A 115,343-nucleotide genomic window follows, 5' to 3' on the forward strand; every position below is an offset into this window, starting at 1 on the left:
GAGATGAGCGGCGCTCTTCCAGTCCCCCGCGCCCCGCTTGCGGGGGATCGGGTCATGCTGAGGGGCAGCCTTATCCGTCGTTCTGCCTTATCCCCGAAACGCCGTGACCTCGATCTCGATCAGCATTTCCGGGTTCGAGCGGGCAATCAGGCAGCCTCGTGCAGGTCTTTTGCCGGCGCCCACTGCCACGCCAGCAGTCTTCAAGGCGATCCGTGGGATGATCTTGGATCCGGGTTAGGACGTCTGTGAGATAGACCTCCGGATTGAGGCCATGTTGTTTGGCCGTCTCGATGATCGTCAGGATATCCGCGATGCGCTCGCCGCCCTTGTCGGAGCCGGCGAAGAGCCAGCTTTTTCCGTATCGTCCGTGTGTATTCGGCCGACCGCGGCGATATGGGCTCTGATCAGCAAGATGAGGGGCGAGAGCAGAACGGACACACGACCAACCCAGTCCGCCATGACAGACCGGGAGATGTCTATTCCCAGGCGGTCGTACATCTCGGAGAGACGGTAGAGCGGGATGTGATCGTCGAACTTGGCGACCATGATATGCGCGAGCAACCCCGGACCTGGCTTGCCTCGTCCGATCGGCAAGGTCGGCATTTCGCCAGACACCGTCGTATCGCAGTCCTTGCAGACCATGCGCTTTTCGATATGGCGGACAATCTTTACGGACGCCGGTACGTGCTCCATCACCTGGACCACCTTGTCAGCCGCCTTCAGGAAAGATGTGCCACCACAAGTCGGACAATTGCAGGGTGCCGCGTAGACCAGCTCTTCAATTGGAAGGCCATCCGGCAGCGGTCTGCGCTTCGGCTTGTCCGGTTCGTCGTCTAACTCCGGCAAGGGGGAGTTCGCAGAGCGCGCATCGGCCTCAGCGCGAGAAGCCTCGATCTTCCTCCAGCATCAGCTCGAATTGCTCGATTTTGCGGTTCTATCTTTTCCGAAGAAGGGCCATGTTGTCGATGGCGCAGCAGTTCCAACTGCGCGCGCAGAAGACCGATAATGGAGTCGCGCTTGCTGACTTCGGCTTCTTGCGCGCTGAGTTTCGCCGCCTGTTCAGCGACGAGCGCGCGCAAAACAGATAGCTCGTCCTGACTGTGCAGCGGCGTTGTTTCCATGCCACAAAACGTAGCTGATTTGCGCGCGAATCGCCAGCAATTTGCCTGGAATTCCCTGTAAAATAAGGACCTTATCCCATTCGGCCAGGAGCGGAAGTCCACGCCGGTCGGCGCCAATCGATCCCCTCAACGAGCATGGAAAGCTGGGCCTGCGTCAGGTGCGCAACGCCTTCTTTCGCTGTTGGCCACGGAAAGTATCCGCGTTCCAAAACCTTGCACCTCACAAGCGAATGCAGCCTCTACCAACGCAGATACGCAGTTAGTACGGGTCACGCATCCGTTTCATCCTCTATTCCCACGGCAGTTGCCGTGTGTCGGCAAGCGCTACAACCGGCATGGTGAACGCCTTTTGCTGCAGACCGAGGATGCCACCGTTTGGTCGGTTCCCCCGCAATGGACTGATCTTGTGAGCCCGGATCCTGAAGTTGCCATGAGCAGCGGACGATCGCTCTTGCGTGTCGCCGACTTAATGGAATTGACCGGCCTGGTGGAGCGCCTTTCCAGCAAATCGGGCACGCGATGACGTGCCAGGATGTAAAGATAAATATGCCGCTTCTGTAAAGAGCGGATTATGCCGCAAAGGATGACATCCATGAAGGAATACGCTTGCAACCATGGCATAATGTCGGTGATAGACGATAAAGATCGCCTTGACGAGGCAGTAAAATGCGTCATAATGAAACTTACGATAATGTCGCTTCACGTCCTCGGAGCCATCGATGTCTGCGAAGTACGACAGCAAGCGCACAAAGACGGATGTCCTCATCGAAGAGGGCACGTTCAATCCAACCCCCGAGAAGGTGCGCGATCCAAAGTTTCGGGGCAGCGAGTTCTTCGATCCGCACGACGCCGTGCAGGTCAAATACGAGATGCTGCGTCGCGTCTCCATCGACAAGGTGTCGGTGACGGAGGCCTCCGACGAATATGGTGTTTCCAGGCCGACCTACTACCAGGCCAAGGCGAACTTCGACCTGACCGGGATTGCCGGACTGGTGCCGATAAAGCCGGGGCCCCGCGGTCCCCACAAGATCGACGACAAAGTCCTGGCATTTCTGCAGGCGCAGCTCGCCCCAGGCGAACCCGTTCGCGCCCGGGAACTGGCCAAGCTGCTCCGCCAGGAACTCGATATCGCACTACATCCCAGGACGATCGAGCGGGTATTAAAAAAAACGATCCGCTAGACGTTACCACGGGACCGGCATGTTCATTGCCTGACATCGCGGACCAGTACGAGGTGCTGCGCAGCGCAGCTCTCGGCGAAGTTCTGCCGCTCAAGGCCCGTAGCGGCCTCATGCTTTTTCTGCGCCGCGGCATGTGGGGATGGGCCCGCGCACGGCGAACTCAGCGCCGTCGTTCATGTCCTGGCGACCATCGCCATGAGCATCCACCAACGGAGAGCACCATGAATGTACACCTCAAAGTCCAGTCCCATCACCGTGAACGCAGCGCCTACCTCTACATCCGCCAATCTTCGATGCGGCAAGTCATCGACAATACCGAGAGCGCCATGCGCCAATATGCGCTTCGCGGCCGCGCTATCGCCCTGGGTTGGCGCGAGGAGCAGATTATCGTCATCGATAACGATCAAGGCGAATCCGGCGCATCGGCGGTCTGGCGTGAAGGATTTCAGCGCCTGGTCAGCGATGTCGGCATGGGGCATGCCGGGATCGTCATGGGCCTGGAGGTCTCCCGTCTGGCGCGCAACAATGCCGACTGGCAGCGTCTGCTCGAGATCTGCGCCCTTGCTGACACCCTGATCCTCGACGAGGACGGTGTCTACGAGCACACATCTTAATGCCCCAATTAGTTTTGGGGATGATCAACGGATAACCGTTACGGATCGGACGCATCCTCTCTATGGGCGCGACTTTGTTTTGGCGGCGGGACCAAGCAGCGTCGGGCCTTTTCGGCAACTTCTTGTCGTTTATCGCGATGATGTTTTCCTGAAGATTCCGATATCAGCCACCAATTTGTATCCATCGGCACCAGATGTGCCTTCAGCCAAGCTTTCGACTGCGAGCGTTCGCGATTTTATTCGCCTGGTCATCGGTGCAAAGGCGCAGGCGCCGCAAAGTTCCGACGATATGGCTGAGCATGATAGCCTGACGTCAGAAACCGAATCACCCCTATCGAAACCGCATGGTTCTCTGGAGGGCGAGCCATGATGTCGGATCTGATAACGACCCAACATTTGTGCCGAAAGGCCGTGATTTATATCCGGCAATCGACGCCACATCAGATGGTCAACAACCAGGAGAGCCTGCGGTTGCAATATGCATTGCATCAGCGTGCGGGGGATCTCGGCTGGGAAGACAACGATATCGAAGTGATCGACGCGGACCTTGGTCAGAGCGGCGCGGCGGCGGTTCACCGTACCGGCTTCAAAGATCTCCTCGCGCGCGTCACTCTGGGCGAAGTTGGCATCGTTCTCTCGTATGAAGTGACGCGGCTTGCCCGCAATTGTTCCGATTGGTATCCGCTCCTTGATCTATGCGGTTATCGGCAATGCCTCATCGGCGACCGCGATGGTGTTTACGACCCGGGTTCGGCCAACGGGCGCCTGTTGCTTGGCCTGAAGGGTACGATCTCGGAAGTCGAATTGCACACGCTTCGTGGCCGCCTGACGGCTGGTCTGCTCAGCAAGGCAGAACGGGGCGAGTTGGCGTTGCTGTTGCCAGCCGGATTGGAGCGGGACGCCAATGGTATCGTGATGAAGGATTCAAACCAGGAAGTGCAGGACCGGATTGCCCTGATATTCTCCGCATTTTGGGAGTTGGGCACTGTCGGAAAAGTGATCCGCTCCTTGCGGAATCGTGCTCTGCACCCTCAAATTCAAGCGCATCTTTCGCCGCTTCTCGTGACCTTTCGCGCGAGTTCTCCGAACGGAGACATTTGATTCATAGGACTGAATATAAAACATATGTTGCGGGCCTGTTCTGGTTAGGGTAATTACGCAGCGTAGTCCGTCTGGTCTGGTAGGAGGAACCAATGAGCATCGTGAATCAGTCATCAACGAAGACGGGTGCGCTTTCGTCGGCGACAATCGACAAATCGCAAGAGACGCAACCATCGATCTTCGGCTTGGATCTTCGTGGTAAACCTAAGCGGTCGTACGAGGTAGGCTCATTGGAGTCGGTGTATGTGTCTACGCGCGACGGCGTGCGGCTAGCCTTGGACGTCACGCGTCCAATGGGTGACGGCGAAAGTGCGAAGCTCGATACAATTCTGGTGATGACGTGCTATTGGCGCGGCCAAAACGGCGAGCCTTCGAATAGATATGCTGACCTGTTTGTCCCGCACGGCTACGCCGTGGTTGTTGGAGATGTTCGTGGAACCGGCGCTTCTTTCGGCGAATGGCCCGGCCACCGCACTCGCGACGAGATCCTGGACTTCAGCGACGTTTTGGACTGGATCGCTGCTCAGCCATGGTCCACGGGTAACGTGGTCGGCTATGGCCTTTCCTACACTGCCAACTCCGCAACCTGGATGGCGTCGTTGGGCAATCCCGCCCTGAAGGGAGTTGTGGCACGTTTTGTTGATTACAGTATTTATGAGGATATCGATTTCCCGGGCGGAATCCGCAACCTCACGCAACTCCAGTGGGACAGCCAGCTCAAAAACCTGAACCACAATGTGTCTTCCAAGAATACTGGTGAAAGCCAACCCTCGCGGGGCGTTCGTCCCGTTGGGGAGGCGGCGGAACTGGCCGCCGCCTTGTCCGAACACGAGAAAGCGCCCTCTCGCCCGCGTCTGCAGCAGAGTATGGACAAGGACGAGTATTTTGGCATGGACACCTCCGGGTTCGACTGGTCACCACAGACGGCGGCAGAGTGCATATCTCGCTCTGGTGTTCCAATTCAAAATTGGGGCGGTTGGTTCGATTCTGTATCGGCGGAAGGATCTATTCGCCAGTTCCTGCTACAGTCAAATCTGGCGAGCATAATCATCGGCCCATGGAACCATGGTGCCACGGCAGCCACCGACCCGCTCCGTCCCGCCGGTGAGGAGGTCGCTCCCCTCCTCGCGGCCCAAGAGGCGAATTGGGTCCGCTTCGCCGCCGGCTGCTTCGCTGGGGAAGCGGCCGACGAGGGAGGGAAGGTCCTCCACTACTATACGCTCGGGGAGGGCGCTTGGAAATCAACTCGCGCCTGGCCCATTCCGGCAACACGCCAACGTTGGTACACGGCAAGCGGCTCCCGACTCCTAAGCTCATCGACCGACAAGACTGGATTAGAAACGCTGCAGGTCGATCCCGAACTCGCGGATGTGATCTCAAACCGGTGGGAAACAAATGGTGGTGCATTGGAATTCATGGATAAGGTCGATTATGGAGACCGGAGAGAGTTCGACGCGGCGCGCCTCGTCTACACGAGTGAGCCGCTGACGCGGGAGCTTGAGGTCACCGGACATCCTGTTGTCCAATTGGACATCACCTCGACACGCGAGGATGGCGCCTTTTTTGTGTATCTCGAGGCTGTGAGGCCGGACGGGGTGTCCTGCTATATTACGGAGGGTAATCTGCGTGCTCGCCACCGAAAGGTATGGACAGACTCTCCCCTCAGCGTGCTGGGACCGCAGCATAGCTATTTGAGTGAGGACGCTGAACCGCTCACCCCTGGTAAGTCTGCGATCCTGTCATTCACCTTGCAACCGATCTCGGCTCTCATTCCAGCGGGTTATAGTCTGAGACTGGTTCTCGCCGGCAGTGTCAAGGGTACATTCGCCAATGTTCCCGAGGACGGACCACCACCGTTCCTGAAGTTCCATCACGCCGGCTGCTACATCGACTTACCTATTATTGAACGTTGAGTGGCATCTGGCACTCTTTGGCCCGGCGTCTTCATGGCGTTATCAAGCATTCCAATAATGCCCCCGGATCCGGAGGGAAGAGTTGAATCCGGCGGTCACGACGCAAGCTTATCGGCGTGACAGCCGTTAACAGCGGAGTTATTTCCGGTCGTTCTGTGTTCGCCGGAATGGGCCGGTTGATAAGCTGGATCGCCGCGCACCTGGCTTTGGAAGCAGGCAGCCCAAACTGCCGGCACCGCGGTGTTTATGCCAGCTCAGGTGATCTGGGATAAAAGAGTACATGCCCTTGAATGTTGCCCTTGATCAATCAGGCTGCTCCTCCGTTGCTATCCGCGAAACGAGACGTCCCATTTCTCCTCCTATTCGGTACACCGTGTTCCCCTAGGAGAGGCCGAAATCTCACCAGCACTCACAATAAGACGCTTGGCTCATATCGGTCGTTATAAAACATTTGTTGCAATAGGTGCCGCATTGCGCTAGGCATTCGTTGAAGCGACCAGTCCCGCGCTTCACTTGGAGGAACCCGGTGCCTGCTGCAAAAGCTATGGCGTCGCGAAGCAGCCGGTCGGCGCAAAGCAGATGCAGCCTTACTGCGTCACTCTGTGACCATTGGCGTGACCGTCGTGGGGTTTCCCGACTGCGATGCAATTGGAAGCCCTTCCCAATGAGCAAGGGTAATAGAGGGAGAACGAATATGAGCATTCTGATAAATCGCAGGCACTTCATGCAAGCGACATCGTCTTTAATTGCAGTAGGTGCGCTGTCTTCCACGGCTGGTGACGCTCGGGCAGCATCAGCGGGTGAGTTGAAAGTCAATATGAGCGGCGGCAATTGGGGCGACGCGGTGATGGAGGCTTATGTAAAGCCGTTCGAAGCTGAGACAGGCGTTAAAGTCATTCCTGTTAAGGCAGACTTCTCATCGACGCAGATCGCGATGATGGTGGACACAAAGAACGTTTCAGCCGACGTCGTCAACCTCGGGCAGACAAATGTGGATCCCCTTACCGCTAAGGGCTACCTTGAGGAAATTGACTATTCTATCTGGAAAAAGGAAGAGCTGGAGGCAGTAGCAGAGTACGCTAAACACCCCAACGGCTTTGCCTCGTATGTCTACTCTATGAACATGGCGTGGAACACTAAGAAGTTCCCTTCTGGAAAGTCACGGCCGACAACATGGGCCGAGTTTTGGGATGTTGAAAAATTTCCCGGTGTTCGCTCGCTAACCACCGGCGACGGTGGAGTCGGACCTTGGGAGGAGGCTCTTTTGGCCGACGGAGTTCCCATGGACAAGCTTTATCCCCTGGATATAGATCGTGTTTTTGCTAGCTTGGACAAGATCAAGCCCCATATCCGCAAATGGTGGACGAGTGGTTCCGAGGTCTTGCAGATTATGCGGGACAATATCGCAGATGTGATGCAGGCCTACGACGGCCGGATAATTTCACTTGTCGATGAAGGTCGGCCGATTGAAATCAATCGGAACCAGGCAAAGCTGATGACCGACTACTGGTGCATTCCGAAGGGCAGCCCTAACTCGCAACACGCCCAAAAATTTATCGAGTTGACAGGGCGGGCTGACCGGCAGGCTGCTTTTGCTAAATTGATTGGGCAGGGTCCGACCAACAAAAACGCCTACAACACGATACCCGACGATGTTGCTCGGAAGCTAGCTTCACATCCGGAGTATACAGCCTCGAGTTTCCCTCTGAATGCGAAATGGTACGTTGAGGTAGGGCCGGACGGCAAGTCTAACAAGGAGCGACTCGCTCAGCGTTGGAATGAATGGATTCTTCAGTAATCCTCAACGTTTCACTAGCATCGGTGGCGCTAGTCCTCTCGGCTACGTTTGCGGCCTCGCTGACTGGAGGCGCCACTTTACTAAACGACCCTGTCTTTCCAGGCCCGCGCGTCTGGTTGGCGTGTGGTCCTGGCGGAGTATCGCAATGAACTTGAAACTGAAAAGTCACCTGCCTGCCGAGGATAAAGTGTTGGAGGCATCTCCAGTTCCCATCGAAATCGAATTCTGCAACGTCACGAAGATGTATGGGGCCGTTGCAGCAGTTAAAGACATTTCCCTTTCCGTTTCCCGCAATGAGTTCTTAACTATTCTTGGTCCGAGTGGCTCCGGAAAAACAACAGCGTTGATGCTGCTTGCAGGTTTCACGGCACCCAGCCGCGGCGACATTCTGATAGCCGGAAAATCCGTCTCAGACGTGCCCTCATATCGTCGCGACCAGGGTATCGTATTCCAGAGTTACGCTCTATTCCCGCACCTGACGGTACGCCGCAACTTGGAGTTCCCGCTTGAAATGCGCGGAATTAAGGCTGCCGAGAGAGCAGCACGTGTCAACCGGATGCTTGCACGCGTTCATCTAGATGAGTTCGGTAGCCGCCTGCCATCGCAGTTGAGTGGAGGCCAGCAACAACGCGTGGCTCTCGCGCGCGCCCTTATTTCCGATCCACCAGTCTTGCTGCTGGACGAACCGCTTGGCGCGCTCGACCGCAACCTACGTGAGCAGATGCAAGTTGAGATCAAGGACCTACACAAGGAATTTGGAAAAACTACAATTTGTGTAACCCACGACCAGGAGGAAGCACTCACCTTGTCCGACCGCATCGTCGTTATGCGAGCCGGTCAAATCGATCAGATCGATACACCGGAAGCCTTATACGACCGGCCGAAAACGCGCTTCATCGCAAACTTTTTGGGTGAGGCCAATATCCTGGAAAATGCCGCGTTCAAAATCGAATCCGACGTCGTGCCGTCTTCTGAGATGGTTGCGATGCTGCGACCTGAGCGCATTAGCGTCAACGCGCGTTCGGCGGCGAGACGCGAGGATGCGGACCAAAGACAATCTGTTTCCGGGACCGTCGAAGATATGATCTATGCGGGACCGCTGAGGAAATACCGAGTGCGCGTGGGGGACGCGGTGCTGATTGCACGCGAACATGTTGCCTCGGGACAGGAGGTTTTCCGTTCCGGCGATGAGGTTCGCCTTGACTGGCTTCGGTCCGACATTCGGTTTGTCGCTGCCTAACGAGGAGGACGGCATTGATGAAGACGATTCAAAAAATGAACTCTATGCCAATCCTGCTTACGATGCCAGCCTTGGGCGTCCTATTGGCTGTATTCGGCATACCCTTAATCCTCCTATTTCTAACTAGCCTGAATGCGCCTGCGCTTTCGCTCGTCAATTATGTGGGATTTTTCGAACAGCGATCATACATCGCGATTCTGTTGCTGACCCTCGAAATAAGCGCGGTAGCCACGGCGATCTGTTTGCTTATCGGCTACCCGACGGCCTACCTAATTGCAGTTTCGGGCAGAGCACGACCGGTCCTTATGGTGCTGGTCTTCCTGACTTGGCTAACAAGTGCGCTGGTTCGCACATACGCATGGACGGTTGTCCTAGGAGACAATGGCCTGATCAACAGCCTGTTGCTCAATGTTGGTCTTATCGACAGTCCGCTGCCACTTATTTACAATCGTTTTGCCGTCTACGTCGGTATGGTCCACATCATGCTGCCGATGATGATCTTACCAATAATTAGTGTCATGATGAGCATTGACAGCTCGTTGATGGCGGCGGCCCGTAGCATGGGCGCCAAACCTTTCACCGCCTTTTTGCGCGTGTACTTTCCACTGAGCATCCCGGGAATTCGAAGTGGTAGCATACTGGTCTTTGTTGTTTGTCTCGGTTTCTACATCACGCCGCAAGCGCTGGGTGGCTTAGGCGATACGATGCTCTCAGCCCTCATCAATTCGCAGCTCACGACCTCTTTGGATCTAGCGCCCACAGCTGCCGCGTCCTTCATATTATTGGCAATCACAGTCGTGGTTCTGTTAGCGGTAGGTGTCAACCTCGCCGGTACGCACAGCCAAGCGGGATCACCTGAGTTAAAGCTACGACCAGATCGACTGCGGGTATTAACCAGAGCAATTCGGTATCTTAACGAGTTTGTCTTACCGCGTCGGGCACGGCGCTGGACGGCGAAGCTCTATCAAACTCAACATCACACTTCCTTGTCGAAAATTGTCGGAGCAATATTCATCGCAATTGTGATGTTCTACCTGCTTTTGCCCGGCGTGATCGTCATCATAATCTCGTTTAATTCGGGAGAGTTCCTTGAGTTTCCTCCCCAAGAAGTTTCTCTCAGGTGGTATTATTCTTTCTTTTCCGACCCTTCCTGGATAGCAGCTGCATGGAACAGCTTTCAATTTGGTTTGATAGTTAGTGGTTTATCTACCATCATCGGCACTATGGCTGCTTTTGGGCTCAGCCGCTGCTCGTCCGGCCTGCGTTCAAGCCTGACAATGGTCATCCTGACGCCTATCACCATTCCAGTTATTGTCGTCGGCGTAGCGGTCTATCTAGGGTTAGCAAAACTTGGATTGATTGGGACAAGTACCGGCATCATCTTAGGTCATACAATTGGTGCCATCGGTTATGTCGTCGTAATTGTAATGGCCACTCTCTCCGGATTCGACCGGACGTTAGAACAGGCGGCCATGAGCATGCGTGCCGGACCTACTCGGACCTTCATGCGAGTGACACTGCCCCTGATACGCTCTGGCATAATTGGCGGTGCCTTGTTCGCATTCCTTGCTTCCTTCGATGAAGTTATCGTAACCTCGTTTGTCGGCGGCTATGCAATCCCGACCTTGCCATTGAAGATGCTGGAAAACCTGAAGCAGCAGGTTGATCCAACGATCGCTGCTGTGGGATCATTGCTGACGCTTCTGCCCATTGTTTGGCTGGTAGTTCTCTATTTTACCTTGTGGCGAACCCAGGGCACCTTGTGGAAGCCTGCCATGAATCCGACTTAAGGGTCCACTCGCAGTAGGATCAGTCTGAATGCGAAAGCGAAACTACCGGTCCCATTGTAAGAATGGGACCGGTTACTTCTGGTTCGTTGAACAGTCTCAGCGACAAATACTGAACTTACCAGCAGTGGCCAGGTCTCATGGGCTGATCCGGGCGGGTCCTGGACGCATTATTTTATCTGACACGTCCGTATTTAGAGAAAGGCGTTCGAAACCAACCCTGGATGGTTTCTTCGTGAGTGCGTATCTCCGTCCTCCTCGGAAGTCTTATTTGAGCAAGTCTCGGAAGGTCAGTCTAGGGCGAACTTCTTCAGGTACCGACTTACGGTCCTCCACTCGTTTGTTTAAATTTTCCGACGAGGGATGGACGCAGCGTATGTGTTCATCGATGATAGATAGCTATCGACGCGTTTAAGTTCTTCAAGCGCGGCCTTGCGGTCATGGCTTGCCAGAAGCCCGCAAAGGACCTCCGAAATTGCCAAGGCGGGTGTGAGTGTGTGGAAAAAGGTGTGGCTCTCGGTCGGGAAAAGAACCGAGTGCTCCGCGATCGCTACGAGAGGAGATACCTCGCTGTCCGTGATCGCAACGACGCCCATTCCTTTTTCAAGGGCTGTTTCCGCAATTTCCAACGTGTAACGGGAGTAGGGATTTATGGATATCGCAAGCAGAATATCATCGGCGGTTGCGCGAATAAGTGCATCGCCGCCCGTACCGGCGGGACCATCTAGATGCACGGTCTTTTCGCCCAATAACGTCATCACATAGTGAAAGTGCCAAGCTACCGAATGACAGGACCGCAGCCCGAGAACGTAGATCTTGCGGGCTCTCACTAATCGCTCTGCTAACTGGCTCAGCCTGGAAAGCGCCTCAGGTTCACAAAGCCGGCCGATCTGTGCAGACAGGCTCTGGAGCATGCGATGCGCCAGACCCTCACCATTCGTTCCGGTTTCGTCTCCTTGCATCGCGCGGGCGGCAAATCCATCCGCGCTGACCCGAATAACATCGGCGTGCTGGCCGCGAAGATCTTCGTATCCGGAGAAACCAAGAAACTTTGCGAGGCGCGTCATGGTGGACGGCTGAACGCCCGCATTACGTGCCAACTCTCGCATGGAAACGAGTGCTACCTCCTGCGGATGTTCGAGAATGTGACGCGCTGCCTGCTGTAACTGCTCAGACATATCGTCAAACCGCTCAATGATATGAGCGTGGAGAGGACCCTTTTGCAACATTTGCCTCACAATGGCTATAATAAATCAACCGGACCATCCCTCCGGCACGCGCAAAAGTCAAACTCAACAAACTTTGTAGTCGCGAAATTGCCTGCATTCCGCCGGAACGGGGTGAAAACAAATGCGTCATAGATCGATATGATAAAACACTTGTTGCAATTTTTCGCGAAAACTGCAAATCAATAGACATGAAGCGCCGGAGCGTCGGCCACAATCAGCCCGAGATAAGCATGACCAAAATCCTCCATCGTTCGATCGGTACAAATTTGCCCAGAGCCGTTGGCGGCGAAGGGATCCATATCAGCGACAGCGAAGGCCGAAGCTATATCGATGGCTCAGGGGGGGCGGCTGTGAGCTGCCTTGGGCACAACCATCCAGAGGTACTTGAGGCGATGAAGGCGCAGATGGGCCGGATTGCTTATGCTCATACCTCGTTCTTTACGACTGATGTCGCTGAAGAACTTGCTGAGCAACTTGTGAAGCTGGCGCCGAAAGGCCTCGATTATGTTTACTTGGTTTCCGGCGGTTCCGAAGCTGTCGAGGCCGCGTTGAAGATGGCACGCCAATATTTCGTGGAAATCGGCCAGTCTCAACGACGTCATATCATCGCACGCCGGCAGAGCTATCACGGAAACACGATCGGCGCTCTCGCAACTGGTGGGAACGCATGGCGACGCGCGCAGTTCAAGCCGATCTTACCGGAGACCCATCATGTTTCTCCTTGCTACGCCTATCGCGATATGCAATCGGGCGAAACACCCGAGGCATACGCCGAGAGGCTTGCCACCGAGCTCGAAGCTAAAATTGTCGAGTTGGGGACCGATAAGGTCATGGCGTTCGTGGCTGAACCCGTGGTGGGTGCGACACTCGGTGCCGTGGGGCCTGTCGCTGACTACTTCAAGCGGGTCCGCCAGATCTGTGACAAGTACGGCATCTTGCTGATCCTCGACGAAGTAATGTGCGGCATGGGGCGCACTGGTACGATTTTCGCGGTGGAACAGGAGGGGATAGTTCCTGATCTGTTGACTATTGCGAAGGGCTTGGGCGGTGGTTTTCAGCCGATCGGCGCAGTGCTCCTATCTGAAAAAATCTATCGTGCATTTGCGGAAGGATCAGGTCTGTTCCAGCACGGACATACCTACATCGGTCATCCGATTGCTGCGGCCGCCGCCAACAAGGTGGTCGAGATCCTCAAACGTTCGGATGTCATGGCCAATGTCATCAAGATGGGGGACCGGCTCCAGGCGGGACTTGATGCCGCACTTGGTCAATCTCCCTACGTTGGCGAGATCCGTGGTCGCGGCCTTTTTCGTGGTGTGGAAATTGTGGCGGACAAGGATACGAAAGAACCTTTTGACCCCACTCGCAAGATCCATTCCAGGATCAAGATGGAAGCGATGCAACGAGGTCTGATGTGCTACCCGATGGGGGGAACCATTGACGGGGTCCATGGCGACCATGTGCTGCTGGCACCTCCCTACATCATTCAGCCCGAGCAGATCGACATGATTGTGGAGCGGCTCGCTGCGGCAATCAATGCCGCCATCGAAAGCTGAGGCGTTGCCATGGGTATTTCACATAAGACGAACTCGCCTTGTCCGCCGATAACCGACGAAAACTGGCCGGCCGAAATCGCGGATATGAGGGCAGGATTTGCGGGAGACCTCAATATCTACCGCACCATGGCCCACCATCCGGCATTGTTAAGGGCCTGGGCTCCACTACGCCAGCATATCGTCAAAGGCAGCGCTTTGGGGCCGGTCCGGTCTGAACTTGTTATCCTGCGAGCGGCCCATCGGATGGGCTCTGCGTATGAATGGGCCCACCATGTCAGCCGCGCTCGTGCCTTAGGTATTTCGGACGCTCGAATTCGCGATTTGCGCGGCTCTCCTGTTGGTGAGGACGGGCTGATCGGGCGCGCTGTCGATGCTCTTTTCGACGCAGGGCGCCTGACACCAGATATCGAACGTGCGATTTCGGCAGCCTTGGGAAAACAAGCAGTATTCGACCTGATGGCAACGGTCGGGTTCTATTCTGTACTCGGCTACATATTGATGACCTTTAATACGCCGATCGACGATTGCGTTGCAGATGAGATCGCAAAGCGATCGATTTGAAGTTACGAACAGAATCTAGTGATGAACATGATAAAAGAACTTCACTTCGGACAGTGCGAATTTCAAGCTCGTCTTGCCGCTGTAAAAAAAGAGATGACGCACAGAGGGATAGACATTCTCCTTCTCTCCGAGCCGCCCAATCAAAACTACCTTACCGGCTACAACGCGTATTCATTCTATACGCCTCAGTTGGTGATCGTCGCTCAGGATTACAAAGAACCTATCTGGGTTGGTCGATTCATGGACCGGGTTTCGGCCTCCATGACGACCTATCTCGCGGAAGGCAACATTCGCGCCTATCCGGACACTTACGTTCAGTCCGCGACCCTTTCGGCCTATGTCTTCATGGCCGATATCGTAAAGGAACTCGGCGGCGAAAAAGCTCGGATCGGGGTGGAGATGGGAGGGTACTACTATCCCGCCCGCGAGCACGCTGACCTCACACACGCGTTACCTAATGCCGAATTCGTAGACGCCGACCTCCTGGTCGGTTGGATCCGCTTGGTAAAAAGCCCGGCGGAGGTCTCCATAATGCGCCAAGCTGGTCAGTTGGCCGACGTCGCGATGAAGCGCGTCATCGATACAGTCGAAGCCGGCGTAAGAGAATGCGACATCGCCGCTGCAATTTATCATCAACAAGTATCCGGAACGCCTGAGTTTGGAGGCGATTACCCTTGTTGCCCCCCGATCTTTGCATCGGCGAGCGCTCGATCGCTCCCCACGCTGCTTGGACTGACAACCGGCTTCCAGACTCCACGGTTGTTAATCTGGAACTGTCGGGATGCCGCCATCGGTACCAGGTCAACCTCGCTCGTACAATTGTCGTGGGCAAGCTTCACCAGCTTTCCAAGACCTATCGAAAATAGCTGTCGAAGCTCTGAATGTTGGCCTTGAAGCAGTCCGTCCCGGGAGAACGTGTTCGCAGGTCGAACGTGAGTTCAGACGAGCTCTTGCACGCCACGGAATTGAGAAGGAGTCCCGCATTGGTTACCCCACTGGAATCGGGTTCCCCCCCGCTTCAGGAGAGCGCACAGCTAGCATTCGTAGGGGCGACGAAACGGTGCTCGAGCCTGGCATGGTCTTCCATATGATGCCCGGTCTCTGGCTGGGCAACGTTGGTATTACGATAACGCAGAGCTTCGTGGTTTCCGACACCGGTTTTGAACCCTTGACTGCGACTCCCCGCGAGCTGTTCATTAAGTAGAGGTTGATATCCGCAATGAAGATGCCAATCAACGAACTGACCTCCGAAGCCGAACGTGAAGCCATCGTGCGGATGCGGCACGCCATGCATCGGGAGCCCGAGCTCTCGAACAATGAGTGGAATACTCAGAAGCGAATTATCGAGACCCTAGCCCGTTTCGGTTTGACCGAGGTGCAGACGTTCCACAAGACTGGCGTCTACGTTGACATCCAGGGCTCAGCCCCTGGTGCCAATCGGTCGATCGCGTTGCGTGGCGACATTGATGCTCTTCCGATTCAGGAAGAACGCGATGATCTGCCTTACAAGTCGCAAGTTCCGGGCGTCATGCACGCGTGCGGTCACGACATGCATGGGTCAATTGCGCTGGGCACGGCGCTTGCGTTTCATCGCATGCGCGAGAACTTCTCTGGAAGGGTGCGCGTATTTTTCCAGCCGGCTGAAGAAGCGGAGCCGCTGGGTGGCCGGACGGTAGCAGAAGAGCATCTTCTCGATGGCTTCGACGCCGCGGTAGGGTATCATGTCCGCACAGATATCCCAGTCGGTTCCTATGGTGCTCGCACCGGCGCGGTAACCAATGCGTCCGACCAGTTTACGCTCGAACTTACCGGGACGATGGCACATGGGGCGAAGCCCCATCTCGGGGTAGATGCGATTTCCATCGCTGTCGCCTTTATCAACGAGGTTCAGAAGGTAATATCGCGGGAAATGCCGGTGGACGACCGCGCGATCGTGACCATTGGCACCATTCACGGCGGAGAGGCGATCAATATCATCTGTCCTTCAGTCAAGATCGGAGGCACGATTCGAACCGCCAGCACTGAACGGCGGTATCAATTAGTACAACGCGTGCGCGATGTTGCCGAGGGCGTTGCCGTGATGCATCGTGGCAAGGCAGAGTTCATCGCCCGAATGGGTGAGCCCCCGGTAGTGAACGACCAGGCAATGGTGGAACGTTTCCGTCAGCTTGTCACGGAGTCCGTTGGTCCGGACAAGTACATTGACGGGCAGGCGAGCACCGGCAGCGACGACTTCGCTTTTTACTCCAGTCGTGTCCCATCGATCTATTTTTGGTTTGGCAGTCGAGAACCAGGCTATGAGTCTGGGGTTCACACTCCCACCTTCGCAGTCTCCGACAAAGCACTTGTTCCAACAACCGAACTGGCTGTCCGGTACTGTTGGCAGCTCCTGCATTCGTAGTGTGCCTTTCGAGCGAAGCGTCAGGATGCCTTGAAAGACCTGTACATCATGCTGGGCTCTGTTGTTGTTATGAAGGCCGTTGGTTGATACGTCGATTACCTGGCAGGCTCGCGATTTTCGAGATTCTTACCGAGCAGTGCTACAGCTACCGTCAGCGCACTCGGTCCGATGCCGAAAGCACGTTCAACGATGCGTGCTTCGCCACGGACGTCGCCCGTCAGGTTGAAAATTGCCGCTTGCCCCTTCCGCAAAGCGCGCATGACCTCGAAACCTTTGATCGTCGCATAGGCCGTTTTCAGCGTCTTGAACCTGATCAGTTGCTTTAGCTTGCCGTGATCGGCCTCAATGACGTTGTTCAGATATTTGACCTGTCGGTGCACGAGTTCTGCGGGACATTTGCTTTCGACCTTCAATTGCGCAATGGCAATGCCATAAGTAGGAGCCTTGTCGGTGTTGATGACGGTTGGCTTTTCCCAGTCCTTCAGGCCATTCAAGGCCTTGGCGAGAAAGCGTTTGGCCGCTTTCGCATTGCGGGTCGAGGACAGATAAAAATCGATCGTGTTGCCGAATTTGTCGACGGCCCGGTAAAGATACGTCCATTGTCCGCGCACTTTCACATAGGTTTCATCAACGCGCCAACTCGTTGACTGCGGCCGGCGCCAGTGCCATCGCAACCGCTTTTCAATCTCCGGCGCATATTTCTGAACCCAACGACAAATCGTGGAATGATCGACGGGCACACCCCGTTCTCCCATCATCTGTTCAAGGTCGCGGTAGCTGACCCCATAGCGGCAATACCATCGCACTGCCCACAAAATCACTTCGCCCTGAAAATGACGCCACTTGAAATCACTCATCAATAGTCTCGCTCGAAATCTTCGGCGCTCTTTCTGGCATCAAGAGGATTTTTTTGCAACAGAGCCGCTTTGATGCTGCAATTGGATATCACGTCAGAACGGATATACCGGCGGGATCGTATGGCGCTCTCGCGGGTCCGGTGACAAATTCGGCTGATCAGTTTGAACTGACCCTAGAAGGGTGCGATGTCTCACGGCGCAAAGCCTTACGAAGGCATTGATGCGATCGCCATAGCCGGAACATTTATCAACGAAGTTCAGAAGGTCGTATCGCGCGAGATGCCTGGTAAGGATGCCCCAGTGGTAACCATCGGGACGATTATAGGGGCACTGCGATCAATATTATTTGCCCCTCCGTAACTCTTACGGGGACCATAAGAACCAATAGCACTGATCGTAGGGATTTGCTTGTTAGGCGGGTTGGCGAAATCGCGAATGCAGCCGCCGCGATGCACCGAGGCAAAGCGAAGTTTGTGCCGAGATGGGGAGAGCCCCCGGTTGTCAACGACGCCGTGATGGTTGAACGCTTCAGACGCCACGTCGCTGATGCGGTTGGTGAGGACAGGTTCGTTGAGAGTTGCGCCTTGCAAGCGCGTTGAATTCAGCCGTCTGAGATGACGGCCACGGCAAAGCCTAGCGAGCAGCCGTGTACTGAGTCTTGCGTGGTGTCCGGTAACGGCCGCTGCGAAGCGTAGACAAGGAGATTGTAGGCCGGAACATACGTGAACGGATAGATAGCCCCGAAATCGAACGTGATCGGAGTAGCCGACCCTGTCTCTCAAAGGGGAAGGCGGAATCGCAGGCCGCGTCTTTGCGAGTGGTCCAAGGTGCTCCCGGGGTTCGTACCGCCAGCATGCAATCGAAGGATTTGACGTGAACAAGGGAGATCCAACCGGTTCAAGCGCAAGCTTGTAGGACCTGCCAAGCCGATGAGGCGAGAAGGGGCTGATGACCGGGTGGAAGTCAGACTGACTGATAGTACTCCGAGGTCGGGAGAGCCGGCCACATGGGGAAGCGGTCAGCGGTAGTTGAAATGTTTTTGGGCAACATGGGCTCCATTCAACGGGAGACACGGCCTTTCATGCAAAGGGAAGATCAGCTGACCATGGAAACGGGACTTGAACATATAGCAGCGAAAGCTCGGTGTGAGCCGAAACTCCGCTTTACGTCGCTTGCCCATCACATCACGCGCGAACGGGTGCAGAGGAATCTGTTGAGGATTCCGCAGCGCTCGGCCGCCGGGGTGGATGGTCAGACGGTGAAGGCGGCGAAGGAGAGCTTTGGAGAATGGATAGAGCCGATGCTCCAATCCATTCACCGCCAGGGATATCGCGCGCCGGCAGTGCGGCGCGTTTACATCCCCAAGCCCGGCAAGACGGAGAAGCGCCCGCTCGGGGTGCCAACTGTTTCGGACCGGGCGCTTCAGCGCAGCACAGCTGAGGTGCTGTCGGCGATCTACGAGCAGGACTTCTTGCCCTGCTCGTTCGGCGGCAGGCCGCATCTTAGCGCTCATCATGCCCTGTCGACCCTCAACGAGGCAATCTGCGGCGGCCGGACGAGCTGGGTGCTGGAGGCGGACTTGAAGGACTATTTTGGGAGTCTGTCGCATGAGTGGCTGCTCCGGTTTGTCGAGCATCGAGTCGGGGATCCGCGCGTGATCAGCTTGATCAGGCGCTGGCTGAAAGCAGGCGTCCTTGAGGACGGGGCTGTCCACCCGAGTGATGAAGGAACTCCTCAAGGAGGGTCGATCAGCGTTTTGCTGAGCAACGTTTATCTCCATTATGTGCTCGACCTCTGGTTCGAGCGCGTGGTGAAGGTCCAGCTCAAGGGCGAAGCCCGGCTGGTGCGTTATATCGACGACTTCGTGATCTGTTTCCAACATCAATCGGATGCGCTCCGCGTCGAGGACGCTCTCCGTCATCGTTTGGGGAAGTTTGGCCTCACTCTTGAGCCGAGCAAGACCAAGTTGGTCGAGTTTGGTCGGTTTGCTCAGAGAGATGCGAGCAAACGCGGCAGAAATCGCCCGGAGACGATCTACTTTCTGGGCATGACGCTGTACTGCTCGCGGAACCAAAAGGGTAACTTCAAGGTCGGGATGCGCACGGAGAAGTCTCGGCTTCGACGTAGTCTCTCGTCTCTGCAGGAGCTGATGCGGCAAGTTCGACATTACGTCATCAGGGACCAGGTCAGCGAAATCAACGCTGCTCTTCGTGGCCACTACGCCTATTATGGCATCGCCGGAAACCTTCGGTCGCTGCTCAAGGTGTATCGGGCCACGGAACGGTACTGGTGCCGAATGTTACGCAGCCGCAGCCGAGATGGTGGCCGCCTCACATGGGACACTTTCAACCAGATCAAAGAACGGAACCCGCTGCTGCGACCCAAGCTGCGGCTTCCTTATACCAACGAGCGCTAATCAAAACCGGTGCGCCCAATCACGCATTCCAATTGACATGATCTTCCACGGCTGCGCGACCAGCTTGTTCCATGCGTCACAGCAATGGGAAACTTTGTCGTCGTAGTCTTTGAATATCCGGTTGGACAACCAGTTCTCCCTCATAAATTGCCACAGGTTCTCGACAGGGTTCAATTCGGGCGACCGCGGCGGCAGGAACAGCAGGGTGACGTTGTCGGGTACTTTGAGTTTCGGCGTGACGTGCCATCCAGCCTGATCAACGATCAGCACGGCATGAGCACCTTCATCGACCGCCTGGCTGATTTCGAGCAGATGCTGGTTCATGGCATGGTTCATGGCATCGGTGTCGCAGTAGGGAAGAACAAGGCCCGCAGCTTTGCCCTTCTTGGGGCAGATGGCGCCGAAGATATAAGTCCACATCGTGCGTTGATCGAGTGGTGCCGAAGGCCTTGTGCCCTTGCGTGCCCATCGTCGGGTGATCTTGTTCTTCTGCCCTATCCGAGCTTCGTCGGCCCACCAGAGCTCGATCTCGATGTTCTTGGGGAGCCTGCTTTTGATGGTTGCCAGTGTGGCGGGGAAGTTTTTTTAAAACTCTCCAGGTCACCCTCGTTCTGGGCGTAATGGCGCGGACGAGCAGACAGCTTTGCAAAGCCGAGCGCCTTCAATTGGTGCAAATTCCGAGGCAATCCGCCCCCTGATTCCGAGATGATGCGCCCCCGTTGGACGGCATCTGGCGTGGGTGTTCTGCTGGTGTGAAGTTTCTTCCTTCGACTTTGATGAGGAAGGAACGGGATGCCTGCGGAGAGACTGGAGATGCGGCGTGTCCGCGAGATATTGAGATATCGCTTCGAGCAAGGACTTGGCCACAAGTCGATTGCGGTCCGCGTTGGCGCTGCGCCATCGACGGTGCGCGAGACGTTGCGGCGTGCGGCGATTGCGGAACTTTCCTGGCCGTTGAGTGACGAGGTCAGCGATGCAGTCCTGGAAGCGGCGCTTTACAAGGCGGCCGGGACGAAGACCGGTCACCGTCGTAGCCCCGAGCCGGACTGGGCGCAGGTCCACCGGGAGCTGAAGCGCAAGCACATGACGCTGCAAATCCTTTGGGACGAATACATCAGCCGTTATCCAGAGGGTTATCGCTATAGCCGGTACTGTGACCTTTACCGCGGCTGGGCGATGAAGCTGCCTGTGACGATGCGACAGGATCATGCGGCCGGCGACAAGCTGTTCGTCGATTATGCCGGCGACACGGTCACAGTGATCGTGGATCGGCTGTCCGGCAAGACACGGCAGGCGCACCTGTTCGTGGCTGTTCTGGGAGCATCGAGCCTTTCGTATGCGCAGGCACGCTGGAGTGAGACACTTCCTGACTGGATCGAATGCCATGTCCTGGCGCTGGAGTTTTTTGGCGGTGCGCCAGCCTTGCTGGTTCCCGACAATGCCAAGGTGGCGATCATCAAGGCCTGCCACTTCGATCCCCAGGTCAACCGGACGTATTCCGGGATGGCGGCTCACTATGCGAGCGCCGTTTTACCGACGCGGCCGCGACGCCCGCGCGACAAGGCGAAAGTGGAAGCCGCGGTTCGCATCGTCGAACGCTGGCTATTGGGCCGCCTGCGCCACCGCACCTTCTACAGCCTGGCTGAGGTCAATGCGGCGATCGGCGAATTGCTTCATGACCTCAACGACAAACGGGTCCTGCGTCGCGTCGGCGTCACGCGCCGCCAACTGTTCGAAGACCTTGATCGTCCGGCTTTGCGACCACTGCCTGTCGAACGCTATGTCTTTGCTGAATGGCGCATCCGGCGTGCCGGGCTGGATTATCACGTCGAGATCGAGCGGCACTACTATTCCGTTCCTTATCGCTTCGCCCGCGAGCAGGTCGAGGCTCGTATCACCGCCAATACGATCGAGATCTTCCACAAGGGCGAGCGCATTGCCGCGCATCGCCGCTCCAGCGGCAACGGCAAGCACACGACGATCCCCGATCATATGCCCTCGGCGCATCGCCGCTTTGCTGACTGGACGATCGAACGCATTCAACGCGAAGCCTCTGCCATGGGGCCGGATGTTGCGCTGCTGTGCGAGCGCATCCTTGCAGATAGACCGCATCCCGAGCAGGGCTTTCGAGCCTGCCTCGGGATCATCCGCCTCAACAAGAGCTTTGGCCGCGACAGGGTCAATGCCGCTTGCGGCCGTGCGCTGGAGATCGGGGCCCGGACCTATGGCTCGGTGCGCTCCATCCTCGACAATCACCTCGACCGAACGGCTGCCTCAAATGGAGCGACGTCGCATGAACCGATCCACCACGCCAACATCCGCGGACCCCGCTATTACCACTAAGGAGAACGAAAGATGCTTGCTCATCCAACTCTGGATAAATTGAACGCCATGGGCCTGACCGGCATGGCAAAGGCCTTTAACGAACTCGTTGCCAACGGCGAAACCGAACATCTCTCACACGCCGAATGGCTCGGATTGCTGCTCGAACGGGAGTGGAGTTCCCGTTACGATCGCAAGCTTGCAGCACGTCTCAGGTTTGCCAAGCTGCGCCACCAGGCCACTCCGGAAGATGTCGATTATCGCAGCGAGCGCGGCCTTGACCGCGCTCTCTTCATGAAGCTGCTCGGTGGCGACTGGATCAACGCGCATGACAATCTGGCAATCTGCGGGCCCTCGGGCGTCGGAAAGAGTTGGTTGGCGTGCGCTCTCGGCCATAAGGCTTGCCGAGACGATCGATCAGTTCTCTATCAACGTGTCCCACGATTGTTCTCCCAGCTTGCGCTCGCGCGTGGTGACGGCAGGTATGCCCGGCTGCAACGGACCTTGGGCCATGTTCAGCTTTTGATACTGGACGATTGGGGCCTCGAACCGCTCAACGAACAGGCCCGTCATGACCTGCTCGAAATCCTCGAAGACCGCTACGGCCGTCGATCAACGATCATTACCAGCCAACTCCCCGTATCCGCCTGGCACGGCGTCATCGGTGATCCAACCTATGCCGATGCCATACTCGACAGGTTGGTCCACAATGCCCATCGCATCGAACTAAGCGGAGATAGTCTGCACCGAAATCTGTCGCGCAAAGCTTGACACATTACTTGAATGAACTGACAACAATCATCGCCTGCAGACCCCACTAAACAGGGGGCGAGATCATCCCGGAAACCGGGGGCGCAATCATCTCGGAACAAAGGGGCGGCTTCATCGGAATCGGCAAATTCGCGGCCAATGGTCGTCTCGTCCACAGAGATCCGGTATTCCTGGAAAGCCATTGAACCAGATCCTTGCGCCGCCAGCGAACGACGCCATGCACTGCTGGTATCGGCCCGCTTTCGACAATCTTCGCCAAAGCCTGGCGATGCACAGCGGAAAGCTTTCCTTGATTGCCAGGCGCTTTGCCGTTGATGAGCCCTGACGGACCGCGGGCATTGAAGCGCATAACCCAATCGCGGACAATCTGCAGGGTCACGCCTCCGATCCTGGCCGCGTCGCTGCGTGAATGACCATCATAGATTTCGGCAAGGGCAAGAAGCCGCCGAGCCTGTGCCGCATCCTTCGTGCTCTTGGCCAATGCCCGCAGGGCAAAACCGTCGAAGTCATCGCGCAGTGGAATTCCCAATGTCATCCGCAAACCTCCGTTTGCGACAGAGATTCAGAATTCAACCGCAAAACGAGTCAGAAACCGCTCACGTTGGTATTACACCAGCGCCTTGGCACGATATGGCTTCGATAAAACCAGTCGTTCTGGCTACCCCATCGGTATGGGTTATCCGCCAGCATGGGGTGAGAATTCAGCTAGCTTCCGATCCGGTGACAGAATGGAATTACGTCCCGGCATGACATTCCACTTCATGTCCGGTCTTTGGTATGGCGACTGGGGCATCGAGATCACGGAGAGCATTTTGATCACGGAAGGTGCGGTAGAATTCCTGTCCAACGTCCCGCGCAAACTACTGGTAATTGATTAGGGCTGCGAAATCTAGTGTGATCGGTTTCACGATGGTGTCGCGAAGCGGGTCGAGTCTCCAGTTTGAACAGGTCAGGCGCTTCAGGGTTCTATGGGAAAAGCAAACCCGGCTTTGACGCGATCCATGACCACCATTGTCTTGAACCCTTTGATGTCATTGTTCTCGTAGAAGAAGCGGCGTGTGAACTGTTCGTAGTCCTCCATGTCTTTTGCGGTGACGATCAGGAGGAAATCCGCCTCGCCAGTTACGTAGTATCCAATCATGACCTCGCGTGTGCTCCTGATCGCCGACTTGAATCGATCGATGATGTCAGCACGTTCGCGCTCAAGTGAGACGAGAACCACTACGGTGACCTGTCGGCCAACAGCTTTCGGGGAGACGATCGAGACATCGGCTTCGATAACGCCTTCGGCCCGCAGGCGCTTGAGGCGGCGCTGACAGGCAGTCGGAGACAGGTTCGCCCGCTCGGCTAGTTCCTCTGACGTGAGCCTGTTATTTTTTTGAACGGCATTGAGTAGCACAATATCGGCGCGATCGAGTTCCATCTATGAAATATCCTGCAAGTAGATTAAAAGTACGCAGTAATCCTGCATATACGGCATTGTATTCGCCGTCAATCTGCATCGGCGTCCCTGCACAATAGCACCATCGAATTGAGGTGCAAACGTCCGAACAAAACGGAGACGGCGTTCTTCTGTTCGTCGCAAAAATGATCGCCTCGCTTATGGAAAGAACCAATGATGACCATTAACATTCAGGACATCGCCAAGAAGGACCGCGCGTCGGTCCTGCATCCTTTCACGCAGTTGAAGGATTTCGCGACGGGCAAGCTTGGTGAGCCGACGATCGTCGAGACGGGCAAGGGGATCCGCATTCAGGATGCCCATGGCAATCAGCTGATCGATGGCTTTGCCGGCCTCTACTGCGTCAACGTCGGCTACGGCCGCACCGAAGTGGCTGAGGCCATCTCGCGTCAGGCCTATCGTCTCGCCTATTACCACTCGTATGCCGCGCACACGACCGACGAGTTGGCGATCCTGTCGGATCGTCTGGTGAAGACGGCGCCAGGCAAGATGAGCAAGGTGTTCTACGGAATGTCCGGTTCGGACGCCAACGAGACCCAGGCCAAGCTCGTCTGGTATTATAACAACCTTCGTGGCAAGCCAACGAAAAAGAAGATCATCTCGCGTGAACGCGGTTATCACGGCTGCAGCGTCGTTTCCGGTTCCATGACCGGCATGAGTTTCTACCACGATCACATGGACCTGCCGCTGTCGCAGATCGTCCATACCGGCGTACCGCATCATTATTGGGGTGCCAACTCAGGCGAGACCGAGCGGGAATTCTCCACTCGCCGCGCCGCTGAGCTCGACCAACTGATCGAACAGCTCGGTCCCGACAATGTCGGTGGTTTCATCGCCGAGCCGGTGCTCGGCACCGGCGGCATCACGCCGCCGCCGGAAGGCTATTGGGAGGCCATCCAGCCCGTGCTGAAGAAGCATGACGTGCTGCTGATCGCCGACGAGGTCATTACCGGCTTCGGCCGTACCGGCTCCATGTTCGGATCGCAGCACTATGGCATCGAACCCGACCTGATCACTGTCGCCAAAGGGCTGACGTCTGCCTACTTCCCGCTCTCGGCTGCGATCGTCGGCGAAAAAGTTTACCAGGTGCTGGAAGACGGAGCCGACAGGGTCGGCGCGTTCTCGCATGGCTATACCTATTCCGGCCATCCGATCGGCGCAGCAGCGGCCAATGCGGTTCTCGACATCGTCGAGAAGGAAGATCTGCCTGGGAACGCCCGCGAGGTCGGCGCCTATTTCCAGGCACAGCTCAAGGAGAAGTTCGCGCAATTGCCGATCGTTGGCGAAGTGCGTGGCGTCGGCCTGATGGGCGCCATCGAGTTCGTCGGTGACCGCGAGAACAAGACCCGGTTCGATCCGTCGCTGAAGGTAGGTGCTCGCGTCTCCAAGGCGGCCCGTGACCGTGGCCTGATCGCCCGCGCCATGCCGCATGGCGACATCCTCGGCTTCGCGCCGCCGCTGGTCACCACTAAGGCAGAGATCGACGAGATCGTCTCGATTGCCGAGAAGGCCGTTCGCTCCGTCATGGATGAACTGGTTCGCGACGGCCGGAAGGTCTGATCGGGAACTTGAGCCATGGCGGCCGGTAATACCGGTCGCGTAAGGCTCGCCATCAACGCTGCATCAAAAAGCCGAAACGGGGAAGGGGCGGAAGCCTTGCCTCGCAGGACAAACTCGGCCTCCAGACAGGAGGTTCATCATTCATAGGGAAGCTGGCCACATGACTGCCGCCAAACTCCACATCAAAACCAGCCTGGCGCCGATCTCTGTCCACAGCCCTTACGATGGGGCCCTGCTTGGAACGGTCGAGGCGACCGATCCTGCCGAGATCGATCGCCTGCTGGAAACCGCGCGCCGCGGTGCCACGTTCTCGCGCAATCTGCCCAGGCATGAACGTGCAGGCATCCTGGAGGGCGCCGCTCGAATCGTCGAAAGCCGTCGCGACGCCTTCGCCGAAATCATCGTCCGCGAAGCCGGAAAGACGATTATCCAGGCGCGCAAGGAAGTGTTTCGCTGCGTCAACACGCTGAAGCTCTCGGCGGAAGAGGCAAAGCGGAATGCCGGCGAGATCGTGCCGTTCGATGCCTATACCGGATCGGAACAGCGCCAGGGCTGGTTCACGCGCGAGCCGCTCGGCATCATCACCGCTATCACGCCTTACAACGATCCGCTGAACCTCGTCGCTCATAAACTCGGCCCGGCGATTGCCGGGGGCAATGCGGTGCTGCTCAAGCCATCAAATCTGACACCGTTTTCAGCGATCAAGCTGGTAGATGCGCTTCGTGAAGCCGGTTTGCCTCAGGACGTCATTACCGTCGCTCACGGTGACAGAGAGGTGGTGACTGCGATGATCTCTGCGCGCGACGTGCGCATGGTGTCCTTCACCGGCGGCTTTGCCACTGGTGAGGCGATCAGCCGCGCCGCCGGGCTGAAGAAGCTCGCCATGGAGCTTGGCGGCAATGCGCCTGTGATCGTCATGAATGATTGCGACTTTGATAAAGCAGTCGAGGCTTGCGTCTCCGGCGCCTTCTGGGCCGCCGGCCAAAACTGCATCGGCGCCCAGCGCATTTTGATCCAGGCGGACCTCTACGATCGTTTCCGCGATGCCTTTGTTGCGGCGACGAACGGGCTCAAGGCAGGAGATCCCCTGCAGGAGGATACCGACGTCGGTCCGATGATCTCTGCCCAAGTCGCCGAACGCACCGAAACCGCGGTCAACGACGCCATCAAAGCAGGCGCGAAGCTGCTCTGTGGCAACTACCGCGATGGATCTCTCTATCACCCGACGGTCCTCGAAGGCACACCGGTGAATTGCAAGCTGTGGCATGAGGAAGTGTTTGCACCCGTCGTCATGCTTGCGCCCTTCGACACGCTCGATGAGGCGATCGAGATGGCCAACGATCCCGACTACGGCCTGCATGCCGGCATCTTCACCAGCGACCTCAATGTCGCGCTTGACGCAGCCAATCGGATCGAAGCGGGTGGGGTGATGATCAACGACTCCTCCGATTACCGCTTCGATGCCATGCCCTTCGGCGGCTTCAAATACGGCAGCATGGGTCGCGAGGGTGTCCGCTTCGCCTACGAGGATATGACCCAGCCAAAGATCGTCTGCATCAATCGGGGGTGAGGTTCAGACCGATCAGCGAATTGGCAGCCAATCTAGACGCGGGAAGCCGAAATTCCGTGAACCGGACAATTTGAGGGGAGACTATGGATAAGACTTATGAGAACCCGCAGGCAGCTCTCGACGGCCTGCTGTTCGACGGGATGTTCATTGCGGCTGGCGGGTTTGGCCTCTGCGGTATTCCAGAGCTGCTGATCGATGCAATCCGTAAGGCCGATACGAAGGACCTGACGATTGCTTCGAACAATTGCGGGGTGGACGACTTCGGTCTGGGCATCCTTTTGAAGACGAAGCAGATCAGGAAGATGATCTCGTCCTATGTCGGCGAGAACGCCGAGTTCATGCGGCAGTATCTGAGCGGCGAACTTGAGCTCGAGTTCAACCCGCAGGGGACGCTTGCTGAACGCATGCGTGCAGGCGGGGCAGGCATCGCTGGCTTCTACACCAAAACCGGCGTCGGCACGGTCGTTGCCGAGGGCAAGGAGCTGAAGACCTTCAACGGCGAGACCTATGTGCTCGAGACCGGCATCGTCGCTGACCTGTCGATCGTCAAGGCCTGGAAGGCAGACACGACAGGCAATCTCGTCTTCCGCAAGACAGCTCGCAACTTCAATCCGCCAGCCGCCACCTGCGGCAAGATCTGCGTCGCTGAGGTCGAGGAGATTGTGCCTGCCGGTAGCCTCGATTCCGATCGGATCCATCTGCCGGGAATCTACGTGCACCGCCTGATTAAAGGCCAGCATGAGAAACGCATTGAACAGCGCACGACCCGTGCGGCGGCTTGAGGGGAGGGAACATATGGCTTGGGACAGGAACCAGATGGCAGCACGGGCTGCTCGCGAACTTCAAGATGGCACCTACGTCAATCTCGGCATCGGCATTCCGACCCTGGTGGCGAACTATATCCCTGAAGGTGTCCATGTGACGCTGCAGTCGGAAAACGGCCTGCTCGGTATCGGCCCGTTCCCGACCGAAGACAAAGTTGACGCCGATCTGATCAATGCCGGCAAACAGACGGTGACGGCACTGCCGCATTCGGCCTTCTTCGACTCGGCGCAAAGCTTCGCGATGATCCGTGGCGGCAAGATCGCGATGGCCATCCTCGGCGCCATGGAGGTGGCCGATAACGGTGACCTTGCCAACTGGATGATCCCCGGCAAGCTGGTCAAGGGCATGGGCGGCGCCATGGACCTGGTTGCCGGCGTCAAGCGGGTCGTCGTCGTCATGGACCATACCAACAAGGCCGGCGAATCCAAGGTGCTGAAGGCCTGCACGCTGCCGCTCACCGGCAAAGGCGTGGTTGACCGGATCATCACCAACTTTGGCGTTTTCGACGTTGTCGACGGTGGCCTCAAGCTTGTGGAACTCGCCGATGGGGTGACCGACAACGAGTTGCGGGCGGCGACGGACGCCACGATCATCAACTGATCCGAACCTTATTGGATCATCGAACTACGGAGGAACTCCCATGAGCATCCCATCCACCGTCATCGCCAGCGCGGGCCGCACCGCGGTTGGCTCGTTCAACGGTTCGTTTGCCAATACGCCAGCGCATGAACTCGGCGCCGCCGTCATCAAGGGCGTGCTGGAGCGCGCCGGTGTCGAAGCCGGCGAAGTGGACGAAGTGATCCTCGGTCAGGTTCTCTCGGCCGGCGAAGGCCAGAACCCGGCCCGCCAGGCCGCCATGAAGGCCGGCATTCCCCAGGAGGCAACCGCCTGGGGCATGAACCAGCTCTGCGGTTCCGGCCTGCGCGCCGTGGCGCTCGGCATGCAGCAGATCGCCACCGGCGACGCAAAGATCATCGCGGCCGGCGGCATGGAATCGATGTCGATGGCGCCGCACTGCGCGCATCTGCGCGGCGGCGTGAAGATGGGCGACTTCAAGATGGTCGACACCATGATCAAGGATGGTCTGACCGATGCGTTCTATGGCTACCACATGGGAACGACGGCCGAGAACGTCGCCAAGAAGTGGCAGCTGACCCGCGAGGACCAGGATGTGTTCGCGCTCGGATCGCAGAACAAGGCGGAAGCTGCCCAGAAGGCCGGCCGCTTCGCCGATGAGATCATTCCCTTCATCGTCAAGACCCGCAAGACCGATGTCGTGGTCGACCAGGACGAATATATCCGCCATGGCGCCACGCTCGACAGCATGACCAAGCTTCGCCCCGCCTTCGACAAGGAGGGTACGGTCACCGCCGGCAACGCATCCGGGATCAATGACGGCGCTGCTGCCACCCTCTTAATGAGCGAGGCCGAAGCTGGCCGTCGCGGCATCCAGCCCCTGGCGCGCATCGTTTCCTGGGCAACGGCCGGCGTCGATCCGCAGATCATGGGCACAGGCCCGATCCCGGCATCGCGCAAGGCGTTGGAAAAGGCTGGCTGGACTATTGGCGATCTCGATCTTGTCGAGGCAAACGAGGCGTTCGCGGCACAGGCCTGCGCCGTCAACAAGGATCTCGGCTGGGATACGTCGATCGTCAACGTCAACGGTGGTGCGATTGCGATCGGACATCCGATCGGCGCCCGCATCCTCAACACGCTGCTGTTCGAGATGAAACGCCGCGGCGTGTCTAAGAGTCGGACTCGAAAAGAGTTCAATGGTAACAATACCTTGCGAGACGTCTAGTGATGAGGCGGATATGGGCGATCATGATCCATGCCTCGGCTGAAGCGATGGATTTTTCGACGTCCTTCGCCAATCTCCGGCACCTTCCAAGCCATGCAAATGTTCGCTCGACGACCCAACGGCGTGGTAGCACTTCGAAGCCTTTGGTCTTGTCGCTGCGCTTGATGATTTCGACCGTGAAGCGACCGACCTTCTTCAGCTTCCGTTTCAATTTGTCGCCCGCATAGCCACCGTCGGCGAAAACATGCAGCAACCATGGCCATCTGTGACAAATGGATTTCAGTAAATCGGGAGCGCCATCGCGGTCCTGGATATCGGCGCTGTGAACCATGAGGCCAACCAGCAGGCCGAGTGTGTCGACGACGATATGGCGCTTGCGGCCCTTGATCTTTTTGCCGGCGTCGTAACCTCGAATGCCGCCGCTTTCGGTGGTTTTGACGCTTTGGCTGTCGATCACGCCTGCCGTAGGACTGGCCTCTTTGCCTTCCAGTTCGCGCGCCGCCTTCACTAGATGGTGGTTGATGCGGGCCCAAAGCCCAATACCCCGCCACGCATAGAAGTATCGCTGAACCGTCGAGCACGGCGGAAAGTCCTTTGGCAGCATCCGCCATTGGCAGCCGGTCGAGGCGATATACAAAAGCGCATTCATGACCTCACGCAGCACCGTTGTTCGCGGTCGCCCAAGTCGACGGGGCGCAGGTAGGAGCGGCTCGACAATTCGCCATTCTCTATCCGTCATATCGCTTGCATAGCGTGCTGCTCGCCGGGCATATTGCCGACGGGTGGTTTCGGTCCAGGCCATCGTGAACTCCATCGAATCTTCGCAAATCCGAAGGAATCACAACCTGTTGAAATCACCCACTTCTTTTTGAGGCAGCCTCTTAGCTCGACTTTGTACATTATGCAGCGAAGCAAAGTGCTTGTGTCATCCGCTTGAGGCGGCTTGGTTGAGTTTCAGGAATGTCCGGGTCTGGCGGGTACTGTCGATAAATATCCTGATCCCACAGGATCATGCGAACCGCACCGATGGCATCGGAGAAGGTGAACTCTGTTTTCTTGTACCAGGCGGCGGCATAGGGAATGACGCCATGACCGAGCAGATCGCATGCCCAGAGTGTGACGAGGCTGTAGAGCGCCAGCAGCGACGGGGTCGTGCGCATGATGGCTTTGTCGTTCCACTGCCGTTGGGTTTCCACGCCAAGATGCGCTCGCGTTTCGGCGAAGGTGACCTCGATCTGCCAGCGCCGAACGAAATAGGCAATGATCTGAGCGGGCTCAAGGTTGACGTTGGTGCTCATGAACGCCTGGGGTTCACGACGGCCTGATGGATCGCGAACGAGAACCCAGCGAATTGGTCTTGGGGGCGTTCCACGCCGATACCAGAGGCCGGTTCCTGATGTGACATCAAGGGTTTTGTCGGTTTGCTTGCCGTACCAGGACGATGCGACGATGCGCTGCCACTCGGTCTTTGCGTCTTTGAGGAGCGTTTTCAGTTTCGGCAATGGCCTGCCTTTTTGCGCCGGTCGCCCGAGCGTATGTTCGTGCCGTTGATCTGGTGGAGCAAAGAGACTGGCATCCAGACGCAACCGCGTGATGAGAGTGGCCGTGTCGGGAAGAGCCGCAGCCAGTGTATGAACGGCAAAGCTGCTATCGCCGACAAAGATGATTTCGCGGCCCGGCAGCCAGCGGCAAAGCTGCAAGACGCCTTGCCTTGCCCAATCAGTCAGCAGCTTGTGCTTTCGGCCCTTCTTCTGATCATGGCGCTCAGAGGGACACAGGATCGTCAGCACCGGCAGGGCTTTAATACATTTTGCCCATGGGACAGGTGAAAGAACAATGAAGCTCAACCATCTCAAGCCGCTGGCCTTGACAAAGTGGCCATGGCTGGAGCGCACCGGGTCACGATAAATTCCACGCGCGGCGATGCGTTGGCCCCAACGCCGTTCGATTGTATCATCCATGCCAATCACGACAGGGCCCTCGGGCACGAGCCGGGCAACAATGACGGACAGCAGACGGGCCGCCAACGTGCGAGGGTTCCAGCGGGCTCGGTTGAGGAGCTGATGATAGGCGGCAAAATTACTTACCTCCGCGCGTCCGGTGATGCGCAGGCAGGCCGTCACCGTTCGCTTGCCAGGCGAAAGGAGCGCACCCATCACCAGGACCAGCAGATGCTCCCAGCTTGGCGCGGTAAACCAGAAACGAAACGGCGACAGCCATTTGCGAAGGATGTGGGGGACCGCGTCTCCCGGCTCACGGCTACAATCATGTTGTTCGCTCATCCATTCGTTCGAATCCGATCAAACGAATGGCGCAAGGCCGGGACCCTGCGGCGAATTGATTCACCCAGGGCTGCTCAGATGCCCCCGAAATCACCACCGATTTTGTACAAAGTCGAGCTAAGGGCCTTGCCACTCTGTGCATTGGCGGCGGCATGGGCATCGCAACGTGTATCGAAGCAATCTGAAAGGAGGGTGCGTCATGGCCGGGGCCGAGTTCCGTCTTTGCGATGTATCGCTTGACCGGTCATCCGGTGGCCCGGACGCGCGAGTTGAACGGGAACAGGCGATCGCCATCATTGATCTCGTCGAATGCAACACGTTCATCCCTGTCGGGCACAGGGGCGGGGCCCTATCGTCTCAAGATCGAGACCGCAGACGGACGGTTGGCACTGCACGTTACCGACGACAACGGCGTGCATGTCGTTAGCCATTATCTCTCGCTCACGCCGTTCCGGCGGCTGCTCAAGGACTATACCCGGATCTGCGAAAGCTATTACGACGCTATGTGCCGGCCGGGACCTGAGCGGCTGGAGGCAATCGATATGGGTCGCCGTGGCATCCACAACGAAGCGGCTGAGCTGTTGAGAGAGCGTCTCTCCGCCAAGGTCAGCATCGACGAGGACACGGCGCGTCGCCTGTTCACGCTGATTTATGCCCTCCTCGCCCGCAATGCCGAACATAGAATTCTCTCGAGTTGAACAGCTATCAGATCGCTGCCGCTGACGGAGGGTGGTCGGCGCCCCGGTCAATAACCCTGGAAGGAAGTACCAAGTGCAAGCAACGTCACCGCAGCCGACGTGGGTCGGCAAACATCAGGCTCGAACCGATGCTTCTCAAGCTGTGAGGCGCGCGTGATGCAGGTCAGTTCCGCAGGCTTCCTCGAAAGCGTCGACCAGAACTTCCGCCATGCCATGTCCTTCCTTGATCTGCCGGAAGGACTGGCAGAGCGGATCATCCAGTGCAATTCGACCTACACGGTTCGTTTCGGTGTTCGCCTGCGCGGCCGCATGTTCAGCTTCATCGGCTGGCGCTCGGTCCACAGTGAGCATTGCGAACCTGTGAAAGGTGGTATTCGCTATGCCTCCGATGCTGACGCCGAAGAGGTCGAGGCGCTCGCTGCATTGATGACGCTGAAGTGCTCGCTCGTCGATGTGCCCTTCGGCGGCTCCAAGGGCGCGCTGAAGATCGATCCGCGCGAATGGACGCCGCAGGAACTCGAGCGCATCACCCGCCGCTTTACCCAGGAACTGAACAAGCGAGGCTTGATCGGACCAGGCGTCAACGTTCCGGCTCCCGACATCGGCACGGGCGAGCGGGAAATGGCCTGGATGATGGATGAGTTCCGCCGCGCCAATCCAACCGATGTCGTCAATGCGCGTGCTTGCGTCACCGGAAAGCCGCTATCGAAGGGCGGGATCGCGGGGCGAACGGAAGCCACGGGCAGGGGCGTGCAATTCGCCATCCAGAGCTATCTTCGCGACGCTCGTACGCGAGCGTCTCGACGGGCGACGCGATCTCAAAGGGGCGTCGGTCATTGTTCAGGGCTTCGGCAATGTCGGCTATCACGCCGCCAAGTTCTTGTCCGAAGAGGATGGCGCACGCATCACCGTTGTTGCAGAGCGCGACGGCTATGTCGCTAATTCCGAAGGCCTTCCCATCGAGGCGCTGAAGCTGCACCAAATCCGAACCGGCAGCATTCTCGGTTTTGAAGGCGTCAAGTCCTTCCCAGGCGATATGTCCGGGCTCGAACAGCCCTGCGATGTGCTCATTCCGGCGGCGATGGAGAATGCCATTCATGCCGACAATGCCGAGCGCACCAAGGCGCACCTCGTCGTCGAAGCAGCCAATGGTCCCGTCACCTTCGAGGCGGACAAGATCCTCCGCTCCCGGGGCGTGACCATTCTTCCCGATCTCTATGTCAATGCCGGCGGTGTCGTCGTCAGCTATTTCGAGTGGGTGAAGAACCTGACGCACATCCCCTTCGGGCTGATGGAGCGGCGGCGGCGCGAGCGGCGCAACCAGACGATTGCCACAGCGCTCGAGCGGATGACCGGCAAGGAGTTCCCCGCCGACATTCGCGACGAGTTCCTTGAAGGCGGCGCGGAGATCGACCTCGTCCGTTCGGGCCTCGAAGATGTCATGCGCAGCACCTGGGCCCGCATCGGCGATCTTCTTGAGAAGCAACCGGAGCTTGGCGACTATCGCACAGCGGCTTATGTCGCCTCCATTCGGCAGATCGCGGAAGCCTATGAAGCGATCGGCATCTGACCCGACATACCAACGACATAACCGTCGGGCTGACGACAGGATCCCGACGGCCTTCTTGATGTGACCCGTGCCGAATGTCAGCTGGGAAACCGGCACATTCGACTTTTTTAGACAGAGAGAATGAAATGCCTGCCTTTAATAAATTTGTAGCTGCGCTTGCGGGAAACGATCAGCCCAATGCTGCCTTCGCAGCGTTGGAGGCGCTGACGAAAGACGTCTTAGGCGTAAAGCTGTTCACCCTTACGGCAAGCGACACGACCAAAAATGCTTCGGAGCGCATCTATTCCAACATGCCGGAGGTCTATCCCGCAACCGGCACCAAGCCTTACGGCGACGCCCTTTGGTCGGATATTGTGCTGAAGCAACGACGCACCTTCGTCGCAAACACTATCGCCGACATTGCCGAGGTGTTCGCCGATCACCAACTGATCAAGTCGCTTGCCTGCGGGTCAATCATCAATGTTCCGATCGTTGTCGACAACGAAGTCATCGGCACAATCAACTGTTTGAACGAGGCGGGCTATTACAGCCAAGACCGGTTGCAGGCTGCAGAAGCACTCAGTCTGCCCGCTGCCGCCTGCCTGCTTCTTCATAACAATCTGAAGAAACGGAGCCGCAAATGAGAATCTAGGCTGTTCCACAACGCCCTGACTTACACCAAATGCGACGATGTCGGATCAATGTAGGCGAAGGGTACTTCGGCCGCGCATCGGGCAACTGGCGCCGAACGCACCCTTCACGACCAGAACCTGCGTTGTTTGCGCAGAACATCCCGGTCATACGAACCAAGTTTTGTTTGAGCAGGGAGCACCCCTCGTAATCGGAGACTTTGAAAGTCAGAGATCATGCAGCGCGAAGACGTTTCCCAGTCCGCCCCAACGACCCTCGCCCCCTGGCCAACGTGGCCTCTCATGCGGTCTGGGCATGCCAACAGATCGCTAATCTCGGATGGCTCGTGCAAACGGTCGCCATCAGCGGGCTCGTGGCCACGATTCCCGCTTCCGATCTGATGGTCGCGCTGGTGCAGGCATCGACGACACTACCGGCGTTCTTTCTCTCGATTTTCGCCGGAGCGATTGCCGATAGTTACAGCCGCCGGTCATTCCGTGACCGAAGCCACAGGCATCAGGGTCACGCATTGGAGCATGATTCGAGAAACGAAGGACGGAAACAACCTATCCAGCGGAAGGAAGAGATTTCATCAGGACAACCGGGATATCGTCGACGCGCGCATAAGCAAACAGCAGATTAAGATAGTCATGCCCGGTCGATCATGTGGACTCTTGGAATGCTGAACCCAGGCAACATACGCGTCAGATTTTTTGAACACCGAATTCGTCCGGCTGCGACGAACAGCAGTTCGTGGAGACGCAAAAAAAATATCGAAGATTAAGCCATAGCCATTCTCGTCGCTGCCGTGCGTGGTTTCGGCTGTCCGAATAATTTCCGAGCCAGCAATGACCGACGTCGAGTGCTCCTCTGCTCCAGAGAGCAGAAATTCGCCCGTAACAGGCAACATCGGTGCATCCGCGCTGCTATAGCCGCAGAGTCAGCTTGTTCTAACGCCCCTCTGCGTCATGCTCCCTTCCTAAGTAGGTGCCCGCGACCAACGTTGCCGTTAAGAAGTGCCCACTCTGACGAACAGGCGACCGCTCATGCCGTCAATTCAAGACGGTCCAGTTCCGACACTATGTCCTTTAAATGCTCAACAATCTGTGCAGGTCACTATGGAACGGCAGAACTCATACCGCTGTCTTTTGAAGCTTCCTGGCCTATTACCCTTGATCCTTGCCGCGACCCTGTCCCGTCTGGCCGCAAGGATGTTCCACCTCACATTGGTTCTGTTCGTGCTGACGCAGACTTCGTCGCCGAGCCTGGCGGGATGGCTTATGTTTGCAGCGATTGTTCCCGGCCTCATTGTAAGTCCTGTCGCAGGCGTTCTGCTTGATCGCGTAGGGCCGACAATTGCGGTCAGGATCGACATGATCGCCAGTTCATTTTTCATTGCCGCGATCAGTTTCGCCGGTTGGGCTCATTTGTCCAGCCCGCTGGTGTTGTTCATTCTGGTGATGCCGTTCTCGCTCGCTGGCCCTTTGGGCGCCGCGGGAACCCGCACTTTGCTGCCGCGACTCGTTCCACCCCATGCGCTGGATCGGGCCAATGCGTTGGACACCGCGATCTATGCCATCATCGATGTTGTTGGACCGGCGATCGCGGCTCTGGTTAATGCATGGCCCGGGCCGGAGGCTGCGATGTCTATGATCGCCGCGACCTATGCAGGTGCAGCGATCTGCTTGCCCCGCGTGCAACGCTTGCCGGGATCGACTTCCACACAGACATCGTTCCTCCGCCAAATAATCGAAGGCATTCAGATAGTGGCGCGGCAGCCGACGCTACGCGGCCTTGCCATCTCCTATTCACTATATGAAATTACATGGGGCGCCCTCTACGTGGTCGTTCCGGTGTTCGTTACCAATCATACGGCCGCGGGCAGCGCAGTAAACGGTCTTCTGTGGTCTGCGATAGGTATTGCCGGAGGTGTTGGGGCGCTATTGGCCGGGCATATTCATACCACCGGACGCGAGCGCCATGTTATGGCCGCCGGTATGGTCGTCACCGCCTTTGCAGCATGGCCGGTTGCGGCGGCATACGGGGTCACCGGTCTTACAATAGGCCTGATGCTCGCCGGAATGATGTCCGGACCTATCAGTGTCGCACTCTTAACTTTGCGCCAAAGGCGCACAGATCCGCAACAGCTTGGGCGCGTATTGTCGATTTCGATGAGCCTGAACATCGCAGGTTACCCGTTGGGCGCGGCCATTGCAGGGATGGTGATCCGCGAATCGGTGTCGGCCACATTCGTGTTGGCGGGCATCGCCTCTTTCCTTGCAGCTATAGCAACCTTGTCTATCCCTTCCGACATAACGCTGGGGGACCGAAGTTCTGTGCTGTAACGTCGTTCTTCAGTGGCCGTGTCAGGCGACTTGACGTCGAGTGGGCGATGTCACGTTGTTTCAATTGACGCGCGGACAAGGCGTTTATCTGTGAACTCATACAGCTGCGCCGGTCACGGCTTTCCACTGCGCCATTGCGCGGATCCGATGAATGTGGGTGGCTAGGGCTGAGCGTTTCTGTTGCGGTGCGACGAATAGATTGCGGACCGCTGAGAAGACCGAGATGAAACGTTGCAAGCCGCCGACAGATCGAAATCCCTGCATCATCCGTTCTCGTTTTCGAAGTGGCACGTGAGAATTCTCTGCACGATTGTTCAGGCCCTTGTGCGATCGATGTTCGACAGCGGGCATCACGTCAAAGGGAACCGGAAATACAGCCAGATCGCACGGGCGATGATCTGCAGTGGAAAGCGGTGGTTCTTGTAACTGAGAGTCGGCGAGTTCATCTCAGCCGAATTATCCATCAACCGTTAAGCTGCTGATAACGTGACATCGCCTGCGCAACAGCAAAACCAGAGCAATGGGTGATCATTGCTCTGGCTCGTGCCTTTGTCGCGGCGCATCTTCGACACCTTCATTGTCGGCGCGGCGAAACGGCGTGCCTCTCCAATCGTAGGTGGACCTGCCGCTGTCCTAGGCGATCGAGCGATGCGCCAAGCATTTGCGTCAGGGCCGTTGCCTCGACTTCTCCTATGAAGTGCAGGTGAACCGGCAGGAGCGACATCGATGCCTCGTGAATGCTACGAGTACGCCGCCTTGCCAGCGCACGCGCCCGCGGTTCAAATCGAACGGAAGAAGAGGGCACGGGCCAGGGCCTGCTTGACAGTGAAACCGATTTGGATGCCGCGGTTGAGAATTGCGCGCGTATGGCGCGCGCCAAACAACCTGAGATGGCTGCGCAGTGCCGGGCCAAACACGGCGAGCCAATAGAGCAAGCGCCGATCGATCGATGTCAGAGAACGTCGAATATCGATGACCAAGACATGCACCGTTTCGTCGCTGAAAGGGTGATTCTTGGTGTTTGGGAGGTGGACCGCCCCCACCTTTTCGTAGATCGGCACCAGTTTTTCGATTGCATCGTCAGGAATTCGGCAAGTAGACCAATTCTCCCTTACGCGACATCCGGGCGCAGTCACGCCCTTCGATTGGAAGCGTGCAAGATAAGGTGCCAGGACCTGTCTTCTTGCCAAGCAGACGCTGCAACTCTTTGACCTGGTTTTGAAGGGCGCGATATTCGGACGCCGGGACGACATCCTCCTCCGCAGCAGTTGCCGTCAGAGCCCCTTGGGTGGCCAACTTACGCCAGGTGAACAACTGGTTCGGCTGGATGCCATAGCGGCGCGCAACAATGCTCACCGTAGCGTCCGGCTCATATGTCTCCTGGATGATGGCAAGCTTCTCTGCCGTCGACCAGCGACGGCGGCGCTCAGGGCCGGACAGGACTTCTATCTTAGGACTGTGACTGGTCATAATGGGCACATTACCTCGCACACTTGTTAAGTGGGAGATCGTGTCCGGATATTTATGGGGCCATTACAGTTGGTATAATCTAGCGAGTCCGAATAGCTATCAAACAGATGTGCCCGTAAGAAATCTGTAAAACGTTTGTTGCAAACAGTAGATGATTGCGATAGTGCTTTAATTCAGCCCGCACAGCTTTTGGACCGATAGGAATGCGCGAGCATCGGAAGTTCGAAGCAAACTGGCAGGGGTCTCTGACCGATACAATCAGTCGAGATGTTGAGGCGGTTCTCACAGACTCATGACCGGTGACAGGAGCTTGAAAAATGCCGTCGCAAGGCGCTCAGATCCTAGGAATTCTAGAACTCGACGAAGGACAGTCCTGTAGTGGTTCAAATCTTCCTCCTCGTCCAGGAGCTTTATCAAACCCCACGACCTTCGGGCTCCCAATTGTCACTGAGATGATAAAGGGCGCACTGGCGGAACTCGTCATTCGGGGAGATCCAGGCCTAGAAGATGCGTGTGTGACTGCGGCGCGGCATTTGGTCCAGAGAGGTGCCACGGTCGTAGCTGGCGATTGCGGCTTCCTTATTCGCCATCAAGAAGCGATCGCCACCGCAGTGGCTGTACCTGTCGTGACGTCCAGCTTATTACTTATCCCTGTTCTGTTGGCTCAACTTCCGGCCCGGAAGAAATTGGCGGTGATAACCGCTGACTCACAACACTGCAGTGAAGACTTGTTTCGCCACGTCCGCCAGGAAGATCGTCACCGGGTGGTAATCGGTGGGATAAAGGGCGGTCAATACGTACGCAATACCCTTGCCTACCCCTTCATTCGAACTGAGTTAGGCGAGATCGAACATGAGGTGGATGAATGTATCGTTCGCCTGCGTGCGAAATCTCCGGAGGTCGGCGCCATTCTTTTCGAATGTACAGGGTTTCCGGTCGTAACGCAGGCGCTCCGCCGTAGGTCTGGGTTGCCGATATACGATATAACGGACCTCTGCCGTCTGACTCTTTCGACTGTGGCCTAAGGCGGCTCTGGCAGACCGATTGATGACGTCATCCATTACCCCATCATTTCTTAACTCCGAAATATCGTAAGTGAAAGGTTTCACATGAGTGAACAGAACCTGCGGTTTGAGTTGGCCGAGTACAAGGCTCGTCTGGAAAAATCTCGGAAGGCCATGGAGCAGGCCGGCATCGACCTTCTCGTAGTTACAGATCCGGCCAATATGGGGTGGCTCACTGGCTATGACGGGTGCTCCTATTACGTTCCGCAATGCGTCGTCGTCACCAAAGATAAAGATCCGTTCTGGTTCGGCCGGCGCATGGATGCAAATGGCTGCCGAAGAACATCTTATATCGGTGGGGATCGCATCAAGTGGTACGGAGACGAGTACGTCCAGTCCGACAGCCTCCATGCGATGTCTGTTCTTGGTCATATCATAGCCGATGAGGGTCACGGATCGTCCGTCATCGGCGTCGAGAAGGATAGTTCTTGCCTCTCCGCCGCTTCGTTCGAGGCGCTTTTGGCTTCATTGCCAAATGCCCAGTTCAAGCGGGCAGACAGACTGATCAATTGGCAGCGCCTGACCAAATCGCCACGCGAGATCGAGTACATGCGCGGCGCCGGTCGAATCGTGGAAGCCATGTATCAGAAAGTCACCGACGTATTGCGCCCGGGCGTGAAACAGTCCGACATCATCGCCGAATTGACATACGTTGGAACCCGCGGCGTGGACGAATATTGGGGAGACTATCCAGCTTGTGTACCCAATCTCGGTGCTGGCGCGGACGCCTCGGCACCCCACCTTACATGGACCGACCGACTTATTCGCGCCAACGAAAGCGTCTTCTTTGAACTCGCAGGTGTGCACAAGCGCTATCACTGCCCTCTTTCGCGTACATATTATCTCGGAAAGCCGACCCAGCAGATCCTTGACGCCGAAAAAGCCGTACTCGATGGAATGGCGACCGGGCTGGAAAAGGCCATCGCAGGCAACACCTGTGAGGACATTGCAAGCGCTTACACCAGCGCCTTGGCACGATATGGCTTCGATAAAACCAGTCGTTCTGGCTACCCCATCGGTATGGGTTATCCGCCAGCATGGGGTGAGAATTCAGCTAGCTTCCGATCCGGTGACAGAACGGAATTACGTCCCGGCATGACATTCCACTTCATGTCCGGTCTTTGGTATGGCGACTGGGGCATCGAGATCACGGAGAGCATTTTGATCACGGAAGGTGCGGTAGAATTCCTGTCCAACGTCCCGCGCAAACTACTGGTAATTGATTAGGGCTGCGAAATCTAGTGTGATCGGTTTCACGATGGTGTCGCGAAGCGGGTCGAGTCTCCAGTTTGAACAGGTCAGGCGCTTCAGGGTTCTATGGGAAAAGCAAACCCGGCTTTGACGCGATCCATGACCACCATTGTCTTGAACCCTTTGATGTCATTGTTCTCGTGTGAGCGTCCGGTGAGCGGATTTTGCAGAACGAGCCAGTTAGGCGATGTTCTGGCATTAGAACCAGCATTAGTGCTGACACTAATATCAGATCTGAGAGGTTGGCATGGCTCGCATGGAGATCATTTCCGGCGTTGAGCGTAGGCGGCGGTGGTCGAAGGAAGCGAAGCTGGCGATATTGGCTGAAGCCAATCAACCGGGCGTTCGGATTGGTGATGTCGCTCGTCGCCATGACATTTATCCTGCGCAGATCCGTTTATGGCGGAAAACGCTTAGCCACTTCGCTGTGTCAGCGACGTTCCTTCCGGTCCACCTGGTCAACGAAGTAAGCCTCGGGCAGATGCCGGCGGCCGGCGGGGCGCCCGCGCTTATCAAGATCCAGCTACGAAATGGTCGCAGTTTGAAAGTTCCGGCGGACATTGAACGCAAGACGCTGTCATCGTTGATCGCGTGTGTTGAGGCTGCATGATCGGGCCGACAGGAAATGTACGGGTCTACTTGGCTTGCGGGGTGACCGATATGCGGCGCGGTATCGATGGTCTGTCTGCTATGGTCGAGGCGGTGATCAAGGAAGCGCCGGGTTCCGGAGCGATCTTCGGCTTCCGTGGAAAGCGCGCCGACCGGATCAAGCTTCTATGGTGGGATGGCCAAGGGTTCTGCCTATTCTACAAGATTCTTGAGCGCGGATACTTTCCTTGGCCGACGGCGAAAGATGGTGTTGCGCATCTGACGCAGGCTCAGTTGTCGATGCTTGTTGAAGGGATTGACTGGCGCCGACCAGCGTGGACTTCCGCCCCTGGCCGCACGGGTTAAAAGCTATATTTTACAGGGACATCCGGGGCAAAACGCTAGTGCTTTCGCTGCAAATCGGCTATGTTTTTGGGCATGAAAGCACCGCCGCTGGACAGTCAGGACGAGCTATTGGCATTGCGCGCGCTCGTCGCTGAACAGGCGGCGAAACTCAGCGCGCAAGAAGCCGAAGTCATCAAACGCGACTCGATCATCGGTCTTCTGCGTGCGCAGCTGGAACTGCTCCGACATCGGCAGCACGGCGCATCCTCGGAAAAGATCGATCGGAAGATTGAGCAATTCGAACTGATGCTCGAGGAGATCGAAGCTTCTCGCGCCGAGGCTGATGCTCGTTCCGAAAAAGGCCTGCTGCCAGATCTGGATGATACCCCCGACAAGCCGAAACGCAGACCTCTGCCGGATGGCCTTCCAACTGAAGAGCAGGTGTACACAGCGCCCTGCAGTTGCCCGACTTGTGGTGGCATGTCCTTCCTGAAGGCGGCCGACAAGGTGGTCCAGGTGATGGAGCATGTGCCGGCTTCTGTGAAGATCGTCCGGCATATCGAGAAGCGCATGGTCTGTAAGGACTGCGATACAATGGTATCGGGTGAGATGCCGAGCTTGCCGATCGAGCGAGGCAAACCTGGACCAGGACTGTTGGTTTCCACGCAGAACTGAGCCGGTTAGGCGCATAATTTCCATTGAGAATTGAGCCATGTGAACCTTCCCCCCAACGCGGTGAGCGACGGGGGCCACGGAGTGATCCACATGGGACTTTTAAACATCATCCGTCGGATGGCGCTGCGCGAGAAGCAGTCGATCCGCGAGATCAGCCGGCGCACTGGGCTGTCACGCAACACGATCGCGAAGTATTTGAGCGCTGGTACGATCGAGCCGACGTTCACGGTACCGGAACGTCCGAGCAAGCTCGATCCTTTTGCCGACAAACTTGCTGGCTGGCTGAAGACCGAGGCCGGGAGGTCGCGCAAGCAGCGCCGAACGCTGAAGCAGCTTCATGCGGATCTGGTGGTTCTCGGCTTTACCGGCTCCTATGGTCGGGTCGCCGCGTTCGCCCGCGACTGGCGGGCTGAGCAGCTGACAGCGGGCCGCGGCATATTCGTTCCGCTGTCTTTCCGCCCAGGCGAGGCATTCCAGTTCGATTGGAGTGAGGACTATGCCGTGATCGGCGGCGAGCGCACGAAGCTTCAGGTCGCACATATCAAGTTGTCGCACAGTCGGGCCTTTCTGGTCAGGGCCTACCTGCTGCAAACGCACGAGATGCTCTTCGACGCCCACTGGCACGGCTTCCGTGTGTTCGGCGGCGTACCTGGTCGCGGCATCTACGATAACATGAAGACGGCGGTCGATCGTGTCGGTCGCGGCAAAGAGCGGCAGGTCAACATCCGTTTCCTCGCGATGACGAACCACTACGTCTTTGCGCCAGAGTTCTGCAATCCCTCTGCCGGCTGGGAGAAGGGGCAGGTCGAGAAGAACGTCCAGGATGCTCGCCCACGACTGTGGCAACAGATGCCTGACTTCCCGGATTTGGCGGTATTGAATGCTTGGCTGGAACAGCATTGCCAGGACCTGTGGCGGGAGACGGCGCATGGCACCTTGCCCGGCACAATCGCAGATGTTTGGGCTGATGAGCGGGCAGCATTAATGGCACTGCCACCCGCATTTGACGGCTTCGTTGAGCAGAGCAAGCGCGTCTCACCGACATGCCTGATCACCTTCGAGCGCAATCGTTACAGTGTGCCAGCATCGTTTGCGAACCGGCCTGTCAGCCTGCGCATTTATCCCGAGAGACTGGTCGTTGCGGCCGAGGGCAATATCCTATGCGAGCATGAGCGGGTCATTGAGCGGAGCCACGATAAGCCGCCACGAACGATTTACGACTGGCGACATTACCTTGCCGTCATCCAGCGCAAACCCGGTGCCTTGCGCAATGGTGCGCCCTTCCTGGAATTGCCGCTGGCCTTCAGACAGTTGCAAGATCAGATGCTTCGCCGCCCCGGCGGTGATCGTGAGATGGCCGACATCCTCGCTCTGGTGCTTCATCACGACGAACAGGTCGTCGTCAGGGCCGTGGAACTGGCTCTGGATCAAGGCGTGGCGACCAAAACGCATGTGTTGAACCTGCTGCATCGGCTGATTGATGGCAAGACGACCGACGGTCCCGACATCGATACGCCACAGGCACTGACCCTGCTGCGCGAACCCAAGGCCAATGTAGAACGCTACGATGGCTTGCGGGTCCGGATCGTAGGAGGTCGTCATGCGTCATGACCCCGCAAGTGCTGCCGTCGTCATCATGCTGCGTAGCCTGAAGATGTATGGCATGGCCCAGGCCGTCACGGACCTGATCGAGCAAGGTGCTCCCGCCTTCGATGCGGCCGTGCCAATCTTGTCCCAGTTGCTGAAAGCCGAGATGGCCGAGCGTGAGGTCCGCTCGATTGCCTATCACATGAAGGCTGCTCGCTTCCCAGCCTACAAAGACATCTCCGGATACGACTTCGCCGCCAGCGAGATCAACGAGGCCACCGTGCGCCAACTGCACCGATGCGAGTTCATGGATGGGGCGCAGAACGTTGTCCTTATCGGTGGCCCTGGCACTGGAAAAACGCATGTCGCGACCGCTCTTGGAATCCAAGCCATCGAGCATCATCGCCGAAAGGTCCGCTTCTTCTCGACCATCGAACTGGTCAATGCTCTCGAGCAGGAGAAGGCTAAAGGCAAGGCGGGCCAGATCGCGGAGACCTTGGTCCGCCTCGATCTGCTCATCCTGGACGAGTTGGGATACCTGCCGTTCAGCGCCTCAGGCGGAGCACTACTCTTCCACCTGTTAAGCAAGCTCTACGAGCGGACCAGCGTCGTGATTACCACCAACCTCAGCTTCAGCGAGTGGGCAACCGTCTTCGGCGACGCCAAGATGACGACCGCTCTGCTCGATCGTTTGACCCACCGTTGCCATATCCTGGAAACCGGTAACGACAGCTTCCGCTTCAAAGCCAGCTCGGCTGCCGCAGCACAGAAGAAAGGAGAAAAAGCCAATCCCTTGACCAAATCCTGATCAGAAAACCATACTTAGAGGTGGCTCACTTCTTGGTGGAAAAACCGGCTCAGTTCCGCGTGGAAACCAACATCAAGGGTCAACCAAGAACCGCGTTCCAGGTTGGTCGTGCTCATTGGGGCTTTGCCTCGTGCATGAGGCATTATGGTTACGGGTTCTACGCTGAATCCGACCGCATGTAAGGTTACGCAGCCAAGGCTGCCGCACAGCGCCGCCCCAAACTCGCAATGATTTTCCGGATTTGAAAGGAGAAAAGATACGGCACGATGATGTTGACACACGAACCCTCATGTAAGGACGAGGCGCGCATCGGCCAGAAGAACAAGATCACACGTCGCTGGGCCAAGCGTGGATCGAGGCCATCCGCGCCGCACGACCAGAGAACCCGCTCGGCCTACATCTTCGGCGCGATCTGTCCCAGCCAAGGCAAGGCCGCAGCCCTGGTGATGCCTTGGTGTGACACTCATGCCATGAACCAGCATCTGATCGAGATATCGCGAAGTGCGGCGACGACGGTGCGCACGCCATCCTGATCATGGACCAGGCAGGGTGGCATATGTCCAACAATCTGATGGTTCCCGAGAACATCACCATTCTGCCCCTGCCGCCGAAATCGCCCGAACTCAATCCCGTCGAGAACATTTGGCAGTTCATGCGCGAAAACTGGCTCTCAAACCGCGTCTTCAAATCCTACGAGGACATAGTCGACCACTGCTGTCGCGCATGGCGAACACTGCAGGACCGACCCTGGAAGATCATGTCCATCGGTCGCAGGCAATGGGCCCATGGGTTCTGATCAATGAGGGTTGGTATAAGACGGCAGAAACAGGAGCCACGCACCAACTTCCTTGAGGCAGGCTTTGGCTTTATCGCTCTTGTGAACGCGAAGATTATCCAGGATGACGACATTGCCTGGTTCGAGTGTCGGCGCAAGCTGGGTCTCGATGTAGGTGTCGAAGATTTCCCGGTTCATCGGCCTGTCAATAATCCAGGGCGCAGTAAGACCGAAACAGCGCAAGCCTGCAATGAATGTCTGTGTCCCCCAGTGGCCAAAGGGCGCATCCGTGATGAGACGCTCGCCGCGCGGGGAGCGCCCACGCAGTCTCACCATCTTTGTGTTCACCGAGGTTTCGTCCAAGAAAACAAGTCGATGCGGTTCAAATCGCATCCGGGGTTGGCGTTTCGAAATCCAGACATCACGATCCTTTCGGATATCAGCGCGAGCGCGTTCCGACGCCATTATCTGTTTTTTTATATGTGTATCCCTGCGTTATCAAAAACCGGACGATGGTGGAATAACCAATCCATGTTCATCCTCAAGGCGACGGGCAAGCTCTGGCATGGTGATATCCGGTTTGCCTTCGACCTGTGCGACCAGGAAATCGCGAAACGCCGACAGTTTCCCTGCACCTGGTGGCCTTCCTTGACGCGCGGGGGTTATCAGCCCAGTCCGCTCCCGGCGTTGCAGCAGCTTGATCGCACTGCTGTCGCTGATTGCGAAATGACGGGCAGCGGCTCGCCGTGATTGGCCGCTAGCGACCATGGAAACAACACGCTGACGAAGATCAACAGAATGAGATTTACCCATGTGATTCACCTCCAACCGCAGTGAATCACACCAATACCCTCGTGAAAACCCCACTCGATTCTCAATTCAAGTGCGATGCTCTAGGGATCTTTTTCAAGAGCCCCGGTTAGGGCCGTTGAAATGGCCCGCGCCAGAGCTTTGCGGTTTTCCGGAACACTCATCATCGTCACGTGGTCGCCCTGAATCGGTACAGCCGTAATGGCCCCTGGACTCAAAATCCGGTCCCAGCCGCGCATGGGCGAACTTGTCTCTGGGCCTATCGAGTTCTTGCCCCATCGCGAGCGCCGGCTGAGGGCAGAATCAGTAGCATAAAACTGATGTATTTCGATTGGCAGGGATGGCGCGCAGTACGACTGCAGCGCTCTTTGAAATTGCGCAATTCTTTCATACATCAAAACCTCATCGGGGAGATGACGATCCGGAGGTATGGCCCCTATTTTCTGCGCCTTCTCAAGCAGCTGGCTAATCGAACTGTGTTTAGCGAAGCATTCCAATAGTTCCAAGTGCTTGTCATCTACGGATTTGAGAGTTTCCAGCACCCCTTCGGATACCATTTGGGTGGGAGTTATGTTTGATGGATTCGCAGGTAGCGTAACATCGATGAATGCCATGAACGCCACGACTTCATCCTGATCCAGTAAACGCTGAGCTATGGCGTAAGCCAAGGTCGCCCCTGATGAGTATCCAGCAAAGCGGTACGGGCCTTGTGGCTGGATTCCTTTGATTGTCACGAGGACCGGCGCGGCTATTGCCTCAAGAGTCAGTGGACAAACGTCCTCGAAAGAGGGCCATGGCAGAGCATAGACGGGACGATCTATGTCCATCTCTTTGACCAACCTTAGGACGTACGAACAATCACCCCAACCTGTGGGAACAAAGAACAGCGGTGGCTGTGACCCCGTGGCTTGAACGGAAATCACTCCCGGACTGCTGGGCTGACGCTCCAAGTGAAGCTTAGAGGCAAGTTCCTTCAGAATTGGGGCTTGGAAGACGTCGGCGGCGCTAAACCGCAGCTTAAGATCACGTGCTCGGTTGAGCAGTTGCACCGCCAGCAGCGAGTGGCCGCCGAGTTCGAAGAAGTTGTCGTGGCGGCCGACCCGCTCGATCCCGAGAAGCTCGGCCCAGATCGCGGCCAGCGCCGTCTCGACCGCGCCGCGCGGTGCCTCGTAACCCGCTCGCGCATAGGCGTCGTCCTCCGGCGCCGGCAGCGCCTTGCGGTCGAGCTTGCCGTTCGCCGTCAACGGCAGTGCTTCCAACCGCACGAAGGCCGACGGCACCATATAGTCCGGCAGTCGCCCGCTCACATACGCGCGCAAGGCGCCGGCAAGCCCGCTTCCGTCATCTTCGTCGTCCGATACCGTCTCGGGTCCACAGACCACATAGGCGACAAGACGCTTGTCGCCGGCGCCATCCGCGTGCGCCACCACCACCGCCTCGCGCACCCAGGCGTGCTCGCAAAGCCGGGCGGCGATCTCGCCAGGCTCGATGCGGAAGCCACGGATCTTCACCTGCTCGTCGTTGCGGCCGAGGAATTCCAGATTGCCGTCCGGCAGGTAGCGCGCCAGGTCGCCGGTCCGGTACATCCGCGCTCCTGGCTCACCTGGCTCATCACTGAACGGATCGGCCATAAACCGCTCCGCCGTCAGATCCGGACGGTTCAGGTAGCCGCGCGCCACCCCCGCCCCGCCGATGTAAAGCTCGCCCACCGCCCCGAACGGCACAGGCGCACCATGGCCGTCGAGCAGATACACCCGCGTGTTCGCAATCGGACGGCCGATCGGGACGTTGTGATGGAGCTCACCAATGCTCGTTTCAATAGGAAAACTGGACGACCAGATCGTTGTTTCGGTCGGACCGTAGAGATTCCTTAGAGACCTCGCTCCTCTGTTAAGACGTGACGCCAGATTTGCAGGTAATGCTTCGCCTCCACACAACACACTTACGTCCGGTGTTCCTTGCCAGCCGGCATCTAATAGCATGCGCCACGTCGCCGGAGTGGCCTGCATCATAGAAATCTTGTGATGGACCAGAAGTTGCTGCAACGCCACAGCATCCGGAGCATCCTTACGGTTGGCAAGGACGACTGTGCCTCCCGCGCCCAATGGAAGATATAACTCCATCCCCGCGATATCAAACGAGATGGTTGTGATCGCTAGGAGTACATCCCGTTCAGAGATCCTCGCGATATCCGAAAAAGCATATAGGAAATTCAGTACGCTCGCATGCTCGACCATGACGCCCTTAGGTTTGCCGGTGGATCCTGAGGTGTAGATGACATAGGCGAGATTGTGGGCGGTCAGGCCGAGGGCATGCGGGTCGGGATCGTCAGCGGACTGGTCGGCCCAGGCGGGCGTGGCCGTATCGAGATCGACTACGCTCAGATCGGCGATTGCCTCGGCGCCCAACGCCGCGCGGCCGGCGGCATCGCAAAGCAGCAGCCGCGGGCCGGCATCGTCGAGCAACTGCCGCAGCCGTTCGCTGGGATAGGTCGGATCGAGCGGCAGATAGGCGCCGCCGGCCTTGAGGATCGCCAAAAGTCCCACCACCATCGCCGGGCTGCGCTCGACGCAGATCGCCACCGGCTGATCCGGCTTGACACCGAGGTCGATCAGATGATGCGCCAGCCGGTTGGCCCGCGCATTGAGCGCGCCATAGCTCAGCCGCTCGTCCTCATAGACCAGCGCCACCGCCTCCGGCGCCTTTTGCACCTGCTGTTCGAACAGCTGATGGATGCACACTTCTGAGGGATAGGCCACCGCCGTCCGGTTCAGATCCTCCAGCAGGTAGGTCCGCTCGGCAGAGGACAGCAGCTCGATGCGACCGACCAGCTGCTCTGCATCGGCAACCATCGCCCGCAGCAGCGCCAACAGATAGCCACGCTGCCGCTCGATCGTCGCCCGGTCGAACAACGCCGTCGCATAACCCAGAGTCCCGGCGATGACCTCGCCCTGCTCTCCCAGGTTCAGTTCCAGATCGAACTTGACCTGATCGAACTCCTCCCCCGCAGCCCCCACGCTCAACCCGGCTAGATCGAGCGACTCAACGGTGTTGTTCTGCCAGGCCAACATCACCTGGAACAACGGCGTGTGATCAAGATGCCTGGGTGGCTGCACGATGTCGACGACCTGCTCGAACGGCAGGTCCTGATGCTCCTGTGCAGTCAAGGCTGTGCGCCGCGTCCGCTCCAGGAGATCGGACATGCTCGGCTCGCCCGACAGGTCGATCCGAAGCGCCAGGGTGTTGACGAAGAAGCCGATCAGCTCTTCGATCTCGCGCCGGCAGCGATTGGCGCTCGGCACGCCGATGACAAGGTCGTCCTGCCCCGACAGACGCGACAGCACCGCTGCCCAGGCCGCCAGCATCGTCATGAACAACGTCGTGCCATGCTGCCGGCTCAGCCGCTTCAAGCCGCGCGTCAGATCCGCATCGATGACGACCGGCACGCTCGCGCCGGCAAACGACTGCTGCGCCGGCCGCGGCCAGTCCGTCGGCAGCGCAAGACGGGCCGGCGCGCCATACAGGGTGTCGCGCCAATATTGCGCCTGGGTCTGCAGCCGTTCCCCCGACAGCCATTGTCGTTGCCAGGCGGCATAATCCGAGTACTGGATCGCCAGCGGCGGCAACGGATCGTCGCGCCCGGCCTCAAACGCCCGGTAAAGACTGCTCAGCTCACGCACCAGCACGCCCATCGACCAGCCGTCCGAGACGATGTGATGCTGCGTCAGCAGGAAGACATGGTCGTCATCCGACATCCGGATCAGCCGCCCGCGGATCAGCGGCCCACGCGCCAGATCGAACGGCGTGTGCGCCTCTTCATGGCACAGATCCGAAAGCGCGGCTTGCGCATCCGGCCTGTCCCGCAGATCGTGCTCGACCACCGGCAGTCCCGCATCCGGCGGCAGAACCTCAACCCGGGGCTTGCCCTGCGGTGCGACAAAGACACTGCGCAGCGCCTCGTGACGGGCAAACAAGTGGTCGAGGCTGCGCTGCCAGGCGCTGCGGTTGAGCGCCCCCCGCAGCCGCCACCCCAGCGGCATGTGATAGTTCGTGCCGCCTTCGTCCAGCTGCGCCAAAAACCATAGCCGCTGCTGCGCAAACGACAGCACAAGCGGCTCGTGACGCGATACGGCCGCAATCGCCGGCAGGTCATGCGGACCGGCGCGGCTCAACAGCTCGACGATGCTTGCCGCCAGATCGGAAAGCACCGGCTTGGCAAACAGCGTCGCCAGCGGCAGTTCCACACCAACGGCCTGCGACAGCCGGCTCAACAGTTGCACCGCCAGCAGCGAGTGGCCGCCGAGTTCGAAGAAGTTGTCGTGGCGGCCGATCCGCTCGATCCCGAGAAGCTCGGCCCAGATCGCGGCCAGCGCCGTCTCGATCGCGCCGCGCGGCGCCTCATAACCCGCTCGCGCATAGGCGTCGTCGTCCGGCGCCGGCAGCGCCTTGCGATCGAGCTTGCCGTTCGCCGTCAACGGCAGTGCTTCCAGCCGCACGAAGGCCGACGGCACCATATAGTCCGGCAGTCGCCCGCTCACATACGCGCGCAAGGCGCCGGCAAGCCCGCTTCCGTCATCTTCGTCGTCCGATACCGTCTCGGGTCCACAGACCACATAGGCGACAAGCCGCTTGTCGCCGGCGCCATCCGCGTGCGCCACCACCACCGCCTCGCGCACCCAGGCGTGCTCGCAAAGCCGGGCGGCGATCTCGCCAGGCTCGATGCGGAAGCCGCGGATCTTCACCTGCTCGTCGTTGCGGCCCAGAAACTCGAGATTGCCGTCCGGCAGGTAGCGCGCCAGGTCGCCGGTCCGGTACATCCGCGCTCCTGGCTCACCTGGCTCATCACTGAACGGATCGGCCATAAACCGCTCCGCCGTCAGCTCCGGACGGTTTAGGTAGCCGCGCGCCACCCCCGCCCCGCCGATGTAAAGCTCCCCCACCGCCCCGAACGGCACAGGCGCGCCATGGCCGTCCAGAAGATAGATCCGCGTGTTCGCAATCGGACGCCCAATCGGGACGATTGATCCATCAAAATCATCGGGACAACTCCACGCTGTAACGTCGATGGCAGCTTCCGTGGGACCGTATAGATTGTGCAGGCCACTCCAAGGCAATACGCGCCGAACCTTGTGCACGCTGTCGGCAGGAAGCGTCTCGCCACTGCACAGGAGGCGCTGCAGCGATGTGCAGCGATCAACACCCTTGGCGTCCATAAAGCTGATCAGCATGGATGGTACAAAGTGTGCAGTGGTGATGCGTTGGCTAATTATCAAGTTTACAAGCGCATCGGGGTCTTTATGTGCATCAGGCTGCGCCAGCACCAGGGTCGCTCCTTCAAGCAATGTCCAGAAGAACTCCCAGGCCGAGACATCGAAGCCAAATGACGTCTTCTGCAAGACGACATCAGTTGCCTTGAGCGCGTAGGCTTTTTGCATCCAGGTCAGGCGGTTGATAATAGCCCGATGCTCATTCTGTGCTCCTTTGGGGGTTCCGGTCGAGCCTGAGGTGTAGATCACATAGGCGAGATGGCGGGCGGTCAGGCCCAGCGCCCGCGGCTCGGGATCGGAGGCCGGCTGCTCCGCCCAGGCCGGGGTGGCCGTCTCCAGATCGACCACCGTCACATCGGCCAGCGCCTCGGCGCCGAGCGCAGATTGTCCGGCCGCATCGGCCAGCAGCAGTCGCGGCGCCGCATCGTCGAGCACCTGCCGCAGCCGTTCGCTGGGATAGGTCGGATCGAGCGGCAGATAGGCGCCGCCGGCCTTGAGGATCGCCAGCAGCCCCACCACCATCGCCGGGCTGCGCTCGACGCAGATCGCCACCGGCTGATCCGGCTTGACCCCGAGCCCGATCAGATGATGCGCCAGCCGGTTGGCCCGCGCATTGAGCTCGCCATAGCTCACCCGCTCGTCATCATGGACCACCGCCACCGCCTCCGGCGCCTGCCGCACCTGCGCCTCGAAGAGCTCGTGGATGCACAGATCCGGCGGGTAAGGTGCCGCCGTCCGGTTCAGATCCTCCAGCAGGTAGGTGCGCTCGTCGGCCGGCAGGATATCCAGCTCGCGCACCGGCCTATCGGGGGCATATTCCAGTGCGTCGGCCAGTTGCTCGAGCGCCCGCTGCATGTAGCCGCAGACCCGATCCGCAGAGATCGGCTCGGCCACCTGCGCCGTCAGGCCGAGCGCCTCGCCAAAATCCTCCACCGACAGGCTCAGCGGATAGTTGGTGCGTTCCTCCGCGCCCAGCCATTCCACCCCCGCCAGCCCATCATCCGGTCCGGAACCCGACATGGCCGCCGGCGTGTTGTGGCGGTAGTTCAACAGCGCGCTGAACAGCGGCGCCGGCGGCGCAACGCCGCTGCAGCGTTGCGCCAAGGCCAGCGAGGCATGCTCGTGTGAGAGCAATTCGGCCAGACGGGCGTGGGCGATACGCAGACTTTCCTCAACTCCAGTCCCGTCCAGGTCGAGCCGGATGGGCAAGGTGTTGATGAACAAGCCCATGGCACGGTCGGCGCCGGCACCGGCATGCATGCGGCCGAACAGCACCGTGCCGAACACCACCTGCTCGCGGCCGCTGCTCAGCGCCACCACCTGGGCCCAGGCCAGATGGCAAAGGCTGGCCAGGCTCACCCCCAGCCGCCGCGCCTGTTGCCGCAGCCGCTCGTTGAGCGCCTGCGGCAACATCCGATGCGCCTCGCCAACCCCGCTGCCGTCGCCATGCACTTGGCTTAGCCCGAACGGCAGGGTCGGCTCGTCGATGTCGGCCAGCATCGAGCGGAAGAACGCTTCATGCGCTTTGGCATCCATGCCAAGCCGCGCCTGCGCCACCAGATTGCGGAACGGCTGCGGCGCGGCAAGCTCATGCCCGCGTCCTTCCAGCACCGCCCGCACCTCGGCATGCATGATCTCCAGCGTCGTGTGATCGCCGATCAGATGGTGCTGCAGCTCCAACAGCAGCCAGCGTGTGCTGCCCGGCTCGCGGGCGATGACAATCCGCAACAACGGCGCCCGGCCAAGATCAATGCGATACTGACGCGGATCGAACCGGCGCTTCAGCTGCTCGGAACCGGGACCGCCATCCTCATCCAGCTCGACCTCGCGCACTTCCAGCGGCGCCTTGCGCCAGACCACCTGGGCCGGGCTTGACAGCCCCTCCCAGACAAAGGTCGTGCGCAGAATGTCGTGGCGGTCGACCACCTGTTGAACCGCAGCAAGATAGCGATCGAGCACACCCCGATCGGCAAACACCATCTGCGACACCAGCAGGTAGGGATCGCCGCGGCTGGCCAGCAGATGATGGAACAGGATGCCGTCCTGCAGCGGCGACAGGCCATAGATATCCTGGATATTGCCGACGCCGCCGGGCACCGTCGACACGATCCGGTCGATCTCCGGCTGGACCAGCTCGATCAGCGGCAGCATCTGCGGCGTGATCGCCGTGCTCTGTTCGCCGATCAGGTTGGCCGGCACCGCCACCTCCCGGTGGCTGCCAAGACTTGCGGCCAGATCGCAAAGCACCGGCTGGGCGAATAGGGTGCGCACCCCCACCCCCAGCGACAGCCGCCGCAGCCGCTCCATCAGCTGCACGGCCAACAATGAGTGGCCGCCGAGTTCGAAGAAGTTGTCGTGGCGCCCGACCCGCTCGATCCCGAGAAGCTCGGCCCAGATCGCGGCCAGCGCCGTCTCGATCTCGCCCTGCGGCGCCTCGTAGGCCCGACGCGCATAGGCGTCGTCGTCGGGGACCGGCAGCGCCTTGCGGTCGAGCTTGCCGTTCGGCGTCAACGGCAGTGCTTCCAGCCGCACGAAGGCCGACGGCACCATGTAGTCCGGCAGCAGGCCACCCAGATGCGCCCGCAACGACGCAGCAAGCCCGGCGCCATCGGCTTCGGCCGACCCGTCCGTCGTCCTCGCAACCACATAGGCGACAAGACGCTTGTCGCCGGCGCCATTCGCGTGCGCCACCACCACCGCCTCGCGCACCCAGGCGTGCTCGCAAAGCCGGGCGGCGATCTCGCCAGGCTCGATGCGGAAGCCGCGGATCTTCACCTGCTCGTCGTTGCGGCCCAGAAACTCGAGATTGCCGTCCGGCAGGTAGCGCGCCAGGTCGCCGGTCCGGTACATCCGCGCTCCTGGCTCACCTGGCTCATCACTGAACGGATCGGCCATAAACCGCTCCGCCGTCAGCTCCGGACGGTTCAGGTAGCCGCGCGCCACCCCCGCCCCGCCGATGTAGAGCTCGCCCACCGCCCCGAACGGCACAGGCGCGCCATGGCCGTCGAGCAGATACACCCGCGTGTTCGCAATCGGACGCCCAATCGGGACGATTGATCCATCAAAATCATCGGGACAACTCCACGCTGTAACGTCGATGGCAGCTTCCGTGGGACCGTATAGATTGTGCAGGCCACTCCAAGGCAATACGCGCCGAACCTTGTGCACGCTGTCGGCAGGAAGCGCCTCGCCACTGCACAGGAGGCGCTGCAGCGATGTGCAGCGATCAACACCCTTGGCGTCCATAAAGCTGATCAGCATGGATGGTACAAAGTGTGCAGTGGTGATGCGTTGGCTAATTATCAAGTTTACAAGCGCATCGGGGTCTTTATGTGCATCAGGCTGCGCCAGCACCAGGGTCGCTCCTTCAAGCAATGTCCAGAAGAACTCCCAGGCCGAGACATCGAAGCCAAATGACGTCTTCTGCAAGACGACATCAGTTGCCTTGAGCGCGTAGGCTTTTTGCATCCAGGTCAGGCGGTTGATAATAGCCCGATGCTCATTCTGTGCTCCTTTGGGGGTTCCGGTCGAGCCTGAGGTGTAGATCACATAGGCGAGATGGCGGGCGGTCAGGCCCAGCGCCCGCGGCTCGGGATCGGAGGCCGGCTGCTCCGCCCAGGCCGGGGTGGCCGTCTCCAGATCGACCACCGTCACATCGGCCAGCGCCTCGGCGCCGAGCGCAGATTGTCCGGCCGCATCGGCCAGCAGCAGTCGCGGCGCCGCATCGTCGAGCACCTGCCGCAGCCGTTCGCTGGGATAGGTCGGATCGAGCGGCAGATAGGCGCCGCCGGCCTTGAGGATCGCCAGCAGCCCCACCACCATCGCCGGGCTGCGCTCGACGCAGATCGCCACCGGCTGATCCGGCTTGACCCCGAGCCCGATCAGATGATGGGCCAGCCGGTTGGCCCGCGCATTGAGCGCGCCATAGCTCAGCCGCTCGTCCTCATAGACCAGCGCCACCGCGTCGGGCGCCCGGCGCACCTGCGCCTCGAACAGCTCATGCACGCAAAGATCCGACGGATAGTCCGCTTCCGTCCGGTTCAACTCCTCCAGCAGGTAGGTCCGCTCGGCAGAGGACAGCAGCTCGATGCGACCGACCGGCTGTCCGGCATCGGCAACCATCGCCCGCAGCAGCGCCAACAGATAGCCACGCTGCCGCTCGATCGTCGCCCGGTCGAACAACGCCGTCGCATAACCCAGAGTCCCGGCGATGACCTCGCCCTGCTCTCCCAGGTTCAGTTCCAGATCGAACTTGACCTGTTCGAACTCCTCGCCCGCAGCCCCCACGCTCAACCCGGCTAGATCGAGCGACTCAACGGTGTTGTTCTGCCAGGCCAGCATCACCTGAAACAACGGCGTGTGATCAAGATGCCTAGGTGGCTGGACGATGTCGACGACCTGCTCGAACGGCAGGTCCTGATGCTCCTGTGCAGTCAAGGCTGCGCGCCGCGTCCGCTCCAGGAGATCGGACACGCTCGGCTCGCCCGACAGGTCGATCCGAAGCGCCAGGGTGTTGACGAAGAAGCCGATCAGCTCTTCGATCTCGCGCCGGCAGCGATTGGCGCTCGGCACGCCGATGACAAGGTCGTCCTGCCCCGACAGACGCGACAGCACCGCTGCCCAGGCCGCCAGCATCGTCATGAACAACGTCGTGCCATGCTGCCGGCTCAGCCGCTTCAAGCCGCGCGTCAGATCCGCATCGATGACGACCGGCACGCTCGCGCCGGCAAACGACTGCTGCGCCGGCCGCGGCCAGTCCGTCGGCAGCGCAAGACGGGCCGGCGCGCCATACAGGGTGTCGCGCCAATATTGCGCCTGGGTCTGCAGCCGTTCCCCCGACAGCCATTGTCGTTGCCAGGCGGCATAATCCGAGTACTGGATCGCCAGCGGCGGCAACGGATCGTCGCGCCCGGCCTCAAACGCCCGGTAAAGACTGCTCAGCTCACGCACCAGCACGCCCATCGACCAGCCGTCCGAGACGATGTGATGCTGCGTCAGCAGGAAGACATGGTCGTCATCCGACATCCGGATCAGCCGCCCGCGGATCAGCGGCCCACGCGCCAGATCGAACGGCGTGTGCGCCTCTTCATGGCACAGATCCGAAAGCGCGGCTTGCGCATCCGGCCTGTCCCGCAGATCGTGCTCGACCACCGGCAGTCCCGCATCCGGCGGCAGAACCTCAACCCGGGGCTTGCCCTGCGGTGCGACAAAGACACTGCGCAGCGCCTCGTGACGGGCAAACAAGTGGTCGAGGCTGCGCTGCCAGGCGCTGCGGTTGAGCGCCCCCCGCAGCCGCCACCCCAGCGGCATGTGATAGTTCGTGCCGCCTTCGTCCAGCTGCGCCAAAAACCATAGCCGCTGCTGCGCAAACGACAGCACAAGCGGCTCGTGACGCGATACGGCCGCAATCGCCGGCAGGTCATGCGGACCGGCGCGGCTCAACAGCTCGACGATGCTTGCCGCCAGATCGGAAAGCACCGGCTTGGCAAACAGCGTCGCCAGCGGCAGTTCCACACCAACGGCCTGCGACAGCCGGCTCAACAGTTGCACCGCCAGCAGCGAGTGGCCGCCGAGTTCGAAGAAGTTGTCGTGGCGGCCGATCCGCTCGATCCCGAGAAGCTCGGCCCAGATCGCGGCCAGCGCCGTCTCGACCGCGCCGCGCGGTGCCTCATAACCCGCTCGCGCATAGGCGTCGTCGTCCGGCGCCGGCAGCGCCTTGCGATCGAGCTTGCCGTTCGCCGTCAACGGCAGTGCTTCCAGCCGCACGAAGGCCGACGGCACCATATAGTCCGGCAGTCGCCCGCTCACATACGCGCGCAAGGCGCCGGCAAGCCCGCTTCCGTCATCTTCGTCGTCCGATACCGTCTCGGGTCCACAGACCACATAGGCGACAAGCCGCTTGTCGCCGGCGCCATCCTCGTGCGCCACCATCACCGCCTCGCGCACCCAGGCGTGCTCGCAAAGCCGGGCGGCGATCTCGCCAGGCTCGATGCGGAAGCCACGGATCTTCACCTGGTCGTCGTTGCGGCCGAGGAATTCCAGATTGCCGTCCGGCAGGTAGCGCGCCAGGTCGCCGCTCCGGTACATCCGGGCACCTGGCTCACCTGGCTCATCACTGAACGGATCGGCCATAAACCGCTCCGCCGTCAGATCCGGACGGTTCAGGTAGCCGCGCGCCACCCCCGCCCCGCCGATGTAAAGCTCGCCCACCGCCCCGAACGGCACAGGCGCACCATGGCCGTCGAGCAGATACACCCGCGTGTTCGCAATCGGACGGCCGATCGGGACGTTGTGATGGAGCTCACCAATGCTCGTTTCAATAGGAAAACTGGACGACCAGATCGTTGTTTCGGTCGGACCGTAGAGATTCCTTAGAGACCTCGCTCCTCTGTTAAGACGTGACGCCAGATTTGCAGGTAATGCTTCGCCTCCACACAACACACTTACGTCCGGTGTTCCTTGCCAGCCGGCATCTAATAGCATGCGCCACGTCGCCGGAGTGGCCTGCATCATAGAAATCTTGTGATGGACCAGAAGTTGCTGCAACGCCACAGCATCCGGAGCATCCTTACGGTTGGCAAGGACGACTGTGCCTCCCGCGCCCAATGGAAGATATAACTCCATCCCCGCGATATCAAACGAGATGGTTGTGATCGCTAGGAGTACATCCCGTTCAGAGATCCTCGCGATATCCGAAAAAGCATATAGGAAATTCAGTACGCTCGCATGCTCGACCATGACGCCCTTCGGCGTGCCGGTGGATCCCGATGTGTAGATGACATAGGCGAGATTGTGGGATGTCAGGCCCAGCGCCCGCGGCTCGGGATCGGAGGCCGGCAGCTCCGCCCAGGCGGGCGTGGCCGCATCGAGATCGACCACGCTCAGATCGGCGATTGCCTCGGCGCCCAACGCCGCGCGGCCGGCGGCGTCGCAAAGCAGCAGCCGCGGGCCGGCATCGTCGAGCAACTGCCGCAGCCGTTCGCTGGGATAGGTCGGATCGAGCGGCAGATAGGCGCCGCCGGCCTTGAGGATCGCCAGCAGCCCCACCACCATCGCCGGGCTGCGCTCCAGACAGATCGCCACCGGCTGATCCGGCTTGACGCCGAGCCCGATCAGATGATGCGCCAGCAGGTTGGCCCGCGCATTGAGCGCGCCATAGCTCAGCCGCTCGTCCTCATAGACCAGCGCCACCGCGTCGGGCGCCCGGCGCACCTGCGCCTCGAACAGCTCATGCACGCAAAGATCCGACGGGTAAGGTGCCGCCGTCCGGTTCAGATCCTCCAGCAGGTAGGTGCGCTCGTCGGCCGGCAGGATATCCAGCTCGCGCACCGGCCTATCGGGGGCATATTCCAGTGCGTCGGCCAGTTGCTCGAGCGCCCGCTGCATGTAGCCGCAGACCCGATCCGCAGAGATCGGCTCGGCCACCTGCGCCGTCAGGCCGAGCGCCTCGCCAAAATCCTCCACCGACAGGCTCAGCGGATAGTTGGTGCGTTCCTCCGCGCCCAGCCATTCCACCCCCGCCAGCCCATCATCCGGTCCGGAACCCGACATGGCCGCCGGCGTGTTGTGGCGGTAGTTCAACAGCGCGCTGAACAGCGGCGCCGGCGGCGCAACGCCGCTGCAGCGTTGCGCCAAGGCCAGCGAGGCATGCTCGTGTGAGAGCAATTCGGCCAGACGGGCGTGGGCGATACGCAGACTTTCCTCAACTCCAGTCCCGTCCAGGTCGAGCCGGATGGGCAAGGTGTTGATGAACAAGCCCATGGCACGGTCGGCGCCGGCACCGGCATGCATGCGGCCGAACAGCACCGTGCCGAACACCACCTGCTCGCGGCCGCTGCTCAGCGCCACCACCTGGGCCCAGGCCAGATGGCAAAGGCTGGCCAGGCTCACCCCCAGCCGCCGCGCCTGTTGCCGCAGCCGCTCGTTGAGCGCCTGCGGCAACATCCGATGCGCCTCGCCAACCCCGCTGCCGTCGCCATGCACTTGGCTTAGCCCGAACGGCAGGGTCGGCTCGTCGATGTCGGCCAGCATCGAGCGGAAGAACGCTTCATGCGCTTTGGCATCCATGCCAAGCCGCGCCTGCGCCACCAGATTGCGGAACGGCTGCGGCGCGGCAAGCTCATGCCCGCGTCCTTCCAGCACCGCCCGCACCTCGGCATGCATGATCTCCAGCGTCGTGTGATCGCCGATCAGATGGTGCTGCAGCTCCAACAGCAGCCAGCGTGTGCTGCCCGGCTCGCGGGCGATGACAATCCGCAACAACGGCGCCCGGCCAAGATCAATGCGATACTGACGCGGATCGAACCGGCGCTTCAGCTGCTCGGAACCGGGACCGCCATCCTCATCCAGCTCGACCTCGCGCACTTCCAGCGGCGCCTTGCGCCAGACCACCTGGGCCGGGCTTGACAGCCCCTCCCAGACAAAGGTCGTGCGCAGAATGTCGTGGCGGTCGACCACCTGTTGAACCGCAGCAAGATAGCGATCGAGCACACCCCGATCGGCAAACACCATCTGCGACACCAGCAGGTAGGGATCGCCGCGGCTGGCCAGCAGATGATGGAACAGGATGCCGTCCTGCAGCGGCGACAGGCCATAGATATCCTGGATATTGCCGACGCCGCCGGGCACCGTCGACACGATCCGGTCGATCTCCGGCTGGACCAGCTCGATCAGCGGCAGCATCTGCGGCGTGATCGCCGTGCTCTGTTCGCCGATCAGGTTGGCCGGCACCGCCACCTCCCGGTGGCTGCCAAGACTTGCGGCCAGATCGCAAAGCACCGGCTGGGCGAATAGGGTGCGCACCCCCACCCCCAGCGACAGCCGCCGCAGCCGCTCCATCAGCTGCACGGCCAACAATGAGTGGCCGCCGAGTTCGAAGAAGTTGTCGTGGCGCCCGACCCGCTCGATCCCGAGAAGCTCGGCCCAGATCGCGGCCAGCGCCGTCTCGATCTCGCCCTGCGGCGCCTCGTAGGCCCGACGCGCATAGGCGTCGTCGTCGGGGACCGGCAGCGCCTTGCGGTCGAGCTTGCCGTTCGGCGTCAACGGCAGTGCTTCCAGCCGCACGAAGGCCGACGGCACCATATAGTCCGGCAGCAGGCCACCCAGATGCGCCCGCAACGACGCAGCAAGCCCGGCGCCATCGGCTTCGGCCGACCCGTCCGTCGTCCTCGCAACCACATAGGCGACAAGACGCTTGTCGCCGGCGCCATTCGCGTGCGCCACCACCACCGCCTCGCGCACCCAGGCGTGCTCGCAAAGCCGGGCGGCGATCTCGCCAGGCTCGATGCGGAAGCCGCGGATCTTCACCTGCTCGTCGTTGCGGCCCAGAAACTCGAGATTGCCGTCCGGCAGGTAGCGCGCCAGGTCGCCGCTCCGGTACATCCGCGCTCCTGGCTCACCTGGCTCATCACTGAACGGATCCGCCAGGAACCGCTCCGCCGTCAGATCCGGACGGTTCAGGTAGCCGCGCGCCACCCCCGCCCCGCCGATGTAGAGCTCGCCCACCGCCCCGAACGGCACAGGCGCGCCATGGCCGTCGAGCAGATAAATGCGCAGGTCGGGGATGCGCTTTCCAATCGGACTGCCGGGCTCGGAAGTGTCAGACTGATTAAGCGGTCGATAGGTTACATGCACGGTCGCTTCCGTGATGCCGTACATGTTGATCAATTGTGGGCGGCAATCGGAATGCCTTGCATACCACCGCTTCAGGATCGATGGCTCCAGAGCCTCCCCACCAAAGATCACATATCGAAGTCGGTTCCGGGCACTGCTGTGACACTCCACATCCATGAGAGCTTTGAAAGCCGAGGGAGTCTGGTTCAGAACTGTGACTCCAGACTTGCAGATTAGATCGTGGAAGTCTGAAGGGGAGCGCGCAGAATGGCTCGGCACGAGAACCACACACCCGCCATGGCGCAGTGCCCCCCACAACTCCCACACCGAGAAATCGAACGAGAAGGAATGGAACAGACACCACACGTCGCGTTCGGTGAAGCCATACGGGTCCTGAATTGCCTCGAACAAACGAACAATCTGTGCATGCTCGACCATGACGCCCTTAGGTTTGCCGGTCGAGCCTGAGGTGTAGATGACATAGGCGAGATTGCGGGCGGTCAGGCCCAGTGCCCGCGGGTCGGGATCGGAAGCCGGCTGGTCCGCCCAGGCCGGTGTTGCGGTATCAAGGTCCACCACCGTCAGATCGGCCGGCGCCTCGGGGGCGAGGGCGGCGAGTCCGGCGGCATCGCAAAGCAGCAGCCGCGGCGCGGCATCGTCGAGCACCTGCCGCAGCCGTTCGCTGGGATAGGTCGGATCGAGCGGCAGATAGGCGCCGCCGGCCTTGAGGATCGCCAGCAGCCCCACCACCATCGCCAGGCTGCGCTCCAGACAGATCGCCACCGGCTGATCCGGCTTGACCCCGAGCCCGATCAGATGATGGGCCAGCCGGTTGGCCCGCGCATTGAGCTCGCCATAGCTCACCCGCTCGTCATCATGGACCAGCGCCACCGCCTCCGGCGCCTTTTGCACCTGCTGTTCGAACAGCTCGTGGATGCACACTTCTGAGGGATAGGCCGCCGCCGTCCGGTTCAGATCCTCCAGCAGGTAGGTGCGCTCGTCGGCCGGCAGGATATCCAGCTCGCGCACCGGCCTATCGGGCGCTTGCTCCAGCGCGTCGGCCAGTTGCTCGAGCGCCCGCTGCATGTAGCCGCAGACCCGATCCGCAGAGATCGGCTCGGCCACCTGCGCCGTCAGCCCGAGCGCCTCGCCAAAATCCTCCACCGACAGGCTCAGCGGATAGTTGGTGCGTTCCTCCGCGCCCAGCCATTCCACCCCCGCCAGCCCATCATCCGGTCCGGAACCCGACATGGCCGCCGGCGTGTTGTGGCGGTAGTTCAACAGCGCGCTGAACAGCGGCGCCGGCGGCGCAACGCCGCTGCAACGTTGCGCCCGTGCCAGCGAGGCATGCTCGTGTGCCAGCAGCTCGGAAAGCCGCGCATGCGTAGCCCGCACGCTCGCCTCGGCCCCGGTGCCGTCCAGGTCGAGCCGCACGGGCAGGGTGTTCATGAACAAGCCCATGGCACGGTCGGCGCCCGCACCGGCATGCATGCGGCCGAACAGCACCGTGCCGAACACCACCTGCTCGCGGCCGCTGCTCAGCGCCACCACCTGACCCCAGGCCAGATGGCAGAGGCTGGCCAGACTCACCCCCAGCCGCCGCGCCTGGGCCCGCAGCCGATCGTTGAGCGCCTGCGGCAACATCCGATGCGCCTCGCCAACCCCGCTGCCGTCGCCATGCACTTGGCTGAGCCCGAACGGCAGCGTCGGCTCGTCGATGTCGGTCAGCATCGAGCGGAAGAACGCTTCATGCGCCTTGGCATCGACACCCAGCCGCGCCTGCGCCACCAGATTGCGGAACGGCTGCGGTGCGGCAAGCTCATGCCCGCGTCCTTCCAGCACCGCCCGCACCTCGGCATGCATGATCTCCAGCGTCGTGTGATCGCCGATCAGATGGTGCTGCAGCTCCAACAGCAGCCAGCGTGTGCTGCCCGGCTCGCGGGCGATGACAATCCGCAACAACGGCGCCCGGCCAAGATCAATGCGATACTGACGCGGATCGAACCGGCGCTTCAGCTGCTCGGAACCGGGACCGCCATCCTCATCCAGCTCGACCTCGCGCACTTCCAGCGGCGCCTTGCGCCAGACCACCTGGGCCGGGCTTGACAGCCCCTCCCAGACAAAGGTCGTGCGCAGAATGTCGTGGCGGTCGACCACCTGTTGAACCGCAGCAAGATAGCGATCGAGCACACCCCGATCGGCAAACACCATCTGCGACACCAGCAGGTAGGGATCGCCGCGGCTGGCCAACAGATGATGGAACAGGATGCCGTCCTGCAGCGGCGACAGGCCATAGATATCCTGGATATTGCCGACGCCGCCGGGCACCGTCGACACGATCCGGTCGATCTCCGGCTGGACCAGCTCGATCAGCGGCAGCATCTGCGGCGTGATCGCCGTGCTCTGTTCGCCGATCAGGTTGGCCGGCACCGCCACCTCCCGGTGGCTGCCAAGACTTGCGGCCAGATCGCAAAGCACCGGCTGGGCGAATAGGGTGCGCACCCCCACCCCCAGCGACAGCCGCCGCAGCCGCTCCATCAGCTGCACGGCCAACAATGAGTGGCCGCCGAGTTCGAAGAAGTTGTCGTGGCGCCCGACCCGCTCGATCCCGAGAAGCTCGGCCCAGATCGCGGCCAGCGCCGTCTCGATCTCGCCCTGCGGCGCCTCGTAGGCCCGACGCGCATAGGCGTCGTCGTCGGGGACCGGCAGCGCCTTGCGGTCGAGCTTGCCGTTCGCCGTCAACGGCAGTGCTTCCAACAGCACGAAGGCCGACGGCACCATGTAGTCCGGCAGCAGGCCACCCAGATGCGCCCGCAACGACGCAGCAAGCCCGGCGCCATCGGCTTCGGCCGACCCGTCCGTCGTCCTCGCAACCACATAGGCGACAAGACGCTTGTCGCCGGCGCCATTCGCGTGCGCCACCACCACCGCCTCGCGCACCCAGGCGTGCTCGCAAAGCCGGGCGGCGATCTCGCCAGGCTCGATGCGGAAGCCGCGGATCTTCACCTGGTCGTCGTTGCGGCCGAGAAACTCGAGATTGCCGTCCGGCAGGTAGCGCGCCAGGTCGCCGCTCCGGTACATCCGGGCACCTGGCTCACCTGGCTCATCACTGAACGGATCGGCCATAAACCGCTCCGCCGTCAGATCCGGACGGTTCAGGTAGCCGCGCGCCACCCCCGCCCCGCCGATGTAAAGCTCGCCCACCGCCCCGAACGGCACAGGCGCACCATGGCCGTCGAGCAGATACACCCGCGTGTTCGCAATCGGACGGCCGATCGGGACGATTGATCCATCAAAATCATCGGGACAACTCCAAACCGTCGCGCAGACTGTTGCTTCGGTGGGGCCATAGGCGTTGGCAATGGATGCCGGGGCCAAACTTCGGATGAGTTCAGCGTTCGGCAGTTCTCCAGCAAGAATGAGAGTTTGCGACGCCAAACATTCCAGATGCCTGCTTGCCTGAAGCAAGGCTGGGGGTAGCGTCGCATGGCTGATGGCTTTGCTTCGCAGGTAATCCGATAGCTTATTACCCGCCTGACGGAGCTCATTCGCAGGCAAATGCAATGTGGCGCCGGAGCCAAATGCCATGACAAGCTCCGAAACACTTGCATCAAAACCAAAGGAGGCGAACTGCACGACATGGCTATTTGAACCAACGCCGAAAAGCCCGATCTGGGCCAGCCCGAGATTGACCAGGCTTTGATGCTCGACCATGACGCCCTTTGGCGTTCCTGTGGATCCGGAGGTGTAGATCACATAGGCGAGATGGCGGGATGTCAGGCCCAGCGCCCGCGGCTCGGGATCGGAGGCCGGCAGCTCCGCCCAGGTCGGGGTGGCCGTCTCCAGATCGACCACCGTCAGATCGGCCAGCGCCTCGGGGGCGAGCGCAGCGCGGCCGGCCGCATCGCAAAGCAGCAGCCGCGGCGCCGCATCGTCGAGCACCTGCCGCAGCCGCTCGCTGGGATAGGTCGGATCGAGCGGCAGATAGGCGCCGCCGGCCTTGAGGATCGCCAGCAGCCCCACCACCATCGCCGGGCTGCGCTCCAGACAGATCGCCACCGGCTGATCCGGCTTGACACCGAGCCCGATCAGATGATGCGCCAGCCGGTTGGCGCGCGCATTGAGCGCGCCATAGCTCAGCCGCTCGTCCTCATAGACCAGCGCCACCGCCTCCGGCGCCTTTTGCACCTGCTGTTCGAACAGTTGATGGATGCACACCTCTGAGGGATAGGCCGCCGCCGTCCGGTTCAGATCCTCCAGCAGGTAGGTCCGCTCGGCAGACGACAGCAGCTCGATGCGACCGACCGGCTGTCCGGCATCGGCCATCGCACCACGCAACAGATTTTGCAGATGCTGCGTCATACGGTCGATCTGCTGGAGCGCTAATCGACTTGCATCAAAGTGCCATCGAACGCTCCCATCCAGAGCGCAAATCTCAAACGTCAGCAAATCGCCGCATAGGGCTGCCCCAGCACTTGGGCTCAACGCCAGATCACCAGGAGCAGAACAGCTGTCCCTCGTGATTGTGATGCCAATCGGCCAGGGCTGGCGCGATCGTAGCGCCTCTACACCTCGCAATGTCGGGCAGCGCGCGATAAGATCCCGCGCGAAGCTAGCGTGCTCCCTCAGCTGTGAGAGTTCGGCCGCCACCGTTTTGCGCACTTTTCTAAAACCCTGTGCAAGATCAATGGTAACTTCCATCGGCACGACAGAGGCGATTAGCACCTCCCCAGTTTTAGAGCCAGGTTGCGATCGATCCGATGCAGGCGTCCATCCCAGTTGAAGCTCTGTTTCTCCCGTGATGCGGGCGAGATAGATCAGCCAAGCCGTTACCAAGTATTCCGTGCGATCGAGTGGCGACAGGTTAGCCAAAGCACTTGCAATGAACCACGAACTCGACCGCCATCCGAGCGGCGCTTCAGCCACGGGCGACGACGGGAAAGGAAGCTGCAATATTCTAAGTTGCTCAAGCCGCTGTCGCCAAAACTCCTCTGAAGGCGCCAGCAATTCATGAGTGACAGTTATGCTCCGCGCCTGTTCATCGCTCAAGATCGGAAGGCGATCACCTTCATCCAGATTGGAGCGCCTGGCGAGGGCTCGCGCGTCCAGCACCTGCCCATCAAGGCCGCCAAAGCAAATATCGACATCCTCTGTACCCGTCGCCACCCGCCAATGGCTGGGGTGGACTTCAACCAAGCAACCTGCCGGAACGCCCGAGCGCTGGGGGGACACCTCCAGGCGTCTGATTGTGACAACCTCATCGCCTATGAGCGTCTTGGGCATGCACATTTGATTGGGATGATATGGCCCAAAGTCTAAGGCACGTGTCATCGCCGACAGATTTTGCGCGGATTGATCCCATCGCAGACAGCCTGCCGCATCTGGGCGTCGACGTCTCGGAAAATAGCTTCTGTCCACCAGCGCCTGCGGATCGGCCGCAAGCTTCCCGCTCTCGAGGCCAGTTAAGAGCTCGCGAAAACCCTCGATCGCGGCTTCATAACATTTGAGGTTCAGGGCCAGTGCCGTATCGGTGGGCGCAATCAGCACTTGGCGCTGAACCACGATGTCACCCGTATCAACACCATTATCGATACGATGCCACGTGATGGCATATTCGGTCTCTTGCGCCAGCAGCGCCCACGACGTTGCGTGCGTTCCCGCATATCGTGGCAATGGACCGTCGTGGTAATTGAAAGCACCTCGACGCACGCGCCCAAGCACGTCCGGTGGCAATATGAACGGATTGGAGACGGAGAAAATCCACTCGACTGGCTCGGTCCTCAAAAGAGAGCAGAACTCTTCAACGTTCGCTACACATGGGATATTGGTGCGAGCCGCCCACTTTGCGAATATGGGGTCGCCACACAGAGCCGCACCAATGACATGGCCCATCGCCATTGCCAGTTCAGCGCATCTGATAGCGAGCGTACCACTGCCAACAAAGACGCTGGAGGAGCCTGATCGCGCTGCAGGCTGCCTATCCTGATCGCTTGGTTCGCAGCCACGGCCGCGCATCGAAGAAGACCGACATGCCATCTTTACCCCTCCAGCAGTGCACCCATCAAGCTAGGGCAGTTCCCACCCCAGCCGCCGCGCCACGTCGCGGCCCAAATCAGCCACACCGGTTTGGATTTGCTCGGGGTAACCGCGCTGAACGCTAATCGAATCCGAAACTGTTGCAGCTCCCACCGTGGCCTTGGCTGAGTTATCAGTGGCGTGGTCATGAAAATTTCTCCTCAGGCACTGCGCGTTTGTCGATGAACACGCATGAAACATGCCAATGGAGAAAATTGTTTAAAGACAACAGAATAGCCTGAAACGCCGATGTCCCGTGTTTGACATGTGTTTGACAACGTTGTCGCAGCCTCTTGCTTCCAAAGCGGCGGGACACTCGAGTATTTGACGTCAGTCACCGTCCAATTTCGACCCTCTGAGGCCCCAGATGCGGTGAGCAAATGGGATTGTGGACGAGATCCGGCGGTGAGGACTGTCTTTTCAGCGAGCCGTCGGCGGATGAGGTGTGACTAGCCAAGCAAGGGGCGGGCCAGACTGACGAAGTCTTTTAAAAACAGTACGATGGATCTCTCAGAAGATTATTTTCGTGTCCGACGTTGTCAGAAATCCAACAATGAGTGCGGCCGCCGCCAACAAACGGTTTCATTCATTAAAGTGGTTTCCGACTGCAGCCCCGGATCGTTCATCCACATGATCGAAACACGGCTTTGAAACAGCCATTTATCACTGGAGAGGGCGACATTCTCCTCTAATGTCGACCATCCGGGGGCGCCCTTGAGGTGAACGGCCGGATGCAAGAAGCCCACATCGCCGATCCCATCAATTCGGTAAGACAGCTCGCCGCGAGCGCATCGCGCAGGTGATTGGCCCGCGGGTCCTCATGATGCCCTTCTCGGCGGCCAGAATTTCATTCAGGACGTGTTGTCGCGCACCTCGATATTTTCCTGCTGCAGGATCCGGTTTCCGGCAGGGGCAGTATGTATAGGGCCTATTTTTTGGGTGCGACCATGATATCTGTACTGACATAGTCGGTTGCATGAAAGTGACTGTTGCTTCTTCTTCGGCATCAAAGGAACCTTGTCTTTGGCAATGAACACCAAGTCAACAGCGGCACGGCACGAGAGCATCCTGGTTCGCTTGCAGGAGGACATCGATCTTCTTCCGAATGCGCTTGCTCGCATAGCAAAGTACATCCTGGAAAACCCTGAAAAGGTGCTGCACCAATCGGTCGCGGAGTTAGGCGAGTTCGCAGGAAGCGGCGAAGCGAGCATCGTGCGACTTTGTCGACAGATCGGTTTTTCCGGCTTTCGCGATTTCAAGCTGGTACTGGCGGCAGAGATCGGCCGCCCGGGCCTGCCTTCCGCTGGTCCTGAACATCGAGACGCCGCCCTGCAATCGCTGCATGACACCATGTCACAAAATCTCGGGATTGCGCGCACCAATGCCGATCCTGAGACGCTTCAGAAGGTCGCCGCGGCGCTTGCGGCAAGCAGAAGGATCGATCTCTACGGAGCCGGCATGTCGGGTCTGACGGCGGAACTCCTTGCCTACCGGCTGTTGCGTGTCGGGCTGACGGCCGTGGCGTTCAGAAATGCCAACATGGCTCACGAAGTTGCCAACGGGCTTGGCCCCGGATGCATGGCGATTGGTCTTTCGATCTCCGGTCTGTCTGTTGATACGGTGCAGTTTCTGAAAGGCGCCCGCACTGCGGGGGCAATAACGGTCGCCATTACCAACCCCGCGCGCAGCCCACTCAGCGAGGCGGCGGATTTTACGCTGCAGGCTTCGGGCCTTCACGACCGCCCGATCGGCGGTACGCTGACCCCAATGGCCGGCAAGATCTTCGTCATCGAGAGCCTCATGCTGGCGCTCGCGCAGGCGATGAAACGGTCGGCCCGGAAGTGAAACAAAACTCCATGCTTGTCATCAATATGAAATAAAACGCCATTACAGCTGCCAGTAACCGAAAGGATCTCGGAATGGCAGCTTTAGACCTCCACATAGATACGATCAGCAAGCGCTATGATACGACGGATGTGCTCCGCGACGTGTCGCTAAGGGTAGCCCAAGGGGAGTTTGTGACGTTGCTTGGGCCGTCCGGCTGCGGAAAATCCACGCTTCTGCGCATCGTAGCGGGGCTGGAGCGCGCAGATCAGGGGCATGTGGGGATAAGCGCGAGGCGGTTGGATACCGTCGCACCGAAAGATCGGGATCTCGCGTTTGTGTTCCAGAGCTACGCGCTTTATCCGCATTTGAGCGTCTACGACAATATCGCCGCTCCATTGATAATGCGCGAATTGACAAGCTTGGAACGGCTTCCGCTCATCGGCGCTCTGCTGCCTGGGGCGGTCCAACGTAACCGCTCGATCGACGAGCGCGTCCGCCAGACCTCGGCGCTGCTCAAACTCGATGCGGTGCTCGACCGCCGGCCGGCAGCGCTCTCAGGGGGGCAGCGCCAGCGCGTGGCTCTGGGACGCGCTATGGTCCGCAAGCCGAAGATCTTCCTGATGGACGAACCTCTGGCAAACCTGGATGCCGCCCTGCGCATTCACACTCGGAGCGAGATCGCCCGGCTGCATAAGGAAATGGGAACGACGACGTTATTCGTGACTCATGACCAGGCCGAGGCGGCAGCGCTTTCGGACCGTATCGCCATCATGTTTGGCGGCGAGATCCGCCAGGTTGCAAAGCCTGCCGATCTCTATCGCGATCCGGCCGATCTCGACGTTGCTCGGTTCCTGGCCCAGCCGTTCCTGAACGAACTGGCTGTGACCGCTCCGATCGGCGGCGGGCTAACGATCGGCAACAGCAGGATCATCATTCGCGACGCGCTCGGAACCAGAGATGCCGGCACGCTGGCTTTCCGACCGGAACATGCGTCGCTGATTGACCCGGACCGGCCGGGTGCGCTGCAGGTTCAGGTCTCGCGCATCGAGCACGCTGGGACCGACGCTTACGTCTTTGCCGATGGTGAGGTGGGTGCGCAGTTCGTCATCCGGACCACGGCTGAACGCGCGCAATCATTGCGTGGCGGCGAGACCCACGGACTGGACATCGATTCTGAAAAGGCATGGTTCTTCCCGTCCAACGGGTCGCGCCAGCGTCGCGACCATAGCTGGGCAGCTTGATATGGCCGTGGTCAACGACGTTCCGGTCAGCGCCTTGGCTGGCGTTTCGATCAACCACAACTTCACGCGCGCCCAGACGCGAGCCGGCCTCATTCTGGTCCTGCCGGCGAGTGTGTTGATTGCCGCCCTCTTGATCGGCCCGGCCATAGTTGTCTTCATCCTGTCCTTCACGGACGCTTCGCTCGGTTTGGCCGCTGCTCGGTTTGTCGGTCTCGGCAACTATGTTCTCATGCTGACAGATCCGGGCTTTGCCCACAGCCTTCGCAACACAGCACTCTATGTACTTGTCGTCGTGCCGACATCGATCGGGTGGGGGCTTTTGGTGGCTCTCCTGATTGCCCGATCGCCTTTTGCTGCGCTTTATCGAATGGCCTATTTCCTTCCCGTGGCGGCGACCCTTGTGGCGCTCGCCACTGCATGGGAAGCAATCCTGCATCCGAGCCTCGGTTTCGCAAACTCTCTCCTGCAGCTTCTGGGCGCCTCTCCGGTCAGGTTTTTGTCCGATCCGGCAACGGCCATCTATGCGCTTGCGGCAATCGGTGTCTGGCAGATGGTGGGATTCAACATGATCCTGTTCCTGGCCGGCCTTTCGACCATTCCGAACGAGCTTTATGAAGCCGCGGCAATCGATGGGGCGGATAGGGGAGTGAAACGCTTCCTGCTCGTGACCTGGCCGATGCTGGCGCCAGTGACACTATTCGTCACTGTGATGACGATCATCCGTGCATTTTCGGTCTTCGAGACGGTTGCAGTCCTCACGCGGGGCGGACCGATGAAGTCCACTTCGGTCATCCTCTACAGTTTCTACGAAGAAGGCTTCCGTTTTTTCCGGGTGGGATATGCATCGGCGATCGCGGTATCCTTCTTTGTCTTCGTGACCGTGTTGTCGCTCGTCCAGATGCGGATCTCCGAGCGCCGTGCGCGCGCAAGCGCCCATGGAGGCCAGTCATGATTGTTAGGCAATCTCCTGCATCGCGCCTTGCAGCGCATGCCCTTCTCGCAAGCGGCGCCGTCGTGATGGTCTTCCCGTTCTTCTGGATGCTGCTGGCCTCGCTGACGCCGCAGAGCCAAATATTCAGCGGCAGCATTTTACCAATCCCGACCTTTAGCGGTGCAATCGAGAATTATAGCACCGTACTTTCGGCCATCCCTCTTCTGCGTTTCATGGAAAACGGCATTGTCGTATGCATCTCAATTCTTGTCCTGCAGATCGCGGTTGCCATTCCCTGTGGTTATGCGCTTGCCAAGCTGTCCTTCCCGGGTCGCCCGATCCTCCTCGGGGCCGTCCTTCTCGGACTTCTCGTGCCGGTGCAAGTCCCGACTATTCCAATCTATATCGGGCTTGCAAAGTCTGGGTTGCTCGACAGCTATCCCGCTTTAGTTCTGCCCTGGATCATCTCGGCCTTTGCCATATTCCTGTTCCGCCAGTTCTTCGTGACCTTTCCGGACGAGGTACTGGACGCTGCGCGTCTCGATGGCTTCAGCGAACTGTCCATCGCGTGGCGGATCATGCTGCCTGCGGCCTGGCCGGCTGTTGCCTCCTTTTCGATCTTCTCCATCGTGGCGCATTGGAACGATCTCTATTGGCCGCTGGTGGTGACGACAAATCCCGACATGATGACGCCTTCGCTTGGCATTGCCTATTTCCGGCAGGCGGGCGAGGGCGCCGGTAACGTCGGGGCACTGATGGCCGGGGGCGTTCTCGTAACCGCGCCCTTGGTCATTCTTTTTCTTCTCATGCAGAAGCATTTTATCCGGGGCCTGGTGCTCGGCCGACATTAGCTCCGTTCCAAATCCAATCTCAAACCTTAGGAGAGCAATGTGAGAACACTTGCAACGATCCTTGCCGCCAGTATCACAGCAGCGCTAGCAGCCATGCCGGCGCAAGCCGAGACTAAACTCGACGTCTTTTATGCCTGGCCCGAACATGAAGTGATCCATAAACCGATCGCCGATCGTTTCATGGCGGACCACCCGGACGTGAAGATCAGCTTCCGGGCCGCGGCGCCAAGCTACGATGAAGCTGTTCAGTCGCTGATCCGCCAAAGCATGGCGGGCGAGTTGCCGGACGTCCACTACGTCGGCTTCAATGTGCTGCGACCGCTTGTAACGCGCGGGCTCGTAAAACCCATCGACGATCTCGTCTCCGCCGATCATCTGGCCAACAAGGGCTATACGGATCAAGTCCTGTCGCTCGCCAAGATCGACGGACACGTGTATGGTCTGCCATTCGCCATGTCGACGCCGGTCGTCTACCTCAACGCCGATCTTGTTAAAAAGGCCGGCGGCGATCCAGCCAAGATCCCGACGGACTGGGAAGGCTTCATTGCGCTTGCCGCCAAGATCGGAGCGCTGGGCGACAGTACTTCCGGCATGTACTACCAGCTCGGTTCTGACGACTGGTCGACGCAGAACCTGGTGCGCAACTTCGGCGGCCAGATGATGGACGACAAGGAGAGCGATATCGCTTTTGACGGTCCCGCCGGGCAGGCTGCGGTCAAGCTCTTCAAGCGATTCCACACCGACGGTGCCCAGCCGGCGATCGACTCGAATGCCGCGCGCCAACTGTTCACCTCCGGCAAGCTTGGCTTCTTCTTTGCCTCAGCCGGCAGCGTCAGCGGCTTCGAAAAGGAAATCGGCGATCGCTTTGCGCTGAAGACGGCCCAGCAGCCGCTCGGCGCCGACAACGCCACAATGCCAACAGGCGGCATGGTGGCCGTTATCCTGACTGACGACAAAGCCAAACGCACCGCCGCCTGGGACTACCTCAAGTTCGCGACAGGCCCGGAGGGCCAGACCCTGGTCGTGCCGAATACCGGTTATATGCCGACCAACACCCTTGCGCTCGATGAGGATCATCTCGGCGCCTTCTACGAAAAACACCCAAACTGGTATACGAGCGTGCTCCAGACGCCGCGCGCACGCCCGTGGTTCTCGTGGCCGGGTGATAACGGCGTTGAGATCGGGCAGGTCCTTCGCGATGAGATGACGGCCATCGCGCTGGGATCCAAGGAGCCGGACGAGGCCCTTGCAGATATGGCGATCGAGGTCCGCGCTCTTCTGCCCAAGATAAATTAGTTCTTCCAGGGGGATGCGGCGCAAACCGTGCCGTGTCCCTTTGCTTCAAACGGATTTCCCCATGAAACTCATTCACTTGACCGACTTGCACCTTGTGCCGCCAGGCGCCATGCTCTTCGGCTTTGATCCTGCCGAACGACTGAGCAAGACCATCGCACGCATCAACCGCGATCACGCCGATGCCGAACTCTGTGTCGTCACCGGCGATCTCACCGACGAGGGAGATGCCGCCGCCTACGACCTGCTGCGCGACGTGCTTCAGGAACTGCGCGTGCCTACGAGGCTTCTGCTTGGCAATCACGATCACCGCGCGAATTTTCTCAAGGCATTTCCTGACGAGCCGCGCGATAGGAACGGCTTCGTGCAGTCGGTTCATGAAAATTCTGCGGGACGCCTCATCTTCCTTGACACCCTCGTTGAAGGGTTCGGACATGGATCCTTGGGCGACGGTCGGCTCGAATGGCTGCTGGCGCGCCTGGCCGAGAGATCGGATGTACCAGTTTATCTCTTCGCCCACCATCAGCTGCAGCCGATCGGCATGGCGCATTTCGAGCCTTGGAACACCGAGAACTGGCGTTCGATCATGGAGGCGATTGTTGATGCAGGCAACGTGCGGCACATCTTCCACGGTCACGTGCATGTCGATGTCGGCGGCACCTGGAGCGGCATTCCCTTCAGCGCAAGCCGCGGAGTGGCGCATCAGATCGTCCCACATTTCACCCGAATGGACGCGGAATTCGTCGAGAATGCGCCGGCCTTTGACGTCGCGCTGATCGACGGCGACGGCGTACTCGTGCACCGCTTCGAGGTCAGCGACAAGAACGTCGTCGCGGTGTCTGCGGCCGGTTAATTTTTTCGAGGACAAGAAATGAAAAAAGAACAGCAGGCATTCGAGTTGGTCATCTTCGATTGCGACGGCGTCCTAATCGACAGTGAGACACTTGCAAGCCGCATCGACGCCGAGGAACTTACACGCCTCGGCTACCCCACTTCTTACTCTGACGTGGTGCTGCGCTTTACCGGTCTGTCGTCGGCGACCATGCGGAAGATGGTCGAAGAAGACTGGGGCCGTGCGCTGCCGGACGACTTTGACGCAATGGTGCAGGCTCGCATCAAGGAGAGCTATCGGACGGAACTGCAAGCGATCGCCGGAATTGATAACCTCCTGCATCAATTGCCGTCACCGCGCTGCGTCGCGTCGAGCAGCGCCCCTGAAAAGCTGAGGCTCGGTCTTGAACTAACGGGGCTGTTGCCGCACTTCGAACCACACGTGTTCAGTTCCGTCATGGTGAAGGTCGGCAAGCCGGCGCCGGACCTCTTCCTATTCGCTGCAGCCAAGATGGGCGTTGAGCCTGCTCGCTGCGTCGTCGTGGAAGATAGCATTGCTGGGGTTCGAGCAAGTGTAGCGGCTGGGATGACGGTGATCGGTTTCACGGCAGGCGGTCATTGCCTTGAGGACCACGGTCAACGACTGCTTTCGGCCGGCGCCGCGGTCGTTGCGCGATCGGCTGAAGACCTGGGCGCGCTGCTAACAACTAGTACCGCGCCACAGAGATTATGACGGGTTGGGTTATCGTAGAATGGGCAAGTCTTCTGGTGGGATGAGAAGTTGGATGCTGCGTGCTGCGCCTGGCACGCGGGATATAAATCCTGCCTTCTCGAGGGTCAGCACCATCTGGTGAACAGACGGAGCCGTAACGGCGAAGTGGCGACGCATGTCGGCTTCGGCCGGAGGCTGTTTGAAGATGCGGCTGTAGGCGTAGATGAAGGCCAGGTACTGGCCTTGGACTTGCGTAAGGCCATGTCTTGCCGTTGCGGCTTGCGGGTCAAGTGAGGGACTCATTTTCGGATTCATCTGCGTCTCCGCGCTGAAGGAGGTGTCGATGAATATAAAGTTTCACGTAGAGCTTAGCCAATCGGAACGTGATCAACTGGCCGTTTTGTTGAGCGGGGGACGCCATGCGTCGCGCAAGATCAAGCGCGCCCAGATCCTGGTGGCGGCGGACGAAGGCTTCAGCGACGAGGTGATCGCGGCAACCTTGAACGTCAGCGGATCGACGATTTACCGGACCAAGCGCCGGTTTGTGGAAGCCAATCTGGAAGGCGCGCTCAGTGAAGAACCGCGCCCGGGTGTTGAGCGCAAGCTATCGAGCAAGGAGGAGGCGCTGTTGGTGGCGACCGCCTGCTCAAAGCCGCCGCCCGGGCGAGCCCGCTGGACCCTGGAGCTTCTGGCCGATGAGATGGTCCGACTCACCGATCATGACGAGTTGTCCTCGGAGACCGTACGTCGCCGGCTGGCTGAGAATCATCTCAAACCTTGGCGCAAAGACATGTGGTGCATCCCAAAGCTCGATGGGGAATACGTCGCGCGCATGGAGGATGTTCTCGACCTCTACGCAGAGACGCCTGATCCACAAAGGCCCGTGGTCTGCTTCGACGAGAGCCCGACCCAACTCATCGGCGAAGTGCGCGAGCCCATTGCGGCCAAGCCTGGCCAGCTTGAACGCTACGACTGCGAGTATCGCCGAAACGGCACGGTCAATCTGTTTGTCTTCATGGACGCCCACCAGCCCTGGCGCAGGGTGAAGGTCACCGATCGGCGAACCAACCAAGACTTCGCCCAGTGCATGCGCGAACTGGTCGACGTCGATTATCCCGACGCCCCGATCATCCGCGTGGTGATGGACAACCTCTCCACCCATTCCGCCGGGGCGCTTTACGACGCATTTCCAGCCCCGGAGGCTCGAAGGGTGCTGAAGCGACTGGAGTTCCACCACACGCCCAAGCACGCCAGTTGGCTCAACATGGTCGAGATCGAGATCGGTGTCCTGCGCAGCCAATGCCTCGACCGTCGTATCGACAATAAAGACACCATAATCGCCGAAGTCGCAGCCTGGGAGCAGCAACGCAACGCTAATGGCGCAAAGATCCAATGGATGTTCACAACCGAAAAAGCCCGCCAAAAGCTCCGCAAAGCTTACCCCGTCAAAGAGTCATAATCTCTGTGGCGCGGCACTAGCGAAGTTCGCCTGAGAGCCAGGATGCCAGAAAGCTGATACCGCAGCTTTTCCTTCTACCCCGACCGTCGGGCATCCACGTCCCATTCGCAACGCCAGCTCTGGATCTTGCGCTCCAGCAGTCGCACCCCCCCTTTTTCTGTAAAGGTGTCCTGCTAACCCAAGTGTGGGGGCGGCGCCCAGCCTTGTGAGCGGTACCGTTTACCCCATTCGGTTCTTCTCAAGGATGTACGTTTGAGTTTTGTGGCCATACTCTCGAAAACATGTCACCATTGTGTAGCAGTGCGTGAGCTCTGCACAGATGCGTAGGAGTGGTAGAAAGTTCAACAAAGGGACGTTTGAAGATCAAAATGGGCTTCAAGAGGAGTTTGTCCGTGTCGAACTTCCTAGACCCGCAAGGTCACGATCACCACAAAGGCCGAACTAAGGGCAGTTCTCGATAGCCCATTCGAGAGGTTCGTCTTTTTGGGCGATCTCGATGCGGTCTGCTCCTATGAGAACGGTATCATCAAAGCTGCCAAAGCGATTGAGGTTACGAGGGCGCACTTACGAGTTGCTGCGCAACTCAGCGCGCCGGCCAGGAGGCCGGTGGCAATTGGCGAAACGAGATCGGGGCAACGGCGTTGGCGATCTACCATTTGAACGCAAAAATCGTCTCCCGATCAAAGGGCCACAGGGCTGTCGCATCTGCCGCCTACCGTTGCGCCGTTCGCCTGACAAACGAACATGACGGCATCACGCATGACTACACCCGCAAGGAAGGGGTGTTGCATTCGGAAATCGTCCTGCCGGAGGGCGTCAAGGCCGATTGGGCGCAAGACCGTTCGTCTTTGTGGAATGTGGCGGAGTTTGCCGAGAAGCGCAAGGACGCCCGTGTCGCCCGCGAATTCGAGATTGCCGCATGAGCTGACGAAAATGAACGGGAGTTCGCGCCGGGCGACCGCATCGTATTCCTTGAGAACAATCGCGACCTTGGCGTGAAAAAAGGGATGCTTAGCACCGTGCAGACCGTCTAGCCGCACGCAGTTCAGCTCGACGGACATGCGGGGAACGGATGGTCCGCGCGTCGTCGGTGTACCGATGAATGATTACCAAGCCATTGATCATGGCTTTGCGACGACGCTCCACAGAAACCAGGGCGCGCCGGTCGACCGCGCCTATGTGCTGGCGTCGGGCGCGATTGACCGCCATCTCGCCTATGTCGCCTATGTCGCCATGACCCGGCACAGGGACGGGGCGCAGCTTTATGCGGCGCAAGATGAATTTACCGACCGTCACGTCGGCGTCTTGGTCGAGCATGGGGCCGCGCCTCACGAGCACAAGGCCGGAAAAAGCCGGAGCTATTTCGTGACGCTGGAGAATGCGAAGGACGAGCCTCATGCGACTTGGGGTGTCAATCTTGAGCGGGTGATCGCCGAGGCTAGGCCGGCGATCGGCGACAAGATCGGACTTCAGCATATGGGTGCGGAGCCGGTTCGGCTTCCGGACGGCACCACGACCGAGCGCCATTCGTGGAAGGTGCAGGAAGCCGGCGAGCTGGCCTATAGCCAGCTTGAGCAGCGGCTGTCGCGGTCGGGGTGAAGGAAACGACGCTCGACTATTCCCGCGACTTTAACGAGCGACGCGGGATCGCGGAGCAATTGGGTCTCTGCAGCGAGATCGACCTTGCTTCCGCCCAGGAGCTGTTGCACGACGTCACCTCTGGCCCATCCAGGACAGGAGCAGCAGGACCGGCCATCTGAACGTCGGCATGTTTACGAGGAACGCGCCGACGATCTGTTCGCGGGCGCGAGGATCCCCGACGGCAGGAAAGCTATGGCCGGGGGGCGATCGCGAGTTTGCTGTTGGATCAGTTGCAGCCGAGCCTGAGCACACAATTGCGTCACGCGGCCATAAGCAGGCCGAGAAACGGCCGCAGAGAGCCGAGACGCAAAAGCGCAGCATGTTTCGCAGGCCTCACGCTCAATGCGGCGCCCGGAGCCGCACAGGAAAGCGGGCGGCCACGCAGGCGGGCGGCCGGGCGGGGAAGAGAGTTTGCCGCCAGCTCCCGCGCAGGACCGGCTCGCGGAGCGGGTGCGGCCGCTTTCGGGCTTCGAACAGGCCGTCGATCATTATGCGCGGGCGCTCAGCGCCGCCGACAAGCAGCTTCGACATCTGCCCGTTCTTGAAACGCAGAAGCAGGAACTGCGTGTAGCATCCGAACGTCTCGATCAGGCGCGGCCGGGATCGCGTCGCCGGCATGGACCGGGAACGGGCGGCGCTTTCCGACCCGAACGTCAGGGCCGATCGCTTCATTCAGCGCTGGCAGAAATTGGAAGCCGAGCGCCGGACGTTGACGAGCGGCTGGCATGTCGAAGCACGGGCAGATGAAAGATGACGGAAGACTATCGCGCCGCGGCCCGGCACGAGCAGGATCGGGAAGGCCTGGAGCCGGAAGCATTCACCGAGGGGTGACGCCGGCGATCCTGCCGCCGCCTTCGAGACCTGCGGGTGACAGTGGGAGAGCTTGCCGCCGACCTCGGCCGAGAAATGACGACGATCCGCAAGGGCGTCGAAACCGCCTTCGACTAGTTCGAGCGGCAGGGAGCGCCGGTCGATTACAGCGCCGATCTCGGCCGCATCGTCCAGGGTCTCGCCGCGGTGGGCGAACGCCTGCAGGCTATCGAGCAAAGCCCATTCTCCAGCAGGGTGCGGAGCACTACGCCCGCGCCCTCGAGCGCAGCGGCGAGGGCCTGGTCCGCACCGCCGTTCAGCAGGTCGAGTGGCAGGCATCCGACCTCGAGCGCATTAGCGGTGTTCTTGCCTCCCATGACAAGAGCGCCTTTCTCCGGAGGATCAGGACCTGGCGCATGTGGACGGCCGGCGGCTTCGGCATCATCGCCGGTATCTCCCTGCTTCTCATCTTGCACGCTTCCTGCCGTTTTCCGCCGACAGCCACGTCGCCAGTCTCGTCATGGGCCGCAATCGCATCGACGCCGGCTATGCCATGGTCGAGGCGGTCGATCCTTTTACGGTCAAGAAGATGAAATGGGGCGGCCAGTTCTACGATGCCGGCGGCGGGGAGATTTCCGCGCGCCTGGAGAAAGCCAGGCAGATCGGGAAAGATCAGAAATGCACCGTCACCGTGCCGGCACCGGAGAAGGAGCAATGACCGAGGCACGACCGGTCGAGCGCCGGATTTACGATGCTGGCCGCACAACACGGGATCGAGCCGAGCGGCTTCCAATCGACGAGTGGGCCGACCAGGTTACCCGTCTTTCGGATGCCGAGGTTTCGCCCGATCCGGTGATCAAGGCGAGATGGTCCGGCCAGTGCCGTTGCAGCGGAGGGCTCGACGTCAATACCACAGGTTGAGTGCAGCCGACGAAGCCAGTCAAAGGCTTCCGCATCGCCGATGGTGTATGTGCCGGCCAAACGGTCTGAGAGCAGAGGCGCGACAAACATCGAAGCCGCTCCCACAGCGAGGCCATCGAGTTCCGTGCGGTTGGTCAGTGCGATGTCATAGACGGAGACCGCCTTGCCAGGCCCGCTCAGCATCCGCACCAGCATGCACGGAGAGTCAGTCGGTTCAGCGAAGAAGCAATATACGTGCGGACCGAATATCAGCTTTAGCCCATAGCTGATGCCGCCGGGTGCGCCACCAACCCCGCACGGCAGATACACGAAGAGCGGATGCTCAGAATCCACAAGCACACCCGCGGCAGCAAGTTGATCTGCCAATTCAAATGCTGCACAGGCAAGCCACTGAACAAATCGACAGATTTCTCGTCGTCGACAAAATATGCGCTTGGATCGCGTAGGGCTGTCTCCCGCCCGCGCGCGACTGCTTGGCCGTAGTCACCTGCGTGTTCCACAACGGTTGCGCCATCGTCTCGCAGCCGCTGCTTTTTCCATGCCTTGGCATCGGTGGACATGTGCACGACGGCCTGAAAACCCAGAGCTGCGCCACATAGACCGATGCTAAGCCCAAGATTGCCAGTGCTTCCGACGACGACGGAGTGCTGCGCAAATTAATTGCGCGTTTCGGAGGACGCCAGCGGCAGGAGATCCTTAACCGGCTCAATCAAATCGTTTTGAATTGCCAGTCGTTCGGCGTGCGCGATTACCTCGTGGAAGCCACCACGCGCCTTTATCGAGCCGGCAATCGGCAAAACGTGATCCGCCTTGACGAGCCACGGTCCTATCGGGGCGGGTTCAATCCCAATGATCGGAAGTAGGGGCGAGTAGATGGTGGCTTTCCGGTTCCGGAGTGCCTGAAGAGCGTAAGGATCAACCTTTCAGATCGGCGCAGCCGGTCCCGAGCCTCGGCAACTTGCAGGGTCACCTCCGGAACATCCTTGGGATAAGCCTGCGCCCCGTCATTTAGCCACAGCCAAGGGCTGCGACCCTGGGGACGGCTGAGTGCATCTGAAGGTATGGTTCCGCTCGTCCTGATGTTTCCTTCTACAGGGAACGGCTAGTCGAGATACCGTCCCCAGAAATCTTGAAAACATGTGTGTCCCGAGTTGTTGTGGTATAAAAATATCTCTTTATAAAGAATATTATTTGCCTATCATCTGGGGCGAATGCTCGCTAAAGTACGAGAGACTGGAAAATTCAACAGAAGAGGACACCAATGAAGATCACTCAGCGCTTGGCACTCGACGCTTCGACGAAGCAGCGGGCTCGCGACCTGGGGCTACCGTTTTCCGGAAAGACCGGTTCCTATAACGCCATAACCGATGTTGCCGGCATAGAGGTAGGCTATTCGACCGTGATCAGCGACGCGCCGGCGTCGGGCAGAGGACCAGCGCGCACCGGTATCACTGCCATCCTTCCGCGAGGCCGCAGCGGTCCTCTTCGGGCGCCTGTGTGGGCGGGATTCCACTCCCTTAACGGCAATGGCGAAATGACCGGGACGCACTGGATCAAGGAGGCAGGATATTTCACGGGACCGATCGCCATCACCAATACCCACAGCCTTGGAACCGTTCATCAGTCGATCCTGGAATGGATGATCGACAAGCCCGACACCAGCGTCGGACCCTACAAATTCATGCTGCCCGTGGTCGGCGAGACGTCCGATGCCTATCTTAACGACATGGACGCCTTTCACGTTACCGCCGCGCATGTGAAGGAGGCTCTGGATGGCGCTTCCAGCGGACCGCTGGCCGAGGGCAATGTCGGCGGCGGGACGGGAATGATCTGCTTCGAGTTCAAAGGGGGTACGGGAACCTCGTCCCGGGTCGTCGACCTGCTCGGTTCGCGCTACACCGTCGGCTGCCTCGTGCAGGCGAACTTTGGAATTCGACCGCTCCTCAAAATTCTCGGCGTTCCTGTCGGCGAACACCTCACATCGAATCGGCTCTTTGCCGGTGAGCAGGGCTCGATCATCGCCGTGGTGGCGACCGACGCACCTCTCATGCCGACCCAGCTGGAACGGGTCGCACGACGGGCGGGCCTCGGCATCGGGCGCACGGGCACGCCGGCAGGAGACGGATCCGGCGACCTTTGCCTTACCTTCTCTACAGCAAACCTGACCACCAGTGAGTCCGCCACAGCACCCGCTGTCGGCGATCTCGCTTTCTTACCGAACAACAGGCTCGACCCCCTGTTCGAGGCGACGGCGCAGGCAGTGGAGGAAGCGATCATCAATGCCATGGTGGCGGCCGAACCGATGGTGGGGCGCGAGGACAGGCTTGTTGCCGCGATAGAGCACGATGCGGTAAAGGAGGTTATGCGCAACTATGGACGATTGAACGTATGAGTCGCACGCAAGCGCCCCAGCCGGCCCCTGCCTCCTTTCCCTTCGTCGAGAAGATCAAGGAACGGCAGGCCACATTCTCGAAGGCGGAAAGCGCCATCGCTGCCTATCTCGTTACGAATATCCGCGACATTCCTTTCGAGACCGCGGCTTCGATATCGAGCAAGCTCAAACTCAGCCCAATGACCGTCGGGCGCTTCCTGCGTTCACTTGGCTATGAGAACCTCGCTGCTCTTAAGGCGGAATTGGGCAGCACCATCCATCAGATTGCCTGGCTTGTCGGAGAACGATATGAGCGCATGACGTCCGCTGACCGGTCTAGGAAAAAGGCGGACAGTGCCGCGCAGGATCGTGCCGCAAGTCTCGATTTGGAATTGAAAGCTGTCATCAGCGCCTATGAGCAGGCCGGCACAGAACGTTTCGGCGAAGTGGCGGAGATGGTCGCCAAGGCCGATCGGGTCTATGTGGCTGGCTTTCAGACCGTGCGCGGCCTGGCCATGGACTTTGCCCTGCGCCTCGAATACGCTCGCCCGAATGTCAGTTTCATGGACGGCGCCAGCGGCACCTACAGCGAGTTGTTCGCGGACGAAACCGGAAAGCCGCTCCTCATTGTTGTAGACGTCCGGCGGTACGCAAAGCAGGCAATGCTGCTTGCGCGACAGACCTCGCAGGCGAACGTCAACCTCGTCATAATCACGGACTCGGTGTGCTACTGGGCGCAGGAACTCACCGACAATTTGTTCCGAGTTGTCACCGACGTCGATATGTTCTGGGAAAGTAACGCGCCAGTGACAACCTTCCTCGGTCTTCTTGTGGATGAGGTGATCCGCCGTCTTGGCCCTTCGGTCAAGAAACGCAGCGAACGGATGCAAAAGCTGCAGGACAACTTCGGAAGTTTTGCCGATTAGCAATCGAAACGGGCGAGTGCCTCCTGGCTCGGCAAGCCGTCCGCTCACGAAGGTAGGGCATCTACTCCAGCCAACCGCTCGGCCAAGCCCTTGACGTCAGCCAATTGAGCGACCAGCCCAACTTGAAACACTGCGAGAAAGTCCTGCTTCCGTACAAATTGAATTCCGCCGTGTCACAAAGATGTATGGAGCGATCACTGCCGTCAAGGACCTCGCCCTTACGGTCCGTCAGGGCGAGTTCCTGACGATCCTTGGTCCAAGCGGCTCAGGAAAGAGCACAGCGTTGATACTGCTTGCTCGGTTCATATCGCGAAGTGAAGGCGATATCCTTATCGGCGGGAGGTCGGTAGCGGCTGTGCCATCCTACCGGCGCGACCAAGGCATCGTGTTCCAAAGTTACGCCCTATTCCCGCACCTAACAGTCCGCCGCAATTTGGAATTTCCCCTCGCGGCGTAAAGGCGAGTGAGCGGGCAAATCGTGTTGATAGGATACTGAAAAGAGTCCACCTGAAAGACTTCGGCGGCCGCATGCCATCACAGCTGAGTGGTGGCCAGCAACAGCGCGTAGCGCTTGCCCTAGCATTGATTGCCGATCCGCCGGTCTTGCTGCTCGACGAGCCGCTTGGCGCGCTCGATCGCAATCTTCGCGAGCAGATGCAGGGGGAGATCAAGAGTTTGCATAAGGAATTCGGAATCACCACAGTGTGCGTCACGCACGATCAAGAGGAAGCGCTCACACTATCTGATCGAGTAGTGGTTATGCGTGGCGGGGTGATTGAACAAGTTGATACACCGGAAGCACTATACGACCGCCGGCGACACTGTTCGTGGCGAACTTTTTAGGCGAAGCCAATCTTCTAGAGCAGACAGATTCTGAAGTCGAGGCAGAGAGTTCCCGGACTTCTGGTATGGTCGCCATAATCCGTCCGGAGCGGCTCCGTATCTCAACACCAGGCGCACCAAGGAGTACGGACGCGGACCAGCGCCAGTCCGTTATCGGTACGGTGGCCGACACGGTCTACGCGGGCCCGCTAAGGAAATACCATGTGCAGGCCGGAACCAGGATGCTCACTGTGCGGGAGCACGTCGCTTCGGGGCAGCAGGTCTATTCGCCTGGCGATCAGGTTCGCGTCGACTGGCTGCGGTCTGACGTCCGCTTTGTCACGCTTTAAACACGAGACCAAGTGGATGGTTCCTTTTCTCAAACTATCTCGGCCATTTAGTGGGCTCACTCTCCCCGCCTTGGCCATTCTGCTCGCCATATTCGGCATACCGATGGTCCAGCTCCTGTTTACCAGTTTCAATGCGCCGGCCTTTACGCTCGCCAACTATCAGGCGTTTGTCGATCAAACTGCCAATCTCCGCGTGCTTTCTCAGACCATTGAGATGAGTTTGGTCGCGACGACGCTCTGCGTCGTCATCGGGTATCCGACTGCGTATGTAATCGCAGCCTCTTCTAAGCAACTGCGGGCAACGCTTATTGGATTTGTCGTTATCTCTTATCTGACCAGCCTCCTGGCGCGCACCTATGCCTGGATCCTGATTCTGGGCGACCGCGGCCTGATCAACAACTTCCTGCTTGATCTAGGGTTGATCTCAAGTCCACTGCCGCTGATCTATAATTGCACCGCAGTCTACATTGGAATGGTCCAGATAATGCTGCCTGTGATGGTCCTTCCGCTCATCACCGTCATGGTCGGCATAGAACAATGTATGCATCCGGGGGAGGCCGCCTTGCTGAGAAGTGAGCGGAATTGGATGATCTGTCTATATGGACGTCAATATAGACGGTGTAATAGCGATGGACGTAACGATAGAGGGCCGGCCGCAAGTCAGCCGGATGGAGATTGTCGACAGTGGGCGGCGTCGCCGTTTCAGTAACGAGGCCAAACTTGCGATCGTTGCGGAGAGTTATTCCGCTCCCCAGCAGGTCACGGCAACGGCACGGCGACATGGCATCACGCGCTTTTAGTTGAACGATTGGCGTAAGGCAGCACGTGAGGGACGGCTTGGCAGTGGCCGTGGCATTGAGGGGTTTATTCCTGCCCTGTTGGTTCCGGAGCCAGGCATCCCGGTCGCTGCGACCAAGCCTTCGATGGCACAAAGTGGCCTTATGGAGGTGCTGAGCGCGAACGGCCGCCGTGTGATCGTGGACCGCGATGTCGACGTTGAGGCTCTGCTGCGGATTGTCCGAGGACTGGAGACATTGCGATGAACCCGTTTCCGATGGGAACAGGGGTCAAAGTCTGGCTTTCGACGGGGTATACGGACATGCGCTGTGGCTTTCCCTCTCTGGCGCTTCGGGTGCAGGAGGTCTTGAAGCATGACCCGCTCGGCGGTCATTTGTTTTGCTTCAGGGGCCGGCGCGGTGACCTGATAAAATTGGTTTGGCATGACGGCCAGGGCAGTTGCTTGTTCACAAAAAGATTGGAACGCGGGAAGTTCATATGGCCTTCTGCCGAAGGTGGTGCGGTTGCAATATCACCTGCACAGCTCAGCTATCTCCTGTCTGGCATAGACTGGCGCCATCCGCAGGAAACATGGCGTCCAACGAGGGTTGGATAGCATTATTCCATTGAAAATACAGTGAGAATCTGATCGAATGACTTCATGACTGTGAAGCCTGACGATCTTCCTGCGGACCTTGCCGGCGCCTATATGGCGCTGCTGGCCGAGCGCGAGGTATTGCAGGCTGAACGTGATGTGGCGGTTGCCGAAGCTGCTAATGCGCAAGCCCTGCTGTCCGACCGCGACGCCCTGATCGCCAGTCTTGAATTGAGGATCGACAAGCTCAAGCGCGAACTGCGCGGTCAGAGCAGCGAGCGCACGGCGCGCCTGATCGACCAGTTGGAATTGCAGCTTGAGGAACTGGTCACGGCAGCTACGGAAGATGAGATTGCAGCGCAGGCTGCCGCCGCCCGGACCTCGTCCGTGCGTCCGTTTGTGCGCAAACGGCCGGTGCGAAAGCCCTGGCCGGAGGATATCGAGCGCGAGCGCGTGGTGATCGATCCTCCGATCAATTGTGTATGCTGCGGTGGCTCGCGCCTGTCTAAACTGGGTGAGGACGTCACCGAAACGCTGGAAGAGATCCCGCGCCGGTTCAAAGTGATCGAAACAGTGCGGGAAAAGTTCTCTTGCCGTGATTGTGAGGCGATCAGCCAGCCGCCAGCGCCTTTCCATGCCACGCCGCGCGGCTTTATCGGCCCTCATCTCCTGACGACGATCCTGTTTGACAAGTTCGGCATGCACAGCCCGCTCAACCGCCAGAGCACCCGGTTCAAATGCGAAGGGATCGATCTTTCGACTTCGACGCTAGCCGATCAGGTTGGTTTTGGAACATCCGCTCTCATGCCGGTTGTTGATCTGATCGAGAAGCATGTCTTTGCGGCTGAGCGGCTTTTTGGCGACGACACCACCATTCCCATCCGGGCCAAAAGCAAATGCACGACCGGGCGCATATGGACCTACGTGTGTGATGATAGGCCCTATGGCGGCGGGGCCGCGCCGGCGGCGATCTACTATGCTTCAAGCGACCGTCGGGGCGAGCATCCGCAAAAACATCTGGCCGGATATGGCGGCATTCTACAGACGGATTGTTACAACGGGTTCGAACCGATATCGGTTGCCGAAAAGAAAGAAGTGCCGATCACGTTTGCTTTTTGCCATGCCCATGCGCGGCGGAAATTCTTTGAGCTGGCCGATATCGAGAAAAGCGCCCGCGATAGCAAACGCAACGGCAGGCCGATCTCCCCGATCGCGCTGGAGGCGGTCAAACGATTTGACGCCCTGTTTGAAATCGAACGACAGATCAACGGCTTGAGTGCAGCAGAACGACTGGCCGTGCGGCAGGAAAAGAGCAAGCCTCTGTTCGACGACATGCACGAGTGGCTGAAACGCGAACGTGCCGCGCTCAGCAGATCCTCCGACCTCATCAAAGCCATGGACTACATGCTGAAACGTTGGGATGGTTTTGCCCGCTTCCTCGAAGACGGAAGAGTTTGTCTCACGAATAATGCCGCCGAGCGCGCGCTGAGAGGTATTGCATTGGGAAGGCGGAATTGGACCTTCGCCGGTTCCCCGCGCGGGGCCGATCGTGCCGCCGTCATGCTGACGCTCATTACGACCTGCCGCCTCAACGACATCGACCCGAAAGCCTGGCTCGCCGACGTCCTGGCCCGCATCGCTGATCTTCCCGCCTCTCGCCTGCACGAACTGCTTCCATGGAACTGGAAAAGTGCGTCGGCGACAGCTCATATGCTGGCGGCCTGAAGATGGCTGCCTCCGTCGTCCGCCTGAAGGTCACCCTCGATCAAGTCGATCCAATGGTGATGCGGCGTGTTGTCGTGCCATTCCGTATCAGGCTCAGTCGGCTGCACGAGGTGTTGCAGGCGGCGATGGGCTGGACCAACAGCCATCTTTATGAATTCCGCATGCGTGACGTCGGTTTTGGATTGCCTGACGAGGAATGGGGGGATGGTCCCATCGACGCTCGCAAAGTCTCGCTGCTGTCGGCAGTCCAGGACACCGGCGCGAAATCGTTCAAATACCTTTACGACTTTGGCGACGGCTGGACGCACAGCATCAAGATCGAGCGCACCTTCCCGGCAATCGGCACGGAAGGCCCGATGCTCCTCGAAGCGGCAGGACACTGCCCACCCGAGGACGTCGGTGGCCCATGGGGGTATCAGGAGTTCCGCGAGGCGCTTGTCGATCCGGCACACGAGCGACATGCCGAACTCGTCGAATGGTGGGGCGGCAGCGATTACGATCCTGGCAATGCCAACCTCAGCCAACTCAACAAAGCCGTCGACGATCTGGCTGCCAAATGGGCCCGAAGAGCGCGCCGAAAAATCTGAAGGCATGCAAAAGGACCCAACTTGAACCGTATCACTCGATCATAACCCGGCTGAAGTTCACGCGCGAGCCTTCATCCCGCGTGATTGCTCGGATGCATACAGAACAATCGCTGATGGCAGCAGCCCGCAGCATGGGTGCACGACCTTTCACCGCCTTCAGGCGTGTATTCTTCCCACTCAGCCTGCCGGGCTGCGAAGTGGGTCTGTTCTGGTCTTTGTGCTTTGCCTGGGTTTCTATATCACGCCGGCCGCTCTTTGGGGGTGCACGACACAATGCTGTCAACCTTCATAGCCGCGCAGGTGAAGAGCTCACTGAACCTGGGATCCACCGCTGCCTCTTCACTCATCCTCCTGGCAATAGCCATGATCGTCATCTCTCTCATTGGGCTTGATCTTTCAGGATCGCCATCTCGCACCCCGCAACCGGCGCGGAAAACCTGGCTAAGGTTGCTTCCTTTATCCGGTCTACTAACCCGCTTTCTAAACGAACTCGCGGTTCCGTATCGGGCGAAGCAGTGGACGGCGCAGCTGTATCGGGCAGGGGCAGACGACCGTTGGTCGAAAATCGCCGGTGCAATATTCGTGGTATTTGTCGTGTTGTTCCTACTGTTTCCTGGCCTTGTCGTCATTGTTATCGTTTAGCCCAGGGACGTTTTTGGAATTTCCGCCGTCGGGTCTTTCGCTGCAATGGTACCGCTCGTTTTTCAGCGATGCTTGGTACGCTGCCGCGTGGACCAGCATACAGATTGGTATCGCGGTCACTATCCTATCGACAATCGTCGGGACCCTCGCAGCCTACGGCCTCAGCAATACCTATCCGCGCCTGCGCACCGTCCTGTCGATGGTGATCCTGACACCCATCACCTTTCCAGTCATCGTCGTTGGCATTGCGACCTTTCTGGGATTGGTTCAACTGGGACTAATTGGCACGAGGGCCGGGATCATCTTGGCTCATAGCATTGGGGCCATCGGCTATGTCGTCGTGATCGCGGGCGTGATCCTGGCCGGCGCCCGGACCCGGCGGACAGGCGTTGATGTGGAACTTCATCGTCGCCGCATAGCGGCGATTTGCCCGCCGAATCGGTCTCGACAGCTTGGTGTCGTTTGAGGGACGCCAATATAGCGTTCCGTTCAAGCTCCTCGGGCAGCGCGATCAGGGCGCCATTATGACGGACCAGGGTGATCGCGCCGCCCTCCCGGGCCAAAATTGTCCCGGGCACCGGTGGCGCATCGGTGGATCGATTGTATACGGTTCTGGCGGAGGTGGTGCGATGCCCCAGGCCGACTGGGCCTGGATATCGACACGACGCGCGACCGATTGCTCGCGCTGCGCTGCCCCTACGCGGCCGAGCGCCGGGGATCATCTGCTGACTGAGGCGGTAAGCCAGGCGATGGCACCGCACCTACCTGGACGGACTGCTGGAGGTGGGGCATTCCGGCGCGAGGGACGGCGGGTGAGGAACCTCGTTGAAGATGTCAGGCCTGCCGCCGACGGTAGGCGTCATAGACAGCTACCGTGATAACCACCAAAAGCGGCGGCATATCGGGGATATGATGCCGAAAAAATGATCAAGGAATGCAAGCGCCACATTGTTGGCGACACGCTCGGCCTGGCGGTCGGTCTCATGGTCCATAGCGCTGACATTCAGGACAGGGACGGTGTGATTAGGAATGCAACGCCGATTGACAGACGGTGCGCCGGACCTCTTGAAATCTATCCGCGACAGAAGGCCCTGGTTGCTGCAGGTCTTTGCCGATGGCTGCTAACTCTGGATGTCGCTTGAGGTCTGTCGGGTTTGTCAGGGCCGCGACACGGTAGCGTTCGGCCCGGCGCTTGCCGCACTCTCATGGGAGCCCTTGAAGAATAAGCACAACATCTCTTCTGAGGCTCGATCCGCCAAACTGGCACGAATTTTGAAACTCCTTAGTGCGCGGCGGCGGCAGTGGCCAACCCGCACGCATGCCGCGGCTCCCCGCGACCGATGGAACGAAGAGAGGAAAGCACCATGGCAGGTCACGGGAAAGGATCTACCGGCAAGTCCGTCACCTCCCACCCGGCGTATTTCACGACCTCAAGAGGATCTCGTAGATGAGAAAAGTCGTAGCCGCCAAGCTTCATGGCATTACTGTCACTGATGCAGATCTGAACTACCACGGTTCGATTACACTGGACCCGGATCACTGCGATGAGGTGGGGATCTTTCCACTGGAATTCGTTGACATCTGGAACAAGGCGTCAGGTGCGCGTATCAGCACGTATGTCATTTATGGTGAAAGGGGTTCCCGTTGCTGTGTGCTGAATGGAGCTGCCGCTCGTACCTGCCAGGTCGGAGACGAGATCATCGTTTGCTCCTCCGCGTACGTTGAAAAGGAGCAGATCGCCGAGATCAAACCGCGAGTATTAACGTTCAATCGGGACAATTCTGTCCGCGATCGCATGTTCTACGATGCCAGCCTCCGGGAGGATGGAGCGATTACGTTCGCGATCCGCGAGGGCTCACCGATGGAAAGGTCTTTATCCCGGTCCGAGCCACTCGCTGATGACTCAGCGAGATCGGCCTAGACGATGACAGTCCAAACCTGGCAATAAGCCGCCCCGCAACTCAGTCCGAAGAGGAAACGACCATGCAACTGGCACTTATGTATGGTGGCCGGTCCGTTGAACACGACTGGTCGATTGCGATGTACAATCATTTCGCTGACGTCCTTAACGACGCTGTTCATGCGAGTATTTCACCAGCATTTATTTATTATATCAGCCGATCCGGGGATTTGCTTAGGCTCGCCCTCGACGGGGATCGCCTTCCGAAGCATGATGAGTTTACGACTCGTGCCGAGACCTATTCGCTCACCTCGCTTGCTTGTATACTAAAAAATGACAGCAATTTCGTCTTCTCACTTCTTCAGGGTCAAGACGGAGAGGACGGTCAGATCCAGGCTCTTGCCCAATTCTATGATATCCCGGGCAGCTTTGGTGACAAAACTGCGGCCATGCTCTCCGCAGATAAGTATTTGCAGGGCTTAATCGCCAATCGACTTTGTCCCGAGCTGACCCCCATTCCGACGATCCACGTCTCCCAAAGTGATCTCGACGCTGGCATAGCCGAGGCTCTGCGGCACCTTACTGGGCCCTGTGTTCTCAAGCCGAACACGCTCGGAGGATCCTTCCTCACCGAGTGCGTCGACAATCTTTCGGAGGAGGGCCTTCGTTCCTATTCCGAACGGATCGCTGCGTATGACGCCTCATTCTTGGTCCAGCAACGAATTGTCGGAACAGAGTACACCTCCGGCGTCTTGATCAACCGCCATGAGGTTACGGTACTTCCGGTTGCGCGGATCAATAATCCCTCGGGATTTCTCGGCTATGACCAGAAGACGCAGAAGGGCAGCTACACTGTTGAGTTCCATAAGATTGAGAACAGCCTTCAGACCCGCATCTTCTCGATGTCAACGAAGATTGCTCGGGAGTTCAGGCTCCACACCTTCGGGCGCCTCGATTTCATCGTCGATGACCAGCAACGCGTCTATTTCTTCGAAGTCAATGCGGTCCCGGGTCTGACGGCAGGAAGCATCTTTCCGAAGATGCTCGCAAAAGCCGGCTTCGATCTGTGCCATGTCATTGGGCTGGCTGCCTCCAATGAGATCGACCAAAGGCGTCGCGAAGAGGTTCGCAAGATCGAGACCAGCCGCATCCGTTACGGCCCGCGATAACCAATGGCAGCTTCCCTGCCATTTCCCTAGAATGTTGCAGTCAGTGCGGAGGACCAATGCTTCACTGCCATTCACTCGACATAACGGGTCGGTCAGCCCACGTCATCGGTCGCGTTTCCATGGACACATCGATCATTGACCTTAGCTCGGCAGCCGACCTAAAGCCGTCGCTCGGTGATCTGGTCGAGGTCTGTGGCCCGTCGCAATCGCTAGATGAGCTCGCCAAAGCTATAGGTTCTATACCTAACGAGGTCTTGACGACGCTTGGCTCAAGATCCGTTCGATCATATGTCGGGGATCACGTGCTTTCGGTCGCCGGATCGCTTCATCGGCCGGGCGATCGTCGTGATTACTGACATATGTACCGGTGTCCATTTGAGCCGCAGCAGTGGCTCGTCACGGGAACGGCTGATGGACGGGGCTGATGCGCAGTAGAGTAGGGGGGGTAGTCCCGTTTCCTAATGCTGCATCGGAACACCGTCCGAGGACGGACCCGGAGACCTGTGCCTTGCCTTCCCCACGGCAAAGCTCACCAAGAGCGAATCGGTCGCCGCGCCTGCCATGGGCAACCTCGCTTTCCTGCTCAACAACAGGCTCGACACGCTCTTCGAAGCCACGGCACGTGTGCCGACATCGACCATGATGCTCTAGAGGACGTCATGCACCACTATGGACGACTGAATAGCATAAGCCGAAAAGATGCGGCGCATCAGGCGCCTGTCTTCCACCCTTTCGTCGAGAAGATCAAGGAGCGGCGGGCGACAATCTCGCGGGCAGAAAGCATCATCGCGGCTTACCTTCTCACCCATGTCCGGGAGATCCCGTTCGAGACGGCGGCCTCGATCTCCCGCAAGCTGAATGTCAGCGCTATGACGGTGGGACGCTTCCTGCGTTCCCTCGGCTATGAAGGCCTTTCCGCCCTGAAGGAGGAGTTGCGCAGCACCGTTCATCAGATCGACTGGCTCGTGGGCGAGCGCTATGAACGTATAATCTCGCCGGATCGTTCCAAGAGCGAGGAGGACGAAGCCGCACCGGACCTTTCGAAGAGCCTCAACTTGGAGCTGAAGGCAATCGTCAGCAACTACGCGCTGGCCCGCACGGCACACTTCAGTCACGTTGTCGCATTGGTGGCCAAAGCGGATCGGGTTTATGTGGCGGGCTTTCAGACCGTGCGGGGCCTAGCTATGAACTTTGCCATGCGTCTCGAATATGCCCGCCCGCGTGTCCGCTTCATGGATGGCGTCAGCGGGACCTACAGCGAACTGTTCGCGAATGAAGCCGGAAAACCACTCGTCATCGTCGTGGACGTCCGGCGCTACGCGAAGCAGGCCATGCTCTTGGCGCAACAGGCCTCGCAAGCGAACATCGATCTCGTGATCGTCACGGATGCGGTTTGCTACTGGGCACAAGATCTCACGGACAATGTTTTCCGGATCGCCACTGATGCCGACATGTTCTGGGAAAGCAACGCGCCGGTGACAAGCTTTCTTAATCTTCTCGTAGAAGACGTCATCTGCCATCTTGGCCCTTCGGCCAAAAAACGCATTGAGCAGCTGCAGAACGTGCTGTCAACTTGATGGCGGACATCCAAAATTGTCGCTGCGCATCCTCTTATATATAAGCCGATTCAAATCAGCCACATCAGGGGAATACCGGTCGCATCACGCCAGGAGTTGAAGGCGGGGTTGCGGTCGCCGAATCCGGATGGAGAGGTGAGCTATTTCGGCGAAGTAGAGGCAGCAGACGCCGGCATGAGTCGCATCATTCAGCGTATAGCCGTGAAATTAGCATTTCTGTTATAAGGTGAACAGAAGTTCAAAATCGTACTGCTAAGAGTCGGACTCGAAAAGAGTTCAATGGTAACAATACCTTGCGAGACGTCTAGTGATGAGGCGGATATGGGCGATCATGATCCATGCCTCGGCTGAAGCGATGGATTTTTCGACGTCCTTCGCCAATCTCCGGCACCTTCCAAGCCATGCAAATGTTCGCTCGACGACCCAACGGCGTGGTAGCACTTCGAAGCCTTTGGTCTTGTCGCTGCGCTTGATGATTTCGACCGTGAAGCGACCGACCTTCTTCAGCTTCCGTTTCAATTTGTCGCCCGCATAGCCACCGTCGGCGAAAACATGCAGCAACCATGGCCATCTGTGACAAATGGATTTCAGTAAATCGGGAGCGCCATCGCGGTCCTGGATATCGGCGCTGTGAACCATGAGGCCAACCAGCAGGCCGAGTGTGTCGACGACGATATGGCGCTTGCGGCCCTTGATCTTTTTGCCGGCGTCGTAACCTCGAATGCCGCCGCTTTCGGTGGTTTTGACGCTTTGGCTGTCGATCACGCCTGCCGTAGGACTGGCCTCTTTGCCTTCCAGTTCGCGCGCCGCCTTCACTAGATGGTGGTTGATGCGGGCCCAAAGCCCAATACCCCGCCACGCATAGAAGTATCGCTGAACCGTCGAGCACGGCGGAAAGTCCTTTGGCAGCATCCGCCATTGGCAGCCGGTCGAGGCGATATACAAAAGCGCATTCATGACCTCACGCAGCACCGTTGTTCGCGGTCGCCCAAGTCGACGGGGCGCAGGTAGGAGCGGCTCGACAATTCGCCATTCTCTATCCGTCATATCGCTTGCATAGCGTGCTGCTCGCCGGGCATATTGCCGACGGGTGGTTTCGGTCCAGGCCATCGTGAACTCCATCGAATCTTCGCAAATCCGAAGGAATCACAACCTGTTGAAATCACCCACTTCTTTTTGAGGCAGCCTCTAAGGCAGAACGGATCGTGAACTCTCGTCGCGAACCCGCATGATGGTCTGCCGGCTTGTCATGAATTTCCTCGCAATCGCCGATACGCTGATCCCTGTCGCATGATCGTCGAGCACATCCTGCTTTTGTTTGTCGCTGAGCGTCGAGGGACGGCCGAGGGCTTTCCCTTCCGACTTGGCGCGCTTGAGACCGGATTGCGTCCGCTCGATTAGCAAATCCCGTTCGAACTGTGCAACTGCATTGAGCACGTTCATGGTCATCGTTCGGGCTGAACTGGGGAGACCGGCGCCGTCTAGCGCGAGGCAATAAACCCGCACCCCCATTTCGGCCAGGGTCTTGACCGTGGTGCTGACGTCGATGGCATCGCGGCCAAGGCGATCAAGCTTCGTCACGATGAGAATGTCTCCGGATTCCAGCTTATCCACGAGCAGGGAAAAGCCGCGGCGTTGCGCAACGGCGGTGCTGCCGGAAACGGTCTCGGTGACGATCCGGCGCGGCTCGACATGGAACCCGCTGGCCTCGATTTCCTGGTTTTCCGTGGTTTTCCGTGGTTTTCCCGGTAGTGGAGACGCGGACATAGGCAAAGGTGCGCGGCATGTGATCAATTTCGTCCGCATAGGTTGTCCGAAATATCCATTCTGTTCGAAACACGTCAGGATAATTTGTGGACAGGCTGTTTAACCAAACGCCCATTTCCGGACAGAGGCTTGAGGCGGCAGTGCAGAGTTGCAGGAGTAGCGATGGCGATCAGGCCGACCGAAAGCGATGCCCACTACGTCCTCGACGGATTGTATGATCACGACACGATACTGGAGATCGAGGAGCATTTTACCGATACCGGCCGCGCCAGCGATTACGTCTTTGCGCTGTTCGCCCTATCGGCAAGCGCTTCGCGCGACGACTGCTCAACATCAAGGACCGGAAGTTCCACATCTTCAAGAAGGCCGATGCCTATCCGGCGCTCGAAACCACATCGGCTCCCCCATCAAACCCCTATTCTCGAACACTGGGACGATCTTCTGTATCTGGCCTCGATCACAACGCGCATCATCTCGCCGTCGACGATCATCAAAAGGTTCTCCGTCCCATTGAAATCCAGCGATCTGGCCAAAGCGTTGCGCGAACTCGGCCGTATCGAGCGCACCCTGTTCATGATCGAGTGGTATTCCAGTCCCGCGCTGCGCCGACGTTGCCAGGCCAGTCTCCACAAGGGCGAAGCCGCTCACAAGCTGAAACGTGCCGTTTTCTTTCACGAGCGCGGCGAAGTCCGTGACCGCTCCTACGATAGCTACTAGGCATTCCGGGCTTCCGCCTGATTTCCATGTCTAATCAATGACGTGCAAATGGAATGGCGCCCAGAAGAAAGCCGCACTCTGGACACTCGTGAGGCACACCTCTGATATGCCGAACGGCAAGCGATGCCGCTGACCGAACCGCAGGCTCCGTCGTGGCACACGGATCTCAGCGTCATGCCACGAAGGAGACTTGTATGTGTAAGCCAGTTGGCAAAGTCCCACGCCTGACAAGCAGAGGCCGCAAGATGACGACGCTCTTTCTGTGCGCTGCCGACAAGTGCCGCGCCAAGTATCCTGTCTACCCAGCCTTTGAGATCAGCTCTCTTGGGCGCTCGCCATCACCCCAATCGACAGTATACTGCGCCGCTGCGATGAAGGACAGTACGTTTCCCTGCACCTGACCCTGATGCCTTGGTAATCCGCCACTCCTTTCGCCTGAGTCAGCGCCGCAGTGGCCCGCCCCAGCTGTTTGAAGGCCTGTTCGAACGGCAGTAACCGGCGCGGGGCTTGGCTCGGTTTTTCCGAACGGGGAATGCGGAGGCAAGAGGCCAACGTGAAACGTCACGGCCAAGTCGAGGTTGGGAAACTGTCCCTGGGAGTAAAGATTGGTTGGGTTGGCTATGACCCACCACCGATCCTTGTCAGTGTGAATGTCCCAAACATCGTGGACCGTGCCTCAGAACCGCTTCAGAATAAACCTTATGAAGAAAGTTCACGGTGGTTGCGGAATATTTCAGGTGGCACGCCCCTGACCTCTTCCTTCATCTCTCGCATCTAGCAACGTTGGTCCTCCAAGCTCACATGAGGATTTCGCCGTCAAGATCAATCACTTTTTCATAGGGTGCTTGTATCGAATCCATGGCTGAGCCACCGTGCATGACGCGGCACGTTTCCGTCGCCGGTTCAAACTCACATACGGTCGCCGTTTTGTCCGGCAGCACCACTATCCCGCTTGCGTAGCGGCAAGGCTCAGGAGAACGGGACCAATCTAAAGCGCGGCATTTGAAGCCCGACTTAGAGGCGGTTCGTTCACCTGGATCCGCCAGGATTGATCAGTCCTGGAAGATTTGTGTGTTCGGCCATTTTATGGTCGTCAGGCGGTCTTCATAACAGCCCCTTCGATGACAACACCCGCAATGACAAACTTCCACAGCGTGATAAGGAGCTTGCGCGCCAGGGCAACTATCGCGGCTTTCTTTAAACGTCCACCATTCGACTGGACCCGATCCACAAACCAACGACTGATTATGAGCGCTGACGCTGGCTGATTGCGTAGCCATAGCCAGGACAATTGAATCATCGTGGTGCGCAACCGGGGATTCTGGAGGGTTATGTGAGGTCGGATAGGACAGTGGCGTCATACTCGGCCGACCTCACATAAGCCGGATTGAACGAAGGCGCGGGTTGTTTGGCACTATGGGGATTGCGTTCTGCGTCCGGTTCCGGCGCGGTGATGCGGTGGCCCTGAGGGCGCGCAATCAAGTGGCAGACGGCGAGGTTTTACATGATTGTCGAAGCGCAATGTCGCGGGTCGCTGTGCCGGTTGTGCCGATATGGATGCATTTGCGCCTACGGATCGAACATCTGGCCTGGTTCCAGGCAGCGACGATTGTCCGCCGGAACGGCGTCCAAGTCGGCGGGTGATATGGGTCGTCTGCCGATCGCCTGATGTCATGATGTGTCACATCGGAATGAAGATGACCGTGCTTGAGCGGGTCGGATGTTGGCCTTCATCCGACGCATCGGCCGGTCACATTCGGGGCATGTGAAGGGGTAGCCTTGATTTGGGTTGAGGCAATGCGGTTGCTCGGCCGACGTCGACCGCTGGCCCAGCAGGTCCCGACAGAGGGCGATGCGTTGCCGGCGATGGCTATTGGCGAGAAAGCCGAAGTGACGCATACGGTGAAAGCCGTCGGGTAGTACGTGGAGAAGGAAGCGCCGGATAAACTCGAGCGGGTCAAGGCGCATGATCTTCTCGCGATCATGTCCTTGGCGTCGATAGTCCTTCCACCGGAAGTCGACATGCTCGTCATCGGCACCGACGATACGACTGTTGGCGATGGCCACACGATGGGTGTATCTGCCGAGATAGGCGAGCACTTGGTCCGGTCCGCCAAACGGCGGCTTGGCGTAGACGACCCATTCACTGCGACGGGCGTGCGCGAGATGGCTGGTGAAAGCGGTGGGGTCGGCAAGGCGTGCAAGCGCGTTGGAGAAGCGAAGTTTACGCTGAGCGAAGGCGTCAGCAAGGGCCGTCAGAAAGAGCCGCCGGAAGACACGCGATAGAACTCGGACGGGCAAGAAAAAGCCCGGCCGGCATGCAATCCACTTTGACTTATCCGGTGAGAGACCGCCGCCTGGTATGACGCAGTGGACGTGGGGATGGTGGGTCATCGCCTGGCCCCAGGTGTGAAGCACGGCGATGATACCGATCTCGGCACCCAGCCGTTTAGGGTCGGCGGCGACCGTCTGCAGCGTCTGGGCTGCGATCCGCATCAGCAGTGCGTAGACGACCGCCTTGTTGTGGAAGGCTATCTCGGCGATGCCAGGCGGTAGTGTGAAGACCACATGGAAGTACTGGACCGGCAAGAGATCGCAGATGCGGGCCGCGACCCATCCCCTGCGAGCTATGCCCTGGCACTTCGGGCAGTGACGATTGCGGCAGGAATTATAGGAGATGCGAGTCGTGCCACACTCATCGCAGGCATCGACATGGCCGCCGAGCCTGGGTGTGCGGCAAGCTTCGATCGCGCCCATGACACGTCGTTCGCCACGACTAAGATGACCGGCGTTCTCTCGCCTGTAGCAGCCACCGTGTCGCCGAAAGATGTCGGCAACTTCGAAAGCGGGGCGCAACCGATTATGATACCGGCGGCGTCACCTCCAGTCGCAATCGGTCAAGCGGGCTTGCCGTGGAGCGGATCGTGTCGGTGGAAACCCGCGTGTAATGTGCCGTGCTCGACAGGTGTGCATGACCGAGCAGTACTTGGATAATACGAATATCGGTGCCGTTCTCCAGCAAGTGGGTGGCAAAACTGTGCCGCAATGTATGGATGGTGACCCGCTTGGCCAGTCCCGTTGCTGCAACCGCCGAACGACAAGCGGCATGCAACACCGTCGGCTCGATCGGCTTGTCAGGATTGCGTCCGGGAAAGAGCAGCGTCTTGGGCCTCGTCAAGCGCCAATAGCTGCGTAGGATGCCGAGCAGTTCCGGCGACAGCATGACGTAGCGGGCTTTGCCGCCCTTGCCATGGCGGATATGAATCACCATGCGCGAGCTGTCGATATCACCGATGCTTAGTCCGCAGACTTCCGAGACCCTGAGACCGGCTCCATAGGCGCAGGTTAGTGCCACACGCGCCTTCAGGCTGGAGACAGCTTCCAGGAATTGGACTACCTCGTCCGTCGACAGAACGATGGGTAGCTTCCGCGGTGCGCGGGCATAGGGGATGCGCTCCGGGATCTCATTCTGACCGAGCGTGACCCCATAAAAAAACCGCAGCGCGCAGACGATCTGGTTCAATGCCGCCCAGGATATTCCACCTGAGACAAGGTAGACTTGGAACGCGCGGACATCTTCAAGATCAAGCCGATCCGGCGAGTGGCCGAAATGGCGGCTGAACTTCTGGACGGCATTGATATAGGATCGTTGGGTGGCCGGAGACAGATTGCGGACCGTCATGTCCTCGATCATCCGGCGGCGAAGAGGGCTTATCTCGGCCATCTGGACCTCCTGTCTGAAGGGTGGGTTTGCAACACCCTCATCCTCTCAGCCAGGAGGCTCTTCTCAAAGCCCGCCGCAATTGCCGCGGTAGCGGCTTAGTTCAATCCCTGCTTTTGAGACACCTTGTTCGTGGTCAATCGTCCCGCTCATCCATGGGGTCGGTGTCAAACCTGCATAGGCGGCAATCTGCCGCCGATTATCAAAATGTCGGCACAGCGCTTCGGTCCAAAGAACGGCGGCAAACTCAGCGCCGACACCTTTTAAGGTAAGCAACATTGCCGGCGCCGGTGCCTCAGACGCTAGCGGCTCATGTACGGAAAGCAGGGAATTACGCTCGCTCTCCACCTCGGCGATTTGCTCAAGCAGCAACTCAAGACGATCGAGTTCTCGATTTATTTGAGCCTTGAGATGCTTCGGCAAGCCACGGCCGTCTCCGGTGCAAAGCTCCTCAAGGCGTATGCGGCGATCTTTGCGAAGCGGTTGATAGCCGCTGACGCCCTGGGCGAAAAGTAGACCCTTGACGCGATTAACATGCCTTACTCGCTCCGCAATCAACACTTTGCGTTCCCGGCAGATTCGACGCCGGTCTTCGTCCTCTGGATCTGGCGCTCTGACCATTGCGCACACACGTGGATCGCCACGCTTGAATGCCAGCAATGTCCGCGCCAGTGCCTCTCCATCAATCTTGTCGGTCTTAACGCGCCGACGTCGACGAGAGGTCGCGATAGAAGCTGCATCAACTACGTAACTCTCAATCCCGTTCGCTTCCAGAACCCGATGGATCCAAAAGCCATCCAATCCAGCCTCTTGGATCGTCACGATGGGAAACGACTTCCCTGTTCGTAGCCGCGCCTTCAGTTGGAGCTGCTCAAACTGAGCGAGCAACTCGGCTATATTGCCGCCGTCCACCACGTGCTTCGACATCTTTTCGCCGTTGCCCGGCGACAACGAAGTGATCAACCAGGTCGATCGGCTAAGTTCCAACGACACAAAAATTGCGCGAAGATCAGTGCGGACAGCGGTTGGCGTCTTTGATTGAACGGATGTGGCTTCCATAACCTGTTCCTTCTGAGCGAGTGCTTTGATGCAGCCTCACTCTGCCAGAGCGTCGGCCGCTGTTCACTCCTCATGAGATCTATGCCAACCCACTAGATGGTCAGATCTCAACGGCCGGTCATTCCGGGCACATCACTGACAACCTGCGAGACGGTAATGGCAAAGATGGGTCTGAAGGCCTAAATCTTCGGTTGTGCGTCATCCTGACATACTGCGAGCTCATTCCAATTTAGTAAGCGCTAATTTCTGTGCGCCTTCTGTAGCGGAGTGCTGTGAGGCATGAAGCGTCCACCAAAAAATAGGTGGACACCAAATCATGGATGAAGATGCTCCTAAACTGCAGGTACGGCTTGTTGGTCGCGACGGCCGCCGTCGATATGACCCTGCGTCGAGAGATCAGCTTGTCGCGGCGTGCTTAGAACCCGGCGTTTCGGTCTCGCGGCTGGCGCTGGAGCACGGCGTCAATGCGAATCTCGTCCGGAAGTGGATGAAGAAGTCCAGAGCGGAGCGTCAATTGCCTTTGGCCTCGGCGTTCGTTCCGGTTCAGATTGCTCCGGATATGCACTCGGGTTCTGCTGGCGATCTGAAGAAGACCAAGCCATTGAGCCAGTGCCTTCCCGCATCCAAGGTGAGCGCACTCCTGCCGAACGGGGTCAGCCTGACCGTCGAGTGCGCCGGTGTGGAAGTGCTGGAAGCAATCATAGGAGCGCTGGGTCATGTTCAGACTGGGCGGTGATCTCAAGGTTTACCTGCATCGCGAACCGATCGACTTCCGCGCGGGCATCAACAGCCTGGCGGTCCTGGTCCAGGAGACGATGGCGCTGGATCCGTTTGCGCCTGCGGTTTTTGCCTTCTGCAATCGCCGGCGTGACCGAATGAAGCTGCTGTTTTTTGATCGTTCCGGTTTTGTGATGGTCCTGAAGCGGTTGACCGAGGACAGGTTCAGATGGCCCCGTTGCGAGGTGCCGGTGGTCATGCTGACGACAGAACAGCTTCACTGGATCCTCGATGGCATCGATATCGACGCAATGGTGCGCCATCCGGTGCGGCAATATCAGATTGCCGGCTGACGGATGTCGAATTGAGCAGTTGACGCGGCTGGGCGGTTCAGATTCAAGAATCTGATGACTCGCACCGGCGAACCGAGCATTGCAGAACTGATGGCGCAATTGGCAGCCAATGCTGCCGAAATCGCTGCGCTCAAAGCCGAGAAGGAAGCGCTCTCGCAGCGGGTCGTCAAGCTGGAAGAAGAGCTTGCACTGGCAAAACTCCATCGCTTTGCCCCCCGCAGTGAAAAGCACATTGATCGTCTCTTCAACGAGGCCGAAGAGGCTGCGGTCGAGGATGGCAGCGAAGCAGGCGATGTTGTCGAGCTTCCGGACACCGGCCTGCCAGCGGTAGAAGGTCAAACGGGAAAGAAGCGTGGACGCAGACCTCTGCCAGAAGACCTGCCACGCGAGCGCGTCGAATATGACCTCCCCGACGATCAGAAGTCTTGTCCCTGCTGCCAGGGTCAGATGCATCGCATGGGCGAGGCTGTTACCGAGCAGCTCCATATCGAGGTCAAGGCAAAGGTCCTACAGAATGTGCGGTTCAAGTACGCTTGCCGCCATTGCGACCGCACCGGGATCAACACACCCGTCGTGATCGCACCGATGCCGACGCAGCCCCTGCCGGGCAGCATCGCTACCGCCTCGACGTTAGCCTTCGCGCTCGTCCACAAATACGTCGACGGCACACCGCTTTACCGCGTGGCTCAGACATTCGAGCGTGCTGGTGTTCCGTAAGCGCTCATTTCCATGCGCGTTGACGTGGCCCATTTGACGTGGGTCGCTTTGTGACGGCCCTATCGGATCAGGCAGCGGTAGTTTTGGCGAAGTTGAAGGGCAGCAAATCAGTGATGTCGGAATCTGTTGCGCGCTGCGGCAGTTCGGTAAGCACGTGGCGCAAGTAGGCCAAGGGTTCGATGCCGCAAGCTCGGCAGGTCAGCATTAGGCTGTAGACGACGGCACTGGCCCTCGCTCCGTCCACGGTGTCGCTGAACAGCCAGGATTTTCTGCCAGTGGCAAAAATTCTGATATCGCGCTCGAGTAGGTTGTTGTCGATCGGCATCCTGGCGTCTTCTGTGTAGCGCGTCAGGTAGTCCCACTGATTTAGGGTATAGGACACGGCATCGCCGATCTTGCTGTCGGGCAAGACCTTCGGGGCGATGTCGTTGAGCCATACCTTGAGAGCATTCAGGATGGGGACACTGTGTTGCTGGCGGAAACGGCGAATGCAATCGGCTTGCGTTTCGCCCTTGTCAGGCTTTGCGTTGCGCGCCTGGCTTTCAATCCGGTAGATCTGCTCGAAGAATTTCAGCGCCTGCTCCGGCGGACCGCCGCCTTTCTTTCTTGCCTTGAGGGCATCGACGAAGCGACGCCTGGAATGCGCCATGCATCCCAGATGGGTGGCCCCTGCCAGCGTGCGCCAGGCGGAATAGCCATCGCTCATCAGGATGCCGTGGTAATCGCCGAGGAAGGCCTGCGGATAAATCTGGCCGCGGCCGGGTTGATAATCGAGCAGCACGATCGGCTCGTCGCTGTCCTCTCCACTCCGATACGCCCACATGAATGATGTGCTGGTGGCCTCCCTGTCCTTTTCCTTCAGCACCTGGACCGTCGTCTCGTCGCCATGGATGATGGCTTGAGACCTGAGCCGCGATTTCAGCGCGTCATAGATGCGGGAGAGATGCCTCTCGCTCGAACCGATCACCCAATGGCCCAGAGCACCGCGGCTGACGGGAACGCCGGCGCGCTCGAAGGCCTGGGCCAGGCGGTAGAGCGGCGTGCCATCGACATATTTGTGAACAAGAGCAAATGCCAGCGTCGAGGCCGTGGCGATGCTGCCCGGCAAGGGCTGCGCGGGCATTGGCGCAAGGACAACAGGCGTGTTGATCCCGGTGCGATCGCAATGGCGGCAGGCATACTTGAGCCGCACATTCTGCAGGACCTTGGCCTTCACCTCGATGTGGAGCTGCTCGGTGACGGCCTCGCCCATGCGATGCATCTGGTGACGGCAGCAAGGACAGGCCTTCTGGTCGTCGGCAAGGTCATATTCGACGCGCTCGCGCGGCAGATGTTCCGGCAGGGGCTTGCGGCCACGTTTCTTGCCCTCTGGCTTCTCGATCGCCGCAAAGCCCGTGTCCGGCAGGTCGACGACCTCCCCATTGTCTCCGCCGGCGTCGTCTTCATCGGCAACCTGCTCGGCTTCATCGAAGAGGCGGTCCACGTGCTTTTCGCTTTTCGGCGCAAAACGATGAAGCCGCGCCAACACCAGTTCTTCCTCGAGCTTGACCACGCGTTCCGTGAGCTGACGGTTCTCCGCCTGCAGCGCCGCAATGCGCGCCATCAACTCCTCAACAGTGGGTTCGCCGGGTCGGATCATCAGATTCTTGAATCTGAACCGTTTCGCCCCGTCAACCGCAGACGTCGAGAACTGTCAGCCGGCGATCTGGTATTGCCGAACCGGATGGCGGACCATCGCGTCGATATCAATGCCGTCGAGAATCCAGTGTAATTGCTCGGTCGTCAGCGTTACCACCATCATCTCCCGACGTGGCCATCGGAACCGGTCTTCCGACAATCGCTTCAGCACCATCACAAAACCGGACCGATCGAAGAACAGGAGCTTCATCCGGTCACGGCGGCGATTGCAAAAGGCAAAGACCGCAGGCGCAAACGGATCGAGCTCCATCACCTCCTGCACCAGGACCGCAAGGCTGTTGATACCGGCCCGGAAGTCGATCGGCTCGCGGTGCAGGTAAACCTTGATATCAGCGCCCAGTCTGAACATGACCCAGAGCTCCGATGATCGCCGTCAACGCATCCACATCACCGCATTCCAGCGAAAGCTTCACGCCGTTCGGCAGCAACGCGCTGATTTTGGAAAAACCTGACAGATGGGCCGTCTTCTCCAGTGATGCCGGTTGTTCTTCACCATACGCGACCGGTATATCCAGCGAGCGCATCCCGACAGGCAGGCTGCCGTCTGCTGCGACGACCGGGATAAACGGCGAGCTTGCAGATACCGCCGACAAGCCAGCCTCCCTGGCCTCCTTGACCCACTTGCGTAGAAGGTTGGCATTGACCCCATGGCCAAGCGCAAGGCCTGATATAGAAACACCAGGCTGGAGGCAAGCCGTAACAAGCCGCGCCTTTGATCCTGGATCATAGCGCCGCCGACCATCACGCCCCACCAACCGCACACGCAGCTTCTGCTCTTCGTCATTCATATTTGGTGTCCACCTATTTCAAGTGGACACTTCATGCGGCAGAGAACTCAACGCGAAAAGGCGCATGGAAATGAGCGCTTACGGTGTTCCGATCAGCCGCGGCGCTCTCGCTCACTGGGTCATCGGCTCAAGCGAGAAGCATCTGCACCGCATCTATGATGCGCTGAAACTGCGGTTGCGATCGCAGCCTCTCATTCATGGCGATGAGACGACGGTTCAAGTCCTCAAGGAAAAGGACAAGGAGGCCACCAGCACATCGTACATGTGGGCCTATCGCAGCGGCGAGGACAGTGACCAGCCAATCGTACTGCTCGATTATCAGCCCGGGCGCGGCCAGATCCACCCGCAGACCTTCCTTGGTGACTACCGCGGCATATTGGTGAGCGATGGCTACACAGCCTGGCGCACATTGCATGGCGCAACCCATGTCGGATGCATGGCTCACTCCAGGCGGCGCTTCGTCGAAGCCCTCAAGGCAAGAAAGAATGGCGGCGGCCCGCCGGAGCAAGCGCTCAGGTTCTTCGAGCAGCTCTACCGGATCGAGAGGCAGGCGCGAGAGATAAAGCCCGACGCCGGTGAAACGCAGGCCGCCTGCATTCGCCGCTTCCGGCAACAGCACAGTTTGCCTGTCCTGAACGCCCTCAAGACGTGGCTCGATAACATCGCGCCGAAGGTCGTGCCGGATACCAAGCTCGGCGATGCTGTGTCCTACACCCTGAACCAATGGGATTATCTGACGCGCTACACCAGCGACGGCAGGATGCCGATCGATAACAACATCCTGGAACGCGACATCAGGGTTTTTGCGACCGGAAGAAAATCGTGGCTGTTCAGCGACACTGCTGACGGAGCCAAGGCCAGTGCTGTGATTTACAGTCTGATGCTGACATGCCGCGCCTGTGGCGTCGACCCTCTGATCTGGCTGCGCCACGTACTCACCGAGTTGCCACAGCGCGAAGAGAATGCCGACATCGGCGACCTGCTCCCGTTCAACTTCTCCAAGACCTCCACGACCGAATAGAGCCGGATACCGCGACCGATGCTATCCGCCGTTCGGTGTGGAACAGGCGTCAATACGCATCGAAAATCGCGCTTACCCAATTTAAATATATCGTGCAATATATTGATGCCATGCCAATATACTCTTGCATAACTGGATGAATACTTTCACGATCCGCTTAGCCGCGAGTTGAAACGAGCGATCACTCGGAACGAGCGGCGCGTAGCGGTTTCGACTCAATTCTTCCGAGACGGACTTCCGGCGAAGCTGCGTGTGTCCGCAACGCATTCGAGTCAACGCTGTTCGTGATAACCACGCTGTAAAAATGAGGGCTGCCATGCATCACCCGCTTCCACCAGAAGTGCGCCCCATCGCGGGTCTGAACTTCCCGCTTTATCCCTGCTCAAACGGGTCCTGGTCAATCAAGCCAACAGTCGGCGCCTCAAGCGTGCGGGTTATGATTTGTTCCATTCCGAAGGCCGGCACCCACCTCTATGCACGTCTTCTTGCTCTGCTCGGGCTTGAAAAGTCCGATGTGTTTTTCAATTAGAGACTATCTCGGAGATTTCCGCTTTGTAGATGTCGAGAGAGCTCGCTTCACTCATTCGGGCAATATAATATGGATACCGATTGAGATATCATCGCTTTTTGTCCAGCCGGGTCAGTTTGGGTATGGCCATCTGCCCTGCGACATCGCCATCCGTCGTTGTTTAGCAGATTTCAAAATCATCTTCGTAGCGCGCGAAATGCGGGCGGCAATTGTGTCGCAGATGCGATATGTCGGCGATAGCGACTGGTGTCCACCCGGGAGGACTGAGATCAAGTGGCGCAATGAGCCGAACGGGCAAGACAAAATGCTGAGGTATTTCGACGAGATCGCGCCCTTCATCTTCAACGACCGTTGCCACCCGATGGCACCGTGGACAGATCAGGTTGATGTGCTTGGATTGACGTATGAGGAGATCATAGGCGACCAAGGACGCGAAGTTCAGCTCGCGGCGATCCGCAAAGTCGCAGAATTTTGCGACATCCAGATATCGCAGCCCGAGCTGATTTTAGATCAACTGATCGGTAAGCAGACATTCACGTTCTCCGGCTGCCGAACATCCTGGGAATCCTGTTGGAACCCGGAGATCGAGGAGCGATTCGTGAAGCTCGGTGGATCGAAACTCAACGAGCGTTTCGGCTTTGGCACGAGATAGGCTCAGTCACGCCTCACAGCGTTGTAGTATTTTCGCGCGGCACCAGCAAAGACCACCAAACACGGCCTATGCATCTGGATAGTAAATTCCAGCCGAAATTCCGCGCACGTATACGTTCACTGCGCTGCCAGATTGCAGCGTTTTGCCATGAGCAACTGATGGGTTTCGTCCAGACAGTACTGGGCCTGTGCTACCTATCGCACCAGCGTTTCGGTAATGATATTTGTCGTCGTTTGGATAAAGCTTGCTCGGTATGGATGCTGTGAGCTTGTTCGCAGAACATTTTTTGTTGAACTTTACGAGGACCGGGCCTTCGCCGCTCTCGTTTAGCCGCAGGCTTGGCGCGGACGGTCGGTTTTACTTCACTGCCACGCCAGCAATCCGTAACCCGGACAGAAAGTCGTCGAGCGGCAATGCCTCGCCATCAGTGGCGGAACCATCTAGTCTGGACGCCTTATCGCCGTTGATCCTTCTGCGGCCACGGGCGGTGCGCTCGGCTTAAAGTCATTGAGGACGCGATCAATCTCGCTGCGGTCATCGTCAGCAATTGCCGACGCGTCTCGGCATGGACACGGCGATATGGATAGCCTTTCCTCCGATGCCTCCCGAACAACGACAAGCTTGGCGCGCACCTCATCACCGTAAACCCGCCGCCCAGGCTGCGGCCATCGCGAAGGACCTCCAAGACGGTCTGGCGCTTATTTAAGCCGCTCATCCCCATTTTCATCTCTGATGGCAGCGGCATGGCATTTCGAGAATGGTCACGGCGTTCTGTTCCCGCCAGCGCTGATGCCTGGTAGCCAGGCTCATCGCTCGGGATGACGCGATCCAGCGCGGCCATCAGCTCCTGTCTCTTTCACGCTGCTTCAACCTTTCAGCCAGTGCGACCCGCTTCTGCTTCAACCCCGTCCGCGACACTCATTCGAGGCTCCTTTTTCATCGGGACGGGTAGCCTCAGCCTTGTCGTTGATCTGGATCAATGAAGGCGTCAGCGGCGGCGCCTTTATATACACGAACTCGCTATTGGCTTTCAGTGAACCTCCAATCGAAGCGGACAGTTCAAAAATATGCAAGATCCACTAAAGGGACGGCGACTGCTGCTGGAGAGGATCAGTGATGCGGCAAACACGGCTCCGGATGCGCTTGCGCGTATAGCACTTTATATCGTCAATGACCCCGAGGCCGTCCTAACGCTCTCCATCGCTGACTTTGCACACCTCGCCAGGAGCGGATCTGCCTCAGTAATTCGGTTTTGCCGAATGCTCGGTTTCTCTGGTTTTCGTGAGTTTAGGATTGCTCTTTGCAGTGAAATTGAGCGGAGGAAGGCTTTCCAATTGGCCAAACGCGCCGCACCGAAAGATGTAATACCAACGAGCGCTAATCAAAACCGGTGCGCCCAGTCACGCATTCCAATCGACATGATCTTCCACGGCTGAGCGACCAGCTTGTTCCATGCGTCGCAGCAATGGGCGACGATGTCCTCGTAATCTTTGAAGATCCGGTTGGACAACCAGTTGTCACGCAGAAATTGCCACACGTTCTCGACGGGATTTAATTCGGGCGAGCGTGGCGGCAGGAAGAGCAGTGTGATGTTGTCGGGCACATCGAGCTTCGGCGTGACATGCCACCCCGCCTGATCAACGATCAGCACGGCATGAGCGCCGTCATCGACGGCCTGGCTGATTTCGATCAAATGCTGGTTCATGGCGCTGGTGTCGCAGTAGGGAAGAACGAGACCCGCACCTTTGCCCTTCTTGGGGCAGATAGCGCCGAAGATATAGGTCCACATCGTGCGTTGATCGTGTGGTGCCGAAGGCCTTGTTCCCCTGCGTGCCCATCGCCGGGTGATCTTGTTCTTTTGGCCTATCCGAGCTTCGTCGGCCCACCAGAGCTCAATCTCGACGTTCTTCGGGAGCCTGCCTTTGATGGCTGCCAGTGTGGCGGGGAACTTTTTTTAAAACTCTCCAGGTCGCCTTCGTTCTGGGCGTAATGGCGCGGGCGGGCAGACAGCTTTGCAAAGCCGAGCGCCTTCAATTCGCGGCCAATGGTCGTTTCATCGACGGATATCCGATATTCTTGGAACAGCCATTGAGCAAGATCCTTGCGCCGCCAGCGCACAACGCCATGCACCGCCGGTATCGGGCCACTTTCGACGATCTTTGCCAAAGCCTGGCGATGCACGTCGGAAAGCTTTCCTTGATTGCCGGGTGCTTTGCCATTGATGAGCCCCGACGGGCCACGCGCATTGAAGCGAATAACCCAGTCGCGGACAATTTGCAGGGTCACGCCTCCGATCCTGGCCGCATCGCTGCGGGAATGGCCATCATAGATTTCGGCAAGGGCAAGAAGCCGCCGAGCCTGTGCCGCATCCTTCGTGCCTTTGGCCAACGCCCGAAGAGCGAAGCCGTCGAAGTCATCGCGCAGTGGAATTCCTGATGTCATCCGCAAACCTCCGTTTGCGGTATTGATTCAGAACTCAACTGATTTGGAAACCTCAAAAAGAGTCAGAGATCGCTCACGCTGGTATAAGCCTTTCCCCGCGTGTCGCCTCACTCGCTACTGCGCTGCAAGACTCGATCGTTGCGTCTGCTCGGGCTTTTGACGATCTTCAAATATGTGATCTTGCCAAGCGTGTGCGAGCGGCCCGACGCGTCGAAGTGTTCGGTACGGGGCCGTCGTCTATCTGTGCCGACATTTTGGCGACGCGGTTGATTTGGCTTGGACTCCCCGTCCATTCCTCTGGTTCCGCAAGCATGGCGCATGGTCTCGCGCGAGCGCTTGACCCTTCGAGCGTCGCGATTGGCATCTCCTTGTTGGGCCACAATGAGGAAACCAAGAACTTTCTCAATATCGCACGGAAAACCGGAGCATATACGATTGCTATTTCAAGCCGCGCAAGCGGCGAGGTGGCTGAGGCCGCAGATGAGGTGATTCTATTTAGTCCGGTTGGCGCCTGGCGAGTGCCTGGGTCCGCCATGCATGTGCCATCTGTCGTATTACTGACGGAATATCTTTGCCTCTGTCTAGAGGAGGCGGAGGCCTTGAGATCGGATCAGTAGTACAGTGAGGCAGATGGCACAGGCACAAAGAGGGCGGATCGGTCGCGCAGCGGGTGTGGGGAGGACGGTGGCGGAAACATCCGGGAACCCGTCGCAGCCGTCGGGTCGCATAGGGGAAGCGTTCCAAAAGAAAGAAGGAGAAGCAAAAGGCCTGTACGGAGCCGAAATAAGGGCGGTATCTTGCAGCATTCTCCTCTTTTGCAAGAGAGGCATTCAGGTGTCATCGCCGTGTCAAAGACGCTCATTCCGAAGACTAAAGCCAGGTCCGCGGGTTTCGTGCGACAAATGCATCTCAAGCGCATCAACGAACTCAGTTGACCGTTCGCGGCCCCAATCTCCGACCAGAGCTCACATATTTCTTGGTCGATGCGTCTTTGGAAAAGATTGAGTGTGTTGATGAACATCCTGCAGCCCGAGCGCCGAGAGGTCAGCGACCAGCTTTTCTGGACTGATCTCAGCTGCCATTGAGGCGGAGTGTTCCAAAAGAGCAAGTAGATCATCCCTGTGCTTTGAATGAAGGCTCTCTCGGTACATTTCGATCTTTTGAGCGATGACGTCCGAAAAGGTTGCCCGACTCCCAAGATGCAGATCTTCTATTATTGCTTTTGGCCGTTCATGTACAACAACCCAATTCACAGCCAAGAGCCCTTCCAATCCAAAGAACACAATTTCCAGTTCCGAGCTGGAAGACTGTTGCGACGCTATCGAGAAGCCCGCTTCCGCCAGAGACCTGCAATCCTTGTCCACAGCCTCTGCAAACGCAGAAAAATTGACATGATGTATATCAATATCATTAGGCACACGCTGGATGAACTGCGAAAGAACGATGCTCCCAGCAAGCCAGCTGTCTTGCGATCGATTATGCGAAATGGCGGCCAGTGCAATCCGCAGCAGGTCAGAAATCATACGGTTGAGGCTTTACGGAAAAGTGAGAACAGCCTGTAAGTGACGTTTACGTTGGGATAATCGCCCGACCCGAGCATCGCCGAAGTGAGATTGTTGGCAGCTGTGATTTGTTCCAGGAGGTCGTCCCGGGCGTTAGTGCCGAACCCTAGAAGAATATGACCTATTTCCGTAAGGAATCCCGGGCTTTCCGATAGAAATCTCTTGAGCAGGTTGTAGCCTGGATCAAATGCTCCATGCTCAAGGTCACCGATGAATTCGTATTTTTCGGGAGCGAAGTTCGATGGGTAATTCCAAAAAACAATATCGAACTTCCTACAAGGTGGAATATTACTGAAATATATCGCTTTCGATGACCTGGACATTCTTAATGTCGTTTCTCGCGGCATTCTCCAGCGTGTTCGCAACAGCCCTCGGATTGATATCGCAAGCCAACACCGGCAGCGCACCAGTCTTTGCCAACCAAAGACCGGGAAGGCCGAAGCCGCAGCCAATCTCCAAGATGGTCTTTCCTGCGAAAAGGGGAAAGTTCTCGCAAATCCAACGCCAGCTCCGGAAATCTTCGGGAGGAAAAACGCCCTCTCGCAGGATAAGATCCAATCCGAACTCCCGCATTTGCCGCGGGAATGTCCGCCGTTGGCTTTCTCTGAGGGCTGCTCTGATCCTATCTAGTTCACTCATGTGTTCTCGCCGAGGTGGACACGGTAATCGTCGCTGGCTTTTTCCACGGTTCGTGTTTTCTGGAGCAGGTGATTCCACAACGGCATTGAAAACAAGCCGGCCTCGAGGATGAGGCGGTCCCAAGAGGAGAGGAGGGGTGCGTGCCGGACGAGACTTTCTAACCCGGCGCGATCGCCGCGAAAGTAATTTTGGACCGTTGTTGTCAGGCCCCGCTCCAATGCAAGCAGGATCGTTTTCGTGTAACAGAAGCGCGCATGTGCAAGGGCGCTACTATCGCCCGAATTACCGAACCTCTGCGCAGCGCCCCGATCGCCGAGAACGCTTAGCAACGTCTCGAAAGATGAATGGGTGATGCAGCCAATGTTGAGAAAATTCCAAGCGGCCACCTCATAGCCGATGAATCGTGTTCGAAGGATTGCCAGCTCCGCCTTCATTACTTCGTGACTGTCGCTTACATGGATGAGGTTCGTTACCGGATTGTCGCAGAAAAAGAGACTGCGTACGGTGCCACGCCTGGCCTGGGCTGGTTGACACTCCCCCTTTAGTTCTTGCGCGAGAAACAGCGCATTAGGTCCGCTCCAAATCGAGGCGCAGACAGGACGCGTGTCGAACAAGTCCAGCACGACTGGCCAGTGCCTACCCCCGGTCGAATTTGTCAGCGAGTAGAACGCGCCAATCGATCCACGACTATGAAGTGAGAAGAACCGTTCTGAGAGTTCAAGACCGGTTCGTTGGCGAATAAAGTCGTCGAGGAGGCAGGTAAGACCCGACCGTGCGACTTCTGGGCCATAGACGATCAACGCACGAGAGGCCATTATGTATCCCCCAAAGTTTGAGGGTTGATATCTGCTTCTTCGCTTCCGTTCACCGTAATGTCGGTGGCTCTGACGGGGGTCCCTGCGAGCCAGTCGGCGAGACGTGCTGGATACCGAGCGTTAATCACGGCGCCGGGGAGATGTTTCTGCGCCATGAAATCGACGGCACATGCATCAATCGACGTGTGGCCGAAACGGACAAGCTCCCGGGCGGTGATTTGTTCTACGAGTGCGGCAGGATCATCGACCGCGCCACCGCGATACACTCCATCTACGTTCGTCCAGATGACCAGCCTCGGAGTGCTGGTAAGCCAAGCTATCCACGCGGCTACAGCGTCGGATGTGATGTGCCAGGTCCATTCCACTGGGTCAGCCGCAAATAGCAAGCGGGAAGGTAGTAGGACTGGGACTTTCGCCTCTTTCGCGAGAGCTCGGCACTCGCCGAGGCTCGCCGACGGGACTAGCTTGGAAGAGAAGGCCGGGTCAGCAAGCATATATCCGGTTTGGTCCTGCGCCAGAGCGCACGCATGGTGCGCGGTTGAGGGAGTCAATGAAGCTGCCACATCGACCGCCTCTATTGCTTTGTCCGGAATGCCGCCCCCGGGAACAACCAGAATTTTATGACCATGATCGGCAAGACGCTCAAGTTCGGCTACCGCGTGCTTGCATACTGCAAGATCGCGCATAATGCTCCCGCCGAACTTTACAACAGCCGAAAAGCCGTATGGAGGAAACCCATTAATTGCGCCGTCCATTTGTTGGCCCCTCCCTATACGAGGCAATAAGTACGACCTGGGATCTCTCGAACTTTCGCTGAACGCCGCAGCCCGGTTTTTGGGCGATCTGCGGCGCACAGTAAAATCACCTTCGATTCTCATAACGTTTGGAAATCACCATTCTGCCCACTTCCGTGGACGTCCGGCAAACACCTAGAACCAGATGAGCCTTTTTTCATGGCGCAAGCCTGTTTGACCTCCAATCCCAATCGAACGATTCTTACGATGCCAGAAGGGGTCGCAGGTAGCGCTCTTTCGTCAATCTTTGTCCCTCTCCTTCCCATTGAATGAAGGTTTCGCGCATCCCGCCAGCCATTGCCCGCATGGAGTGATCAGGCCAAATCACTGTCGATATACCGGCGTCGAGGTAAACTGAAACGGGTGTCCTGAAATATCGCGTGGGGACAATGATGACGGGCAATCTGTTGTCCCAACGTCTGGCAAAGCACAGAATATCATCGGCAACAACTTTGCGGGAATGGATTAGGATGGCGTCAGCGCCAGCCTCCGCACAGGCGGCGGCGCAAGCCATCGTTGCGTCCGGTCCATGACGACCGATTTGGGTTTCGACCCGGGCGACGAGGACGAAGGCAGGTCCGGTCGCATCCTTAACAGCCTTCAGATCACCGCAAAAATTCTCGATCGTGGCCAAGGAATATCTATCGCTTTCAAAGGAGTTCATCTTGGGAAAGCTGTTGCCCTCAAGACAGACTCCGGCGGCACCGCATTCCTCAAGCTTGCGTGCCACAAAACAGACGTCTTCTCGTTTGCTGAGGCCACTGTCGCAATCAACTAGGACCGGTATTTTGATTCCGTCGAGCATGCGATCGACCATGTTGACGACCTGTGTCCAGTGCACGTCACTGGTAGTCCGATAGCCGAGAGCTGAATAGATCGAAAGCGCTGGCGCCCAGAGGCCCTTGAACTCGGCGCTTTCGGCGACAACCGCCGAAAGGCAGTCATGGGCTTCCGTCAAAAATGTGAGGCCGCTTGAAAGAATGAGGTTGCGAAAGATCATCGATGAGCTGTTTGCCGACAACAATTCGGCGTTCGCCGCAGATGTAGACGGCTGATTCATCGTCATGCCTCCTTCTTTTGAACTAAAAATGGGCCTCCGTCTAAAGGAAATCAACTAACATACGGAAATATAACATAAATATATCCCAAAGCTCACTTGGCAAGTGATACGGTCCAGGCAAGGGTGCGTCACGCTCTGAGTCGTCAATCGACTCGCGGTTTCGCTTCCAGTTGCCTACGGAAACGCGGCCTTTTGGGAGGTCAGTCAATTTACCGTCTTAGGCGCGTCAAACTCGCGCGCTAAGTTTGCCAAATAGTCTGTGATAAGGAGGTGGAGATGGCCCGTATCTTGTTTGAGCGCGCAGTCTACGTTCAGCGCAAATATTTTATTGACGAGATTACCAGCCTCGACGAGGCCTTTGATTTTCTCGAAGCTTGGCCAGAGGCAAAGAGAGACCTCCCATACGACACGCTGTTG

Annotated in this window: 81 protein-coding genes and 23 pseudogenes (1 of these 104 only partly in view); 68 read left to right on the forward strand and 36 right to left on the reverse strand. The window is 58.8% G+C overall.

The window, feature by feature from the left end; genetic code table 11:
- Nucleotides 1-146: 146 nt before the first annotated feature.
- Nucleotides 147-1,121, reverse strand: a pseudogene (locus WGT02_RS30050) (transposase).
- 71 nt (nucleotides 1,122-1,192) lie between these two features.
- Nucleotides 1,193-1,345: a transposase gene (gene tnpB / locus WGT02_RS30055; protein WP_225040300.1), complete on the reverse strand. Its 153-nt coding sequence runs from the start codon at nucleotides 1,343-1,345 to the stop codon at nucleotides 1,193-1,195.
- A gap of 80 nt (nucleotides 1,346-1,425) precedes the next feature.
- On the opposite strand from tnpB (WGT02_RS30055), the gene WGT02_RS30060 reads away from it, so the two are divergent.
- From WGT02_RS30060 to WGT02_RS30095, 8 genes and pseudogenes are all read left to right on the forward strand, one after another.
- Complete coding sequence (locus WGT02_RS30060; protein ID WP_208245782.1) at nucleotides 1,426-1,644, forward strand: DUF5372 family protein; 219 nt, start codon at nucleotides 1,426-1,428, stop codon at nucleotides 1,642-1,644.
- Between the two features lie 196 nt (nucleotides 1,645-1,840).
- The gene (locus WGT02_RS30065; RefSeq protein WP_208245784.1) at nucleotides 1,841-2,302 is read left to right on the forward strand and encodes a helix-turn-helix domain-containing protein; all 462 of its coding nucleotides are present in this window, start codon (nucleotides 1,841-1,843) and stop codon (nucleotides 2,300-2,302) included.
- A gap of 221 nt (nucleotides 2,303-2,523) precedes the next feature.
- A pseudogene (locus tag WGT02_RS30070) lies at nucleotides 2,524-2,913 on the forward strand (recombinase family protein); the annotation flags it as partial.
- A gap of 369 nt (nucleotides 2,914-3,282) precedes the next feature.
- A pseudogene (locus WGT02_RS30075) lies at nucleotides 3,283-3,942 on the forward strand (recombinase family protein); the annotation flags it as partial.
- A 167-nt stretch (nucleotides 3,943-4,109) separates the two neighbouring features.
- The gene (locus tag WGT02_RS30080) at nucleotides 4,110-5,930 is read left to right on the forward strand and encodes a CocE/NonD family hydrolase (protein ID WP_208245790.1); all 1,821 of its coding nucleotides are present in this window, start codon (nucleotides 4,110-4,112) and stop codon (nucleotides 5,928-5,930) included.
- A gap of 694 nt (nucleotides 5,931-6,624) precedes the next feature.
- A complete protein-coding gene (locus tag WGT02_RS30085) occupies nucleotides 6,625-7,728 on the forward strand; it encodes an ABC transporter substrate-binding protein (RefSeq protein WP_208245792.1) in 1,104 nt (367 codons plus the stop codon).
- A 145-nt stretch (nucleotides 7,729-7,873) separates the two neighbouring features.
- Nucleotides 7,874-8,968, forward strand: coding sequence for an ABC transporter ATP-binding protein (locus WGT02_RS30090; protein WP_208245794.1), 1,095 nt, complete (start codon nucleotides 7,874-7,876; stop codon nucleotides 8,966-8,968).
- 17 nt (nucleotides 8,969-8,985) lie between these two features.
- A complete protein-coding gene (locus WGT02_RS30095) occupies nucleotides 8,986-10,758 on the forward strand; it encodes an ABC transporter permease subunit (protein ID WP_208245796.1) in 1,773 nt (590 codons plus the stop codon).
- Nucleotides 10,759-11,099: 341 nt separating this feature from the next.
- Here WGT02_RS30095 and WGT02_RS30100 read toward each other — a convergent pair whose 3' ends face one another.
- The gene (locus WGT02_RS30100) at nucleotides 11,100-11,984 is read right to left on the reverse strand and encodes a MurR/RpiR family transcriptional regulator (protein WP_208245798.1); all 885 of its coding nucleotides are present in this window, start codon (nucleotides 11,982-11,984) and stop codon (nucleotides 11,100-11,102) included.
- Nucleotides 11,985-12,214: 230 nt separating this feature from the next.
- Between WGT02_RS30100 and WGT02_RS30105 the strand changes: the two genes are divergently transcribed.
- The 4 genes and pseudogenes from WGT02_RS30105 to WGT02_RS30120 all read left to right on the forward strand — a co-directional run bounded on the left by WGT02_RS30105 (nucleotide 12,215) and on the right by WGT02_RS30120 (nucleotide 16,502).
- A complete protein-coding gene (locus WGT02_RS30105) occupies nucleotides 12,215-13,540 on the forward strand; it encodes an aspartate aminotransferase family protein (RefSeq protein WP_208245799.1) in 1,326 nt (441 codons plus the stop codon).
- Between the two features lie 84 nt (nucleotides 13,541-13,624).
- Nucleotides 13,625-14,101: a carboxymuconolactone decarboxylase family protein gene (locus WGT02_RS30110; RefSeq protein WP_208245800.1), complete on the forward strand. Its 477-nt coding sequence runs from the start codon at nucleotides 13,625-13,627 to the stop codon at nucleotides 14,099-14,101.
- A gap of 93 nt (nucleotides 14,102-14,194) precedes the next feature.
- Nucleotides 14,195-15,305: pseudogene (locus tag WGT02_RS30115) on the forward strand (M24 family metallopeptidase).
- A gap of 15 nt (nucleotides 15,306-15,320) precedes the next feature.
- Nucleotides 15,321-16,502 carry a M20 family metallopeptidase gene (locus WGT02_RS30120; protein ID WP_208245801.1) on the forward strand — a complete coding sequence of 394 codons (1,182 nt, stop codon included), beginning with the start codon at nucleotides 15,321-15,323 and terminating at the stop codon, nucleotides 16,500-16,502.
- Between the two features lie 95 nt (nucleotides 16,503-16,597).
- On the opposite strand, the gene WGT02_RS30125 is transcribed toward WGT02_RS30120, so the two are convergent.
- The gene (locus WGT02_RS30125) at nucleotides 16,598-17,359 is read right to left on the reverse strand and encodes an IS6 family transposase (RefSeq protein ID WP_208245802.1); all 762 of its coding nucleotides are present in this window, start codon (nucleotides 17,357-17,359) and stop codon (nucleotides 16,598-16,600) included.
- A gap of 1,081 nt (nucleotides 17,360-18,440) precedes the next feature.
- Here WGT02_RS30125 and ltrA point away from each other — a divergent pair.
- Nucleotides 18,441-19,775, forward strand: a complete 1,335-nt coding sequence (gene ltrA / locus WGT02_RS30130; RefSeq protein WP_375679767.1) for a group II intron reverse transcriptase/maturase — start codon at nucleotides 18,441-18,443, stop codon at nucleotides 19,773-19,775.
- On the opposite strand, the pseudogene WGT02_RS30135 reads toward ltrA, so the two are convergent.
- Nucleotides 19,776-20,440, reverse strand: a pseudogene (locus tag WGT02_RS30135) (IS630 family transposase); the annotation flags it as partial. It lies immediately after the preceding gene.
- Nucleotides 20,441-20,588: 148 nt separating this feature from the next.
- Here WGT02_RS30135 and istA (WGT02_RS30140) point away from each other — a divergent pair.
- Both istA (WGT02_RS30140) and istB (WGT02_RS30145) read left to right on the forward strand, forming a co-directional pair.
- Nucleotides 20,589-22,118, forward strand: coding sequence for an IS21 family transposase (gene istA / locus WGT02_RS30140; protein WP_208245803.1), 1,530 nt, complete (start codon nucleotides 20,589-20,591; stop codon nucleotides 22,116-22,118).
- Nucleotides 22,119-22,130: 12 nt separating this feature from the next.
- Nucleotides 22,131-22,868, forward strand: coding sequence for an IS21-like element helper ATPase IstB (gene istB, locus WGT02_RS30145; protein WP_208245804.1), 738 nt, complete (start codon nucleotides 22,131-22,133; stop codon nucleotides 22,866-22,868).
- 46 nt (nucleotides 22,869-22,914) lie between these two features.
- Here the strand turns inward: istB (WGT02_RS30145) and WGT02_RS30150 are convergent, their stop codons facing one another.
- On the reverse strand, nucleotides 22,915-23,403 hold the full coding sequence (locus WGT02_RS30150) for a helix-turn-helix domain-containing protein (RefSeq protein ID WP_208245806.1): 489 nt from the start codon (nucleotides 23,401-23,403) through the stop codon (nucleotides 22,915-22,917).
- A gap of 85 nt (nucleotides 23,404-23,488) precedes the next feature.
- Between WGT02_RS30150 and WGT02_RS30155 the strand changes: the two are divergent.
- A pseudogene (locus WGT02_RS30155) lies at nucleotides 23,489-23,746 on the forward strand (M24 family metallopeptidase); the annotation flags it as partial.
- Nucleotides 23,747-23,826: 80 nt separating this feature from the next.
- On the opposite strand, the gene WGT02_RS30160 reads toward WGT02_RS30155, so the two are convergent.
- Entirely contained in the window at nucleotides 23,827-24,291 is a 465-nt protein-coding gene (locus WGT02_RS30160; protein WP_208245808.1) for an Lrp/AsnC family transcriptional regulator, read from the reverse strand.
- Between the two features lie 195 nt (nucleotides 24,292-24,486).
- On the opposite strand from WGT02_RS30160, the gene WGT02_RS30165 reads away from it, so the two are divergent.
- From WGT02_RS30165 to WGT02_RS30185, 5 genes are all read left to right on the forward strand, one after another.
- The gene (locus tag WGT02_RS30165; RefSeq protein ID WP_208246383.1) at nucleotides 24,487-25,890 is read left to right on the forward strand and encodes an aspartate aminotransferase family protein; all 1,404 of its coding nucleotides are present in this window, start codon (nucleotides 24,487-24,489) and stop codon (nucleotides 25,888-25,890) included.
- A 160-nt stretch (nucleotides 25,891-26,050) separates the two neighbouring features.
- The gene (locus tag WGT02_RS30170) at nucleotides 26,051-27,460 is read left to right on the forward strand and encodes an aldehyde dehydrogenase family protein (RefSeq protein ID WP_208245810.1); all 1,410 of its coding nucleotides are present in this window, start codon (nucleotides 26,051-26,053) and stop codon (nucleotides 27,458-27,460) included.
- An 83-nt stretch (nucleotides 27,461-27,543) separates the two neighbouring features.
- Nucleotides 27,544-28,242 carry a CoA transferase subunit A gene (locus WGT02_RS30175; RefSeq protein ID WP_208245813.1) on the forward strand — a complete coding sequence of 233 codons (699 nt, stop codon included), beginning with the start codon at nucleotides 27,544-27,546 and terminating at the stop codon, nucleotides 28,240-28,242.
- A gap of 13 nt (nucleotides 28,243-28,255) precedes the next feature.
- Nucleotides 28,256-28,885, forward strand: coding sequence for a 3-oxoacid CoA-transferase subunit B (locus WGT02_RS30180; RefSeq protein WP_208245815.1), 630 nt, complete (start codon nucleotides 28,256-28,258; stop codon nucleotides 28,883-28,885).
- Nucleotides 28,886-28,925: 40 nt separating this feature from the next.
- On the forward strand, nucleotides 28,926-30,086 hold the full coding sequence (locus WGT02_RS30185; protein ID WP_208245817.1) for an acetyl-CoA C-acetyltransferase: 1,161 nt from the start codon (nucleotides 28,926-28,928) through the stop codon (nucleotides 30,084-30,086).
- Here WGT02_RS30185 and WGT02_RS30190 read toward each other — a convergent pair.
- The gene (locus tag WGT02_RS30190) at nucleotides 30,055-30,888 is read right to left on the reverse strand and encodes an IS5 family transposase (RefSeq protein WP_208246385.1); all 834 of its coding nucleotides are present in this window, start codon (nucleotides 30,886-30,888) and stop codon (nucleotides 30,055-30,057) included. The genes WGT02_RS30185 and WGT02_RS30190 overlap by 32 nt on opposite strands.
- A gap of 97 nt (nucleotides 30,889-30,985) precedes the next feature.
- Nucleotides 30,986-32,368, reverse strand: coding sequence for a transposase (locus WGT02_RS30195; RefSeq protein WP_208245700.1), 1,383 nt, complete (start codon nucleotides 32,366-32,368; stop codon nucleotides 30,986-30,988).
- A gap of 199 nt (nucleotides 32,369-32,567) precedes the next feature.
- Between WGT02_RS30195 and WGT02_RS30200 the strand changes: the two are divergent.
- The 5 genes and pseudogenes from WGT02_RS30200 (at nucleotide 32,568) to WGT02_RS30220 (ending at nucleotide 37,590) form a co-directional block, all read left to right on the forward strand.
- Nucleotides 32,568-33,066: pseudogene (locus tag WGT02_RS30200) on the forward strand (UPF0262 family protein).
- Between the two features lie 156 nt (nucleotides 33,067-33,222).
- Nucleotides 33,223-34,636, forward strand: a pseudogene (locus WGT02_RS30205) (Glu/Leu/Phe/Val dehydrogenase).
- A 125-nt stretch (nucleotides 34,637-34,761) separates the two neighbouring features.
- Complete coding sequence (locus WGT02_RS30210; RefSeq protein WP_225040294.1) at nucleotides 34,762-35,259, forward strand: GAF domain-containing protein; 498 nt, start codon at nucleotides 34,762-34,764, stop codon at nucleotides 35,257-35,259.
- 222 nt (nucleotides 35,260-35,481) lie between these two features.
- A pseudogene (locus tag WGT02_RS30215) lies at nucleotides 35,482-35,735 on the forward strand (MFS transporter); the annotation flags it as partial.
- A 628-nt stretch (nucleotides 35,736-36,363) separates the two neighbouring features.
- Nucleotides 36,364-37,590 carry an MFS transporter gene (locus WGT02_RS30220; RefSeq protein ID WP_208245822.1) on the forward strand — a complete coding sequence of 409 codons (1,227 nt, stop codon included), beginning with the start codon at nucleotides 36,364-36,366 and terminating at the stop codon, nucleotides 37,588-37,590.
- A gap of 96 nt (nucleotides 37,591-37,686) precedes the next feature.
- Here WGT02_RS30220 and WGT02_RS30225 read toward each other — a convergent pair.
- From WGT02_RS30225 to WGT02_RS30235, 3 genes and pseudogenes are all read right to left on the reverse strand, one after another.
- Nucleotides 37,687-37,947, reverse strand: a pseudogene (locus WGT02_RS30225) (DDE-type integrase/transposase/recombinase); the annotation flags it as partial.
- A 422-nt stretch (nucleotides 37,948-38,369) separates the two neighbouring features.
- On the reverse strand, nucleotides 38,370-38,651 hold the full coding sequence (locus WGT02_RS30230) for a hypothetical protein (protein ID WP_208245824.1): 282 nt from the start codon (nucleotides 38,649-38,651) through the stop codon (nucleotides 38,370-38,372).
- 115 nt (nucleotides 38,652-38,766) lie between these two features.
- Nucleotides 38,767-39,060, reverse strand: a pseudogene (locus WGT02_RS30235) (transposase); the annotation flags it as partial.
- Nucleotides 39,061-40,169: 1,109 nt separating this feature from the next.
- Between WGT02_RS30235 and WGT02_RS30240 the strand changes: the two are divergent.
- A complete protein-coding gene (locus WGT02_RS30240) occupies nucleotides 40,170-41,351 on the forward strand; it encodes a Xaa-Pro peptidase family protein (RefSeq protein WP_208245826.1) in 1,182 nt (393 codons plus the stop codon).
- A gap of 80 nt (nucleotides 41,352-41,431) precedes the next feature.
- Here WGT02_RS30240 and WGT02_RS30245 read toward each other — a convergent pair.
- Nucleotides 41,432-41,518 (reverse strand): annotated as a pseudogene (locus WGT02_RS30245) (ArsR family transcriptional regulator); the annotation flags it as partial.
- Between the two features lie 104 nt (nucleotides 41,519-41,622).
- Here WGT02_RS30245 and WGT02_RS30250 point away from each other — a divergent pair.
- From WGT02_RS30250 to WGT02_RS30275, 6 genes and pseudogenes are all read left to right on the forward strand, one after another.
- On the forward strand, nucleotides 41,623-41,985 hold the full coding sequence (locus WGT02_RS30250; RefSeq protein WP_037069819.1) for a transposase: 363 nt from the start codon (nucleotides 41,623-41,625) through the stop codon (nucleotides 41,983-41,985).
- On the forward strand, nucleotides 41,982-42,329 hold the full coding sequence (gene tnpB, locus WGT02_RS30255; RefSeq protein WP_018240454.1) for an IS66 family insertion sequence element accessory protein TnpB: 348 nt from the start codon (nucleotides 41,982-41,984) through the stop codon (nucleotides 42,327-42,329). Before WGT02_RS30250 ends, tnpB (WGT02_RS30255) begins: the two co-directional genes overlap by 4 nt.
- A gap of 72 nt (nucleotides 42,330-42,401) precedes the next feature.
- A pseudogene (locus WGT02_RS30260) lies at nucleotides 42,402-42,965 on the forward strand (IS66 family transposase zinc-finger binding domain-containing protein); the annotation flags it as partial.
- Between the two features lie 108 nt (nucleotides 42,966-43,073).
- Nucleotides 43,074-44,594 (forward strand): IS21 family transposase, encoded by a 1,521-nt coding sequence (istA, locus tag WGT02_RS30265; RefSeq protein WP_208180357.1) that lies wholly within the window; start codon nucleotides 43,074-43,076, stop codon nucleotides 44,592-44,594.
- On the forward strand, nucleotides 44,584-45,378 hold the full coding sequence (gene istB / locus WGT02_RS30270; RefSeq protein WP_208245060.1) for an IS21-like element helper ATPase IstB: 795 nt from the start codon (nucleotides 44,584-44,586) through the stop codon (nucleotides 45,376-45,378). The genes istA (WGT02_RS30265) and istB (WGT02_RS30270) overlap by 11 nt, the downstream gene beginning before the upstream one ends.
- A gap of 296 nt (nucleotides 45,379-45,674) precedes the next feature.
- Nucleotides 45,675-46,174: pseudogene (locus tag WGT02_RS30275) on the forward strand (IS630 family transposase); the annotation flags it as partial.
- Here the strand turns inward: WGT02_RS30275 and WGT02_RS30280 are convergent.
- From WGT02_RS30280 to WGT02_RS30290, 3 genes are all read right to left on the reverse strand, one after another.
- Nucleotides 46,175-46,489 carry a transposase gene (locus WGT02_RS30280; RefSeq protein ID WP_208245828.1) on the reverse strand — a complete coding sequence of 105 codons (315 nt, stop codon included), beginning with the start codon at nucleotides 46,487-46,489 and terminating at the stop codon, nucleotides 46,175-46,177.
- 162 nt (nucleotides 46,490-46,651) lie between these two features.
- A complete protein-coding gene (locus tag WGT02_RS30285) occupies nucleotides 46,652-46,966 on the reverse strand; it encodes a helix-turn-helix domain-containing protein (RefSeq protein ID WP_208245830.1) in 315 nt (104 codons plus the stop codon).
- 80 nt (nucleotides 46,967-47,046) lie between these two features.
- Entirely contained in the window at nucleotides 47,047-67,878 is a 20,832-nt protein-coding gene (locus tag WGT02_RS30290; protein ID WP_375679773.1) for a non-ribosomal peptide synthase/polyketide synthase, read from the reverse strand.
- Nucleotides 67,879-68,946: 1,068 nt separating this feature from the next.
- Between WGT02_RS30290 and WGT02_RS30295 the strand changes: the two genes are divergently transcribed.
- The 7 genes from WGT02_RS30295 (at nucleotide 68,947) to WGT02_RS30325 (ending at nucleotide 75,624) form a co-directional block, all read left to right on the forward strand.
- Nucleotides 68,947-69,762, forward strand: a complete 816-nt coding sequence (locus WGT02_RS30295) for a MurR/RpiR family transcriptional regulator (RefSeq protein ID WP_208245833.1) — start codon at nucleotides 68,947-68,949, stop codon at nucleotides 69,760-69,762.
- A 74-nt stretch (nucleotides 69,763-69,836) separates the two neighbouring features.
- Complete coding sequence (locus WGT02_RS30300; protein ID WP_208245835.1) at nucleotides 69,837-70,985, forward strand: ABC transporter ATP-binding protein; 1,149 nt, start codon at nucleotides 69,837-69,839, stop codon at nucleotides 70,983-70,985.
- A gap of 1 nt (nucleotide 70,986) precedes the next feature.
- Complete coding sequence (locus WGT02_RS30305) at nucleotides 70,987-71,937, forward strand: carbohydrate ABC transporter permease (protein ID WP_208245837.1); 951 nt, start codon at nucleotides 70,987-70,989, stop codon at nucleotides 71,935-71,937.
- On the forward strand, nucleotides 71,934-72,767 hold the full coding sequence (locus WGT02_RS30310; protein ID WP_208245838.1) for a carbohydrate ABC transporter permease: 834 nt from the start codon (nucleotides 71,934-71,936) through the stop codon (nucleotides 72,765-72,767). The genes WGT02_RS30305 and WGT02_RS30310 overlap by 4 nt, the downstream gene beginning before the upstream one ends.
- 39 nt (nucleotides 72,768-72,806) lie before the next feature.
- Nucleotides 72,807-74,063, forward strand: coding sequence for an ABC transporter substrate-binding protein (locus tag WGT02_RS30315; RefSeq protein WP_208245840.1), 1,257 nt, complete (start codon nucleotides 72,807-72,809; stop codon nucleotides 74,061-74,063).
- Nucleotides 74,064-74,124: 61 nt separating this feature from the next.
- Nucleotides 74,125-74,913: a phosphodiesterase gene (locus WGT02_RS30320; protein ID WP_024318109.1), complete on the forward strand. Its 789-nt coding sequence runs from the start codon at nucleotides 74,125-74,127 to the stop codon at nucleotides 74,911-74,913.
- A 45-nt stretch (nucleotides 74,914-74,958) separates the two neighbouring features.
- Nucleotides 74,959-75,624, forward strand: coding sequence for an HAD family phosphatase (locus tag WGT02_RS30325; protein ID WP_263623143.1), 666 nt, complete (start codon nucleotides 74,959-74,961; stop codon nucleotides 75,622-75,624).
- Nucleotides 75,625-75,633: 9 nt separating this feature from the next.
- On the opposite strand, the gene WGT02_RS30330 is transcribed toward WGT02_RS30325, so the two are convergent.
- Nucleotides 75,634-75,918: a LexA family transcriptional regulator gene (locus WGT02_RS30330; RefSeq protein WP_225039569.1), complete on the reverse strand. Its 285-nt coding sequence runs from the start codon at nucleotides 75,916-75,918 to the stop codon at nucleotides 75,634-75,636.
- Between the two features lie 28 nt (nucleotides 75,919-75,946).
- Here WGT02_RS30330 and WGT02_RS30335 point away from each other — a divergent pair, with 28 nt between their 5' ends.
- The 3 genes from WGT02_RS30335 (at nucleotide 75,947) to WGT02_RS30345 (ending at nucleotide 78,661) form a co-directional block, all read left to right on the forward strand.
- Nucleotides 75,947-77,062, forward strand: a complete 1,116-nt coding sequence (locus WGT02_RS30335) for an IS630 family transposase (RefSeq protein WP_208245192.1) — start codon at nucleotides 75,947-75,949, stop codon at nucleotides 77,060-77,062.
- A gap of 656 nt (nucleotides 77,063-77,718) precedes the next feature.
- Nucleotides 77,719-77,985 carry a MobA/MobL family protein gene (locus WGT02_RS30340; RefSeq protein ID WP_208245844.1) on the forward strand — a complete coding sequence of 89 codons (267 nt, stop codon included), beginning with the start codon at nucleotides 77,719-77,721 and terminating at the stop codon, nucleotides 77,983-77,985.
- Between the two features lie 175 nt (nucleotides 77,986-78,160).
- Nucleotides 78,161-78,661 (forward strand): hypothetical protein, encoded by a 501-nt coding sequence (locus WGT02_RS30345; RefSeq protein WP_208245846.1) that lies wholly within the window; start codon nucleotides 78,161-78,163, stop codon nucleotides 78,659-78,661.
- Nucleotides 78,662-79,042: 381 nt separating this feature from the next.
- Here WGT02_RS30345 and WGT02_RS30350 read toward each other — a convergent pair whose 3' ends face one another.
- Together WGT02_RS30350 and WGT02_RS30355 are read right to left on the reverse strand one after the other, a co-directional pair.
- A complete protein-coding gene (locus WGT02_RS30350) occupies nucleotides 79,043-79,375 on the reverse strand; it encodes a hypothetical protein (RefSeq protein ID WP_208245848.1) in 333 nt (110 codons plus the stop codon).
- Nucleotides 79,376-79,750, reverse strand: a complete 375-nt coding sequence (locus WGT02_RS30355; protein WP_339151189.1) for a hypothetical protein — start codon at nucleotides 79,748-79,750, stop codon at nucleotides 79,376-79,378.
- A 5-nt stretch (nucleotides 79,751-79,755) separates the two neighbouring features.
- On the opposite strand from WGT02_RS30355, the pseudogene WGT02_RS30360 reads away from it, so the two are divergent.
- Nucleotides 79,756-80,231, forward strand: a pseudogene (locus tag WGT02_RS30360) (DUF6118 family protein).
- Here WGT02_RS30360 and WGT02_RS30365 read toward each other — a convergent pair.
- Nucleotides 80,186-80,800, reverse strand: coding sequence for a pyridoxal-phosphate dependent enzyme (locus WGT02_RS30365; protein WP_208245850.1), 615 nt, complete (start codon nucleotides 80,798-80,800; stop codon nucleotides 80,186-80,188). The pseudogene WGT02_RS30360 and the gene WGT02_RS30365 overlap by 46 nt on opposite strands.
- The gene (locus WGT02_RS30370; protein ID WP_269148187.1) at nucleotides 80,689-81,039 is read right to left on the reverse strand and encodes a pyridoxal-phosphate dependent enzyme; all 351 of its coding nucleotides are present in this window, start codon (nucleotides 81,037-81,039) and stop codon (nucleotides 80,689-80,691) included. Before WGT02_RS30370 ends, WGT02_RS30365 begins: the two co-directional genes overlap by 112 nt.
- A 656-nt stretch (nucleotides 81,040-81,695) precedes the next feature.
- Here WGT02_RS30370 and WGT02_RS30375 point away from each other — a divergent pair.
- The 15 genes and pseudogenes from WGT02_RS30375 to WGT02_RS30445 all read left to right on the forward strand — a co-directional run bounded on the left by WGT02_RS30375 (nucleotide 81,696) and on the right by WGT02_RS30445 (nucleotide 93,875).
- Nucleotides 81,696-82,826, forward strand: coding sequence for a P1 family peptidase (locus WGT02_RS30375; protein WP_208245854.1), 1,131 nt, complete (start codon nucleotides 81,696-81,698; stop codon nucleotides 82,824-82,826).
- Nucleotides 82,823-83,731 (forward strand): MurR/RpiR family transcriptional regulator, encoded by a 909-nt coding sequence (locus WGT02_RS30380; RefSeq protein ID WP_024318121.1) that lies wholly within the window; start codon nucleotides 82,823-82,825, stop codon nucleotides 83,729-83,731. Before WGT02_RS30375 ends, WGT02_RS30380 begins: the two co-directional genes overlap by 4 nt.
- Nucleotides 83,732-83,912: 181 nt before the next feature.
- Nucleotides 83,913-84,903, forward strand: a pseudogene (locus WGT02_RS30385) (ABC transporter ATP-binding protein).
- 16 nt (nucleotides 84,904-84,919) lie between these two features.
- The gene (locus tag WGT02_RS30390) at nucleotides 84,920-85,612 is read left to right on the forward strand and encodes an ABC transporter permease (protein ID WP_208245856.1); all 693 of its coding nucleotides are present in this window, start codon (nucleotides 84,920-84,922) and stop codon (nucleotides 85,610-85,612) included.
- Nucleotides 85,533-85,946, forward strand: a pseudogene (locus WGT02_RS30395) (transposase). The gene WGT02_RS30390 and the pseudogene WGT02_RS30395 overlap by 80 nt, the downstream one beginning before the upstream one ends.
- The gene (gene tnpB, locus WGT02_RS30400) at nucleotides 85,943-86,296 is read left to right on the forward strand and encodes an IS66 family insertion sequence element accessory protein TnpB (protein WP_208245196.1); all 354 of its coding nucleotides are present in this window, start codon (nucleotides 85,943-85,945) and stop codon (nucleotides 86,294-86,296) included. The pseudogene WGT02_RS30395 and the gene tnpB (WGT02_RS30400) overlap by 4 nt, the downstream one beginning before the upstream one ends.
- 45 nt (nucleotides 86,297-86,341) lie before the next feature.
- On the forward strand, nucleotides 86,342-88,000 hold the full coding sequence (locus WGT02_RS30405) for an IS66 family transposase (RefSeq protein WP_208245348.1): 1,659 nt from the start codon (nucleotides 86,342-86,344) through the stop codon (nucleotides 87,998-88,000).
- Nucleotides 88,001-88,002: 2 nt separating this feature from the next.
- Complete coding sequence (locus WGT02_RS30410; protein ID WP_208245634.1) at nucleotides 88,003-88,587, forward strand: plasmid pRiA4b ORF-3 family protein; 585 nt, start codon at nucleotides 88,003-88,005, stop codon at nucleotides 88,585-88,587.
- 273 nt (nucleotides 88,588-88,860) lie between these two features.
- Nucleotides 88,861-89,229 carry a hypothetical protein gene (locus tag WGT02_RS30415; RefSeq protein WP_024318123.1) on the forward strand — a complete coding sequence of 123 codons (369 nt, stop codon included), beginning with the start codon at nucleotides 88,861-88,863 and terminating at the stop codon, nucleotides 89,227-89,229.
- Between the two features lie 13 nt (nucleotides 89,230-89,242).
- Nucleotides 89,243-89,695, forward strand: coding sequence for an ABC transporter permease (locus WGT02_RS30420; protein WP_024318124.1), 453 nt, complete (start codon nucleotides 89,243-89,245; stop codon nucleotides 89,693-89,695).
- A 380-nt stretch (nucleotides 89,696-90,075) separates the two neighbouring features.
- Nucleotides 90,076-90,348: pseudogene (locus tag WGT02_RS30425) on the forward strand (transposase); the annotation flags it as partial.
- A 328-nt stretch (nucleotides 90,349-90,676) separates the two neighbouring features.
- Complete coding sequence (gene panD / locus WGT02_RS30430; protein ID WP_024318126.1) at nucleotides 90,677-91,150, forward strand: aspartate 1-decarboxylase; 474 nt, start codon at nucleotides 90,677-90,679, stop codon at nucleotides 91,148-91,150.
- 62 nt (nucleotides 91,151-91,212) lie between these two features.
- On the forward strand, nucleotides 91,213-92,298 hold the full coding sequence (locus tag WGT02_RS30435; protein WP_208245857.1) for an ATP-grasp domain-containing protein: 1,086 nt from the start codon (nucleotides 91,213-91,215) through the stop codon (nucleotides 92,296-92,298).
- Nucleotides 92,299-92,417: 119 nt separating this feature from the next.
- Complete coding sequence (locus WGT02_RS30440; RefSeq protein ID WP_341353280.1) at nucleotides 92,418-92,654, forward strand: alanine racemase C-terminal domain-containing protein; 237 nt, start codon at nucleotides 92,418-92,420, stop codon at nucleotides 92,652-92,654.
- Nucleotides 92,655-92,957: 303 nt separating this feature from the next.
- Entirely contained in the window at nucleotides 92,958-93,875 is a 918-nt protein-coding gene (locus WGT02_RS30445) for a MurR/RpiR family transcriptional regulator (protein ID WP_024318128.1), read from the forward strand.
- Between the two features lie 276 nt (nucleotides 93,876-94,151).
- Here WGT02_RS30445 and WGT02_RS30450 read toward each other — a convergent pair whose 3' ends face one another.
- Both WGT02_RS30450 and WGT02_RS30455 read right to left on the reverse strand, forming a co-directional pair.
- On the reverse strand, nucleotides 94,152-94,985 hold the full coding sequence (locus WGT02_RS30450; protein WP_208246385.1) for an IS5 family transposase: 834 nt from the start codon (nucleotides 94,983-94,985) through the stop codon (nucleotides 94,152-94,154).
- A gap of 78 nt (nucleotides 94,986-95,063) precedes the next feature.
- Nucleotides 95,064-95,661: pseudogene (locus tag WGT02_RS30455) on the reverse strand (recombinase family protein).
- A 143-nt stretch (nucleotides 95,662-95,804) separates the two neighbouring features.
- Between WGT02_RS30455 and WGT02_RS30460 the strand changes: the two are divergent.
- A complete protein-coding gene (locus WGT02_RS30460) occupies nucleotides 95,805-96,359 on the forward strand; it encodes a Tn3 family transposase (RefSeq protein WP_208245861.1) in 555 nt (184 codons plus the stop codon).
- 1,093 nt (nucleotides 96,360-97,452) lie between these two features.
- Here the strand turns inward: WGT02_RS30460 and WGT02_RS30465 are convergent.
- The 4 genes and pseudogenes from WGT02_RS30465 to WGT02_RS30480 all read right to left on the reverse strand — a co-directional run.
- A pseudogene (locus tag WGT02_RS30465) lies at nucleotides 97,453-97,680 on the reverse strand (IS110 family transposase); the annotation flags it as partial.
- 350 nt (nucleotides 97,681-98,030) lie between these two features.
- Nucleotides 98,031-99,215 carry an IS91 family transposase gene (locus tag WGT02_RS30470; protein ID WP_082321374.1) on the reverse strand — a complete coding sequence of 395 codons (1,185 nt, stop codon included), beginning with the start codon at nucleotides 99,213-99,215 and terminating at the stop codon, nucleotides 98,031-98,033.
- Between the two features lie 4 nt (nucleotides 99,216-99,219).
- The gene (locus WGT02_RS30475; protein ID WP_037069958.1) at nucleotides 99,220-100,083 is read right to left on the reverse strand and encodes a site-specific integrase; all 864 of its coding nucleotides are present in this window, start codon (nucleotides 100,081-100,083) and stop codon (nucleotides 99,220-99,222) included.
- Nucleotides 100,084-100,188: 105 nt separating this feature from the next.
- A pseudogene (locus WGT02_RS30480) lies at nucleotides 100,189-101,139 on the reverse strand (IS110 family transposase); the annotation flags it as partial.
- A gap of 316 nt (nucleotides 101,140-101,455) precedes the next feature.
- On the opposite strand from WGT02_RS30480, the gene WGT02_RS30485 reads away from it, so the two are divergent.
- From WGT02_RS30485 to WGT02_RS30495, 3 genes and pseudogenes are all read left to right on the forward strand, one after another.
- Entirely contained in the window at nucleotides 101,456-101,875 is a 420-nt protein-coding gene (locus WGT02_RS30485) for a transposase (protein WP_037069550.1), read from the forward strand.
- Complete coding sequence (gene tnpB, locus WGT02_RS30490; RefSeq protein ID WP_037069548.1) at nucleotides 101,856-102,209, forward strand: IS66 family insertion sequence element accessory protein TnpB; 354 nt, start codon at nucleotides 101,856-101,858, stop codon at nucleotides 102,207-102,209. The genes WGT02_RS30485 and tnpB (WGT02_RS30490) overlap by 20 nt, the downstream gene beginning before the upstream one ends.
- Nucleotides 102,210-102,263: 54 nt before the next feature.
- Nucleotides 102,264-102,923: pseudogene (locus WGT02_RS30495) on the forward strand (IS66 family transposase zinc-finger binding domain-containing protein); the annotation flags it as partial.
- A 70-nt stretch (nucleotides 102,924-102,993) separates the two neighbouring features.
- Here WGT02_RS30495 and WGT02_RS30500 read toward each other — a convergent pair.
- The 3 genes from WGT02_RS30500 to WGT02_RS30510 are packed head-to-tail and all read right to left on the reverse strand — an operon-like array spanning nucleotide 102,994 to nucleotide 105,412.
- A complete protein-coding gene (locus tag WGT02_RS30500) occupies nucleotides 102,994-104,565 on the reverse strand; it encodes an IS66 family transposase (protein WP_208245164.1) in 1,572 nt (523 codons plus the stop codon).
- Between the two features lie 54 nt (nucleotides 104,566-104,619).
- On the reverse strand, nucleotides 104,620-104,973 hold the full coding sequence (gene tnpB, locus WGT02_RS30505) for an IS66 family insertion sequence element accessory protein TnpB (RefSeq protein ID WP_208245162.1): 354 nt from the start codon (nucleotides 104,971-104,973) through the stop codon (nucleotides 104,620-104,622).
- Nucleotides 104,954-105,412, reverse strand: coding sequence for a transposase (locus WGT02_RS30510; protein ID WP_208245161.1), 459 nt, complete (start codon nucleotides 105,410-105,412; stop codon nucleotides 104,954-104,956). Before WGT02_RS30510 ends, tnpB (WGT02_RS30505) begins: the two co-directional genes overlap by 20 nt.
- A gap of 82 nt (nucleotides 105,413-105,494) precedes the next feature.
- On the opposite strand from WGT02_RS30510, the pseudogene WGT02_RS30515 reads away from it, so the two are divergent.
- The 3 genes and pseudogenes from WGT02_RS30515 to WGT02_RS30525 all read left to right on the forward strand — a co-directional run.
- A pseudogene (locus WGT02_RS30515) lies at nucleotides 105,495-106,433 on the forward strand (IS66 family transposase); the annotation flags it as partial.
- Between the two features lie 473 nt (nucleotides 106,434-106,906).
- On the forward strand, nucleotides 106,907-107,614 hold the full coding sequence (locus WGT02_RS30520) for a hypothetical protein (protein ID WP_208245863.1): 708 nt from the start codon (nucleotides 106,907-106,909) through the stop codon (nucleotides 107,612-107,614).
- A gap of 1,067 nt (nucleotides 107,615-108,681) precedes the next feature.
- Entirely contained in the window at nucleotides 108,682-109,050 is a 369-nt protein-coding gene (locus WGT02_RS30525; RefSeq protein ID WP_208245865.1) for a MurR/RpiR family transcriptional regulator, read from the forward strand.
- Here the strand turns inward: WGT02_RS30525 and WGT02_RS30530 are convergent.
- Nucleotides 108,996-110,056 (reverse strand): IS630 family transposase gene (locus WGT02_RS30530; protein ID WP_208245220.1). Its coding sequence is split into 2 segments (ribosomal slippage): nucleotides 108,996-109,564 and nucleotides 109,564-110,056, totalling 1,062 coding nucleotides; the frame shifts between segments, so codons are not numbered across the junction. The two genes, WGT02_RS30525 and WGT02_RS30530, sit on opposite strands and share 55 nt — an antisense overlap.
- 215 nt (nucleotides 110,057-110,271) lie before the next feature.
- On the opposite strand from WGT02_RS30530, the gene WGT02_RS30535 reads away from it, so the two are divergent.
- Nucleotides 110,272-110,673 (forward strand): SIS domain-containing protein, encoded by a 402-nt coding sequence (locus tag WGT02_RS30535; protein WP_208245869.1) that lies wholly within the window; start codon nucleotides 110,272-110,274, stop codon nucleotides 110,671-110,673.
- A gap of 348 nt (nucleotides 110,674-111,021) precedes the next feature.
- On the opposite strand, the gene WGT02_RS30540 is transcribed toward WGT02_RS30535, so the two are convergent.
- From WGT02_RS30540 to WGT02_RS30560, 5 genes are all read right to left on the reverse strand, one after another.
- A complete protein-coding gene (locus tag WGT02_RS30540; protein WP_208245871.1) occupies nucleotides 111,022-111,579 on the reverse strand; it encodes a hypothetical protein in 558 nt (185 codons plus the stop codon).
- Between the two features lie 327 nt (nucleotides 111,580-111,906).
- A complete protein-coding gene (locus WGT02_RS30545; protein ID WP_339151172.1) occupies nucleotides 111,907-112,257 on the reverse strand; it encodes a methyltransferase in 351 nt (116 codons plus the stop codon).
- Complete coding sequence (locus tag WGT02_RS30550) at nucleotides 112,254-113,072, reverse strand: nucleoside-diphosphate kinase (RefSeq protein ID WP_208245873.1); 819 nt, start codon at nucleotides 113,070-113,072, stop codon at nucleotides 112,254-112,256. Before WGT02_RS30550 ends, WGT02_RS30545 begins: the two co-directional genes overlap by 4 nt.
- Complete coding sequence (locus WGT02_RS30555; protein WP_208245875.1) at nucleotides 113,072-113,827, reverse strand: aspartate kinase; 756 nt, start codon at nucleotides 113,825-113,827, stop codon at nucleotides 113,072-113,074. Before WGT02_RS30555 ends, WGT02_RS30550 begins: the two co-directional genes overlap by 1 nt.
- Before the next feature lie 241 nt (nucleotides 113,828-114,068).
- Nucleotides 114,069-114,926, reverse strand: a complete 858-nt coding sequence (locus WGT02_RS30560; protein ID WP_208245877.1) for an isocitrate lyase/phosphoenolpyruvate mutase family protein — start codon at nucleotides 114,924-114,926, stop codon at nucleotides 114,069-114,071.
- 276 nt (nucleotides 114,927-115,202) lie between these two features.
- Between WGT02_RS30560 and WGT02_RS30565 the strand changes: the two genes are divergently transcribed.
- On the forward strand, nucleotides 115,203-115,343 hold the 5' portion of the coding sequence (locus WGT02_RS30565; RefSeq protein ID WP_208246387.1) for a DUF982 domain-containing protein. The gene runs 156 nt beyond the window's last position; the window shows 141 of its 297 coding nt (coding positions 1-141); it begins with the start codon at nucleotides 115,203-115,205; its stop codon lies off the right edge, out of view.

The sequence above is a fragment of the Rhizobium sp. T1470 genome (assembly GCF_042140505.1).
Taxonomy (GTDB): domain Bacteria; phylum Pseudomonadota; class Alphaproteobacteria; order Rhizobiales; family Rhizobiaceae; genus Rhizobium; species Rhizobium favelukesii.

Bases quoted from the DNA above. Each gene is read 5' to 3' on its own strand.
- WGT02_RS30305 (WP_208245837.1), top strand. From the start codon at position 70,987: ATGGCCGTGGTCAACGACGTTCCGGTCAGCGCCTTGGCTGGCGTTTCG.
- WGT02_RS30170 (WP_208245810.1), top strand. From the start codon at position 26,051: ATGACTGCCGCCAAACTCCACATCAAAACCAGCCTGGCGCCGATCTCT.
- WGT02_RS30195 (WP_208245700.1), bottom strand. From the start codon at position 32,368: ATGAGCGAACAACATGATTGTAGCCGTGAGCCGGGAGACGCGGTCCCC.
- WGT02_RS30560 (WP_208245877.1), bottom strand. From the start codon at position 114,926: ATGAATCAGCCGTCTACATCTGCGGCGAACGCCGAATTGTTGTCGGCA.
- WGT02_RS30410 (WP_208245634.1), top strand. From the start codon at position 88,003: ATGGCTGCCTCCGTCGTCCGCCTGAAGGTCACCCTCGATCAAGTCGAT.
- istB (WP_208245804.1), top strand. From the start codon at position 22,131: ATGCTTGCTCATCCAACTCTGGATAAATTGAACGCCATGGGCCTGACC.
- WGT02_RS30320 (WP_024318109.1), top strand. From the start codon at position 74,125: ATGAAACTCATTCACTTGACCGACTTGCACCTTGTGCCGCCAGGCGCC.
- WGT02_RS30545 (WP_339151172.1), bottom strand. From the start codon at position 112,257: ATGAGTGAACTAGATAGGATCAGAGCAGCCCTCAGAGAAAGCCAACGG.
- panD (WP_024318126.1), top strand. From the start codon at position 90,677: ATGAGAAAAGTCGTAGCCGCCAAGCTTCATGGCATTACTGTCACTGAT.
- WGT02_RS30180 (WP_208245815.1), top strand. From the start codon at position 28,256: ATGGCTTGGGACAGGAACCAGATGGCAGCACGGGCTGCTCGCGAACTT.
- istB (WP_208245060.1), top strand. From the start codon at position 44,584: ATGCGTCATGACCCCGCAAGTGCTGCCGTCGTCATCATGCTGCGTAGC.
- WGT02_RS30210 (WP_225040294.1), top strand. From the start codon at position 34,762: ATGCCTGCCTTTAATAAATTTGTAGCTGCGCTTGCGGGAAACGATCAG.
- WGT02_RS30525 (WP_208245865.1), top strand. From the start codon at position 108,682: ATGCAAGATCCACTAAAGGGACGGCGACTGCTGCTGGAGAGGATCAGT.
- WGT02_RS30090 (WP_208245794.1), top strand. From the start codon at position 7,874: ATGAACTTGAAACTGAAAAGTCACCTGCCTGCCGAGGATAAAGTGTTG.
- WGT02_RS30085 (WP_208245792.1), top strand. From the start codon at position 6,625: ATGAGCATTCTGATAAATCGCAGGCACTTCATGCAAGCGACATCGTCT.
- tnpB (WP_037069548.1), top strand. From the start codon at position 101,856: ATGTTCAGACTGGGCGGTGATCTCAAGGTTTACCTGCATCGCGAACCG.
- WGT02_RS30555 (WP_208245875.1), bottom strand. From the start codon at position 113,827: ATGGACGGCGCAATTAATGGGTTTCCTCCATACGGCTTTTCGGCTGTT.
- WGT02_RS30440 (WP_341353280.1), top strand. From the start codon at position 92,418: ATGGACACATCGATCATTGACCTTAGCTCGGCAGCCGACCTAAAGCCG.
- WGT02_RS30290 (WP_375679773.1), bottom strand. From the start codon at position 67,878: ATGGCATGTCGGTCTTCTTCGATGCGCGGCCGTGGCTGCGAACCAAGC.
- tnpB (WP_018240454.1), top strand. From the start codon at position 41,982: ATGATCGGGCCGACAGGAAATGTACGGGTCTACTTGGCTTGCGGGGTG.
- WGT02_RS30110 (WP_208245800.1), top strand. From the start codon at position 13,625: ATGAGGGCAGGATTTGCGGGAGACCTCAATATCTACCGCACCATGGCC.
- WGT02_RS30165 (WP_208246383.1), top strand. From the start codon at position 24,487: ATGACCATTAACATTCAGGACATCGCCAAGAAGGACCGCGCGTCGGTC.
- WGT02_RS30390 (WP_208245856.1), top strand. From the start codon at position 84,920: ATGGTTCCTTTTCTCAAACTATCTCGGCCATTTAGTGGGCTCACTCTC.
- WGT02_RS30095 (WP_208245796.1), top strand. From the start codon at position 8,986: ATGAAGACGATTCAAAAAATGAACTCTATGCCAATCCTGCTTACGATG.
- WGT02_RS30160 (WP_208245808.1), bottom strand. From the start codon at position 24,291: ATGGAACTCGATCGCGCCGATATTGTGCTACTCAATGCCGTTCAAAAA.
- WGT02_RS30460 (WP_208245861.1), top strand. From the start codon at position 95,805: ATGGCGATCAGGCCGACCGAAAGCGATGCCCACTACGTCCTCGACGGA.
- WGT02_RS30550 (WP_208245873.1), bottom strand. From the start codon at position 113,072: ATGGCCTCTCGTGCGTTGATCGTCTATGGCCCAGAAGTCGCACGGTCG.
- WGT02_RS30540 (WP_208245871.1), bottom strand. From the start codon at position 111,579: ATGATTTCTGACCTGCTGCGGATTGCACTGGCCGCCATTTCGCATAAT.
- WGT02_RS30100 (WP_208245798.1), bottom strand. From the start codon at position 11,984: ATGTTGCAAAAGGGTCCTCTCCACGCTCATATCATTGAGCGGTTTGAC.
- WGT02_RS30375 (WP_208245854.1), top strand. From the start codon at position 81,696: ATGAAGATCACTCAGCGCTTGGCACTCGACGCTTCGACGAAGCAGCGG.
- WGT02_RS30510 (WP_208245161.1), bottom strand. From the start codon at position 105,412: ATGAATGACGAAGAGCAGAAGCTGCGTGTGCGGTTGGTGGGGCGTGAT.
- WGT02_RS30435 (WP_208245857.1), top strand. From the start codon at position 91,213: ATGCAACTGGCACTTATGTATGGTGGCCGGTCCGTTGAACACGACTGG.
- ltrA (WP_375679767.1), top strand. From the start codon at position 18,441: ATGCAAAGGGAAGATCAGCTGACCATGGAAACGGGACTTGAACATATA.
- WGT02_RS30310 (WP_208245838.1), top strand. From the start codon at position 71,934: ATGATTGTTAGGCAATCTCCTGCATCGCGCCTTGCAGCGCATGCCCTT.
- tnpB (WP_208245162.1), bottom strand. From the start codon at position 104,973: ATGTTCAGACTGGGCGCTGATATCAAGGTTTACCTGCACCGCGAGCCG.
- WGT02_RS30185 (WP_208245817.1), top strand. From the start codon at position 28,926: ATGAGCATCCCATCCACCGTCATCGCCAGCGCGGGCCGCACCGCGGTT.
- WGT02_RS30500 (WP_208245164.1), bottom strand. From the start codon at position 104,565: ATGATCCGACCCGGCGAACCCACTGTTGAGGAGTTGATGGCGCGCATT.
- WGT02_RS30445 (WP_024318128.1), top strand. From the start codon at position 92,958: ATGCACCACTATGGACGACTGAATAGCATAAGCCGAAAAGATGCGGCG.
- WGT02_RS30380 (WP_024318121.1), top strand. From the start codon at position 82,823: ATGAGTCGCACGCAAGCGCCCCAGCCGGCCCCTGCCTCCTTTCCCTTC.
- WGT02_RS30300 (WP_208245835.1), top strand. From the start codon at position 69,837: ATGGCAGCTTTAGACCTCCACATAGATACGATCAGCAAGCGCTATGAT.
- WGT02_RS30285 (WP_208245830.1), bottom strand. From the start codon at position 46,966: ATGGGTAAATCTCATTCTGTTGATCTTCGTCAGCGTGTTGTTTCCATG.
- WGT02_RS30175 (WP_208245813.1), top strand. From the start codon at position 27,544: ATGGATAAGACTTATGAGAACCCGCAGGCAGCTCTCGACGGCCTGCTG.
- WGT02_RS30450 (WP_208246385.1), bottom strand. From the start codon at position 94,985: ATGGCCTGGACCGAAACCACCCGTCGGCAATATGCCCGGCGAGCAGCA.
- WGT02_RS30475 (WP_037069958.1), bottom strand. From the start codon at position 100,083: ATGGCCGAGATAAGCCCTCTTCGCCGCCGGATGATCGAGGACATGACG.
- WGT02_RS30405 (WP_208245348.1), top strand. From the start codon at position 86,342: ATGACTGTGAAGCCTGACGATCTTCCTGCGGACCTTGCCGGCGCCTAT.
- istA (WP_208180357.1), top strand. From the start codon at position 43,074: ATGGGACTTTTAAACATCATCCGTCGGATGGCGCTGCGCGAGAAGCAG.
- WGT02_RS30415 (WP_024318123.1), top strand. From the start codon at position 88,861: ATGCTGTCAACCTTCATAGCCGCGCAGGTGAAGAGCTCACTGAACCTG.
- WGT02_RS30520 (WP_208245863.1), top strand. From the start codon at position 106,907: ATGCACGTCTTCTTGCTCTGCTCGGGCTTGAAAAGTCCGATGTGTTTT.
- WGT02_RS30120 (WP_208245801.1), top strand. From the start codon at position 15,321: ATGAAGATGCCAATCAACGAACTGACCTCCGAAGCCGAACGTGAAGCC.
- WGT02_RS30125 (WP_208245802.1), bottom strand. From the start codon at position 17,359: ATGAGTGATTTCAAGTGGCGTCATTTTCAGGGCGAAGTGATTTTGTGG.
- tnpB (WP_208245196.1), top strand. From the start codon at position 85,943: ATGAACCCGTTTCCGATGGGAACAGGGGTCAAAGTCTGGCTTTCGACG.
- WGT02_RS30295 (WP_208245833.1), top strand. From the start codon at position 68,947: ATGAACACCAAGTCAACAGCGGCACGGCACGAGAGCATCCTGGTTCGC.
- WGT02_RS30345 (WP_208245846.1), top strand. From the start codon at position 78,161: ATGAATGATTACCAAGCCATTGATCATGGCTTTGCGACGACGCTCCAC.
- WGT02_RS30190 (WP_208246385.1), bottom strand. From the start codon at position 30,888: ATGGCCTGGACCGAAACCACCCGTCGGCAATATGCCCGGCGAGCAGCA.
- WGT02_RS30065 (WP_208245784.1), top strand. From the start codon at position 1,841: ATGTCTGCGAAGTACGACAGCAAGCGCACAAAGACGGATGTCCTCATC.
- WGT02_RS30485 (WP_037069550.1), top strand. From the start codon at position 101,456: ATGGATGAAGATGCTCCTAAACTGCAGGTACGGCTTGTTGGTCGCGAC.
- istA (WP_208245803.1), top strand. From the start codon at position 20,589: ATGCGGCGTGTCCGCGAGATATTGAGATATCGCTTCGAGCAAGGACTT.
- WGT02_RS30220 (WP_208245822.1), top strand. From the start codon at position 36,364: ATGGAACGGCAGAACTCATACCGCTGTCTTTTGAAGCTTCCTGGCCTA.
- WGT02_RS30150 (WP_208245806.1), bottom strand. From the start codon at position 23,403: ATGACATTGGGAATTCCACTGCGCGATGACTTCGACGGTTTTGCCCTG.
- WGT02_RS30240 (WP_208245826.1), top strand. From the start codon at position 40,170: ATGAGTGAACAGAACCTGCGGTTTGAGTTGGCCGAGTACAAGGCTCGT.
- WGT02_RS30350 (WP_208245848.1), bottom strand. From the start codon at position 79,375: ATGAAGCGATCGGCCCTGACGTTCGGGTCGGAAAGCGCCGCCCGTTCC.
- WGT02_RS30330 (WP_225039569.1), bottom strand. From the start codon at position 75,918: ATGAATCCGAAAATGAGTCCCTCACTTGACCCGCAAGCCGCAACGGCA.
- WGT02_RS30250 (WP_037069819.1), top strand. From the start codon at position 41,623: ATGGCTCGCATGGAGATCATTTCCGGCGTTGAGCGTAGGCGGCGGTGG.
- WGT02_RS30280 (WP_208245828.1), bottom strand. From the start codon at position 46,489: ATGGTGAGACTGCGTGGGCGCTCCCCGCGCGGCGAGCGTCTCATCACG.
- WGT02_RS30080 (WP_208245790.1), top strand. From the start codon at position 4,110: ATGAGCATCGTGAATCAGTCATCAACGAAGACGGGTGCGCTTTCGTCG.
- WGT02_RS30105 (WP_208245799.1), top strand. From the start codon at position 12,215: ATGACCAAAATCCTCCATCGTTCGATCGGTACAAATTTGCCCAGAGCC.
- WGT02_RS30335 (WP_208245192.1), top strand. From the start codon at position 75,947: ATGAATATAAAGTTTCACGTAGAGCTTAGCCAATCGGAACGTGATCAA.